This window comes from Vibrio rotiferianus CAIM 577 = LMG 21460 (genome assembly GCF_002741985.1).
Taxonomy (GTDB): domain Bacteria; phylum Pseudomonadota; class Gammaproteobacteria; order Enterobacterales; family Vibrionaceae; genus Vibrio; species Vibrio rotiferianus.
Genome location: NZ_APHW01000104.1, coordinates 173015 through 288357 on the forward strand (window position 1 = coordinate 173015; position 115343 = coordinate 288357).

97 protein-coding genes, 1 tRNA gene and 5 pseudogenes (2 of these 103 running past the window's edge) are annotated in these 115343 nt (G+C 45.0%); 58 read left to right on the plus strand and 45 right to left on the minus strand.

Going from position 1 to position 115343, the window contains the following annotated elements:
* The 3 genes and pseudogenes from B853_RS26925 to B853_RS20490 all read right to left on the minus strand — a co-directional run.
* Window positions 1-194 (minus strand): annotated as a pseudogene (locus B853_RS26925) (formylglycine-generating enzyme family protein); it reaches 908 nt to the left of the window's first position.
* A gap of 151 nt (window positions 195-345) precedes the next feature.
* A complete protein-coding gene (locus tag B853_RS20485; protein ID WP_038887283.1) occupies window positions 346-1158 on the minus strand; it encodes a heme/hemin ABC transporter substrate-binding protein in 813 nt (270 codons plus the stop codon).
* Window positions 1159-1199: 41 nt separating this feature from the next.
* Complete coding sequence (locus B853_RS20490) at window positions 1200-3266, minus strand: TonB-dependent receptor domain-containing protein (protein WP_050569014.1); 2067 nt, start codon at window positions 3264-3266, stop codon at window positions 1200-1202.
* Between the two features lie 166 nt (window positions 3267-3432).
* On the opposite strand from B853_RS20490, the gene B853_RS20495 reads away from it, so the two are divergent.
* Both B853_RS20495 and B853_RS20500 read left to right on the plus strand, forming a co-directional pair.
* Entirely contained in the window at window positions 3433-3651 is a 219-nt protein-coding gene (locus B853_RS20495; protein ID WP_081641254.1) for a DUF2798 domain-containing protein, read from the plus strand.
* 97 nt (window positions 3652-3748) lie between these two features.
* Window positions 3749-5098 (plus strand): EAL domain-containing protein, encoded by a 1350-nt coding sequence (locus tag B853_RS20500; RefSeq protein WP_152435592.1) that lies wholly within the window; start codon window positions 3749-3751, stop codon window positions 5096-5098.
* A 190-nt stretch (window positions 5099-5288) separates the two neighbouring features.
* Here B853_RS20500 and B853_RS20505 read toward each other — a convergent pair whose 3' ends face one another.
* Together B853_RS20505 and B853_RS20510 are read right to left on the minus strand one after the other, a co-directional pair.
* Window positions 5289-6071, minus strand: coding sequence for a nucleotidyltransferase domain-containing protein (locus B853_RS20505; protein ID WP_038884385.1), 783 nt, complete (start codon window positions 6069-6071; stop codon window positions 5289-5291).
* Between the two features lie 48 nt (window positions 6072-6119).
* The gene (locus B853_RS20510; RefSeq protein ID WP_081641172.1) at window positions 6120-6323 is read right to left on the minus strand and encodes a DUF3955 domain-containing protein; all 204 of its coding nucleotides are present in this window, start codon (window positions 6321-6323) and stop codon (window positions 6120-6122) included.
* 233 nt (window positions 6324-6556) lie between these two features.
* On the opposite strand from B853_RS20510, the gene B853_RS20515 reads away from it, so the two are divergent.
* The 3 genes from B853_RS20515 to B853_RS20525 all read left to right on the plus strand — a co-directional run bounded on the left by B853_RS20515 (window position 6557) and on the right by B853_RS20525 (window position 10107).
* Window positions 6557-7078: a prepilin-type N-terminal cleavage/methylation domain-containing protein gene (locus tag B853_RS20515; RefSeq protein WP_170001040.1), complete on the plus strand. Its 522-nt coding sequence runs from the start codon at window positions 6557-6559 to the stop codon at window positions 7076-7078.
* Between the two features lie 180 nt (window positions 7079-7258).
* Window positions 7259-8521, plus strand: a complete 1263-nt coding sequence (locus tag B853_RS20520) for a metal-dependent hydrolase family protein (RefSeq protein ID WP_010451343.1) — start codon at window positions 7259-7261, stop codon at window positions 8519-8521.
* 155 nt (window positions 8522-8676) lie between these two features.
* Window positions 8677-10107 carry a pyridoxal phosphate-dependent decarboxylase family protein gene (locus B853_RS20525; protein WP_038884388.1) on the plus strand — a complete coding sequence of 477 codons (1431 nt, stop codon included), beginning with the start codon at window positions 8677-8679 and terminating at the stop codon, window positions 10105-10107.
* Between the two features lie 322 nt (window positions 10108-10429).
* Here B853_RS20525 and B853_RS20530 read toward each other — a convergent pair whose 3' ends face one another.
* Both B853_RS20530 and B853_RS20535 read right to left on the minus strand, forming a co-directional pair.
* Window positions 10430-10750 (minus strand): hypothetical protein, encoded by a 321-nt coding sequence (locus tag B853_RS20530; RefSeq protein ID WP_010451345.1) that lies wholly within the window; start codon window positions 10748-10750, stop codon window positions 10430-10432.
* A gap of 309 nt (window positions 10751-11059) precedes the next feature.
* Entirely contained in the window at window positions 11060-12286 is a 1227-nt protein-coding gene (locus B853_RS20535) for an aldose 1-epimerase family protein (protein ID WP_128826998.1), read from the minus strand.
* A 706-nt stretch (window positions 12287-12992) separates the two neighbouring features.
* On the opposite strand from B853_RS20535, the gene betI reads away from it, so the two are divergent.
* From betI to choV, 6 genes are all read left to right on the plus strand, one after another.
* Complete coding sequence (gene betI / locus B853_RS20540) at window positions 12993-13592, plus strand: transcriptional regulator BetI (protein WP_038884389.1); 600 nt, start codon at window positions 12993-12995, stop codon at window positions 13590-13592.
* 16 nt (window positions 13593-13608) lie between these two features.
* A complete protein-coding gene (betB, locus tag B853_RS20545; RefSeq protein ID WP_038884390.1) occupies window positions 13609-15069 on the plus strand; it encodes a betaine-aldehyde dehydrogenase in 1461 nt (486 codons plus the stop codon).
* A gap of 19 nt (window positions 15070-15088) precedes the next feature.
* Window positions 15089-16789 (plus strand): choline dehydrogenase, encoded by a 1701-nt coding sequence (gene betA / locus B853_RS20550; protein WP_038884391.1) that lies wholly within the window; start codon window positions 15089-15091, stop codon window positions 16787-16789.
* A 29-nt stretch (window positions 16790-16818) separates the two neighbouring features.
* Window positions 16819-17757, plus strand: a complete 939-nt coding sequence (locus B853_RS20555) for a choline ABC transporter substrate-binding protein (RefSeq protein WP_038884392.1) — start codon at window positions 16819-16821, stop codon at window positions 17755-17757.
* A 62-nt stretch (window positions 17758-17819) separates the two neighbouring features.
* Complete coding sequence (choW, locus tag B853_RS20560) at window positions 17820-18662, plus strand: choline ABC transporter permease subunit (protein ID WP_005425967.1); 843 nt, start codon at window positions 17820-17822, stop codon at window positions 18660-18662.
* Between the two features lies 1 nt (window position 18663).
* Window positions 18664-19848: a choline ABC transporter ATP-binding protein gene (gene choV, locus B853_RS20565; RefSeq protein WP_038884394.1), complete on the plus strand. Its 1185-nt coding sequence runs from the start codon at window positions 18664-18666 to the stop codon at window positions 19846-19848.
* A gap of 95 nt (window positions 19849-19943) precedes the next feature.
* On the opposite strand, the gene B853_RS20570 is transcribed toward choV, so the two are convergent.
* Both B853_RS20570 and B853_RS20575 read right to left on the minus strand, forming a co-directional pair.
* On the minus strand, window positions 19944-20798 hold the full coding sequence (locus B853_RS20570) for a DUF3859 domain-containing protein (protein WP_038884396.1): 855 nt from the start codon (window positions 20796-20798) through the stop codon (window positions 19944-19946).
* A 262-nt stretch (window positions 20799-21060) separates the two neighbouring features.
* Complete coding sequence (locus B853_RS20575) at window positions 21061-21717, minus strand: NAD(P)H-dependent oxidoreductase (RefSeq protein WP_038884398.1); 657 nt, start codon at window positions 21715-21717, stop codon at window positions 21061-21063.
* 282 nt (window positions 21718-21999) lie between these two features.
* Here B853_RS20575 and B853_RS20580 point away from each other — a divergent pair, with 282 nt between their 5' ends.
* Window positions 22000-22404, plus strand: a complete 405-nt coding sequence (locus tag B853_RS20580; RefSeq protein WP_010451363.1) for a globin family protein — start codon at window positions 22000-22002, stop codon at window positions 22402-22404.
* A gap of 64 nt (window positions 22405-22468) precedes the next feature.
* Here B853_RS20580 and B853_RS20585 read toward each other — a convergent pair whose 3' ends face one another.
* The 6 genes from B853_RS20585 to B853_RS20610 all read right to left on the minus strand — a co-directional run bounded on the left by B853_RS20585 (window position 22469) and on the right by B853_RS20610 (window position 34336).
* Window positions 22469-23257 (minus strand): slipin family protein, encoded by a 789-nt coding sequence (locus B853_RS20585; RefSeq protein ID WP_038884400.1) that lies wholly within the window; start codon window positions 23255-23257, stop codon window positions 22469-22471.
* 9 nt (window positions 23258-23266) lie between these two features.
* Window positions 23267-24637 (minus strand): NfeD family protein, encoded by a 1371-nt coding sequence (locus B853_RS20590; RefSeq protein WP_038884402.1) that lies wholly within the window; start codon window positions 24635-24637, stop codon window positions 23267-23269.
* A 140-nt stretch (window positions 24638-24777) separates the two neighbouring features.
* The gene (locus B853_RS20595) at window positions 24778-27498 is read right to left on the minus strand and encodes an EAL domain-containing protein (protein ID WP_038884404.1); all 2721 of its coding nucleotides are present in this window, start codon (window positions 27496-27498) and stop codon (window positions 24778-24780) included.
* 415 nt (window positions 27499-27913) lie between these two features.
* Complete coding sequence (locus B853_RS20600; RefSeq protein ID WP_038884406.1) at window positions 27914-29566, minus strand: response regulator; 1653 nt, start codon at window positions 29564-29566, stop codon at window positions 27914-27916.
* A gap of 56 nt (window positions 29567-29622) precedes the next feature.
* Window positions 29623-30765, minus strand: a complete 1143-nt coding sequence (locus B853_RS20605) for an EAL domain-containing response regulator (RefSeq protein ID WP_038884407.1) — start codon at window positions 30763-30765, stop codon at window positions 29623-29625.
* 4 nt (window positions 30766-30769) lie between these two features.
* Window positions 30770-34336, minus strand: a complete 3567-nt coding sequence (locus tag B853_RS20610) for an ATP-binding protein (protein WP_038884409.1) — start codon at window positions 34334-34336, stop codon at window positions 30770-30772.
* A 239-nt stretch (window positions 34337-34575) separates the two neighbouring features.
* Here B853_RS20610 and B853_RS20615 point away from each other — a divergent pair, with 239 nt between their 5' ends.
* The 3 genes from B853_RS20615 to B853_RS20625 all read left to right on the plus strand — a co-directional run bounded on the left by B853_RS20615 (window position 34576) and on the right by B853_RS20625 (window position 37169).
* Window positions 34576-35043 (plus strand): OsmC family protein, encoded by a 468-nt coding sequence (locus B853_RS20615; RefSeq protein WP_038884411.1) that lies wholly within the window; start codon window positions 34576-34578, stop codon window positions 35041-35043.
* A gap of 230 nt (window positions 35044-35273) precedes the next feature.
* Window positions 35274-36302 (plus strand): DUF2804 domain-containing protein, encoded by a 1029-nt coding sequence (locus B853_RS20620; protein WP_038884413.1) that lies wholly within the window; start codon window positions 35274-35276, stop codon window positions 36300-36302.
* A 9-nt stretch (window positions 36303-36311) separates the two neighbouring features.
* A complete protein-coding gene (locus tag B853_RS20625) occupies window positions 36312-37169 on the plus strand; it encodes a sterol desaturase family protein (RefSeq protein WP_038884414.1) in 858 nt (285 codons plus the stop codon).
* Window positions 37170-37198: 29 nt separating this feature from the next.
* On the opposite strand, the gene B853_RS20630 is transcribed toward B853_RS20625, so the two are convergent.
* Complete coding sequence (locus B853_RS20630; protein ID WP_038884417.1) at window positions 37199-37813, minus strand: HAD family hydrolase; 615 nt, start codon at window positions 37811-37813, stop codon at window positions 37199-37201.
* A 125-nt stretch (window positions 37814-37938) separates the two neighbouring features.
* Here B853_RS20630 and B853_RS20635 point away from each other — a divergent pair, with 125 nt between their 5' ends.
* Window positions 37939-38934, plus strand: coding sequence for a S66 family peptidase (locus B853_RS20635; protein WP_038884418.1), 996 nt, complete (start codon window positions 37939-37941; stop codon window positions 38932-38934).
* A 28-nt stretch (window positions 38935-38962) separates the two neighbouring features.
* Here B853_RS20635 and B853_RS20640 read toward each other — a convergent pair whose 3' ends face one another.
* The 4 genes from B853_RS20640 to B853_RS26125 all read right to left on the minus strand — a co-directional run bounded on the left by B853_RS20640 (window position 38963) and on the right by B853_RS26125 (window position 42474).
* A complete protein-coding gene (locus tag B853_RS20640) occupies window positions 38963-40039 on the minus strand; it encodes a PQQ-dependent sugar dehydrogenase (protein ID WP_038884420.1) in 1077 nt (358 codons plus the stop codon).
* A gap of 143 nt (window positions 40040-40182) precedes the next feature.
* Complete coding sequence (gene yiaY, locus B853_RS20645) at window positions 40183-41331, minus strand: L-threonine dehydrogenase (RefSeq protein ID WP_010451381.1); 1149 nt, start codon at window positions 41329-41331, stop codon at window positions 40183-40185.
* Between the two features lie 333 nt (window positions 41332-41664).
* Window positions 41665-42315 carry an isoprenoid biosynthesis glyoxalase ElbB gene (gene elbB, locus B853_RS20650; RefSeq protein ID WP_010451382.1) on the minus strand — a complete coding sequence of 217 codons (651 nt, stop codon included), beginning with the start codon at window positions 42313-42315 and terminating at the stop codon, window positions 41665-41667.
* Window positions 42316-42327: 12 nt separating this feature from the next.
* On the minus strand, window positions 42328-42474 hold the full coding sequence (locus B853_RS26125) for a hypothetical protein (protein WP_167381296.1): 147 nt from the start codon (window positions 42472-42474) through the stop codon (window positions 42328-42330).
* Window positions 42475-42603: 129 nt separating this feature from the next.
* Between B853_RS26125 and yddG the strand changes: the two genes are divergently transcribed.
* Together yddG and B853_RS20660 are read left to right on the plus strand one after the other, a co-directional pair.
* On the plus strand, window positions 42604-43506 hold the full coding sequence (yddG, locus tag B853_RS20655; protein ID WP_038884421.1) for an aromatic amino acid DMT transporter YddG: 903 nt from the start codon (window positions 42604-42606) through the stop codon (window positions 43504-43506).
* A gap of 24 nt (window positions 43507-43530) precedes the next feature.
* Window positions 43531-43863, plus strand: coding sequence for a hypothetical protein (locus tag B853_RS20660; protein ID WP_010451385.1), 333 nt, complete (start codon window positions 43531-43533; stop codon window positions 43861-43863).
* A 963-nt stretch (window positions 43864-44826) separates the two neighbouring features.
* Here the strand turns inward: B853_RS20660 and B853_RS20665 are convergent.
* Window positions 44827-45720, minus strand: a complete 894-nt coding sequence (locus B853_RS20665) for a cation diffusion facilitator family transporter (protein WP_010451386.1) — start codon at window positions 45718-45720, stop codon at window positions 44827-44829.
* Between the two features lie 175 nt (window positions 45721-45895).
* Window positions 45896-46774, minus strand: coding sequence for a LysR family transcriptional regulator (locus B853_RS20670; protein WP_038884424.1), 879 nt, complete (start codon window positions 46772-46774; stop codon window positions 45896-45898).
* A gap of 49 nt (window positions 46775-46823) precedes the next feature.
* On the opposite strand from B853_RS20670, the gene B853_RS20675 reads away from it, so the two are divergent.
* Complete coding sequence (locus tag B853_RS20675; RefSeq protein WP_038884426.1) at window positions 46824-47522, plus strand: class I SAM-dependent DNA methyltransferase; 699 nt, start codon at window positions 46824-46826, stop codon at window positions 47520-47522.
* 63 nt (window positions 47523-47585) lie between these two features.
* Here the strand turns inward: B853_RS20675 and B853_RS20680 are convergent.
* Window positions 47586-49555, minus strand: a pseudogene (locus tag B853_RS20680) (acetoacetate--CoA ligase).
* 221 nt (window positions 49556-49776) lie between these two features.
* Here B853_RS20680 and phhA point away from each other — a divergent pair.
* Window positions 49777-50571 carry a phenylalanine 4-monooxygenase gene (gene phhA, locus B853_RS20690; protein WP_038884431.1) on the plus strand — a complete coding sequence of 265 codons (795 nt, stop codon included), beginning with the start codon at window positions 49777-49779 and terminating at the stop codon, window positions 50569-50571.
* Complete coding sequence (locus tag B853_RS20695; RefSeq protein WP_005433587.1) at window positions 50561-50899, plus strand: 4a-hydroxytetrahydrobiopterin dehydratase; 339 nt, start codon at window positions 50561-50563, stop codon at window positions 50897-50899. Before phhA ends, B853_RS20695 begins: the two co-directional genes overlap by 11 nt.
* A 272-nt stretch (window positions 50900-51171) precedes the next feature.
* On the opposite strand, the gene B853_RS20700 is transcribed toward B853_RS20695, so the two are convergent.
* Window positions 51172-52941, minus strand: a complete 1770-nt coding sequence (locus tag B853_RS20700) for a choice-of-anchor I family protein (RefSeq protein ID WP_038884432.1) — start codon at window positions 52939-52941, stop codon at window positions 51172-51174.
* A 516-nt stretch (window positions 52942-53457) separates the two neighbouring features.
* On the opposite strand from B853_RS20700, the gene B853_RS20715 reads away from it, so the two are divergent.
* Window positions 53458-53802 (plus strand): HopJ type III effector protein, encoded by a 345-nt coding sequence (locus B853_RS20715; RefSeq protein ID WP_038884434.1) that lies wholly within the window; start codon window positions 53458-53460, stop codon window positions 53800-53802.
* A 59-nt stretch (window positions 53803-53861) separates the two neighbouring features.
* On the opposite strand, the gene B853_RS20720 is transcribed toward B853_RS20715, so the two are convergent.
* Complete coding sequence (locus tag B853_RS20720) at window positions 53862-54170, minus strand: cysteine-rich CWC family protein (protein WP_017188880.1); 309 nt, start codon at window positions 54168-54170, stop codon at window positions 53862-53864.
* 161 nt (window positions 54171-54331) lie between these two features.
* Here B853_RS20720 and B853_RS20725 point away from each other — a divergent pair, with 161 nt between their 5' ends.
* The 5 genes and pseudogenes from B853_RS20725 to B853_RS20745 all read left to right on the plus strand — a co-directional run bounded on the left by B853_RS20725 (window position 54332) and on the right by B853_RS20745 (window position 56674).
* Complete coding sequence (locus tag B853_RS20725) at window positions 54332-55030, plus strand: DUF3313 domain-containing protein (RefSeq protein WP_038884435.1); 699 nt, start codon at window positions 54332-54334, stop codon at window positions 55028-55030.
* Window positions 55031-55033: 3 nt separating this feature from the next.
* Window positions 55034-55249, plus strand: coding sequence for a DUF3820 family protein (locus B853_RS20730; RefSeq protein ID WP_010451398.1), 216 nt, complete (start codon window positions 55034-55036; stop codon window positions 55247-55249).
* 41 nt (window positions 55250-55290) lie between these two features.
* The gene (locus B853_RS20735; RefSeq protein WP_010451400.1) at window positions 55291-55533 is read left to right on the plus strand and encodes a hypothetical protein; all 243 of its coding nucleotides are present in this window, start codon (window positions 55291-55293) and stop codon (window positions 55531-55533) included.
* 88 nt (window positions 55534-55621) lie between these two features.
* Window positions 55622-55732 (plus strand): annotated as a pseudogene (locus B853_RS20740) (hypothetical protein); the annotation flags it as partial.
* Between the two features lie 51 nt (window positions 55733-55783).
* Entirely contained in the window at window positions 55784-56674 is an 891-nt protein-coding gene (locus B853_RS20745) for a DUF2076 domain-containing protein (RefSeq protein WP_227741905.1), read from the plus strand.
* A gap of 423 nt (window positions 56675-57097) precedes the next feature.
* On the opposite strand, the gene B853_RS20750 is transcribed toward B853_RS20745, so the two are convergent.
* A complete protein-coding gene (locus B853_RS20750; RefSeq protein ID WP_010451403.1) occupies window positions 57098-57346 on the minus strand; it encodes a hypothetical protein in 249 nt (82 codons plus the stop codon).
* Window positions 57347-57605: 259 nt separating this feature from the next.
* Between B853_RS20750 and pcp the strand changes: the two genes are divergently transcribed.
* The 4 genes from pcp (at window position 57606) to B853_RS20770 (ending at window position 61143) form a co-directional block, all read left to right on the plus strand.
* Window positions 57606-58244, plus strand: a complete 639-nt coding sequence (gene pcp / locus B853_RS20755; protein ID WP_038884439.1) for a pyroglutamyl-peptidase I — start codon at window positions 57606-57608, stop codon at window positions 58242-58244.
* A gap of 178 nt (window positions 58245-58422) precedes the next feature.
* Entirely contained in the window at window positions 58423-58686 is a 264-nt protein-coding gene (locus tag B853_RS20760) for a hypothetical protein (protein ID WP_038884440.1), read from the plus strand.
* A 64-nt stretch (window positions 58687-58750) separates the two neighbouring features.
* A complete protein-coding gene (locus B853_RS20765) occupies window positions 58751-59737 on the plus strand; it encodes a CobW family GTP-binding protein (protein ID WP_038884441.1) in 987 nt (328 codons plus the stop codon).
* 113 nt (window positions 59738-59850) lie between these two features.
* The gene (locus B853_RS20770; protein WP_010451415.1) at window positions 59851-61143 is read left to right on the plus strand and encodes a DEAD/DEAH box helicase; all 1293 of its coding nucleotides are present in this window, start codon (window positions 59851-59853) and stop codon (window positions 61141-61143) included.
* Window positions 61144-61206: 63 nt separating this feature from the next.
* Here the strand turns inward: B853_RS20770 and B853_RS20775 are convergent, their stop codons facing one another.
* From B853_RS20775 to B853_RS20785, 3 genes are all read right to left on the minus strand, one after another.
* The gene (locus tag B853_RS20775; RefSeq protein WP_050568947.1) at window positions 61207-64218 is read right to left on the minus strand and encodes a DUF6701 domain-containing protein; all 3012 of its coding nucleotides are present in this window, start codon (window positions 64216-64218) and stop codon (window positions 61207-61209) included.
* A gap of 274 nt (window positions 64219-64492) precedes the next feature.
* The gene (locus B853_RS20780; protein ID WP_038884444.1) at window positions 64493-65329 is read right to left on the minus strand and encodes an arginase family protein; all 837 of its coding nucleotides are present in this window, start codon (window positions 65327-65329) and stop codon (window positions 64493-64495) included.
* Between the two features lie 6 nt (window positions 65330-65335).
* Entirely contained in the window at window positions 65336-66070 is a 735-nt protein-coding gene (locus B853_RS20785; protein ID WP_010451423.1) for an IclR family transcriptional regulator, read from the minus strand.
* A 410-nt stretch (window positions 66071-66480) separates the two neighbouring features.
* On the opposite strand from B853_RS20785, the gene B853_RS20790 reads away from it, so the two are divergent.
* Window positions 66481-67950 carry an EAL domain-containing protein gene (locus B853_RS20790; RefSeq protein ID WP_038884446.1) on the plus strand — a complete coding sequence of 490 codons (1470 nt, stop codon included), beginning with the start codon at window positions 66481-66483 and terminating at the stop codon, window positions 67948-67950.
* An 82-nt stretch (window positions 67951-68032) separates the two neighbouring features.
* Here B853_RS20790 and modF read toward each other — a convergent pair whose 3' ends face one another.
* On the minus strand, window positions 68033-69496 hold the full coding sequence (modF, locus tag B853_RS20795; RefSeq protein WP_038884447.1) for a molybdate ABC transporter ATP-binding protein ModF: 1464 nt from the start codon (window positions 69494-69496) through the stop codon (window positions 68033-68035).
* Between the two features lie 285 nt (window positions 69497-69781).
* Between modF and B853_RS20800 the strand changes: the two genes are divergently transcribed.
* Window positions 69782-70387, plus strand: a complete 606-nt coding sequence (locus B853_RS20800) for a hypothetical protein (protein ID WP_038884448.1) — start codon at window positions 69782-69784, stop codon at window positions 70385-70387.
* A gap of 205 nt (window positions 70388-70592) precedes the next feature.
* Here the strand turns inward: B853_RS20800 and B853_RS20805 are convergent.
* Window positions 70593-70683: transfer RNA gene (locus B853_RS20805), tRNA-Ser, on the minus strand.
* A gap of 329 nt (window positions 70684-71012) precedes the next feature.
* Here B853_RS20805 and B853_RS20810 point away from each other — a divergent pair.
* A complete protein-coding gene (locus B853_RS20810; protein WP_010451478.1) occupies window positions 71013-71693 on the plus strand; it encodes a MaoC family dehydratase in 681 nt (226 codons plus the stop codon).
* Window positions 71694-71744: 51 nt separating this feature from the next.
* Here the strand turns inward: B853_RS20810 and B853_RS20815 are convergent, their stop codons facing one another.
* Window positions 71745-72572, minus strand: coding sequence for a phosphate ABC transporter substrate-binding protein (locus B853_RS20815; protein WP_010451480.1), 828 nt, complete (start codon window positions 72570-72572; stop codon window positions 71745-71747).
* 156 nt (window positions 72573-72728) lie between these two features.
* On the opposite strand from B853_RS20815, the gene B853_RS20820 reads away from it, so the two are divergent.
* Window positions 72729-73085, plus strand: a complete 357-nt coding sequence (locus B853_RS20820; protein WP_038888093.1) for a DUF3024 domain-containing protein — start codon at window positions 72729-72731, stop codon at window positions 73083-73085.
* Here B853_RS20820 and B853_RS20825 read toward each other — a convergent pair whose 3' ends face one another.
* A complete protein-coding gene (locus tag B853_RS20825; RefSeq protein ID WP_038888091.1) occupies window positions 73086-73883 on the minus strand; it encodes a helix-turn-helix transcriptional regulator in 798 nt (265 codons plus the stop codon).
* Between the two features lie 67 nt (window positions 73884-73950).
* Window positions 73951-75954, minus strand: a complete 2004-nt coding sequence (gene rnb, locus B853_RS20830; RefSeq protein ID WP_038888089.1) for an exoribonuclease II — start codon at window positions 75952-75954, stop codon at window positions 73951-73953.
* A 380-nt stretch (window positions 75955-76334) separates the two neighbouring features.
* On the opposite strand from rnb, the gene B853_RS20835 reads away from it, so the two are divergent.
* Both B853_RS20835 and B853_RS20840 read left to right on the plus strand, forming a co-directional pair.
* On the plus strand, window positions 76335-78266 hold the full coding sequence (locus B853_RS20835) for a DEAD/DEAH box helicase (protein WP_038888087.1): 1932 nt from the start codon (window positions 76335-76337) through the stop codon (window positions 78264-78266).
* A gap of 360 nt (window positions 78267-78626) precedes the next feature.
* Window positions 78627-79820 (plus strand): acetate/propionate family kinase, encoded by a 1194-nt coding sequence (locus B853_RS20840; protein ID WP_010451490.1) that lies wholly within the window; start codon window positions 78627-78629, stop codon window positions 79818-79820.
* A 79-nt stretch (window positions 79821-79899) separates the two neighbouring features.
* On the opposite strand, the gene B853_RS20845 is transcribed toward B853_RS20840, so the two are convergent.
* The 5 genes from B853_RS20845 to B853_RS26130 form a co-directional block, all read right to left on the minus strand.
* Window positions 79900-82056 carry a c-type cytochrome gene (locus tag B853_RS20845; RefSeq protein ID WP_038888086.1) on the minus strand — a complete coding sequence of 719 codons (2157 nt, stop codon included), beginning with the start codon at window positions 82054-82056 and terminating at the stop codon, window positions 79900-79902.
* Window positions 82053-82664 carry a cbb3-type cytochrome c oxidase subunit II gene (locus tag B853_RS20850; protein ID WP_010451493.1) on the minus strand — a complete coding sequence of 204 codons (612 nt, stop codon included), beginning with the start codon at window positions 82662-82664 and terminating at the stop codon, window positions 82053-82055. Before B853_RS20850 ends, B853_RS20845 begins: the two co-directional genes overlap by 4 nt.
* A 1-nt stretch (window position 82665) precedes the next feature.
* Entirely contained in the window at window positions 82666-84075 is a 1410-nt protein-coding gene (ccoN, locus tag B853_RS20855; RefSeq protein WP_038888084.1) for a cytochrome-c oxidase, cbb3-type subunit I, read from the minus strand.
* 15 nt (window positions 84076-84090) lie between these two features.
* A complete protein-coding gene (locus B853_RS20860) occupies window positions 84091-84480 on the minus strand; it encodes a c-type cytochrome (RefSeq protein ID WP_050569036.1) in 390 nt (129 codons plus the stop codon).
* A 662-nt stretch (window positions 84481-85142) separates the two neighbouring features.
* Complete coding sequence (locus B853_RS26130) at window positions 85143-85310, minus strand: hypothetical protein (RefSeq protein WP_170001036.1); 168 nt, start codon at window positions 85308-85310, stop codon at window positions 85143-85145.
* Between the two features lie 343 nt (window positions 85311-85653).
* Between B853_RS26130 and B853_RS20865 the strand changes: the two genes are divergently transcribed.
* Complete coding sequence (locus B853_RS20865) at window positions 85654-86532, plus strand: DMT family transporter (protein ID WP_038886880.1); 879 nt, start codon at window positions 85654-85656, stop codon at window positions 86530-86532.
* Window positions 86533-86611: 79 nt separating this feature from the next.
* Window positions 86612-87163, plus strand: a complete 552-nt coding sequence (locus B853_RS20870; protein ID WP_038886882.1) for a DUF2301 domain-containing membrane protein — start codon at window positions 86612-86614, stop codon at window positions 87161-87163.
* On the opposite strand, the gene B853_RS20875 is transcribed toward B853_RS20870, so the two are convergent.
* From B853_RS20875 to B853_RS20895, 5 genes are all read right to left on the minus strand, one after another.
* Window positions 87160-88056, minus strand: a complete 897-nt coding sequence (locus B853_RS20875) for a hydroxymethylglutaryl-CoA lyase (RefSeq protein ID WP_038886883.1) — start codon at window positions 88054-88056, stop codon at window positions 87160-87162. The two genes, B853_RS20870 and B853_RS20875, sit on opposite strands and share 4 nt — an antisense overlap.
* Window positions 88053-88898 carry an enoyl-CoA hydratase-related protein gene (locus B853_RS20880; RefSeq protein WP_038886884.1) on the minus strand — a complete coding sequence of 282 codons (846 nt, stop codon included), beginning with the start codon at window positions 88896-88898 and terminating at the stop codon, window positions 88053-88055. The genes B853_RS20875 and B853_RS20880 overlap by 4 nt, the downstream gene beginning before the upstream one ends.
* A gap of 17 nt (window positions 88899-88915) precedes the next feature.
* Complete coding sequence (locus B853_RS20885; protein WP_038886885.1) at window positions 88916-90520, minus strand: carboxyl transferase domain-containing protein; 1605 nt, start codon at window positions 90518-90520, stop codon at window positions 88916-88918.
* A 21-nt stretch (window positions 90521-90541) separates the two neighbouring features.
* Window positions 90542-91711, minus strand: coding sequence for an isovaleryl-CoA dehydrogenase (locus B853_RS20890; RefSeq protein WP_038886886.1), 1170 nt, complete (start codon window positions 91709-91711; stop codon window positions 90542-90544).
* A 387-nt stretch (window positions 91712-92098) separates the two neighbouring features.
* Entirely contained in the window at window positions 92099-92467 is a 369-nt protein-coding gene (locus B853_RS20895) for a MerR family transcriptional regulator (protein ID WP_038886887.1), read from the minus strand.
* Window positions 92468-92768: 301 nt separating this feature from the next.
* Between B853_RS20895 and B853_RS20900 the strand changes: the two genes are divergently transcribed.
* The 14 genes and pseudogenes from B853_RS20900 (at window position 92769) to B853_RS20965 (ending at window position 107862) form a co-directional block, all read left to right on the plus strand.
* Window positions 92769-93980 carry a thiolase family protein gene (locus B853_RS20900; protein WP_038886888.1) on the plus strand — a complete coding sequence of 404 codons (1212 nt, stop codon included), beginning with the start codon at window positions 92769-92771 and terminating at the stop codon, window positions 93978-93980.
* A gap of 36 nt (window positions 93981-94016) precedes the next feature.
* Window positions 94017-95510, plus strand: a complete 1494-nt coding sequence (locus tag B853_RS20905; protein WP_038886890.1) for a CoA-acylating methylmalonate-semialdehyde dehydrogenase — start codon at window positions 94017-94019, stop codon at window positions 95508-95510.
* 17 nt (window positions 95511-95527) lie between these two features.
* Entirely contained in the window at window positions 95528-96682 is a 1155-nt protein-coding gene (locus B853_RS20910) for an acyl-CoA dehydrogenase family protein (protein WP_038886891.1), read from the plus strand.
* A gap of 68 nt (window positions 96683-96750) precedes the next feature.
* Window positions 96751-97538, plus strand: a pseudogene (locus B853_RS20915) (enoyl-CoA hydratase).
* Between the two features lie 8 nt (window positions 97539-97546).
* A complete protein-coding gene (locus B853_RS20920) occupies window positions 97547-98671 on the plus strand; it encodes an enoyl-CoA hydratase/isomerase family protein (protein ID WP_038886895.1) in 1125 nt (374 codons plus the stop codon).
* An 11-nt stretch (window positions 98672-98682) separates the two neighbouring features.
* Window positions 98683-99588, plus strand: a complete 906-nt coding sequence (mmsB, locus tag B853_RS20925; RefSeq protein WP_009696177.1) for a 3-hydroxyisobutyrate dehydrogenase — start codon at window positions 98683-98685, stop codon at window positions 99586-99588.
* A gap of 272 nt (window positions 99589-99860) precedes the next feature.
* Window positions 99861-100489, plus strand: a pseudogene (locus B853_RS20930) (SDR family oxidoreductase); the annotation flags it as partial.
* Window positions 100490-101188: 699 nt separating this feature from the next.
* Complete coding sequence (gene cyoA, locus B853_RS20935; protein ID WP_078609229.1) at window positions 101189-102070, plus strand: ubiquinol oxidase subunit II; 882 nt, start codon at window positions 101189-101191, stop codon at window positions 102068-102070.
* A gap of 5 nt (window positions 102071-102075) precedes the next feature.
* A complete protein-coding gene (gene cyoB / locus B853_RS20940) occupies window positions 102076-104112 on the plus strand; it encodes a cytochrome o ubiquinol oxidase subunit I (protein ID WP_128826999.1) in 2037 nt (678 codons plus the stop codon).
* Window positions 104102-104701, plus strand: a complete 600-nt coding sequence (gene cyoC / locus B853_RS20945) for a cytochrome o ubiquinol oxidase subunit III (RefSeq protein ID WP_005451611.1) — start codon at window positions 104102-104104, stop codon at window positions 104699-104701. Before cyoB ends, cyoC begins: the two co-directional genes overlap by 11 nt.
* Window positions 104701-105012 carry a cytochrome o ubiquinol oxidase subunit IV gene (gene cyoD, locus B853_RS20950; protein WP_005443825.1) on the plus strand — a complete coding sequence of 104 codons (312 nt, stop codon included), beginning with the start codon at window positions 104701-104703 and terminating at the stop codon, window positions 105010-105012. The genes cyoC and cyoD overlap by 1 nt, the downstream gene beginning before the upstream one ends.
* Before the next feature lie 8 nt (window positions 105013-105020).
* Window positions 105021-105893, plus strand: coding sequence for a heme o synthase (gene cyoE / locus B853_RS20955; RefSeq protein ID WP_038886342.1), 873 nt, complete (start codon window positions 105021-105023; stop codon window positions 105891-105893).
* A gap of 223 nt (window positions 105894-106116) precedes the next feature.
* On the plus strand, window positions 106117-106563 hold the full coding sequence (locus B853_RS20960) for a hypothetical protein (RefSeq protein WP_227741927.1): 447 nt from the start codon (window positions 106117-106119) through the stop codon (window positions 106561-106563).
* A 204-nt stretch (window positions 106564-106767) separates the two neighbouring features.
* A complete protein-coding gene (locus tag B853_RS20965) occupies window positions 106768-107862 on the plus strand; it encodes an NADH:flavin oxidoreductase (RefSeq protein ID WP_038886339.1) in 1095 nt (364 codons plus the stop codon).
* A gap of 76 nt (window positions 107863-107938) precedes the next feature.
* Here the strand turns inward: B853_RS20965 and B853_RS20970 are convergent, their stop codons facing one another.
* On the minus strand, window positions 107939-108835 hold the full coding sequence (locus B853_RS20970; protein ID WP_038886338.1) for a LysR family transcriptional regulator: 897 nt from the start codon (window positions 108833-108835) through the stop codon (window positions 107939-107941).
* 155 nt (window positions 108836-108990) lie between these two features.
* Between B853_RS20970 and B853_RS20975 the strand changes: the two genes are divergently transcribed.
* The 5 genes from B853_RS20975 to B853_RS20995 form a co-directional block, all read left to right on the plus strand.
* On the plus strand, window positions 108991-109389 hold the full coding sequence (locus B853_RS20975; RefSeq protein ID WP_009696349.1) for a RidA family protein: 399 nt from the start codon (window positions 108991-108993) through the stop codon (window positions 109387-109389).
* A 94-nt stretch (window positions 109390-109483) separates the two neighbouring features.
* Window positions 109484-110944, plus strand: coding sequence for an aldehyde dehydrogenase family protein (locus B853_RS20980; RefSeq protein ID WP_038886336.1), 1461 nt, complete (start codon window positions 109484-109486; stop codon window positions 110942-110944).
* A gap of 67 nt (window positions 110945-111011) precedes the next feature.
* Window positions 111012-111998 carry a membrane dipeptidase gene (locus B853_RS20985; RefSeq protein ID WP_038886334.1) on the plus strand — a complete coding sequence of 329 codons (987 nt, stop codon included), beginning with the start codon at window positions 111012-111014 and terminating at the stop codon, window positions 111996-111998.
* A 150-nt stretch (window positions 111999-112148) separates the two neighbouring features.
* Window positions 112149-113717, plus strand: coding sequence for a BCCT family transporter (locus B853_RS20990; RefSeq protein ID WP_428843300.1), 1569 nt, complete (start codon window positions 112149-112151; stop codon window positions 113715-113717).
* A 112-nt stretch (window positions 113718-113829) separates the two neighbouring features.
* Window positions 113830-115343, plus strand: the 5' portion of a protein-coding gene (locus B853_RS20995) for a hypothetical protein (protein WP_038886072.1). Its footprint extends 226 nt past the window's final position; the window shows 1514 of its 1740 coding nt (coding positions 1-1514); its start codon is at window positions 113830-113832; its stop codon lies beyond the right edge, outside the window.

Consider the following 115343-nt stretch of genomic DNA (forward strand, 5'->3'; position numbering starts at 1 on the left):
GTTGAAGATATTTGAAACTCAGCCAGTTTGCCATTACTCGGTATGGTTACGAATGCTATTTCTGTCGTTGGCAAATCTGCCACTGGAGTGTCACTAGAAGTATTGTTTGATGTCGATGAAGTATTACAGCCCATCATCGAGATACTACTAATTAATAACACAGCAGCGTTATTTACTTTCATTGTTTGTTCCATTGGTTGGTGAAATGAACAAACAACGTATAACTTCGAGAGTGAATACTTTGTAGAAAGCGTTTTAAATTGACGTATCTTTACTTTGTTTTACAAACATAACGCTAATTGAAAATAACGGAAAGGGTCAACGACGGTTGGCCCTTTTTTACTACTACTTGTCGTAAAAGTGTTTATTTAGTTCTAACGCAGTGTCGATGGTTTTCAAACCGATATTCACCTGTTTGATTGGTATCGTTGTGATTGATTTGTTTTTTCCTGCGTTTGTCGCCGACATGCCCGGAAGTTCGAAGAAGCGAGATTTATCCTCTTCTTGTCGAAGGGCCTTGTCCACGGTAACCAGTGCGTCCGGGTTAGCGATTATTACCGACTCTGGGTTTACAGGTTTTGTACCCTCAAAGTTGAAACTATTTTTAATTTGAGCAAGTGAAAATAGATGATCAACCGTAGTGTTTGCTCCCATCATTAGCAAGCTTGCTCGGCCATATAAAAAGGCGGCTTTAACTTGTTCTTTCTCCGGAATGCGTTTGAGCTTTGCTTTTTTCTCGGTAAGTTCATGAATAAGCGCTTTGCCTTCTGCTGTTTTACCATAGTGCACAGAGATAACTTTAATTTGTTCGAAAAGATCATCGAGTGTTAGGGCTTGTTTCAAAACTAATACATCAATATTTGCAGCTTCCAATTTGCTGATAAGGGTTGGATTAGGAAATCTATCATCAGAGATATAGCTAGTAGGGTGATATGAAAAGACACCTTCCATTGAGACATTACTAGGGTGTCCTAAAGTCGCGATTTTCTCCGCTTCAGGTGGAACTGTGCTTGTTTTGTCTGCGGCGACAACCTGTTCATCTAAATCAAGAGCAAATAGTATTTCGGTAATGTTGCTGCCGACAGAGACGATTTTATGTGCGGCTGATGCATTGAATGAAGTCGCTAGAATTAGCGCCGATAATATTAATTTTTTCATAGTAATACTTTGTATAAAGCCCCCAAGAGGGGGCGTGATGATTAGAATTGGTAAGCGATATTAAGATTAATGCTTCTACCTTCTTCGTAGTACTCTGCTTTCGTATCGGCACGGCTGTCATTTTTCAGCGCGTAAGCTTCATCGAGCAGGTTAGTGACAGAGGCAGTCAGAGTTAAATCAGACAGTTGCTGTGGAACATACTCTGCGTATAGATCGACAGTTGTCCAACTTGGAACACTGTCTTGTTTGTCTTTTTCAATCGGTTCCAAAACGCCACCAGTTGAGACACTTGCTGTCGGAACTCGGTACAGTTTAAATGCGTGCGTTATCGCGGTACCTAACATCCATTCATTGCTGACATTGTGATCAAAGGTGGCAACAAGCTTATCGGCGGGCATATCTGATAGGTATAAATCCGTTGTTTGATCTTTACCGATAGTCATGGAATAACTTAATGTAGCTACCCATTGTCCTCTTTGATATTCACCTATTAATTCACCACCGGTGAGTCGTACATCATCTCGGTTTACCTTGACACCATCTTTATAAGCAGGGTCACTATAGTCGGTTCCAATGTAGTCTTTGATGTCGTTTTGGAAAATATTCGCTTTCAATTTCAAAACATCTGAGTGAGAGAGAATGTTATCTACGAGGTAAATACCGCCAATCTCTTTGTTTTGTGAGCGTTCAGATTTCAAGTTCGGATTTGGTTTGAAACCACGACCAGAGGTAAATAGCTGACTGAGACGCGGCGGTGTTAATGCCTCATCAAAGGCAGCGAAAACACTGAATTGTTCAAAGATTTTATACTCGGCTCTTAGACCAAATGACCATTGGTCTTCTGTTCTACCTTCACGAAGAATAGGATCACCGTTTAGGATGGCGTTAGATGATTCAACGTAAAACTGGTCATAACGTAACTTAGGCGAAATTTCTAAGCCGTTGTCAAAATAGAATTGGCTGTTTAGCCATACGCCAAATAGGTTTGATTTAGCAGAAGGCTCATTTGTTGCCGATTCATCAATCCACTGGTCGTTTTCATATGTCCGTACATTACCTTTGTGGGTTGTAAAGTGTGCCGAGGCGCCATAGTGCAGGACTAGCTCACTCCAACTTAGATCTGAAGACGAGTTGTTACTGACGGATAAACCATACGAATCATCGGTGATATCTTGAACATCGGTAAGCTGCGACTCAGAGGCATCGCTGTACTCATTGGTCAGTGTATCAACATTATTCATGTAGATATTTGCGGTAATGTCTAACCAAGGGTTGTTAGGAAATGCATTTGTGTAAACCATGCTAGCGCTGGTGTAGTCACGAGTGTTGAGTCCAAAATCTTGTCTTACCTGATTCCACGAGGACTCATCAAAGTAGTAGTTGATTGCGAGTCGCTCGCTATCAGAAAAGTCGTAGCCTCCGTTGAATAGGTACGAGGTTTGCGCGGCCTCGTTTTTGTAGTAACTGTCTGAACCATCAGCTTGATAACCACCGCCAATCCTGTATGGATCTTGTTGATTATCAGATACGGCGAGTAGCCAGTCAAAACCGTTCGATTCAGAAAATACACTAGCAGTAATACTTTGTCGGTTGCTGTTCGTTCGGTAGCCCGTTTTTAGAAGAGCGCCAAAATCGTCACCACTCTTCAAAAGTGTATCTGCATCGATAAATGACGCCTTTATCGCACCAGCTGCGGCGCCAGAAGAGGTGCCGTTGATGACTTCTAAAGACGATAAAAGTTCTGGGTTTACTGCAAGGGTACCTTTTTTACTATGCGAGTATGTTTGGCGTGCACCGTCTACCTCAACATATGTGTGCTCAGGGCCTAAGCCTCGGATGCTAATGTTGCGCACCATTGGATTCGGTCCACCTTCGACCCAAACATTTGGTGAACTTTTGAGGACATCGACAAGGCTGATAGACGACTTTACTTGCAGCTCTTCTCTGTTGATTGTTTCGCCGGATTGGGTGGAGTCTTCTAGCTCTGATACCGGAGAACCAAGCACCGTCACGGTATTCAACTGGTAGACATCATGGTTATGGTTCTCATGGGCATGTACTGAACTAATTGTACCAAACAGCACCAAACTGACCTGAGAGGCAAGCAACGAAGGTTTTATCTTTTTACTCCTTTAATGAAAAGCATTCGTATTATCATTTGCTGGTGTGGAAAATTTGTAAAAAATTTAACGAATGATGTCTCGACATTTTTTCTACAAAATTATCTGTATGCTCCGTTCCCCTTTTTATAAATGTAAAATCAGAAAGATAACGATGGCTCAGTCAACAAAACAAATCTGGATAACCGCTTTATTGTGTTCATTTACCATGGCGTTAATCATGTCAGGGATAATATCTGCAGCAAAACTTGGGTTTACTTATGAATGGTTAACATCGTGGCCGATTAGTTTTCTATTCGCATGGCCTTGTGCATTATTACTAAATTTAACCTTATTACCTAAGATTAGGTCATGGGTAGTAAATAACTTTTAATATAATAAATATAGACTGTAGTAACACAACTAATAATAAGTGAATCATGGACCTACACAACATACTAGGTATTACTCTTTATTGCATATTGTTCATTATGATTATGACAATTTTTTATTTTGCCAAAAATAACGTAAAATTCAGAAATGATTATGATCTAGCGCTAAAAAGATTGAAGAAAGAAGTTACAATTAAAAATAATCACATATATACAACGCTTGGCCTTCCAAATCTTAACTACCTGTTAAGTAAAAAGAAAAAATTCTCAGATGGTCATAAGGTCACTTATTACAGTTTAAACGTTGTTTGTGTTGGGCGTTCTTCCGACTATTATAATTACTTTGATGAACAATCTGCCAAAAAAATTAAGCATGAACTACACACAAAGCTAACTATGACATTTCCGAATACATTAATATGCTTATTCGAAGAAAAGCACATTGTAATCCTTAAATGTTCCTGTGAGCCTATCAAGCAAAAAGAGCTTATAGATTTTCAACAGAAATTATCAGAAACGCTAGCTTTATATATTGAGGTTAGTACTAAAAAATTGCCAGTCCAATATGCCATCACGACGCTCAACTATTCGAGCAGAATGCCGTTCTCAGAAGAGGGTAAGTTGTTGAGAAGAGTTACATTTGGTTTACAAACTGCCATTAAGTCAGAATCTGGGATTTATACGTTTTCTGAAACGCATTACCAATCATTTTTGAGAAAAAGAAATATATTAGAAAAGCTAGTCACAGATATAAAACAAGGGTCAAGCCAATTCTCACTTAGAGAGCAACCTATTTTTAGTAGTATGAACACTAATGTACCCTATATGTCCGAACTGCTAATTTCGTGGAATAGGAAAGGGGCACCTGGCCCTAGTATTTTTATGCCAATGCTAGAGAGTGAGCCTCATCTTCATTTTGAAATGACGAAATTAGTCATTTCAAAATCAGTTAAATACATAACGTCAAAAAAGCCATTGGTTTTTTATTCAATTAATATATCTCCAACTGACTTATCAAGAACCGATTTCGTTAAATACTTTTATGATATAACGAGTGATTGTTCATGGGTGAGGGAATTAATTATATTTGAAGTGACAGAGGGTGAAAGGTTAACTCTAGATAATCAGGCTTTGGATAATATCAATCAACTAAAATCTTTGGGTTGTAAGCTGGCCATTGATGATTTTGGCTCTGGTTATGCCAATTTTGAGTTACTAGCTGGTGACCTGTTTTCGATAGTAAAGTTAGATAAAAAATTCTTATCAGATTCATCATTACTGAATATTGGTTATCACGTTATAAAAGCATTGACTCGAATTGTTGAAGATAAAGATATGAAGTTGGTGATAGAGGGAATTGATAATATGGATAAGATTAAATATTTGAAACCAAATTATCGTATTTATTACCAGGGGTTTGCGTTGGGAGGCGGTAAGTTTGTCTCATAAACATAATACGGAGCTCATCTGTATGGATGAGCGCAAAGTTTGTCAAGCAGTGGTTTAGATGTATTCTCGTGTAGGTTCTATTGGTCATCACTTTAAGGACCGTAGAACAATGCATAGGAGTGTTATATCGACACCATCACGAATCAATAAGGAGGTGAGCACGAAACCTCCTTGTTTCATGTTTGCTTAGCTACTGGCTCGAATATAACGAAACGCCATTTAGGCTTTGTGCGAGCTTAGTACCAAATGTTTGATAAATCTTAATGGCTAAGGTTGAATCGGTGGTTTCACCAACAGCTAAGCGCAGTGCGTCATGAATCGCTTGTTTATCGTCAGGGTAGAATTTTAAGAGACTTTCTGAGCACTTATCTAGATCCGTGTACCAGCTGTCGTCTTCATGTGCGATGAGATAATAAGCTGTTCGTAATATCTTCTTTGCGATCGATTTACTTTTGATCGCTTCCGTCAAACTTTGATTATCTTTAATAGCGATGATGAAAGCTGCCAGATCATGATTGAGTTCGTGTGCAATTTTGATATTTGGCTTATGTTTGCAAAAGCCTACAGACAGGTCTTCTCCCCAAATGCAGCAGCAACAATGCTTTAACCAAAACTGCCATCGATATTTTTCTCTCGGGTTAAGAACTTCTTCAACATGGCCTGGGTCAAAGTCAATCTTACTGACGATAGGGAATTGCAGCTGAAGATCGAGAGACAGATGGGCAAGGTACTTGGTATCTACGTCGTTGATTGGTTCATTAAATACCAAAGACAGATCCAAGTCTGATAGAAAAGGTATAGCGCTGCCTTTTGCTATACTGCCATACAAGTAAACGCTATGAAGCGTGCCGGTAAGGCTTGATTGCAATGATTGCAGGGCTGTTTCAATGAGGTGAGTAAACTCAGGTTGAATACAATCTTGTGAGCACGGGTTGATGATGTAGCCTTGATGATCTAATCCGTTATTTTTCAAATATCCACCTCCATATGCGGCCGCGCGCTTGTTCGTTATGGGTTTAAACTATCTTTTATTTCGCCAGTAAGTTACGAGAAAGGCGATAGCCGATAGCAATAGGAAAAACCAAGAAAGAGGTATGAAGCCAAAAGCCTCAACTAGAAAACCGTTTTCATCTATATAAGACGGAGCAGAACGGTAGAGTACAGCACATAATCCGCTAATTAGAACAAAGGTGATACTTAACCAATAGTTTTTTAGATAGTGCATTCTTCACCTTACTTCAATTTTACGACTAGTCTAATTAGATGGTACCTAAACTATCAAATCTATTTGAAGGCGTCGAAATTAAAAATGCACACTAAAAGTGAAATGTTAATTATCGTTATTGAATTTTTTATCAATTGTCGTGAGCAAGGTTGGATTTTTAGTGCGCCGTGATTTCTATCATGTTAAAAAGTGCAAGAATGGAAAAACAAAAAACAATAATGGGTAAACACACGATGAAAGTGAAAGGTTTCACGTTAATTGAGCTTGTTGTCGTCATCGTAGTTCTTGGCATTCTTGCTGTGGTCGCTGCTCCACGGTTTTTAGGTGTTACTACAGACGCACATGTCGCTTCAGTCCAAAGAAGCGGTGCATCTTTTAAAACGGCCATTAGCCTTGCACACTCTAAAGCGATGGCTATGAATGGCGGTGGTCCTGCGGATAATCTTCAAATCTACGGTGATGGGCCTGAAGACCAGCTAGATATCAACCAGTGGGGGTTTCCTGCTCAGCAATACCCTCCTTATGAGGAGTTTCCAACGTTAAATAATAGTGCGGACTGTATTTCAGTATGGAATGTTCTATTTGTTGAACCACCATCTATTTCGACATCCAACGACGTAAATCAGTCAGAATATCAGGCAAATTATATTAACCCTGGCCAATGTCGTTATAACTATAATCCGCTGCCAGAGTTATCTATCTTTTATAACTCGCAAACGGGCGATGTCATTATTGATGACGACCCGGATTCATAACTAATAAATTATAAAGAGCCGCATTATGCGGCTCTTTTTCTATCGTTAATCATAACCGCTTAATCACAAAACTTTACTCTAATTAGCGATGTAATACTCTGTCGTGAAATGGCAATTATATCTTCGGGCAGCTCGATATGATGCACCTGTATTGAGACAACTGACTCGGAGATAGAAACCATGAGTATCGTAATTAAAAATGCAAACGTGTTTAACGGTGTGGATGAGCAACTTCTGAAGAACGTGGACCTTCTGATTGAAAACAACTTAATCACACAAATCGGGAAAGTGGATGACTCGAAGGCAGAGAAAATCATTGATGCCGAAGGCAAAACGGTCATGCCAGGTCTGATTGATGCACACGTACACATCACGTTATCTGCACCTTTTAACGTAATTGATACGATGACTCGTGAAGAAGTGGCGATTCGCTCAGCAAAGATCTCTGAAGAAATGCTAATGCGTGGTTTTACTACGATTCGAGATGTTGCTGGTAACACCCTTGGTTTGAAGAAAAGCATCGATAATGGCTATGCAAAAGGTCCTCGCATTCTGCCATCAATGGCGGCAATTTCTCAAACTAGTGGTCATTCAGATTACCGTCAAAATCAAGCTCAAGAACGTTTAGCAAACGGGCATGAAGATTCGCCAATGATGAAGTTAGGGGCGATGAAAGTAGCTGATGGCCGAGCGGAGGTGCTCAAAGCGGTTCGTGAACAACTATTCATGGGTGCATCTCAGATCAAAATCATGGCTGGCGGCGGCGCATCTTCAACGTTTGATCCACTAGACACGCTGCAATACACACTGGATGAAATGAAAGCCGCTGTTGAAGCTGCTAGTGATTACGGTACGTATGTCGCTGCTCATATTCATACCGCAGATGCAATGCGAAGAGCGGCAGAGGCGGGGGTGATGTCCTTCGAGCATGCAACTATCATGGATGACGACATCGCTCAAACGATTAAAGAGAAAGGTATTTGGGTTATTCCATCTTACTTTACTTCATCTTTAATTGCAGAGCGTAAGATTCCGCTACCAAACGAAGAGACTTATCGCAAAACTGAGCGAGTAGGCAAAGCAATGTTTAAATCTGCAGAGCTTATCAAAAAGTACGATATTCAAAACCTAGCATTTGGTACCGACTGTGTAGGTGAAACCAACGTTCATGCAACGCAATTGAATGAGCTTGGTGCGATTGAAAAAACGTTCGATACCATTACAGCGCTTCGCATGGCAACGTCGAACTGTGGACGCCTATTTGAAATGTCGACATACCAACACCCGTACCAAGAAGGAAAACTGGGACAAATCGTCGAGGGTGCTTATGCAGACTTGTTGATCATCGATGGTAACCCCCTTGATGGCGTTGAGTGTGTCGCAAATACAGAGACACAGAAGCTAATTATGAAAGATGGTGTTGTATACAAAAACACTCTATAAATAAGTTACTTTCTACACTAGCGGCGCTCATTGAGTGCCGTTTTTTTATGTGTAAAAAAGCCGGCAAGCTTAATTTGTGCTTGTCGTGATGTGGCAATTAATCTCGGCTGCAGGCGGTATATTGAAGATAATTTCCGACAACAGAGAGAAACATTATGTCTCATCATTTCAAAGACTACCGCCCTTTACTAGAACGTTCACTAGAACATGCGACCGCTTACCTAGAGTCACTAGGCGAGCGTCCTGTTGATAAAGAAACCACATCTCAGCAGCTAAGAGAGTTGATTGGAGGTGATTTACCGAGTGGTGCGAGTGAGCCAGGAAAAGTCATTGATGATATGGTGAATGCACTGGATGCAGGCCTAGTAGCGTCAGGTGGACCCCGTTTCTTTGGTTACGCAATTGGCGGTACATTTCCAGCGTCTTTAGCGGCTGATTGGTTAGTCAGTGCATGGGATCAGAATGTCCCTTACTATGTTTCTAGCCCTGCGATGGCAGTCGCTGAAGAAACCGCGGCAGAGTGGATGGTAGAGTTGCTTGGTCTCACTCCAGGATCGGCCGTTGGCTTTACGTCAGGAGCACAAGAGGCGATCTACACATCTCTCATTACTGCACGCAACTCGCTGCTTGCTAAAGCCGATTGGGATGTGGCGACAAAAGGCTTGTATGGTGCACCGCGTATTAATGTAGTGGTGAGTGACCAAATCCATTCAACTATCAAGCGAGCGCTTTCTATGATTGGCCTAGGCGTAGATTGCATTCACAAAGTACCGACGGACAACAATCTGCGTTTGATTCCATCAGAACTGAACCGAGTTCTGTCTGATTGCAATGGACCTACGCTAGTTTGTGCTCAGGCTGGTTGTATCGACTCCGGTGCCTTTGACCCATTTGATGAAATTGCAGATGCGGTCGCAGCGCATGAAAACGCGTGGTTGCATGTTGATGGTGCGATTGGCCTTTGGGCTGCAGCGAGCGACAGCCAGAAACACCTATTGAAAGGCATTGAGCGAGCGGACTCGATTGATACTGATGGTCATAAATGGTTTAACATGCCTTACGATTGCGGCATGGTAATTGTCAAAGACCCTAGCAAAATTACGAGCGCGATGGGTGGCAGTAATATGGGTGATTACTTGAATGATGCCATGGAGAAACCGGACCGAAATGCGATCAACTTTGGCATCGCGGCATCACGACGTGCACGAGGCTTACCTGTGTATGCTGCATTCAAGTCATTGGGTAAAGAGGGTATTGTTGCCCATCTAGACAATTGTGTCACGTTAGCAAAGCGTATGGCAGATAAGTTAGCGCAAGTAGAAGGGGTTACCATCCTTAATGATGTGGTGTCTAACCGATTCTCTGCGCAGTTTGGCATTGGTGATGATGAATATCGTAATGAACTTACTGATCGTGTCGTACATCGGTTGCAGCAAGAGGGATTCTTATACCCATCAACATCAGGTTATAAAGGTCTAAAAACCATGTTGTTCTCGGTGCTCAACTATCACACCTCAGAACAAGATATTGATCAATCAGCAGAAAAGATCATTCAAGCCTATAAGGCAGAACTGGCACTGATGTAGTTTCTATTTTAGAACCCTGCCTTTTAAAAACCGCACTTTGTTAAGTGCGGTTTTTGTTTTAACGATTCATGTATGGAAGTCACTTAATCCTTTCATTCCTGGGCATGTGAAAGTCCGTTTTTGTAGCTGACAGACTTAAGCTCACTTGAGGTAGAGAGTAGGCTCGAAACTCGTGTAAGGGAGTTTGGGTGCCTTATTTAGTAAGGCTTCGGTTTAGTGCATGCACTGTTGCGGTAGAAATGGTTACTTGAAACGCCTTGGGGCAAATCTCTAGAAAAAAGCCACCACTAAACAGTGATGGCTTTGTAGTAATTTGGTGTTACTAGTATTTCACAAACAACATTTTTCGTAGGCTATTGCAGCGAGACTTATCCAACGGGTCACCTAGGTAATCTCCGTCTTCAGCGGCTTTCTTCATTACCAGCGCTCTTGCGCGGTCACCACTATCAAGATCTTGATACTCTTCCAAGGTCTTTAGCTTGAGCAAGCGGTATTTTGATTTGTCTTTGCTAGATGCAATGTGATCGTAGCAGTAACTCATCGCACCTGCATTAGCACCAATCTTACTAGCGTCTGTAATCGCGTAAGCATTAAAGCCAATTGTGCTCGTCAATAAAATCAAAAGGGCATTGCGTGCTTTCATTTCTCTTTCCTAATTCAAACAAGTTGATAAGTAAGATAAAGGGGAATGTCTTATAAAAATTGCCATTTAGCGACAGTGGCAAACCTCAAAGAGAAACCGAGTGTGTGGTACAGAAAGTGTACGAGTGAACCTGAAGATCAAATAAATGACACTAATTCGGGTTAATACCTATACAGCTACAATGGACTACGTGAATTGTCTATTTTTCACAACTCTCAAAAGGGGTGAAGTGCTCTCGGATGATAAACTTGATTCAAAGCTCTAATTTAAGAGCCGCACCTCGCGGCTCCTTTTATTGCCGAAGCATTGTTAATTATCTAGGTTTACGAGTGGTTTGTTGATCAGTTCCACTTTTTGACCCTGTTGGATTTTAGCGACTTCAGTGAGTGCTTGTTTGACTTCATTTTGGTTTCTAAGTACTGAATAAGTTAGATCAAAGTGTTTGCTTTCACCTGCTCGTATGGTCGGAACTAAGCCTAATGGGCGTTGGTACTTCGTGTTGTAGGCGTAACTGGTTCCGGGCTCAATGCCAGTCACATAACCCTGTTTGTATGTATCGGTATTTTTCCATAGTGTCAGCACAGGCAGTTGCTCTACGTTATAACTGAGCGCCACACCTTTATCGCTTTTTTTGTTGTGAAGCACCGCTAAACTTTGTCCGGAATCGTCACCTATTGGCTTCAAGTTAAAAACCATTTCATCATAGCTTTTTGTTGGTCCTTGATAGGTTTGCCAACTATCTAAGCCCGCCTTTGCATAGTTGTTGAATGGAGAGACTTCCTTGACTGCTGCGGAAAACTTCGCCCCTTTTTCAAGAATAGGTCTACCAAAGTTAGAGTGGTAAATAATCTGGTACTCGTCATCGTAGTCAGACATGTTGGTTAACTTATCGTGTAGAGAGAATGAGTTGCTACCTGGCAGTATTGATAACTCTGTATGAGTCACCAGTTCTGCTTTTTTGAAAGTGCGTTCTGAAACGGTACCTTGCACCCTAATTCTGTGTGGGGGATTATCATCAATGATCACTTTTACTGTAGAAGCGGGTGTATTTTGGACTCGACCATGCAGGCTTAGAAGCTGACCGTTATCATCAACGCCCGGGTGACCTGTCCATTCATACCCACAACGTACAAGCATTTCATTGAATCCATCGAGCCAACCAAGACCATTGCGACTTTCCAGCTCGATGAATGCTGGGTTTACGATCTCTTTGACAGGTGAGTCCCAGCCAAGAATTCGCTCTCCATCCATTTTGACATCAAAGATGCCCATCCCACGAGTAGGGATAAGCGTAACTTCCAAAATGCCGTTGTCTATGACGAGAACATCAACACCAAATTGTTTTCCACCGTGCAAACGTTTTTTTTCAATGCTGAAGGGCAAGTCTGGATTAAAGCCGAGGGAGCGACTAGTCATTTTCCAATCTCCAACATCTTGATTTAAAGCAGAATTAGTTAGAACAAATTCTGCTGAAGAAACAGGTAGGGTAGTGAGTCCAAGTAGCATAGCGGTACAAGCGATGTACGAATTTTTCATCCTTTATTCCTTATTTATTTTTCAAATCTAAGTATTGCTGAATCGATTCAGCATTATTATATAAATTGCTCTATTTTTGAGCAAAGCAGGCTGGTATGAGTTGTGATCAATATGCTCATTAAAGGGGGTTTTAATGATCTTTTTGATTGCTGAATCAAATTCAGCAGAAATATCGGGCGGAGAAATGAATGTAGTTTTGCTGAAGCTCGCTCTTAGTTAACTAAATAGGATCTTCAAACAACTCGGAGGCACCTAGCTATTCCGGTTCGTTGTTTTCCTTGCTGTACTGAGCGATTTTAACGGACACGAAACGTTTACATTTTGGTGCTGAGGATTCGCTGAGGTGAAGTGGTATGCCATTCCTTGGTCAATTAACAAACTTAAAAATAAAATGTGTTGAAAATATTTGAGTTCATTGCATTTGTCTTTGTTTGTACTTTTGATAAGAACGGAGTTCTCATGACTCTTTGTATCTATAATTTGCGTTATAAATGTTCTAATTGTTGATTTTAATTGATTTTATGTTTCTGTTTTTACGTGTTAAATCTTCATAAATTCTACCTTTTCTCAAGTTTTAGTAATGATTGTTGTCGAAATAATTCGACTGTTTCTGTCATTTTTTCTAGATAATTAGTTTGAGTTCGAACTAAATTTAAGGCATTTTATATTTAACTAACCGTTCAATTAAAAATAACAAGGATGCAAAATGCCCAAGGTTGGGATGCCTGAAATCAGAAAACCGCAGCTAGTCAAAGCGACGATGTCGGTCATTGACAGAGTTGGTTTACACGCCGCGAGTATCTTGTTGATCAGCAAAGAAGCAGGGGTATCAACGGGGATCATTAATCACTATTTCGGTGGAAAGCACGGTCTGTTAGAAGAGACCATGCGTGAGATCCTGCGCCAGCTTTCTGCCACAATCAAAGAGAACCTAAGCCAACTACCGGCTGATGCGCATCATCAACGTATTAATGCCATCATCGACGGCAACTTTGTGGGTTTCCAAGCCGAGAACCAAGTGGCAAAAACTTGGTTGGCATTCTGGTCTTACTCCATGCATGACGCGCAACTCAAACGTCTGCAACGAGTGAATGAAAGACGTCTACTTTCTCACCTAAAAAAAGAATTAAAAGCGTTACTGGATCAAGACCAAGCAGAGCTAGTAGCGCATGGTATTGCGTCACTGATTGATGGCATTTGGCTGCGCGGAACGCTCAACCCGCAAGGCATCGATGCCGAGAAAGCACGCGTCATCATCAACGACTATCTCGATAAACAGCTCACGTTCTACTCAAAACTAAAATAAAGAGTCAAACCTTCAAATGGATATGAAAGCACACTACATCGATGGTGCCATGCACCTAGGATGCTCAGAAGAACACTTCATCACATATAATCCCGCCAATGGTGAACCGCTTGCGAATGTGAAGCAGGCTAACCAGCAAGATATGCAAGCGGCAATTGAATCTGCCAAGCGCGGCTTTGCGATTTGGTCTGCCATGACGGCAACAGAACGAAGTCGTATTTTGCTTAAAGCGGTGGCGCTACTTCGTGAAAGAAACGACGAATTGGCAGCACTAGAAGTTGCGGATACGGGCAAACCGATTCAAGAAGCGAATTGCGTAGACATTGCAACGGGCGCGGATGTGATCGAGTACTACGCAGGTCTTGCGCCTAGCATGCATGGCGAACAGCAACCGCTGAATGAATCCCAGTTTTTCTACACTCGCCGCGAACCTCTGGGTATTTGTGCGGGGATTGGGGCGTGGAACTACCCAATTCAAATCGCAATGTGGAAGTCTGCACCTGCGCTTGCTGCGGGTAATGCGATGATCTTTAAGCCATCAGAAGAAACCCCGTTAACCGCACTCAAACTGGCAGAAATCTACAGCGAAGCGGGATTACCAGATGGCGTGTTCAACGTCATTCAAGGTGATTACCGAGTAGGGCAGATGCTCACCGCACATCCAGACATCGCTAAAATCTCTTTCACGGGTGAATCCGGTACGGGCAAAGTGGTGATGGGTGACAGCGCGGCGACGCTGAAGCAAGTCACAATGGAGCTAGGCGGTAAGTCTCCAATGATCATTTTTGATGATGCCAAGTTAGACGACGCGGTTTCTGCTGCAATGGTTGCAAACTTCTACACCCAAGGTGAGGTCTGTACGCACGGTACTCGCGTGTTCGTTCATGAAGGTATTTATGATGAGTTTGTCGATCAACTTAAGAAGCGTACTGAGCTGCTGGTGGTTGGCGATCCGCTTGATGAGCAAACCCAAATCGGCGCGCTAATTTCCAAAGAACACGAATCAAAAGTCCTTTCCGCAATTGAACAAGCGAAAGCAAGCAACGCAACGCTGCTGACTGGAGGCTACAAAGTCACAGAAAACGGTTTGGCGAGCGGTAATTTTGTTGTACCAACGGTTTTCATTGAATGCGAAGACGACATGCCCCATGTGCAGCAAGAGATCTTTGGTCCCGTAATGTCAGTGCTTAAGTTCAGTGACGAAGACGAAGTGATTGCTCGTGCTAACAACACCGATTACGGACTTGCGGCCGGTGTGTTCACGCAAAACCTCTCTCGTGCACACCGCGTTATTCATCAAATCCAAGCAGGTATTTGTTGGATTAATACGTGGGGCGATTCCCCAGCCGAAATGCCAGTTGGCGGTTACAAACTGTCTGGCGTTGGACGTGAAAACGGCGTTGAAACCCTTAAGCATTACACCCAAACCAAGAGCGTGTTAGTGCATTTGGGTGATTTCGATAGCCCTTACGCCTAATCAGTCTGGAGGATTTGTAATGCAACAACACTACGATTACATCATCGTCGGTGCTGGCTCGGCAGGTTGTGTCTTGGCGGATCGTCTGAGTGAAAGCGGCCAACACCAAGTCTTACTGCTGGAAGCGGGAGGCTCAGACAAGAGCATCTTCATCCAAATGCCAACGGCGCTGTCTTACCCGATGAACACTGAAAAGTACGCATGGCAGTTCGAAACTGTAGCGGAAGATGGATTAGACGGACGCCAACTGCATTGTCCACGCGGCAAAGTTCTGGGCGGTAGCTCTTCGATCAACGGCATGGTTTATGTTCGTGGTCATGCTTGTGATTTTGACGAATGGGAAGCGGAAGGTGCAAAAGGCTGGAACTACCAAGCTTGTCTGCCGTACTTCCGTAAAGCGGAAACGTGGACAGGCGGCGCAGACGAATACCGTGGCGACAGCGGTCCGGTAGGGACATGCAACGGCAACGATATGAAGTTGAATCCACTTTACCAAGCGTTTATCGAAGCGGGTAAAGATGCAGGCTACCCAGAAACGCAAGACTACAACGGCTATCAGCAAGAGGGCTTCGGTCCTATGCATATGACGGTAGATAAAGGCGTGCGCGCTTCTACCTCTAACGCTTACTTAAGCCGTGCGAAAAAGCGCAGTAATTTCACCTTAATGAAAGGCGTAACGGCTCACCGTATCTTACTGGAAGGCAAGAAAGCAGTCGGCATTGAGTTTGAGCAATCTGGCAAAATCAAACAGTGCTTTGCCAACAAAGAGGTTGTGTCGAGCGCAGGTTCTATCGGCTCGGTACAACTGCTACAGCTCTCGGGTATTGGTCCCAAGTCTGTACTTGAGAAAGCAGGCATTGAAGTGAAACACGCACTCGAAGGTGTGGGGAAGAACTTGCAAGACCACCTTGAAGTGTACTTCCAGTATCACTGCAAACAGCCGATCACGCTCAACAGCAAGTTAGGTTTGATCAGCAAAGGTTTGATTGGTACGGAGTGGATTCTGACGCGCAAAGGTCTGGGCGCAACCAACCACTTTGAATCGTGTGCGTTCATACGTTCTCGTGAAGGATTGAAATCGCCAAACATTCAATATCACTTCCTACCAGCAGCGATGCGTTATGACGGTCGTGCTGCGTTTGACGGTCACGGGTTCCAAGTGCATGTTGGTCCAAACAAACCAGAGAGTCGCGGCAGTGTCGAAGTGGTTTCTGCCAACCCAAATGACAAACCAAAAATCGAGTTCAACTACATCTCGACGGAACAAGACAAGCAGGACTGGCGAGACTGTATTCGTCTAACGCGTGAGATCCTCAATCAACCAGCAATGGATGCGTTCCGCGGTGAAGAAATTCAGCCCGGTCTTAACATAACAAGCGACGAAGCGATTGATGAATGGGTGAAGCAAAACGTGGAAAGTGCTTACCACCCATCGTGTAGCTGCAAAATGGGCGCAGACGATGACCCAATGGCAGTTCTGAATGAAGCTTGCCAAGTGCGCGGCATTGAAGGCTTGCGCGTGGTGGATTCATCCATCTTCCCAACGATTCCGAATGGCAACTTAAACGCACCAACCATCATGGTTGCAGAGCGTGCCGCGGACGTGATCTTAGGGAACATACTCGAACAATCGAATAACACACCGGTTTGGATTGCTCCGAACTGGCAAGAGACGCAAAGAATGCGTCCGCCAAAAAGAGACTTAAGCTCAATCTCATAAAGTCAGTAATCATTACAAGGAATTTAAACATGTCTACGATGACAAAAATCTTTTCATCTATCGCGCTGAGTGCAGTAGCGACAAGTGCTTACGCTAACCAATGTGAAACTGTTCGATTTGCCGATGTAGGCTGGACAGACATTACTGCAACCACAGCTGTTACCTCTGAACTGCTCAAAGGCTTGGGTTACAAAACCAAGACCGATCTTTTATCTGTACCTGTGACGTACTCTTCAATGGCAAACGGCGACATTGACGTATTCCTAGGTAACTGGATGCCAACCATGGAAGGCGATATCGCCAAGTACCGTGAAGCTGGCACAGTGGAAACCGTTCGTGCAAACCTAGAAGGCGCGAAATACACTCTAGCCGTGCCAAAGTATGTGTACGACGCTGGCGTAAAAAGCTTTGCTGACTTGGCAAAACATGCCGACAAATTCAAAGACCGCATCTACGGCATCGAGCCGGGTAACGATGGCAATCGCCTTATCCAAGATATGATCGACAGCGATGCATTCGGCTTGAAAGACTTCAGCCTAGTGGAATCAAGCGAAGCGGGCATGGTGTCTCAAGTGTCTCGTGCTGTGCGTCGTAACCAATGGATCGTTTACCTAGGTTGGGCACCACACCCAATGAACAGCAATGTTGAGATGGAATACCTATCTGGCGGTGACGACTTCTTTGGACCTAACTACGGCGGTGCAAATGTTTACACCAACGTGCGTCAAGACTACCTATCTGAGTGTCAAAACGTGGGTCAACTGCTTAAGAATCTAGAGTTCAGTCTAGAGATGGAAAACCAGTTGATGGAAGCGATTCTAAACCAAAAACAAAAGCCAGCGAAAGCGGCACAAGAATGGTTGAATGCTAACCCACAACAATTTGAAGCGTGGCTAGAAGGCGTGAAGACGCTGGATGGTAAAGACGCAAAACAAGCGATTACTTCTTACCTAAAAACAAACGCTTAATCATTCCTCTCTTTAGGAAAAGGTGGGCAGCGACGCCCGCCTTTTAACACAAAGGTTTTATTGTGAATTTTATTACGGACAACAAACTTCCGTTGGGCGAATGGATGGAAACAGGCGTGGATTGGTTAACCATGAACGCGTCGGGTTTCTTTGATGCTATCTCTATTTTTCTCGAAACCATCATTCTATTCGTGGTGGATATTTTCAAATGGATGCCACCGGCAGCACCAATCATCATGACCGCAGCGATTGCGTGGTTCCTACACCGCAGCATTCCTTTAGTCGTGTTTATCGTGCTGGCGTTGCTGACTATCCTTAACCTCGGCTACTGGCAAGAAATGCTGGAAACCTTTGTTCTCGTCTTCGCTGCGACAACGATTTCCGTATTAATTGGCGTGCCGCTTGGCATCATGGCGGCGCATCGCCCGTGGTTGTATACCTTATTGCGCCCGATACTCGATTTAATGCAGACCGTACCAACGTTTGTGTATCTGATCCCAACATTGGTACTGTTTGGTTTGGGCATCGTTCCGGGGCTGATTTCCACGATTATCTTTGCCATTGCAGCGCCAATTCGTCTGACTTACCTTGGCATCACCAAAGTGCCAGAGGAGTTGATTGAAGCGGGAAAAGCATTTGGTGCAAGCCGCATGAAATTGCTATTCAAAGTCGAACTCCCGGCGGCTCTGCCAAGCATTATGGCGGGTGTGACCCAGTGCATTATGTTGTCGCTTTCTATGGTGGTGATTGCTGCGCTAGTCGGTGCTGATGGTCTGGGTAAACCAGTCGTACGAGCACTGAACACCGTGAACATTTCTCAAGGCTTTGAAGCGGGTTTAGCGATTGTTTTGGTCGCGATTATTCTCGATCGCCTATGCAAAGCACCAAACCAAAAGGAGGCATAACATGGATGCAATTACGATTGAAAACCTCGACGTTGTGTTTGGTCAGCAGCAAGAGCAAGCATTGGCGTTACTCGACCAAGGCAAGTCTCGCCAAGAGATCATTGATGAAACCGGACAAGTGGTTGGTGTTGATAAAGTATCAATGAGCGTCAAACAAGGTGAGATCTGTGTATTGATGGGGCTTTCCGGTTCGGGTAAATCCAGCCTGCTTCGTGCCGTTAATGGTTTGAATGAGATTTCTCGCGGCTCACTCAAAATCAAAGATGGCGACGACATGGTAGAGCTTGCTAACTGTGACGAACAGACTCTACGTAACCTGCGTACTCACCGCGTGTCGATGGTGTTCCAAAAGTTTGCGCTTATGCCGTGGTTAACCGTATTGGATAACGTGGCGTTTGGTCTTGAGATGCAGGGCATTGGCAAAGCGGAACGTCGTAAAAAAGCGCGTGAACAATTAGAAATGGTTGGGCTAAGCGAGTGGGAGAGTAAGTTCCCACATGAGCTTTCAGGCGGTATGCAGCAGCGTGTTGGCTTGGCTCGCGCCTTTGCTATGGATACCGACATCCTACTAATGGATGAACCGTTCTCCGCGCTCGATCCTTTGATTCGTGCTCAGCTTCAAGATGAATTGATTCAACTGCAAGAGAAGCTCAACAAGACGATTTTGTTTGTGAGCCATGACTTAGATGAAGCGCTGAAAATTGGTAACAACATTGCCATTATGGAGTCGGGCAAACTTATTCAACACGGCAAGCCGGAGCAAATCATTCTTGCTCCAGAAAATGAGTATGTGGCGGACTTTGTGGCTCACACTAATCCGCTTAACGTGTTGAAAGGTCGTTCATTGATGCAAGCCAGCACCGAACTTAAGCAGCAGAATGACCGTGTGTTGGTGTGTGCAGATAAGCAGATTTGGGTCGAGCAAGAGCCGAAAGGCTTAACGCTGGTGGATTCCGATAAGTCATTGGTGAATTGGGAAAGCGATTCAACCACACTCGACGACATCGGTGAAAGCACGGTCGTTCAAGCTAACCCAGACATCAGCATGCGTGAGGCGATTGAACTGAAGCAGCGCAGCAATCAACCTATCTTGCTGGTGGAAGAGAACAAGTTAGTGGGCGTATTGAGTGATAACGAGTTGTACGATGCGCTGCTTGGTAATTTTAAGTCCAAGCAAGTGGCGTAGCTGTTTTATATCTTAAAACGTTTGTTACCTTCTTAAAATAAAAAAAGAGCCGCACTGATCAAGTGCGGCTCTTTTCAATTCAATGTCTGTTGTTGTTAAAGCTCGAGTTTTGCGTCAACACAGCTTTCGAAGTCGTCCAAATCACAACCTTTTTTGAAGAACTCCATTTTCTGTTCTTTAGTGTCAGCAAGTTTTGCTGCCGTACGACAGCCAGAAACATCACCTAAATCACAGCTTTTTGCGTAGTAAAGTTGCGCGCCTACTTTATCACGAATGCGCTCTAGACCACGCCATGCAAAGTTGTAACAAGCTTGAGCGTCGTTGTTTTCACAACATGCAGTATGAGCGTCTTGTAGTGGTTTAGGGAAAAGTTCTACTTGAGCATCACAAACTTGCGTCACTTTCGCTGGCATTTTTGGTGGCACTTGAACGAAGAAGTTTTTCTCTGCGATGATTTCATCATTCAGCTTAACTGCCACTGTCCATTTACCGTTTGCAAGTTCTGCTTCTGATTCAAACTGCCACATTGCAAAGTTATCACGACCAAAGTAAAGCGTATCGTTCCAGCTGCTTTGAGTTGAGCCATTGATCTCAGGGTGAGTCACTTCAACGATAACCGGTAGGCTCTTATAAACTTTTCCTTCCGTTGCATCTGGTGTCATCGAAACTGACTGAGTTGCCGTGTAGCTAAAGCCAAAGAAGTTGCCAATTTCTGCAGGAACCGCGAAGCCTTTTTGGAAGTTATAACCAACAAGCTGCTTGTTTTTAAAAGCAGGCGTTGCAAGGCCAGACTTATTGATCTTAGCTGTCGCTCCAACTTTAACTTTGTTTTCAGATGTTTGCTCAATGTTGGTTTGTTGGTTGTTTTGCTCTTCTTTAGTGGTAGCACAGCCACCAAGTAAAATAGAAAGGGAAATTAGGCCAAGTACTGACGCTTTACTGCTGATCATTATAATCCTGCTTATTTTGTGGGAGTTACATCGGATTTTTTATTTGCCAAACAATGCTTTAGATTGGGAGGCTTTAAAGTGAGCGCGCAGTATATAGAGGGGAAACACTCAAGACAATTTGCTTGACTGCTAAGTGTTCAAAGTTTGAGGTTTATATAAAATTAAGGTTAATTTGGTGAGTTTTCGATAAATAGTGAGAGCATAAAACGAGAAGAGAGCCGTATTAACGACTCTCTTCAAGAATACCATCTCGACTCATGACTTATAGGGTAGTAATCACGTCATCGATGTGAAGACGTGCTTTAGGCAGACCGTGGTTGTAGTCTTCGCCGTCTTTGTGGTAGCCGATTGCTAGCGCAACTTCACATACGTGACCGTCGAGTTCTGCTTTGAACTCTTCGCCGATCAATGTTGAGTCAACACCTTCCATTGGAGTAGAGTCGATACCTAGGCGCGCTAGTGTGTGCATAAGGTTACCAAGCGCGATGTAAACTTGCGCTTTTGTCCAACCGCCGTTGTAGCCATTCTCGTCCGTGTTTGCTTCAGCGAAAGCGTAAGCACCCATGAAAGTGTCGTACATCTCTGCTGGTAGGTGACCAGAGGTTACTTCAGCATCAACGCGCTTCGCGAATTTCTCTTTAGTGAATTTTGGATCGTACGCCAGAAGAATAGTGTGAGACGCAGCTTTAGCATGCGGTTGGTTAAACTGGTGCATGTTAGCAAACGTGTCGTGGAAACGCTGTTTCGCTTCGTCACTCTCAAGTACGATAAATTTCCAAGGTTGAGAGTTGATAGAAGAAGCCGATAGGCGAATGGCTTCTTTGATGATTGCCATATCTTCTTGAGAGATGCGTTTCTCTTCGTCGTATTTTTTAGCTGTGTAACGGTTGTTTAGGTCTGTAATGATTTGATGAGACACGTTGATATCCTCTTAAAATTATTCAACAAATGAGGATGCGCTTATCATCGACGACCATGCGTACCTCGAAAGTGAATCCATCATATCGACTTTTATCGAATTGATAATACGTGTTTCGTTTAAATCACTTTCTATTTTTTATTGAAAATAAAATGGGGAATCGGAATGAAGGTAACGCTTTCTACGTGAAGATTCTGTCAAAGCGAGCATTTGTGCCACAGAATTTTGTGGGATTATTAGATTGAGTTCATACTTTAATTAGTTGGTTCAAGGAGAAGAATAATGAACGTAATCGAAGCTTTTAACGACAGCTATGAACGTTGCGTTGCTCACGATGATTTCTTTGATTTGTTTTATGAGAACTTTTGGTCGAAAGGCGAGCACTTCAGACACAAGTTTGATGGTGTGGACATGAAAAAGCAAAAGCGCATGCTCAAAGGGGCCTTGGTCTTTTTGATGATGGCGGACTCTTCGACAGATGCCAGAGATATGATGCGAAAGTACGGCAACAAGCACGGCCAGGGAAATATAGGAGTCTCCCCGGAAGACATCGATATCTGGTTTGAGAGCTTACTTGAAACCGTGAAGCTATGTGACTCTGACTTTGATGAAAGCGTTGACTACGCTTGGAGGCATCGTTTTGAAACTGGGTTGGTGATCATGAAGAAAGAATGTGCCGACGCCTAACATTAAATGCGAGTCGTTAAGAGAGGGAGTAGGTCATTACTACTCCTTTTTCTTATATCTTCGATTATTGTTTTTTCCCTTCTTCACCTTGTGTTTTCTTTACCGATTTAGCGATATCTGACACGGCTTCAACTAGATTGATCGGTAATGGGAATATTATGGTGGAGGTTTTGTCGGTGGTGATCTCCGTTAGGGTCTGCATATAGCGTAATTGCAAAGCATTCGGCGCTTCGTTGAGCATGTCTGCGGCTTCTTTTAACTTGGCAGAAGCTTCTAATTCACCCATTGAATGAATCACTTTTGCACGACGATTCCTTTCTGCTTCGGCTTGACGGGCTAAGGCTCGAACCATGCTGTCGTTAAGATCAACATGTTTCACCTCTACCGTTGCGATTTTAATTCCCCAGTCATCTGTTTGTTGGTCGAGAATAGATTGGAGATCTTTGTTGAGACGTTCGCGTTCTGCCAAAAGTTCATCCAATTCATGCTGCCCAAGGACTGAGCGGAGTGTTGTTTGCGCTAACTGACTTGTCGCATCGCTGTAGCTTTCGATGTTATTGATGGCCATTTGCGGATCGACGACTCGGAAATAAACCACTGCATTGACACGCACAGAGACGTTATCACGGGTAATTAAGTCTTGGGTCGGAACATCCAATACAATGGTTCGTAGGTCAACACGAACCATTTGTTGAATAAATGGAATAAGGATTATCAACCCCGGACCTTTCACCTCTTGAAAGCGTCCTAAGAAGAAGACAACGCCACGTTCATATTCGCGCAGCACTTTGAACATTTGCGTTGCCAGTGCAAACAGTAAAACCAGTATAACGGCAACAGTGTAGAGCATCATAATCGCCTCCTATCCTTTAGGGCGGTCATTAGGCTTCACAGTTAAGGTCAGCCCTTCCACGTTTATTATGGTGACTTGGTCACCTTGTTTGAGTTGTTCACTTGCTTTGGCTTTCCAGAGCGCGCCTTCTAACTGCACTCGACCTGTGCCATCGATAAAGTCATCACTTACAATGGCTAGTTTTCCTGGGTAGGCTTCTAAACCTGTTGTGGCTTTCCTGTTTCGTATTCTCAGTAATAAACCTACGGTAATGATGATCAGTGCGATGGAGAAAATCGCTATTCCGAATATGAGGGGAAGGGCGATTTGAAAACCAGGTAGCTCGCTGTCCATCAAGAAAACGGAACCCAGCACAAATGCAACAACGCCTCCCAGCCCGAGTACGCCAAAACTTGGGCTGAAAGCTTCCGCGATCATCAGCGCGATACCGAGTAAAATAAGCCCCAAGCCCGCATAGTTTACTGGCATCATTTGTAGGGCGTACATTGCTAGTAGTAAGCAAATGCCTCCCAATACGCCGGGTAAACCGATACCAGGATTGTAGAACTCAAGTAATAGCCCATAAATACCAATGAGCATCAATATGTAAGCCACATTTGGGTTAGTGATAACGGCCAACATTTCTGCGCGCCAGTCAGGGACGCGTTCAATGAATACGGGATTTTCTAGTGACAACGTCACGCTCATGCTGTTTAACTTGATGCTTTTGCCCGAAGCTATCTTTACCAACTCTTGCGGAGAGGCTGCTATGTAATCAATGACCCCGAGCTCTAGAGCCTCTTGTGCATCGAGGCTTGCTGCCTCACTAACCGCTTTTTCGGCCCATTCTGCGTTCCTACCGTGAAGCTTAGCGAGCCCCTTTATATATGCTTTTGCGTCATTGACGACTTTCTTTTCCATTGTGGTTTTTGTGGTGACTTTATCGGACGATTGCTCAGGAGCAGCCTCTTCCTTGTTTTCATCGCTTTCTTTTTCTGAAGAAGGTTGTTGAGGTGCACCGCCAAGGGCGACAGGCGTAGCAGCTCCTAAATTGGTCGCTTCAGCCATGGCGGCAATATGACTTGCCAGAAGAATATAGGTACCAGCACTAGCTGCGCGAGAACCAGAAGGCCCAACCCAAGTCGCCACGGGAACGGTGGAGGTAGTGATTGCTCTGATGATATCTCTCATCGAGCTATCTAGGCCCCCTGGGGTGTCCATTTTCAAGATGACTAGATCAGCACCTTCTGCATTTGAAAGCTCGATCTCACGGACTAGGTAATCACTGATTGCGGGGCCAATAGCGCCTTTGACCGGAACTACCCAGATTTCACTCGCGGCATTAACGTTACTTGTGACGAGTGTAAAAAATAGGGCAAGCCAAGCATATAAATGTCTCATAGAGCCCTCCTTGTGCAATAACTAAAGTATAGCTATAGCAGGGCTAATCCTCGGAAATTGTTAGTAATAAGCTGTAAATGAATATGTACAAAAAAGCGCCACTAGTTTTTGCTAGTAGCGCTTCGGCATTTTAGATGGGGTTAAAGTGATGAAAACTGATCCAAGATGTCTTGCTTTGGCATCGGTTTGTAGAAGTAAAAACCTTGGAGCTCATCGATACTCCAAACCTTAAGCTTCCGTACTTGGCTCGCTGTCTCTACGCCCTCTGCGACGATGGTTAGCCCCAATTCTTGAGCCATGCTTGCGATATTTCTGACTAAGGTTTTTGCTCTGTCATTTGTTTCAATTTGATCAATATATGATTTATCCAGCTTCACGATATCGAGAGGGAAACTACATAAACTGCTAAATGAGGCATAGCCCGTACCAAAGTCGTCTAAGGCAAGCTGTATGCCGAGTTGTTTCACTTCGTTAATACGATGAATGGTTTCAGCTTCCACTCCCATCAACATACTTTCCGTAATTTCGATGACAAGCTGGCCTGCTTCAACGCAGTTATTATCTAAGGCTTGTTTTAGATGTGAGGTTAAATTGGCATGGTAAAAATGCTGCGTGCTTAGATTTACATGCATATTGAGAGCATTAAGCCCTTGCTGTTTTCTCGTTTTATTTAGCTGATTCAGGAATTCACATGCTTGCTCTAAAATTGATTCACCTAACTCAACAATCAGTTTTCCTTGCTCCGCTATTGGAATAAACACCGCAGGAGAGATAACACCAAGAACAGGATGAATCCAGCGAGCTAGGGCCTCAAAACCAATAACTTCCCCTGACTGGGTGTTAAGAATCGGTTGGTAGTAAGGAATAATCTCACGATTTTTGATCGCGAGCTCAAGATCCCTGTTAATGATCATTGCGGTCTGAGCTTGGGAAGAAAGTTCCTCAGCAACAACCACAACTTCGCTCATCTGATTTCCAGGTAATGACGAGGCAGAGTAGCGTGCGATTTGCAAAAGATGTTCTGATGGCTCGTGAGTGATAGCGGGATCGATAATCACGGCTTTGCTTTCTAGGTTAAGTAATAATCCAGAAAGCTCGACTTTGTGAGACAAACGATCAAGCAGTTTATTCGTTGCATCCACGACTTGTTGATTGTCGCTATGGCTGCAGTCAGGCACCAAGACGATAAATTCACTTTCACTAATTCGTCCAATTTGGTATTCACCGAGGACTGTTTTCATCGATGCGGAGATGTATTTAATTGCTTCGTCGAAGACGCGGTGTCCATATAGTTGTGAAATTTGCTGTATATTCTCGCAGCTAATATAAACAAAAGAGAAGCGATTCGGAGATTGACGAATTAAGTCGTTAAGTGCGCCCAAGATAATGACTCTGTTACAAAAGCCTGATATCGGGTCGTAATCTGTCAATTCCTGGATTAGTTGTGCCTGCTGCTTCTTCTCTCTCAAATCATGAATCAGTAACATCAGAGCGTTACAGCCGTTGTGTTGTACAAGTGTTGCTTCTAAGGAGCAATCAATCACTTGCTGTTTACTGTCCAACATTTGAGCTTCAAACATGGTTGTACCGTCGTTTACCATCTTGAACATCATATCCACATGGCACTCTTCTGTATCTGAGGCGCATAACGAGTCTAAAGGACGGTCAATGATATCATCTCTTTGGTACTTCAACATGTCCAAAGCTTGTTGATTGATGTCGACAATATTACGCTCAATCACGATCAGCATTCCCAGCGATGAACTGCGATAAAGCGCGCCCAACTTTTGCATGGAATCTTTAAGCTGAGTCTTTGTGATTGAGGTGTTTTCAGAGAGTTTTTCAACGAGCTTGGTTGCGACTTCGAGTTCGTCAGATGTGACGGAACGGAGATCTTCAAGGTGATATTGCGACGCGAGTTGTCTTATACCTTGAGAAAAATGGTTAAAGCGTATTGCGACGCGATTCTTAAACACCCAATAGGTACTCGAGGCTATCGCAGTTGCAACAACGCCAACAGTAGCGAATAAATAAAGGAATAGCGTATTTCCTTTTTCGTAATGTGCACGCTGGGAGTCTGTTTTAAGCAGTGCGATAGGTTGATTTGATACATTAGTCAGCACTGACCAGAGTGTGATGTTGTTGCCGTTTTTATTAACTTTACCAGCTAAGCTCTCACTCTTTGCAGTTGCGTTAAGTTCAACCAATTGGTTGTTTGCAGTAAGAATCGAGCTAAAGTTACCCGGAAAGCGAAGATTTAAATCTCGCCCCCAGACAAGCCAGCCTGGAGAGTTTTGATCTCCTTCACTGTTCCTTACCGGGGTTAAGCTAATCGACCATACATGCTGGTTGATTTTAAATAGCCCTGCCATGCTATCACGGTGGATATCAAGGGTATTGTTCGCGTTTGATATATGGTCTTTGACTTCAGGTAAAGAGATGACTTGCTTTACAAATTCATACGATTGCTGTTTATCTTGTTCGCGAGTCAAAGAGTCAAGAATTTTGCCTTCAAGCGTGACAAACACCATCAAGTCGAGTGCAAGTGTGTCGATAGACTCTATGTAGAGGTTTCTGTCCCGGTAAGCGTCAATGTCACCATCTTTGAGTAAGTAATAGGTCTCATCCCAATGCGCCCAGTCATAGGAGCTCTCTTCTTGCTGATTAACCATCATGTCAATGACTGCATGAGCCTGTTGATTAGCATGGGTAATTTCTGTTCTTTCCAGCTCATCAAGGCTATACAGAAAAAAATAGCGACTGATGAAAAGAAAGCTAATGATCATGCCTAGCAAACCGAGCGAAAAATACAGCGCAGTTTTGTATCTTAGGTTCAATGTTAGCAAGCGAAAGTTCGGCATAGAGGATTACTTGTTGTATTTATTTGGTGAAATTGTACGACATCTTCTATATCAATAACGTGATGTCAAGCTACAGTGGTCTTACCTTAAATTTCACTTTGATACATTTGTAAGTAATTGATCGTTTGCTATTTAAGGTACAATTTAAAGGTATGTTTTAAAACCCCTACAGCGACAAGGGGTTAACTGAAACTGTTGGTTTATAGACGATATAATTCGAATGCGATTAATTCGTCATCGAAAATTTGTAGGAAATGTGATGCTTGTAGTTCAAAGGCTTTTAAAGCTTGCCGTAATTTGTGCGATTTTCTTTACCGTGTTTGACCTAATTCAATACGGCCATATTACGTGGATTGATCGTTTGATAGGAAGGTAAGTTTCTTCTATGGAGCCAGTTCCGTTGGCTCCGCTATGATCAATATTGCTTCTTTTTTTCATTCAATTCAGCCTGAATGCTGATTTCTAGTGCTCTATTGTAAAACTTAAGATAGTTGGTTTTTTCTAGCTCTTCGGCACTTACCAACTGTTGGATAATGGTATCGCAGCGTTGAATAAGAGCTTGAACTTCCAAAGCCGTTTTGTCTGAAGGCCATGCCCGAGTTAGGATTTTGATAATGTTTATGCAAACGGTACGCAGCATTGGGCATCGAAGTTGAAGCTCGATTAATGCATCCAATAGTGCTGGATAATCTTCCTCATGCGCCCTTATTTTTGTGTATTGCTCCTGCATCCAAGCCTGACGTGCACGATTCTCAGCTTCTAGTGTTTGTCCTAGGGTAATTTTGCTCGATAGTATGGTATCGCTCGAGTCAGTCTGCAGGTTATCAAAGCACCAAGTAATTGCGGTCGCAAACTCAGTCTCAAAGTTCATTTCATGTAATAACCAAGCGAGATGGTATTGGGCGTAGAAATGACGAAATGGGTTTCGACGATAGAGATCGCTCAGTACTTTGAAGGCCTTCATATAGTTGCCATCTTCAGCGGCAATATGCGCAGCAATGAGGTCGAGCTCATCCTGAAATTGGAACCCTTCAGCACTGGTTACTAGAGCTTTAAAATGTGCTTTTGCCTGGCGTAACAAATCCTCACGGCCACTGAGTTTTCTGTGGCAATACAGTAAAATTCGGATGAGATTCATCTTACTGTAAGCATTATTACGATAGGTATCTTTGTTGATCTCTAAATAGTTGTAATAATGATCAAGCGCCAACTTGTACAATCCTTCTGAAAGACACAAGTTCACGATAACCAGTTCTCGTTCCGAGTTACCTTCCACTAATTTGTTTGCGAGTGCTAAGTGTTTAATGGCCTCGGGAATCTCTCGTTTAACAATCCCATAAGCTGCTGCACATTCACGTATCTGAACGTTATTCGGTGAGCTTTTAAGTAGCTCTTGTACGATGTGTTGTGCTTCATCCGTTTCCCCCAGCATCATTAAAGAGTTAGCTAAGCCTACTTTTGCCCAGTTAACCTCTTTGCGTTCGATGACTTTCTGATAAACCACTTTTGCTTCTTCATGCAATTTAAGCTTTGTTAAGAAGTCTGCGCGAAACTTCTCCACGATAAAGTAATATTCGGGATGGAAAGGAGACAATTCATCGCAGGCAAGTAAGCCTGCATTCCAGTTATTTTCTAGCTCCGCTTTATAGATATCATTAAGGGCTTCCTTACGGCGAATCGCGGAAGATATCCGTTCTTTTAAAGTCACGGAGTTAAATGGTTTTAGTAGATATTCATCCGGTTTTAACTCAATGATAGCGCGCACGATGGATGCTGAGTTTTCCCCTGTGACAAGAATGAACAAGGTTTCTGATCGAATCAGCTTAAGGTGCTTCAACTCTTCGAACAGTTGTTTGCCATTCATGCCTTTACCAAAGTTATAGTCGCAGATAACAACGTCTAGTGTTTCACGTTGAGCGATGGTTATCGCCCCTTTGGCAAGCCTAGCACTAAGAATGCGTTTGTCTGAAAATCCGAGTTTAGTCAGCATGTTTCGTAAAGTCAGCACAACGACAGGGGCATCATCTACGATTAAAACATTGAGTTCAGAAAATGATTTGTTACTCATGAAATTTAATATCAACAAAACAACAGCAGTGGATAGAAACGCTCCAAGCTTGCGCGTTAGAGCAATTCAATCAGTTGAGAAATAGGTAGGGGCTTTGATGCAATGTAACCTTGAAAAAGGTCTACCCCAATTTCGTTTAAGTAAGTCAAAGTTGCATGGTCTTCAACGCCCTCTGCAACGGAGCGTAATCCGAGTGACGTAGCAAGTTGCACACAGGCTGCAATTAGCTGGCGGCTTTTGTAATTTTGAACCGCATTACCAATAAACTTCTGATCAATTTTTAGTTCAGTGAATGGTAACGTCGCCAATTGGCTCAAAGATGAATAGCCCGTCCCGAAATCGTCAATCGCTAACCCAACTCCTCTCAGTCGTAAATTGGCTAAATTGGCCAATGAAATAACGCATGAGTTATATACCTCATCTTCGGTTAATTCGAGAGTTAGCCGTTCCACCGCAAATAGAGAACGCTCACAGAACTCCAGGAGTTGTTCGCTCATTGGTGTTTGCAGCGTCTTTTGATTCATGTTTATTGAAAGCAGCAATTGGTTATCGAAACGAGATAGATCGTTTAGTGCGGTTTCTAATGAGACCCAAAACAATTTGTCCAACATGTTGTGTTTGGTCATTGCGCTAAGAAACGCATTTGGTCCCAACACACCATGTGTAGGATGTTCACAACGAATCAGCGCTTCAACACCAATGATCTTGTTGTTAGATACTTGGTATTGGGGCTGGTAGTAATTACGAAACCAGCCTTGGTCAAAGCCTTGATTAATATCCTCAACGGAGAGCGAGACCATTTGCTTACCCGAATCTGATGGGGAAGCGATAGCCTTAAAGTCAGACAATATGTCTTCTAAGGTACCTAAAGCGATGGGCTTAACTAGGGAGCGAACAAAGCAATAGCCGGCGGACACGCACATACTATAAGTAATATCGACGACATCTTTGTTTGCCGCGCTAAGAATCACCACGCCGGTAGGGCGCTGAGCTTCAGATAGTGACGATAGTAAGTCAATGCCATTTAAACCCGGTAAGTTTAAATCACAAAACATTAGGTCGATTTGTTGCTTGGCACACAATGGAGCGACCTCTTTGCCGGAATGCAGCAGCTGAATGTTGGCGCTAGTGTAACGGCTCAGTAAAATCTTCAGGTTTGTCGCTTGTAGAATGTCGTCTTCAACAATCAATATATTCATTTAACTACGCTCTGTTATCTAGCCACGCTTTCGTGCTAGACAAAATCTCTTCAAGTATTTTTATCAGTGCGTCCTTACTAACTTGCTCTTTGTCTGAGCCTATCCATTGTTCACATGTTTTTGCAGCTTGCTCTAGTTCACCAATAGAGAGTGCCGCTGCTGAGCCCTTAATTCTATGGGCGACAGATTTAAGAGGTTCTTCAGCACTGTTTAGTAGCGCTTTGTCTGAGGCAAAAGCCATGAGTACCACCTCTGCAATTTCAACCTGCTCATCCACGTGGTAACTATCAAGCCAACATCTGGTTTGGTTTACTGAGCTCGGCGGTAAGTACCTTTCAAAAATGCCTCTGAGTGTTTCGATAGAGTATGGTTTGAAAATGACTTCGTTCATTCCAGCTGCTGATGCTTTTTCCAACACATACTTAGCGTTGTCTGCAGTACAGCCGACAATAGGCAGTGCATTCAACATTGGATGATTCTTTATTTTTTGGGTTAATTGATACCCATCCATGTGTGGCATATGACAATCAGTGATGATCAAATCGTATGCGAGCTCTTCTTTCTCAATAGATTCGATCAGTGTTTTGAAAGCAGACTCTCCACTCGACATAACCGTTGCTGGAACACCAATGCTGTCGAGTTGCTTTTTGAACAGCAAGCGGTTGATCGGATCATCATCAACTACCATCACATGACCTGACACAGATAGTGATTGCTGCGGCTTATCTTGACCTTGTTTGGATGTTCGGTTTAGCAGGGCATGATAAAGCGTGTCTGGGTAGAAGTTTGAACTCCCAGATTCTGGCTCTAATGCCGATGCATACAAACCGAACTCATCAACAGGTACTTCCCAGCAATTCAACCAAGCTTCGGTTTGGCTATTGTTGCAAGCAACTGGTCCAGTATTTAAAAGTTGAATCTGTCTACCAACCATTGGAATGCTGATGATGACAGAAGTACCAATATTGGGTTGGCTACTCACACTAATACTGCCTGCCATTAAGTCCACCAAACTTTTTACAATAGACATGCCAAGGCCAGTGCCGCCAAAGCGTCGTGTAATGGTTTCATCCCCTTGGATAAACGGTAGGTAGAGGGATGATACTTGCTCTGGAGTCATTCCACATCCGGTATCGGATATACCCATGACCAACTGAGAATCTGTTGAAGCGATAGAAACTTCAATATTGCCTTCATGGGTGAATTTGAGGGCATTACTCAACAAATTATTTATAATTTGATTTATGCGAAGCCAGTCAAGGTCAACGTCCGCAAATGCGTTTGGTGGCCAATCGACAATAAATCTAAGCCCTTTTTGCTCAGCGTTCTTTTCAAAGCTACGAAGAATTGGCCCCAATTCGCTATAAAGGTTTCCGTTGCAGATGTCTAACTGAAGTTGGTTTGCTTCAATCTTTGAGAAATCCAATATATCGTTTACGTGCAGCTTCAAACGATCGGCTGAAAGCATCGCATTTCTTAACAGTTCTTTGCTCTCTGGCTTCGTAAGATCCTCTTCCAACAGCTCCATTAGGCCCAACATGGCGGCAATAGGAGTTCTCAGCTCATGGCTCACTACAGCTAAGAAGTGGTTCCGTGACGCAATTGCTTGCTCTAATTCGGCTTCTTTTCTCTTGAGCACTGAAATATCGTCGAAGACCGTCATCTGGTATTCGTTACCATCAGACGGGTGTTTTATTGTCTGCTGGTGGACACGGTACATGTGATCATCAAGTTTTAAGTGTTTAGACTCATGTTCTAATGAGGATGCCTTGTCAAATTTTACCGTTTTCAGAAAGAGCTGCTTCTCATCAACCGACGCAGTGCTGTATTTAGTGCAGCGCTCCATTACTGACAAATACCGCTGATTAGCTAATACTTGTTGACTGCTCTTGTCCGTTATGACGATCAAGTTGGGCACATTATCTAAGATTGATGAAAGCCACTGGTTTTCAGTGCGTTTGATTTTTGACTCAAGCTCTCTTCTTCGCAGTGTTCTAGACAATCTATCCGTGTGCATGAAGTAAATCATCAGAGCAATAAGGAACACACAAGTTCCTACCAGCGCCCAAATGACGACTAACTTCTTATCGATACCATAAGTGATCATCACCTTGTTATGACGTTCAATTAATTGCTCGATCTCCTCTTTGGACGTAACGGTGAGCACCGTATTAAGTATCTTGTGTAAGAACGCAGATTCACTACGTAACTCCATGCCGATTGGAGATGTTAGGTCGTAAGCTGTTGGCGCAGTTACAGGTACAAAAAGCTTCTCGAACCCTTTGTAGTAGTGGTTATCAATAATGCTCTTATTGACGAAGGCATGAGAAGCTTTGCCCGAAGCAAAGGCATTCATCAGCGCCTCGAAATCTCGGTACACCGGATATTGTTTGAACTTTTCATTTTGATGAAAGTGGGTGTAAAAGTTACCACTGCGATCCAAGATGGCAGTGGTTTGCTTTCCTTTGATTTGTGTTGCTCTTATGTAGCTAAACTTGAGCTCAGAATACGGTTGTGTCGCGATAAAATCGCGGCGATCGATATTATTCGTATTGCGAGCTGGCAAGAGGTCAACGACGCCGTCTTTTAACATCTGTTCGACATCATGACCTTGAGGATCGATATATTCGAATGACAATAAGCTACGTTGGGCTAGCAGTTTCAATAGGTCGTGAACGTATCCTCGCAGTCTTCCTGTTTGCGGATCAATATAAGAGAGAGGATACAAATCATCTTCTATCGTGTATCGAATTGCTGTTCGGCCTTCTTGTTTTTCAAGTACTTTTAGCATCATGTCGTTATGCAATATATTGATATTTGCTTCTATTTCGACATGAGTATTCTGAGTGTTTTTTGTGTGCTCAATATACTTGTTGATGATTGACATCAACTCAGGGTTACTATTATTGGTCGCAATAGAGACTTCGCCTTTTGATAGCGACTTGTCGTATATCACTTCACCAACGAGTTCACCGTTAACGTTCTGAAAACCATAGCTATTGAGGGTTGAGAGGCCCACAATTGCGGCATCGGCAATCCCAGTGTTTAAAGACTGAAACAGCATTTCGTTGTTATTGACGATATGAAGCTTATTGTAATCCTGCGTTTTTGCGAGGTCGCATGCGCTCGAATTTCTCACACATGCCCACACTAGTTCGTCTAAAGGTTTGGACTTTAGAGAGCTGTCTCTGAGCCAAATTAAGCGTAGAGTATTGAAGATAGGCTGTGAGAAAAGAAAGTCGGCGCTTCGAGCTTGTGTCGCAACAAAGCCAACTGTCAAATCGATCTCGTTCGCTTTTAACGCGGCAAAAAGCGCTTGTATATTGGAAAATGGGACATACTCCGGTGTTATGCCCAACTCTCCCGTCATTGTTTCAGCGTACTCAATATTGATACCTTCTTTTGAGCGAATATCGCCCCAGTAAGGTAACCAGTTTCCTTCTAGCACACCGACTTTTAGTGATGGGTTGTTTTTTAGATAAGTTTGCTGCTCTTTGCTTAAAAGATCAGCGGCAGAAATAGCAAATGTAATAGATGACAATGCAATCAATAAAAGACTTTGAATTTTCACTAATTCTTTAAACTCAATAACTTATCAGAATGAAAAATGGGGTCGGATAGTATATGTTTTCACCACTTCAGCCAATTTGTCTTGTTTGTCGTATCGATAAGTGAGTTTTCTAGGTGGCTAATTCTCAGCCAGTGGTAATGTAGTTGATGGTTTGAGACACGGAATGAGTAAATGGCCTTTAACATTCAAGCAATTTATCAGTATGGTGAAGCTCTTAACCACTTTGACAAGGAAGTGATATGTCTCGACACATCGCCACCGTTCATTGGCAACGTCAGCCTCAGGAAGTTTTCAGTGATAATTTATATAGTCGTGCGCATGTATGGCAGTTTGATGGTGGCGTGACCGTACCCGCTTCACCATCGCCTCATGTTGTACCATTGCCACTTTCAGTCGAAGAGAACGTTGATCCAGAAGAAGCGTTTGTTGCCGCGCTTTCAAGTTGTCATATGTTGGTGTTTCTCTCCATTGCAGCGAAACGTCGCTACGTGATCGACAGCTATATTGATGAGGCGTTTGGAGAACTTTCAGTAGGAGAAAATGGCAAAGAGTGGGTTTCGAAAGTAGTGCTTAGACCAAACATTGTCTTTTCTGGAGATAAGCAACCGACACGTGAACAGTTAGCGAAAATGCACCACATGGCACACGAAAACTGCTTTATTGCCAACTCAGTGAAGACGGATGTCGTTACAGAGTTAGTGGATTAAGGGAGAGTGACGTTATAGGTGATAAGGCTGGTATTCAATCGTAATCAGCTTGCTATCTAACCCCAAGTTAAAGCTCTAATTAACTGTCTAATGGCTTGAATGTGAGTGACTTGTTTCACACTTTGAGTCATTAAAAGTCGGAGCCTGAACCAATGTTGTGCAGTGGCGCAAATAGTTTGTTGTTAAATTAATGTTAATATCGAATGGTGTGTCATTGATTAATAACGAGCATGGATGTGCGAACGCCTTTGAATCCCTTTATTCAAGCTAATGGAATTCCTCAATTTGGTCACTTAGCATCAATACCGGAATCGCTTCAGTTAGATACTTTCGTGTATCTCAATGAAATGGATCTGCCCGCGTCGAGTTGGCGTAAGCGGTTCGACTACAAGCAATTCCAGTTTATTTCCATCGTCACGTCGAAATACATTATTGGTGTCGCAATTGCAGATATTCGCTATTTGGCGTCTGGTTTTTGCTATGTGTTTGATACAGAAAACCATGAGCTAGTTGAACAGCAGTGGTTAAAGCCGCTTAATATGGGTTATCAAACGCAACCTTCTAGCTGGAATAGCCAAGCATATCTCGCTAATGATGCAATCCAGTTCAATATTGAAAATGGGCAGTGGCATATAAAGCTTGCCACGAATCTTGTTCAAGCGGATTTGATGCTCTTAGCTGATTCAAAATCTCAAACTGAGCAAGAAAGCTTACCCTTGATGCTTTGCACACCAACAGCATACTCAGGATGGACCTATACCCAAAAACATAATGCACTCACCGTACAAGGTGAAATGAGTGTGAAAGGGCAGCAACAAGACTTGGTGAATGCGGTTGCTGGGTATGATTTCTCGGCTGGGTATATGCGAAGAGAAACCAGTTGGCGATGGGCGAGTATCAATCATCAAGATGAAGATAAACGCATTGGACTTAACCTAGCGGCTGGGGTGAACGAAACGGGGTATTGTGAAAACGTCATTTGGATTGATGGTGAACGTCATCTGATGTCACCCGTACAGTTTGATTTTTCCCGCATGCATCAAGAAGCGTCATGGCGGATCACTTCGCAAGACAAGCGCATTAACTTGGTATTTACGCCTAAAAATCAACGTTCTGAGAAAAAGAACTTCTGGTTTTTGAAAAGCAATTTCCGTCAATTTGTCGGTTACTTCTCTGGCTATTTGATTGATGGCAATGGCATTAAGCACGAACTCGACGAGGTGATGGGACTCACCGAAGATCACTACGCGAAATGGTAGGAACGGACTATGGAATGGTCACAGATTACGGAACATCCTGATTTATTGCTGATGCTGCTCGCGCCAATATTCTTTCTCTGTATTGCGGCGGAATATTGGTTTGGACAGCGCGGCGGGAGATTACCAGAGAATGCGCGATATTATTTGCCCGAGGTGGTGTGTAATTTCGTTCTAGCGGGGCTTCATCAAGCAACAGATATTTTGACAGGGCTGTTGATCGCTAAGCTGTATTTATGGTGGTTTGGCTGGCGTCTGTTTGACATTGAGATGACCGTCTCTACTTTCTTGCTGCTGATGGTTTTACAGGACTTCTTCTATTACTGGTTCCACCGTGCAAGTCATCGCATTCGTTGGATGTGGGCTGCCCATGTGGTACACCACAGTTCAGAGCGCATGAACTTCAGTACTGCATTCCGTCAAAGCTTGATGTACCCATTGGCTGGAATGTGGTTATTTTGGCTACCTTTGGTCATTATTGGCTTTGATCCTAAATGGGTTGTGTTTGTGGTGTTACTCAACCTTGGGCTGCAGTTCTTTGTTCATACCCAATCGATTCGTTCTCTCGGGCCTTTGGAATGGGTCTTCAATACGCCATCCCATCACCGTGTGCATCATGGGGTAAATCGTCAATATATCGATAAAAATTATGCCGGGGTACTGATCATCTGGGATCGTATATTTGGCACCTTCGAACCAGAAGTGGAAACGGTTCGTTATGGCATCTCTAAACCCGTCAACAGCTTCAACCCAATCACAGTAACGTTCGCTGAATGGAAAGACATGATCAAAGAAGTGACTCGTCCTAACTTGTCTTGGCGTCAGCGGTGGCGGTGCTTGTTTGCGCCACCGTCCGACACTATAGAGTAGTGGTTCAGATTGGTTAACTAAATGTCACCCTATTTGTTATGAGCCAAATGAAATAAACTAAGTAAATCGCCTAGTTGCTCAAGAGCGACGGATGCAGATGGAATAAAGTCTTCTGGATTCCCATGGTGAATCAAGCAGGAGGGCATTTCAGCGTTAAATGCCGCTTGCAAATCATACAAGTGATCCCCGACATAGAGCACCTCGTTGGGCAACAAGCGCCAATCTTTAGCCAATACTTGTAGTGAAAGCGGATCGGGTTTGGGTGGGTAACACTCTCTCGTGATCACGATTTCAACGTTGATTTGATTGTGTTCGAGTTTCTTCTGTGTCGCAATTAAACAGTTGCGGGTTACAATCGCTGTCTTGATTTGTTGGCCGTGTAAGTGGTCTAACAGTTCATGGCATCCTGGCATCGGTGACGAATGTTCCGCATCAGAAATCTCATAGTCAAAGATAACATTGTGGGCGTGTTCTTTATGATGTGGGTGATCAAGTGCTTCTACAAAATCCAATAAGTCCTCATCTGATGGGCAGCCGAGCTGATGTCTTAACTGGCTGAAATTCATATCAGAACTGACAAGTGTATTGTCTAAGTCAAAAATAACAGCCTTGATATTTTCAATTTGTAATGGGAAAGGAACCATAGTGACCTCGTACAACAAAACCGAACGATCGTTTTAAAAAACAATTGGTTATTGTTAAGTGTAGGATCTTCTGTTTAGATTGTATGAAAATAAATCAATAGTGCATCACAAAACAAGGATGAGTCATGATAGTTCCAAAACCGTTACAAAAGGGCGATACCATCGGCTTTTTCTCTCCTTCATCTCCTGCCACAGTGTTTGCCCCCGAGCGTTTTGAGCGTGCTAAAGCGTATGTGGAGTCATGTGGATACCAGCTAAAAGCAGGAAGCTTAACGGGTAAAACTGACCAATATCGCTCGGGTTCGATTCAAGAGCGAGTGGAAGAGTTGAATGCGCTGATTCGTGATCCCGAAGTACGCTGTATTATGTCGACCATTGGCGGTTACAACAGTAACTCATTGCTGCCTTACATTGATTACGAGGCATTGAAGAAAGATCCCAAGATCATTGTTGGCTATTCGGATGTGACAGCCCTACTGATGGGCATTTACGCACAAACTGGCATCGTCACTTTCTATGGTCCTGCTTTGGTGGCTTCACTAGGTGAATTTCCGCCACTGGTGGACGAGACCTTTGCTTCGTTCGAATCGATAGTGAATACATTAGTTGGCTTGGAGCATCAATACACAATGCCTCAAGGGTGGACAGATGAATGGATAGAGTGGGGCGAACAAGATCGCGCAAAGCACACTTTGCAAAACCAGTGGCACTTCAAAGGCGAAGGCAAGATCACTGGACGTTTGATTGGTGGTAACCTCAACACCATGACAGGAATTTGGGCAAGTGAGTTTATGCCGAGTATTGAACGTGGCGATATTTTGCTGGTGGAAGATTGTTTGCAGGGGATTGAAACCGTAGAGCGTTCATTTGCGCTGCTTAAGCTCTCTGGGGTGTTTGATAAAGTCAGTGCGGTTGTGCTGGGCAAACATGAGAAGTTCAATGACAAAGGCACAGGACGTACACCAATAGATGTGTTACTGGAAGTTCTTAACGGTCAACCATTGCCGATTTTGTATGACTTTGATAGCTGCCATACTCACCCAATGCTGACCGTTCCATTGGGCTCGACCATGACGCTCGATTTTGACAATGAAACGGTGGCAGTCAGTTTAAAGAGCTAGCTTTGTCTGACTAGCTCGTCAGAGAAAACTATTTCTCCTCTAGACGAAATATTTTGCCGCTATCGGTAGAAAAGTAGATATAACCATCGGGGCTGATGGTTATATCTCTTACTCGCTCACCGAGATTCTCCATCAATCTTTTTGATTCGGTGAGCTCTCCATCCTCAATCGAAACCACGTTGATGTGCGCCAGTTTCAAGGCTCCAGCGAGGATTTTTCCGTCCAACTCTGGATACTTATCGCCACGGTACAAAATCATGTTACTTGGTGCGATAGAAGGGATGTAAACCAGCTTTGGATCTTCCATCCCGGGAAGCGATTTGGCTTCACCAACGTCCAACGGTCCCCAATATTCCTTACCATGAGAGACTTTTGCCCAGCCGTAGTTCGCGCCTTTCTTTATCAGGTTAATTTCATCACCGCCGCGCGGTCCATGTTCAATCGACCACAGCTGTTTTGTTGCTTCGTCATAAAACATGCCTTGCGGGTTGCGGTGCCCGTAACTCCAAATCTCGGGACGAGCCTCAGAAGGTTTGAATGGGTTGTTTTGCGGAACCGAACCATCAAGGTTGAGACGAAGAATACTGCCAGCATGGGTTTGAGTGTCTTGCCCATTATCACGTTCGCCGCGGTCACCAATCGAGAAGTAAACTTTGTCGTCAACAAACGCAATACGACTGCCGTAGTGACGTCCCGTGTCGGAGGTCGCGTTAGCGACAAATATGTCTTTCCAGCCAACAAGCTGATTATTTTGCAATTGTGCAGTCGCTAATGCCACCGTATTGCCTTTTCTAGTGCGCTTACTGTAGGTAAAGAAGAGCTGCGGGTTCAGCTTATCGGTATTCGGTGCGAGTGCGACATCCAATAAGCCTGCTTGCCCACTGTTATTTATGTCGGGGACGTTAAACTGCTTGTGAGGCTTGCCTGAAGTGATATCGAGCAATGAAACCGTACCGTTTTTTTCATTAATGATAACGCGTTGGTTATCTAAGAACTCAATTCCCCAGGGAATTTGCAATCCATTCGCTACCTCGTTAGCGCGGTATTCAGCAGCGCTGGCAGAAAAGGATAGACAAGCGAGTAGGGCGGCGGTAATCGTTCTCATGGTTCCTTCCAATATGAATCGTATTAATGCTTAAAAGCTAACACTAAAAGACCATGTTTGGCAGGGTATGCGAACATAAAAAAATCCCCGATACGAGATCGGGGATTGAATTAAGGCAATAGAGAATTAATTATTCAGCGAGATTACATCGCTTCTTCGAAGATCTTCGAGATTTCTTCGTGAGTTGCTTGTTTAGGGTTAGTGAAACCACAAGCGTCTTTAAGTGCGTTGTCTGCTAGTGTTGGGATGTCTTCTAGCTTCGCACCAAGTTCTTTAATACCTGAAGGGATGCCAACATCTTTCGCTAGTACAACGATAGCGTCGATAGCTGCTGCCGCACCTTGTTCTGCTGACATACCTTCTACATCTACGCCCATTGCTTTCGCTACATCGCGTAGGCGCTCTGGACATACTTGCGCGTTGTAACGCTGTACGTGAGGTAGAAGAATCGCGTTACAAACACCATGTGGTAGGTCGTAGAAACCACCTAGTTGGTGTGCCATTGCGTGCACGTAACCTAGAGACGCGTTGTTGAACGCCATACCAGCCATGAACTGTGCGTATGCCATTTGCTCACGAGCTTCTAGATCTTCACCATTTTTCACTGCTGTGCGTAGGTGCGCTTGAATTAATTCGATCGCTTTGATTGCTACTGCGTCAGTGATTGGTGTCGCTGCGATAGATACGTAAGCTTCAACGGCGTGCGTCAGTGCATCCATACCTGTCGCTGCTGTTAGCGAAGCTGGTTTAGCAAGCATTAGCTCAGGATCGTTTACAGAAATAAGCGGAGTAGTGTGCTTATCAACGATTGCCATCTTGATGTGACGTTCTTCGTCAGTGATGATGCAGAAACGAGTCATTTCAGATGCTGTACCAGCAGTCGTGTTGATTGCAATCAGTGGCATCATTGGTTTTGCTGACTGATCTACGCCTTCGTAATCAGCGATTTTGCCGCCGTTAGAAGCAACTAGCGCGATACCTTTTGCACAGTCGTGTGGTGAGCCGCCACCTAGAGAGATAACGAAGTCACACTCGTTATCAGAAAGAAGAGTTAAGCCTGCGTTTACGTTGCCAATTGTAGGGTTTGGCTGAGTGCCGTCAAATACAACAGTTTCAACGTCACGCTCAGTAAGAAGATCTTGTACCTGCTTTACTACGCCGATTTGGTTAAGGATTTTATCCGTAACGATCAAACCTTTTTTAAAGCCTTGAGATTGGATGCTGTCTGTTGCGTCTTTAAGGCAACCTGCGCCCATTAGGTTTACGGTAGGGATAAAAAATGCACTTGTCATATTGGATTGCTCCGTCGTTATTTTTAATAATCTTTCTTAATCTGTCATTTACTTTTGCATACCAAGTTCATGTTTGAGATTGATCTAGAACAAGAATAACCCCTTAGAGGTATCTTGAACGCAGAAAGTGTGATGGCAGTCTTGTTGCACAGTGAGGTGGTGCAACACCTACTTAACGTAGCTGAAATATTTCATTTATCACGCAAACGATTGGCAAAAATAGCAAGTTTTGTACGGTTAATCTCCCAATTCGACTAAAGTATAAAAAATCCCCATTGATGTTATATCTATCAATGGGGATTGGTATTTCGCCTTTAAGCAAACGTTTTCCTTTTAGGCGATTTTAACTAACTTATCTACTAATTTCTCAATACCTGATGCCGCTTGAGTTATATTCTCCGCTAACATATAAGCTGGTGTAGAAAGTACTTTGTGTTTTTCATCAAAGTGGACTTCATCAACTTGGCAATCAATGTGTTCACCACCCATGCGATTAAACGCCGCTGCCGTTGCTTCATCGTTACCAATCGTACCTTGTACGCCTTGGTCATAAACCAGTGGAATAATTGCTGGAGCAATACATAAATAACCAGCAGGTTTACCTGATTGAGCAAACGCTCGGCATGCTTGTGCCACGTGGGTATTGATAGAACACTCCGCACCGGAAACGGCGAAGTCAGTTAAGTTTTTTGCTGCGCCAAATCCACCAGGGAGAAGTAGGGCATCGTACTCGTCGACATTCAGTTTGGCGACATCATCAATGTTGCCGCGTGCAATACGCGCTGATTCGACTAGAACATTACGCGAGCCTTCCATTTCCTCGCCTGTCAGGTGATTAATGACGTGAAGTTGGTCAATGTTAGGTGCAAAGCAGTGCCATGTGGCGCCTGCTTTTTCGATAGCATAGAGTGCTAGTACCGCTTCGTGGATTTCTGCTCCGTCATAAACGCCGGAACCACTTAAAATAACTGCGATTTTCTTCATGATTGGATTCCCTTACTCTGAACGTTCCGTAGATTGTTCCTCACTATCTAAACTATGAGCTTCTGAACGTGTTTCAACGTTTTCACTTTCGTCTTCTTCTTCATAGTAGCGCACAACAAACGGTGTCAGCATGACACTGGAAGGAAGAAAATGTTTCATATCGACTCCAATCGCTTAATAGAGTAGTTCTTATACCGATTTTGGAAAAAGAGTACGTTGAAGCGGATCATTTTTGAGTTAAGCTGCAGTTTTCGTTGGTATTCATGAGCAGTAGGTCACACAGATAATATGCAATCTTATCAATTTCGTTTCACCCTCTATGGCTGTATCGCGATTCTTTGTTGGAGCTGTTTGCTCGGTATTGCTAGGTTGGTGACAGAGAGTCTAGGGCCAGTAGGAGGTGCAGCGATGCTGTACTCTCTGAGTTCGATTTTCTTGTTGGTTGTTGTTGGTATTCCCAAGCTGTCTTATTTCTCTCCCAAGTACTTAGTGCTGGGAGGAGCGATGTTCGTATGTTATGAAATTTTCCTCGCACTGGCATTGGGGTACTCAAACTCTCGAGCTCAAGCAATAGAGGTTTCTATTGTCAATTATCTCTGGCCTGCGCTAACCGTTTTGTTCGCTGTGTTGGGCAGTAATAAAAAGCTGAATTGGTTGTTGTACCCAGCAGTGACGTTGGCTTTTATTGGCGTTGCATGGACAGTTAGTGGTGACAACGGTCTATCTCCGACACAGTTAGTCGCTAATATTAGTAGCAATCCTCTGGTGTATTTTATGGCGTTTACTGGCGCAGTGATTTGGGCTGTATATTGCAACCTAACGCAACGACAACAATCAAAGCACAACGCAATTACGTTGTTCTTTATCGCAACGGCAGTATCTTTGTGGGTGAAGTATGCATTTGCAGATGAGCCACCAATGACATTCAGTTGGGAAGCTGCGGGTTATTTGCTCGCATCTGCTGCATTAATGGCGGGTGGCTACGGGTTGTGGAACATTGCGATCGTGGGTGGCAATATGGTGTTTCTCGCAACGTTGTCTTACTTCACGCCGATTTTCTCAGCTTTGTTTTCCTCTATTATTCTTGGGGTCACTCTGAGCCACAGCTTCTGGCAAGGCGTCGTGATGGTGACGGTTGGCTCGCTGATGTGCTGGCTAGTCACCAAAGAAAAGCGCGAAGCAGCAGGATAAATGAGTACTTAAAAGGAAATATCTATGAAACTCAAAACTATCGCAGGCCTATTTATGCTTTTTGCCCATCCTGTAGTCGCTGATTCAGCCCTACCTGAAGGAGCAATACAAGAAGGAAGCTTGTCGAATCAAAAATTGATCCAGGATGCTATGGTTGGTGTTGTCGCAGAGGTAGCGACTAGGGGGTGTGAAAGTCCAGAAAATTTCCTGCCATACGTTAAGGCGCTACCTCAAGGAGAGATCGGTTCAAGATATTGGCGTGAGATTTGGGTGGTCAAAGGCTGTGAGAAGACATACCCAATTAACTTATATTTTAGTGAAGATGGTGTAGGTGCGGCAAATTGGGTTATTGAATAACGTGCTAACAAAGCGTTTATGTCAGATTCGCCACGCTTGGTATTTGGGGTTGAAGTAACTTTTGTTTTTAACGCCACAATGGTTTCAGTGAGATGGAGGGGCTGAGAGTCCACAAGTCCCAGTTCAATATTACCAACCCCTCCTAACCTCCCCTTGTATTGGCATCTAAGCTCTCAACACTCCGAGTTAAAGGGGAGGGACTGGTCCTGCATTTGAGAATAATTCAGTGCTCATTGTTAGCATTCGCCGGATCAGTAGAAGAACGGTGAGCTGAAGTTAGCAAAGAATAGCTCTCCCCCTTGAACGCCGTATTCAAATGCGAAGCAACGCTAGTTAAGAAAAGGGGGAGTTGGAGGGGGTTGCAAGTGCACAAGCCACAGTTCAATGTACCAACCCCTCCTAACCTCCCCTTGTATTAGGCATCTAAGCTCTCAACACTCTGAGCCAAAGGGGAGGGACTGGTCCTGCATTTGAGAATAATTCAGTGCTCATTGTTAGCATTCGCTGGATCAGTAGAAGAACGGTGAGCTGAAGTTAGCAAAGAATAGCTCTCCCCCTTGAAAGCTGTATTCAAGTGCGATGTAACTCAGTCAAAAAAGGGGGAGGGGGAGTGGGGTGAATGCGCAAGTCAAAGTCCCAGTTCAATGTACCAACCCCTCCTAACCACCCTTTGTATTAGGCATCTAAGTTCTCAACACTCCGAGTTAAAGGGGAGGGACTGGTCCTGCATCCGAGAACAATCCAATACTTACCGTTAGCATTCACAAGACTTGCAGAATAACGGGGATCTTAAGTTAGCAAAGAACAGCTCTCCCCCTTGAACGCTGTGTTCAAATGCGGTGCAACTCAAGCCAATAAAAGGGGGGGGAGTTGGAGGGGGTTGCGAGTGCACCAACCGAACAAACAAAAAGCTCCCGAAAGTGGGAGCTTTTATTTTGAGTTCGAATGTTTTTCTGTGGCGTTTTAGCAAGCAACATTTAACTGCAATTGAAGCTTGAATCTGTGCTTCGATAGTCGCTTAGTAAGCTGCTTACGAGTGTGCTCTAGCGTATCCAGCTCTAGAGTATCGTCATCAATGTGAACGTCTACATTCACTCGTAACTCTTGACCTACCTTTGTCACACCAGCCAGTTTCAATTGGTGATCTGTGACTTTTTCAATTTCAAGTACGTCGTTCCCAACACTATGACAAAGCTCTTTGCTTGGTGCCATCATTAGTAGCTCACGTAATGCGCCAACCAGCATATCAAATGGTACTTTGAGGAAATAGAAGCCCATCAATACCATCATCATTGGGTCTGCATAGACCGCGTAATGTGCATATGGCGTTAGAGATACTAACCACGCAGCGATGAAACCGACTGTGACAGCAACACTTAGAAGTGTATCCATTTGCCATTGTTTTTTCTCAGCTTCGATCAGACCTGAAGAGAAGCGACGGCTTTTCTTCGCCATAAACCACCATGCATAGCCACAACCAATTACGTTGATTGCACCGAAGATAGTGGCAATTGAAGCGTCAACCTCGCGACCGCCAGATGTTAATGCCGCTACTGCTGAGAACAATGAGAACGCGACCACGACTAAAATTACAGCTGCTTTAATCGCGATAACGATTGGTTCTAGTATCGCTTTGCCAAAAGGAAAAATAGATTTTGATGGCTTGCTGATGTAGTACGAAGCTGCCAGTGACAATAAAGTTAACAGCAGGCTGACGAGAGAATATACACCGTCAAATACAATGACGATCGACCCAACAAGCAAGCCAAGTACCATTCCTCCTACTGCAAACCCAGAAGCTAAAAGGGCTGAGAAGATTAAGATACGGTTTTCGTTTTTGCTTGTCCTGTCACACATAAAAGATGCCTATAATTTTTACACCTTTATATTCTTCTCTTCTGAGTGAATTTAAGCAAATAGAAACTGTGTGACATTTAAACGATAAAGTGTACTACTGATGGTTGGTTCTTATTTTTCAATGACTTAGGTTGATTTTGTGCTGTCAATAATATTGACGCTCACTGTGAAACGTTTAGAAGTCGAATAAATACTCGCTTAATTTATCAGCCAGCCAACTCATTGCTGGGTGTTCTGTTTGGCCATTTGGAACAAACATACAGTAGTCTTCTTGCTTCAAACCATACGTATGTTTGATCACCGCAAGCTTCTGATGTCGCAAGTAATGTCGGATCAACGGCTCGGGTAAAACGCCCCATGCGTCTTCTTCCAAAATGGTGTTGAGCATATAGTCAAAACTTGAAAAACCAATATATCGAGTAGAAAAGGGTTGCAGCTCAGGGTTGTCTTTCTCGTTCAAATACACCATCAGAGCTTGCATTTGGTTACGTAGGTCTTCATCGGTTACACGACGCATTTTGCTTAAACGGTGATCGAAGCTGCACACCGACATCATGCGAATTTTACCCAGCGGGTTATAAACGATATGTGGGTCATCAACGCGTTCATAATCGACTCCAAACGCAAAGTCGACTTGTTGGGTACTCACTAAGTTGGCTAAGTCACCACTGGACGCTAGGATCAAGTTGAATGTCGTTGAAGGGAAGCGGTTATTAAGCGTATGAGATAGCTCTTGCCACAAGTCATCAGGTAGGGAGTCATCTCGGGCAACCCAAACTTCAGCGTTGAAACCATCTGAGACTTGGGCACAAGTTTTCTTGATGCGTTGTGCGGTAACGAGCAAGCTCTCACAATCTTTATAGATAGCTTTACCGGCTTCAGATAGGTTGAGTTGGTTACCAGTCCGGTTGAACAGTTCAACGTCTAGGTCTTTCTCTAAGGCTTTTATCGCCATACTGAGCTTAGTACGGTTGCAGTCGAGTTGACGCGCGGCCTCCGACACGGAGCCATATTCGGCGATGGCACAAAAAGCTTCGACTTGAGTTAAGTTCATGATTAAAAAAGACCTAAACTAAAATGATAATAATCGATAACGTAGATGAATGCGCGAACTAACGCTTAGAAAGATTATCGAAAAAAACACGGATTCGCCAGATAAGTCTATGGTGTTTTGGCGTTTTTGCGGTAATCTATGGGGGTTACAAGAAGTGAACATGGAGGCCACGATGGCACAAGATTGGGACGGCTTAGCAAAGAATTGGGAATCTAACCCAGCAACAGAACAATTTGCTCAGTCGGTGTTTGCACAGTTACAACAGCTTACTCAGCTTGATGGCATTAAAGTATTGGATTTTGGATGTGGGACAGGACAGTTAAGCCAACTGTTGTCACCATCCGCAAAAGAGATCGTGGCGCTAGATGCATCGGAAGCCATGATTGAAGAGCTTGATAAGAAAGAGCTAGATAATGTAGAGCCAATTGTTGATGCATTGACTCGTGGTTTGGTCGCTCAGCACCCAGCATTCCGTGGTCAGTTTGACCTAGTCGTTGCTTCTTCAGTGCTGGCTTTTATCGAAGACTACGAAACGTCTCTTGAGATTGCTCACTCGTTACTAAACGCTGGTGGTCACTTCGTGCATTTTGACTGGATCGCGGATTCAGCAAAAGGAGGCTTCACGCTAGCGAAATCAGAGAACGCACTCATCAAAGCAGGCTTTACTGAGGTAGAAACGAAGAAGGTCTTCGAAATCACGTCAGACGGTCACACAATGTCAGTATTAATGGGTGTAGGTCGCCGTTAATCCCCGACAAAGAACATAAGAAAAGCGAGCTATTTAGCTCGCTTTTTTGTTTACTTTGATTTGCTAGACAAACGTGAGTTGTCGAATTTCTTCCAGGACTTCTGGGTTCGAAATCGCACCTAAGTTCTCGACTTCCTTACCATTAATGACTTGTTTGACGGCAAGTTCCACCAGTTTACCTGAACGTGTTTTAGGAATGTCACTGATGGAGAATACTCGGCTTGGTACATGCCTTGGCGAGCAGGACGTTTTGAGTCGTGATTTAATTTCGGCAACTAATCCGTCATCTAAAGTGACACCAGAAGCGGTCTGCACAAATAGCCAAATTTGTTCGTTTCGATCGACCTCTTTACCTACAGCGATAGAATCTACGATGCCTTCAAGAGCATTCACTTGCTGATAAATTTCCGCAGTACCGATGCGCACACCGCCAGGGTTCAACAATGCATCGCTGCGACCATAGAAAATGAGCCCACCGTTCGCGCTTCGTTCTACATCATCACCGTGGTGCCAGAGATTATCGAACTTGTCCCAATAGGCGTTGTGGTATCGTTCACCCGTATCGTTCCAAAAGCCACAGGGAAGTTAGGCAAGGAATTGGTGCAGACGAGTTCACCGCGTAGCTCATTCACGCTTTGACCCTGTGAGTCGAACACTTGAACATCAATACCTAAACCAGCGTACTGGCATTCACCACGATAAACAGGCGAGATAGGGTTGCCTAAGACAAAGCAGCCACAGATGTCTGTTCCGCCTGAGATGGAAGCCAAATGGAGGTCTTGTTTGATGTGTTGATAGACGTAATCAAACTGTTCTGGATAAAGCACAGATCCAGTAGAGCAGAGTGTTCTTAAATTAGGGAGTGAGTAATCTTGGATGGGTGACAGTCCGGCTTTTTCTATCGCTTCTAGATACTTGGCGGCAGTGCCAAAGAGACTCACCTCGGCTCGCTGTGCTAAACCCCACAAAACATCAGGCGTTGGATGAACCGGGCTACCATCAAAGATCACCAAACATGCGCCGCTTGCAAGGGCAGACACGTGCCAGTTCCACATCATCCAGCCACAAGTTGTGTAGTAAAAAACACGATCTTTAGGCTGAATATCTGAATGAAGTTGGTGCTCTTTTAGGTGATTGATAATCGTGCCGCCAACCGAATGGACAATGCACTTAGGCTTGCCTGTCGTGCCGGAGGAATAAAGCACGAACAACGGGCTATTGAATTCCACGCGAGTATAGTGCAAGGGAGCAGGAGAATACTGATTAATGATGTTTTGCCAATCGTGAGTACAAACGTTGCACTCAAACACATTCGGTTTGAGGTAACCGATCTGACACACTTGTTTTAGCCCATCAAGATGATCCGCGATGTGATGGTTCTTCTCCGACATATCGAAGATCTTGCCATTGAAGGTATAACCATCGCAGGTGAACAGGACTTTTGGCTTCACTTGCCCGAAGCGCTCAATAACGCTTTCCACGCCAAAATCAGGGGAGGTAGACGTCCAAGTCGCGCCTAAGCTGGTGGTGGCTAGCATTGCAATAACGGTTTGTGGCATATGCGGCAAATAGCCTGCAACCACATCGCCTTGCTTGATGCCATATTCGACTAACCATTGTTGAACGCTCGAGACCTCGTCACAAAGCTGTTTCCAAGTGTAAGTCTGTTTGTCACCTCGTTCGTTTTCAAACCAAATCGCTAACTCATCCGCTTGCTGCTCTGCCAAACTGAGCAAGTTCTCTGCATAGTTAATTTGGGCTTGAGGGAACCACACAGCATCTCGATTTTGCATTGGTGATTGCCAACGGCTTTCACCTTGCGCTCTTACGGTATCGCCTTGCGTGCCAATTAGGTCGCAAAATTGCCAAACCTCTTTCCAGAAATGCTCGTTGTACTCCAAAGACCATTGGTGCAAATCAGAGTAGTTTTTGAGCTCGAAACCCTGCCGATTAATGTGCTCGATAAACTGCGTGATATTGGCTTGCTCGATTCGATCTTCCGTCGGCTGCCAGACTTTGTTGCTCTCGCGCATAGCTCCCTCTATAACAAAGTTTTAACGTTTTCAGTCTGAGGTGAACCAGAAATAAAGTCAAACTCGTTGGAGAAACTAGCTCCTTATGTATATCAGTGTGTTAGGTGTTAATGTAAAGAAAATGTTACACCTGAGTTTTGAGTGGAAAATGGTCAGGGGATTGGAAGGTGAAAAGAGTGTAGATAGGCTTAATGTAAAGGATTTGTTAACGGAGATGTGCAATGACTCAGTATCATTCAAAACCCGTCGATCAGGATGGAAGGGTAGAATGGAGCCATGAAGAGGATGCCATTTGGCGCGACTTGGTAACCAGACAAATGAGCGTGATTCAAGACCGTGCATGCGAAGCGTATCTGCACGGACTTAAGCTGCTTGATTTACCTCAGGACCGCGTGCCACAACTGCCCGAAATTAATCGTGTTTTGATGGAAACCACCGGCTGGCAAGTGGAGCCAGTGCCAGCGTTGATCGACTTTGATCGTTTCTTCAATCTGCTTGGCAACAAACGCTTCCCAGTCGCGACGTTTTTGAGAACGCGAGAAGAGTTTGATTACCTACAAGAGCCGGATTTCTTCCATGAGATTTTTGGTCATTGTGCCATGCTCACCAACCCTGATTTTGCCGCCTTTACCGAGCACTACGGACAGCTTGGACAAGCCGCGACACCGAAGCAGCGAGGGTACCTTGCGCGTCTATATTGGTTTACAGTCGAGTTCGGCTTGGTTCAAGAGGGTAGCAAAACCAAGATCTACGGTGGCGGTATCCTTTCATCTCCGGGAGAAACCATCTATTCATTGGAAAGCGACATCGCGATTAGAGACGAGTTTGACCTGCAAACTGTGCTAAGAACCCCTTACCGCATCGATATCATGCAACCGAAATACTACGTGATTGAAGAGTTGTCCCAGCTTTTCCAAATTAGCCAACTGAATTTATTGAAACAAGCCGATCTAGCGATTGAAGCCGGATTGCTTCCACCACTTTTTGAACCAAAGGAACCTGCTCATGTTGAATGAACAAAAATGCGAAGCTTGTAGTATCGATGCCATTGCACTTAGTAAAGAGGAACAACAGTCTCTGCTGCTGCAATTGTCTGATTGGCAGATCATTGAGAGAGATGAGATTCCTCAACTTGAGAAGGTCTACAAGTTTAAGAACTTCAAACAAGCGTGGGCGTTTAGCAACAAGATTGCTGAGCTTGCAGAAGATGAATTCCATCACCCATCTATCTTGTTAGAGTGGGGCAAAGTGACCATCACGTGGTGGAGCCATTCTATTAAAGGTCTGCATAAGAACGACTTTATCTGTGCTTCGAAGTGCGATGCGTTGGCGATTGAAGAATAGAGCTGAGTTATTAAAGAGAGATTCCGGACATCTCGTTCCTCGATTCCGGAATGACGTTGGTAGTGATGGTACTACTTGGAGGTGGAAGAGAGCTTTTCCACTTTGCAGGCTAGTATCGTTCTAAACTGTTAGGTTAGCTTCCGTCATTTTCGAGATCGACGAAGGAGCGAGTCGGGAATCTCACTCTCAAACAATGCTAACGCGTTATAAAAAGCGCCCGAACTTAAGTTCGGGCGCTTTACTTTTAATTTTGTTGTCTTGAAGAGCGAGAGTTAAAGCTCAATTCGAAACACAGATGTCGTACCTGACACTTCATTACCAACCGCGATAAAGTGTTGTCCGTTACGAGCAAAGTAGTTGATTGACTCTGGAGCCAAATCACCTGCTTTTGGATTGTAAGTGTCGTTCGTGCATTCGCCATCTTCCACCTCTGTACAAACTGGTTGGCTGTAATCACGACGGTTTACGTAATGCAGGAACTGCGCTTGTTTCGGGTCTGTGATGTCATAAATCATGATGCCGCCTTGACGCTCCAAGCCGATAAACGCGTAGTGACGACCATTGATTTGTGCTACTTCAATCGCTTCTGGCTCAATGCCTTTGTCGTCGCTGCGGTCATCGCCACTGTCATTGCTATCGTTGGTGCTGTTGAAGTTCTTACCTTCATTCATTAATGCGATGGTCGCGAAATCGTCACCACTATCGAAAACCAACTCACCGTTTTCATCCCAAATAGAGAACGAACGCGCGCCAAAGGCTTGAACATTGTCTTGCGCAGAAAGCGTTTTTTCTGGCTTAATCACTTTTAGACGCGCGAGTTGCTTGTTATCTTTTAGCGCCTCTGCCAATGGGTGGTCTGCTGCGACTTTCAGCTTCTTACCTCGTACCTCATCAACATGGCTTAAACAGGTGCCTTGCTCAGAAGTATATTCATCTGTACCGAGGTAATCGTCTTCATCCCACTTAAATCCCGCTTGGTCACATAGAGCTTGTGTTGTTTTGAAGCCATATTCACGACCGTCACCTTCGTTGGCAGAGAGGATGTACGTTTTACCGTTTACCGAGTAGCTGTCGAGGGTATCTGGCATGTACAGGCCAACCAGTTGAGGATAGTTCTTAAAGTTGCCAATGATTTTGTCTTTGTTTGAAGCATCCAGTTTTGAGTCAGACCAAGATTTCTCGCCCAGACCCACAATCTTCTCTACCGATTTACTTTCCGGGTTCACGATTGCCATCGCATTGTTCTCTTGCAGTGCAACGTAGATTTTGCCGTTGTCTGCAAAGGTAAGGTATTCCGGCTCTAGATCCTGCGCCACCGTGGCATTTGGACCAGAGATTCGAACATCAGCTGATAATTCAGACTTACGTGCACCATCGAACTCATTGAAACCAATCTGCGTGACTTCTGCTTGGTTTATGCCTTGGCTCAAGTCGATCAGCGTGATGCTGCCTTCTGGGTCTACACTGTAGTCACCATTTGGCTCACCTTCGTTTGCTGTTGCGATGTATCTGCCGTCTTTTGAGAAGCCAACCATGTCCGGCAGTGCGCCAGTAGGGAAGGTGGTGATCAGTGACAAATCATCCGAGCGGTACAAACCAACAATACCATTTGCCTGTTTATCGCTGTTTTCAATCGCAACAGCGACTAAACCATTAAAGACTGCAACACTGTTTGCTGCACCAATTTCAACGCCCGCTGCTTTGCCCGCGCTGTTGAGGTCAATGAATGCGGTTTGCGTTGGCACGCCGTTGTCATCCATAGAAAGCACATCGACACGTTTCGCTTGAGCGTTGACCACGTAAAGCTTGTCTGTACACGCATCATATTGAACGATTTCTGCTGCTGATGTGTCGAATGGTGCGTCAGCGATAGACGTTCCCATAAAGGTCAAACCTTGGATGGATGCCTCTCCCGCAACAGGTGCTACCGATGCTTTACATTGGGCTGAAAACGAAGAGAGAGAATCGTCAGGTTGAGATGAACATGCGATGGCAAGTGAAGATAATGCCAATACGCCTATTGCCTTAAATGGGGTGGTCATGATATTTCCTTATTAAACGGATACAATGTCACTCAATGCACCTACAGTAGATATCTATTCATTCACCAGCACAGTGAGGAATAGCGCATTGATTGAAGTGTTATGAGGGGCTGTTGATCTTTCGCGGTTAAATTTTGTTCGGATGGGGACGCCTAGTCAAAATCGTTTTAGGCGAGGCAAGGAGTGTGTCGCCTAGTCGTTCTAAGCAAATACTCCTTAACAAAGCATGAAACGATTTTGCGGGGGCGCCTAGCCCGAACCCTCCGGGCAGCGTTTGTTGGTCATTTCTACCGCGTTATCGACTTCTCATGTAGGCTAGCTACATAGCAAAGTCTCTGCCTTGTATAAATGTCCAACAATTCGCTGCAAAAATCAGCTCGAAAGGTCAACAGCCCCTAAATAAGGCTCTGAATATATTTATGATTTATGACCTTTGTATTGGCTTTTTATGAAACAAATGTTTCACTGTTTATCCAATGTTATTTGGGAAAGTAAAGGCACTAGGAAGTAGGAATAATGGAACTAAAACAATTTTTGGATGCGCTATCGGCATCACCAGAGACAGTAGAATTTGAAACGGTAATGGCAGCAATTGAAGCGAACTACGAGTTTACGCCAGCGGCCTTTGTGAATGGTGAAACCCAGAATAATGCAGGTGAGAACAACGGTTCATGCAAGATCTTCGCTTTTGGTCAACTGAATAACCTAAGCAAAGAGGCAACGTTGGCGTGTTTTGGTCGTTTCTACCGTGAAGATGTATTGGCGCACCCAGAGAGCAACGACCATCAAAACATTCGTAACTTTATGGTGACAGGCTGGGATGGCGTGAAGTTTGAATCCCAAGCGTTAGCGCAGAAATAGTTCGCAGAACTTACCTTCATTTCAATGATAGCCAGTCCGTTATGTCCTAGTTCGATAGGTTAGGCGACTGGCTTTTTCTCCAAACATTTACGACACAAACAAAGCTGTCCCGCCTCTGGCTTGGGTAGGTCTCTAGTCTCAATATCAAAGCACCAGCACGTCTCTTTCCCCGCAGCAATATCGCAGTGCGCGTTCGTGCCACACTCAGGGCATGAATGGGTTGAATCATTTCCAACCAATTGCTCGATGATCGCGTCTCGTTGAGCATCAGACTTATCTTTCCACTGCACGATTTCTTCCATAGTTCGGTGACAGCCAGAACAGATTCCGCCGTTATTTTTACAGGCTGCGCGGCAAGGTGACTTCATTATTTTTCTCGTTATGCTTTCCAGTAAGCGGCGTACTTTAACATGAAATTGTGTAGCGGGAAGCTCAATCCTTGATTCAGCAAAATACCCATTAGGTGAATAAATACTGGTCAATTTTATATGGGATGATAAACTGTATATTCAAAATTTGAGGAGTTGGTATGTTTAAGTCATTGGTAGAGCGTTTGTTTAAAGCTTCGGTAGTCGTATCTCTGGGTTTGGTCTTGAGCGGATGCGCTGGTGGTCCTGTCGTAAGTGCGACGAAATTCACCAGTTATGAAGATTTTCGTCCAGGCCCAGAGGGTGGCGTTGATCTTGTTTGGGCCAGAGTCGGTTTGCGCGATGCTACTCGGTTGAAAGAGAAAATGGATGATTACGACAGCGTGGTAATTGACCGAGTAATGGTTGTGGTTCAAGAATCTGAGCTCGATGATGAAGAAATCCAAGAGCTGACAACTTACATGGTTGAGCAGTTAAAAGCGCGTATCTCACCCGTAAAAAAGGTTGTCGACCAACCCGGAGAAAAAACACTTCGCTTGAGTATTGCCGTCAGTAATGTGGAAACGCCGAATCCTGTCCTTGCTGTCACTTCAAGTATTCTGCCGGTTGGTTTAGGGATCTCTACCATCTCAAAAATCACGACAGGTGAGCACACCAATGTAGGTTCCGCGACAGTGGAGTTACTTGTGAGTGATTCTGAGAGTGATACGCCGCTGTTTGCTGCAATTGATCGCCAAGCAGGGAACAAAGACTTCTCTACCATGATTGATTCTTTAGACGACGCCAAAGATGCAATTAACTGGTGGGTCGATCGCTTGGGTGTTACTCTTAGCCAAGATGTATCCCAACAGACCCCGTAGTATATGTTAGAAAAAGAAAACCTTATCAAACTCGCTCGAATGCAAATGCCGTTTGGCAAATACGCTGGGCGTGTACTTATTGATCTCCCAGAAGAATACCTACTCTGGTTCGATAAAAAAGGTTTTCCGGAAGGGGAGCTAGGTGACTTGTTGAAACTCTGCCTTGCATTAAAAATTGAAGGCCTAGACAGTGTTGTTAAGCCTTTAAAGCGCATGTAATCTGCCACAGCAACTCCCCATTTTTAAATAAAAGAATGTCCATGAATTTTGATATCAATACACTGAAACACCATCAACTCGTCGAAGATGGCCAACTAGAAGGGTGTTACCTTCATCAGCCCGCTCAAGGTAGTCAGCAAAATGACAAAGCCGTTTTGGCAGAACGCCAAGCGTTGGAGAAGATGGGGTACAAGGTAATACAGGTTAAAGCCAAAGGCGGGACAACAACGTTTGCCGAAGCGATGCAAGAGTTTGCAAAGAAGACCGGTCACCAGCCTAAGTAGTAAGTGAATGGGGCTGGGGCTTTTTACATCAGTTAGTTAGCTCCTGCTGTCACCATTTTGTCCATTCGTGAGTTAACACAATAAAGGTTTCCCCAATGTGGAGTGTGGACACGTTTTACAACACTGCTTGGACCTAAAAGTTAAGGGGTTAGATTCGGTTATGAAGCCGTTTAAGTACGCCCCTTTCCTACGATATTAGAGACAGAAACCACCATCCTCCTAACTTATTAGAGAGTCGAAGCAAGCCAATTTGTTCGCAGGCAGACTTACAGACGATATTGGAAATTTGCAATATAAGTTTGTCTTGCTATCGGCATCAGGTAATCGGCGTATTGTGCGGATCTGTAATTTTATTTCTCGTCGCTATGCGAGGATATTTATGACCCCACAAGAACAAGAACTTATTCAAAAATTGGCTGATAAAATGCGTGTTAATCAAAGCAACGCAAAAGACGCCGCAGCCGCTCAGCTAATCCAAGAGCAGATCGCATCTCAATCCGACATTGTTTATCGTCTTACACAAGTCGCTCTGGCGCAAGAAGTTGCACTCAAAGATCTAAAAGAACGTAACGAGTATTTGCAACGCAATGCAGATTTTTATAAACAAGAATCTAACAGAGGTAGCCTGAACCGTATGTTTGGCAGGGCCAGCACACCACCGTTGCCACCTCAGCCTGCTTACCGTCCTAGTGCCTTTGGCGGCTTCATGCAAACAGCTGCCGGTGTTGCCACTGGGATGGTTGCGGGAAGTGCATTAAGTCATCTTTTATTTGGCGGTGAGCATAGTTCACCGATGGTGGAAGATGTTACCAACAACACCATCATTGAGCAGCCTGAAGAAAGCGCAGACTCCCAAATAGATCCCTCACAGAATACCTCTAGTCAACCAACTGATACAGCAGATAACAGTGGGGGCTTTCTGGATGGCACCGATGGTTATACGCAGGATTACACAGGCGGAGGTTGGAGCCAAAACTCAGGTTTTGATGACAATTCGGATTTTCAATCATCAGGCTTTGATGATAGCAACGCGTTTAATGATGATGCATTTACGAATAATGATGCTGATAGCTTTGGTGGGGGAAGTGTCTTTTTTAGTGGCGATGATCTCGACTTTGGTGATGATGACAGCCTATTCTGAACATTCAAGGGCTAGACTGTGTCGTTCATCTATCTAAATATAGTAACTGGACGTTCTAAAAATCGCTGCTTAGTCAGCGATTTTTGGTATCTAGATTTGTCTATCTAAGACCTAAAAAAGCCCCGCTTAGCCCAAGGCTGTCAAGCGGGCTCTGCGGGGCAAAAAGAACAGCTAGGAACTCTGCTCTTTGATGGTGTCTGGAAACGAATGTTTGAATCGCTTCCGATATAGATTCTAGAAATTTCCCATCTTGCTTTGTCAGCGAAATGTCACGTCTGTCTACCATGCAGACAAGCTTATTTTTTATTTTTGAACAATAGCTTAGAAAGCAAACTACGCTTGTAGGAATAGGCGAAATGCTCTGACAAAAGGCACAAAAAAACTCGCCATGTAAGCGAGTTTTCTATCAATTGAAGCTCTGGATTAGTGTCGACGTTGAGGGCCGTGACGAACGATGTCTTTACCGTGTTCGTAAACATGTTGAGAAACCCAACGGCCAAGAACCAGTTGATGCTTGTCATCTAGTACCGCTACAAATGGGCGGCCATCTGTGTTGTTTGTCGCTAGTGCTACGCCTGCGACGCCTTCAAGGCCTAGCGCACCACTTTCAACTAGGTGTAGGAAAGCTTCTAGCTCTTCCAATGTTTCGATAACGTGATTATCAATATTCATTGTCTTCAATCTCTTCGAATTGTAGATACTCTATTGGCGCGTACTCTACCTAAGTTGCAGTGAGAAACCAAGCAACGATTTGATTGGAATAGCCGAGGTCGCGGGGTAAAGAGGAGCGTATCTCATATTTGTCGGCAATTGGGCGTCGTGATCTTGGGCTGGTCATATCTGCAACATAATAAAACTTGGCTTTGTGATGCTAAGTTGTTGTAAATTCGAGTACTAACCTCAGAGTTTTACCATTAAAGGGAACAGCCCAATGAAGAAAGTACTAATTACAGGTTTTGAACCGTTTGGTGGTGAATCCATCAACCCCGCTTTGGAGTCGGTAAAACGACTCGACGGGAAACAACTTAATGGTGGGGAAATTGTTGTTTGCCAAGTGCCAGTAACGCGTTACGAATCCATCGACACTGTGATTAGTGCTATTGAGCAACATCAACCAGATATTGTGATTACAGTAGGGCAGGCGGCAGGACGCGCAGCGATTACGCCAGAACGTGTAGCGATTAATATCGATGATTTTCGTATTCCCGATAATGGTGGTCATCAACCAATCGATCAGCCCGTTGTCTCTAGTGGTCCAGATGCGTATTTTACTACATTGCCGATTAAAGCGATGACTAGTGCTCTTCAACACGCAAACATCCCATGCCAAGTTTCGAATACCGCAGGGACATTTGTCTGTAATCACCTCTTTTATGGTGTTCAGCATTACTTACGTGATAAATCCATTCGTCATGGGTTTGTTCATATCCCACTTTTACCTGAGCAAGATGCGTCAGGAAATCAGCCTACCATGTCACTAGGCGTTATTGTTGAGGGGCTCAAGCTATTGGCTCAAGCCGCTATTGATAATGAAGCTGATATAGCCGTCACTGCTGGCCAAATCTGCTAACAAACAGAGTTAACTTGAGTATTTAAGCAAACACCGAGCGAAGACATGCTCGGTGTTTTTGTATCTGTTAAGTCGCTCAAATTATGTTCGTTATGAAAGGAGTAGCATTAATTCATCAAGTAGAGGAGTTGACTCTCATTCTGGTTGGTGTCCCATTCAATAAAAAAGGCGAACTTTCATGAAAAGCAATAGAAGTAAGATCATTGCGCTTTCCTCTGCGGTTGTTTTCGCTTTGGCTATTGCTGCCCTAAAATTCGAAAACACCCTTGGACTGCTTCCTATCCTTATCGCTATTGGCGCGTTTTTTACTTGCGTCATTCATACCAGCATGCATCTTTCTGGTGTGGGAAATGCAGATACGTTTGGCTATTACGAACGCTCGCAGCGAACAAAGGCGAAAGCATTACATAAAGGCTTAGAATCCCGCGATAAAAAGCGTTGAAGCAAGTTACATTCTCCGTATACTTTGGCAAAGCATTTAAAGCACAAGCTTGTCGGAGAAAAGCATGTCACATCGAGTACCTACTAACATACTGACGGGATTTCTTGGCGTCGGTAAAACCACGACCATTCTGAACTTACTGAAAAACAAACCAGAAAACGAAAACTGGGCTGTGTTAGTGAATGAGTTTGGTGAGATAGGTATCGATGGCGCGATGATGACCGACCAAGGAGCGCTGATCAAAGAAGTACCGGGCGGCTGCATGTGCTGTACGGCAGGTGTCCCTATGTCTGTTGGTATCACGGCTTTGCTGCGTCAAAATCCAGATCGCCTTCTTATTGAGCCAACGGGGTTAGGCCACCCCAAGCAAGTCATAGCCACACTGACTTCTGAGCAATACTTGCCATACGTTGACCTTAAAGCAACTATCGCGCTTGTGGATCCGCGCAATTTAAGTGACGAAAAGTACCTATCAAATAAGAACTTTGTTGATCAATTAGATAGCGCAGATGTGGTCATCGGTAGCAAGGTCGATCTGTGTACCAGTCATGACATTGACGTATTCAACAATTGGGTAACCGACCAAACGCCTTCAAAAGTGTTCAGTAAGCTGATTCACGATGGTGACTTACCGATTGAAGTGTTGGACATCGAACGCGTGCACGGTAGTGCATCTTCCCACATTGAAGCTCATCACCATGACCATGCACATCAAGAGCCACAATTCCAATTGCCTCCTGGTGAAGCCTTTATCCGTAAAGAAAACAAAGGGCAGGGGTACTTTAGTTGTGGTTGGTTGTTTGGTGCAGAATATACGTTCAATTTCGACCAACTGTTCTCAATGCTATCTGAACTAACGGCTGAACGTGTGAAAGCGGTGATGAACACAGATCAAGGTTGCTACGCGTTTAATGTAGCAAATGGCGTTGTATCCGTGAACCAAATGAGTCTAGAGGGTTTCGAATCACGTCTAGAGGTCATTGACTCGCAATTGATGCCTTGGGATCAGTTAGAAGCGATCCTGCTAAAACTCTGCGGAATTGCTGATTAATAACGCATAGGTTGGTGCTTAGTAAAAAAGTGAGATAAATCACTGGAATTCGGGTATAGTGCACCGCTAAAATTTTTATAGCTATTTAGTGATTTGTTTAAGGAATACGCTCAATGTCATTTTCATCTCAAGGTTTTGCGCCAGAAGTGGTAAAAGCACTGGCAGAATGCGGTTATGAGAAGTTAACGCCAATTCAACAGAAGGCGATTCCAATGGCTCGTAAAGGTCATGATATCTTTGCAACTGCGCAAACGGGTACAGGTAAAACAGCCGCGTTTTCTCTGCCTATGATTCAACAGTTGTTAGAATCCGGTCGCAGCGCATCTCGCAAAACTGCACGTGCACTGATCATGGCTCCTACTCGTGAGCTAGCAGAGCAAATCGCAGACAATATCAAAGCATACACTAAGTACACAGACCTATCGGTTGCCGCAATCTTTGGTGGCCGTAAGATGTCTTCTCAAGTGACAGCGCTAGAAGGTGGCGTGGATATTCTTGTTGCGACGCCTGGTCGTCTAGAAGAGCACATCGAGCAAGGCAACGTATCTGTAGCAAACATCGAGTTTCTTGTGTTTGATGAAGCGGACCGTATTCTTGATATGGGCTTTATCCATGCTGTACGTAAAATCATGATGGATGTGGATACAGACCCACAAATCATGATGTTCTCAGCAACAACATCGAGCCAGTTGAATCTATTGGCGAAAGACATCCTTCGCAAGCCAAAGCGTATTGAAGTAGAGCGTGCAAACACAACGGCACAAACTATCGCACACGTACTTTACCCAGTGGATCAAGAGCGCAAGACTGAGCTTCTTTCTGAGCTGATTGGTCGTAAGAACTGGAAGCAAGTATTGGTGTTTGTGAACTACAAAGAGACCGCGAACGATGTTGTAAAAGAGCTTAAGCTAGATGGCATCAAAGCCGTTGTGTGTCACGGTGACCGTGCACAAAGCGCACGTCGTCGCGCGTTAGAAGAGTTCAAAACGGGTAAAGCTCGCGTAATGGTTGCAACAGATGTAGCGGCTCGTGGTCTGGATATTGAAGATCTACCACACGTGGTGAACTATGACATGCCATTCCTAGCAGAAGATTACGTTCACCGTATTGGTCGTACAGGTCGTGCGGGTAAACAAGGTCACGCCGTATCATTTGTTAACCGCGAAGAAGAGTTAACTGTGGTGCAGGTTGAAAACCTAATTCAACAACACATTCGTCGTATCGAGTTAGCGGGTTACGAGCCAAAGCAGCGTGAATCTTACATCGAGAAGCTAAACTCAAAGCCTGCGTTCAAGAACCGTCAAGGTCGTCGTAATAACCCGAACCAATCGGCAACAGACCAAGGTTCAGCAGAGCGCCGCCTAGCAATGGTAAAACGCCTAAAAGCGCGTCGTTCTTCTAACTAATCGAACAAAATTAAAAACGCCCCTTACTCTAGGGGCGTTTTTATAACAATTGGCACAAGAATACTAATTTACGCCAATTAGGTTTGGCTCTCCACGATAAATCACTCGGTCGTTACCTCTGTTTACCCCGAAAGTGACAATAACCGGGGGATCTTCTTCACCATTGCTAGCGTTATCCCAGTTATAACGCAGCCAAGGCAAATTATTTGCACCGTTGGCAAGATCTAGATGGAACTTAACTTGTTCGCGGGATGGCGTCGTTTGCGATGCAAGAACTTGTAGCGTGCGGCCTACTACAAGGCTCCCATCACCAGAAAGCGAAGCGGTCGATGTTGTGCCATCAGACCACAAGATATCAGAGCGACTATGTGTACTATCAAAGCCCGTCTGGCTGTCACTGAAGTTCGTGGTGAAGCGACCATTCTCCCAATATTCTACATCTAAAGGCACTTTGATCTGTTGACCTTGAGGTCCACCAACATCTCTAAATTTTAAGCGACCAAATCGAACGTCCGGTTGGGTTGTCAGGATATGCGAGTCGTCGAAAAACTCGAATTTATCTACTTTGCTTAAGTAGGTTAGGCCAATTTTACTGAGTGTTGCATGGCTTCCTGTGTTGAATGGCCCATCGGGGTAGCTTCCTCCAATGTCGTCCTTTTCCCAGCAGGCACTGTTTGAACAGTCGTATTTCGACGCAGATGATTTGATAAGAAACGTACCAATACTTCTGCTTGCTAAGTCACTCCATTGCACCTGAGTAGGGCTAGGTGGCACAAACCTATTGGTATAGTTGCTAAGCTCTCCCAAGGTGAAGTTTTGTTGTTTCTTAGGTGCAAAATAGGCATAGTTTGCCACGTCAGACTTGTGCGCGTTTAATGCTACAACGGTATAGCTAACACTCGTAAGTGGCTGGTTCATATAAACAAAAGATTGACCAGATGGGTACTCCCAGTTCTGGTTAATGACTTTGAAATGCTTTGGATAGAATCGACCTACGTGTCGATAGCCTTGGTTAATATCACTGTTCGCAACATCAACCTTTATGGTCAAGCTGCCGACCTCATTCCAGTATAACTGGTCAAATACATAACCAAGCCCAGTGTTTTGGTGATTAAGCTTACTTAACCCCATTAGCCCTTCTAATAGAACTGTCTGATTAGCTGCGTTCTGAGTCGGAGTATGTTGTTCACTCGATAACTTGATGCTGGCAGAAGGGGAACCGTAATTCATGAAGTTTGAGGTTACGCGGATGCTATCACCACAGTACGCAGTAGTGTTTATAGGATCACTTAAGGAGCCTCCAGACTGCCAAACAATAGGCTTAGTAAACAGAGAAAATAGCTCACTTGCCGCGACAAACCCTGCGCCATCACTTGAGGTGCCCGAGGGTAAAGCTGCGTTCTCGCCGTTTGGGCAGATAGCAAAGGTCCAAGGCCTTGACTGAACGAGGAACTGGCCGGTTACTTCACTGTGACCGCTTTCAGGGCATTTGGCGAATCCAGTACAGTCGAATGTATCGGTTAATTGGATATTAAACGAACCTGATTCATAAGTAATTAGGCTAGCATTGGATACACCGTGTTTGAACTCTGGCTGGTAGTTAAGATCACCCAGCGAGCCATTTGTCGGTGAAACGACAGATGGGGTGATAGTTGGGATTGCAGAATAATTTGAGGCTTCGACTGCCTCTCCTTCTTCTGTACAGGCGAGAATGCGTGTATTGATTGTCTCGGGCTTGCCTGCAACAACTTGAATTTCCCCAACAGGAATTCCTGGGTCGAGAGAATATGCTTCAAATATAAATGGCTTAAACTTAAACTCTGCGAGTTTAGATTGCGTGCGATCTGTCACTAATTCTGCTGTGACGCTGTAAGTTTTATCAAAATCGACATTTTCAATTTGGTTTGCTTTGACTTTAATTTGAACGACTAGCTCGCCAGAATCATTGGACGTAAACAACCAAGGGTTAGTTGAGTCTTGTGAAGCTCCGGAGATCATTATCACGTCGAAGAAATCAGAATCGGCAATCGACAGTTGAACCTGTAGGCTTTCTCCAATGGCATTGTTTTTAGTATTAATAGTAAAGGTTGGCGGTTCATCACCACACATTAATGCTAAATCATCTTCAGGAGAGATGGTAAGCTCAAAGTCGTCCTCCTGAGGAGGTAGCATATCACATACAGGAATATCTACTGATGTGATAGGGCAGGCCAAAGCAGAATAGTCACAGTTTGATTGGTCAATACCACAATAAAGCTGAATGTTACTTGGCTTATCCCCATAACTCTTAATATCACCACATACCTCGGTGTTATTCGGCAATACTAATGGCTGAAAAGTCTCAATTGCTAACTCTGTATCGTAAAATGCGCCTTCTAAATACCCTGTTAGGCCTTCAGAACGGACCTTGCCAAATACACTGATGTCTTTAATGTTCAATGAATGCAGCGCGGAGATATTACCGACAATATAGTGGTCACCAAGTGGTGCGCTAGTGTTGATTTCAAACAGATGTCCACTTGACTTGATATCTCCACATATATTGGTGTTCGTTAGAGTCGAAGTACTTAGTGTCGTTATATTACCTATTACAGTGTTGTACTGACCATTAACCGCAAGTGTAGAGCCGTTTAGAGTAACATCCCCTTTAACAAGGACATTTTCTAGCGTCATAGGATGATCTGAGGTGAGGTTACCATAAATTGTTGTATGGTTATTTTGATAATCAATACCAGTAGCTGTGTTGTTATTGACTGATAATTCAACAGCATAAGAACGTAGTGAGATTGGGTTCGAAGCAGAGCCAATTGCGTTACTCCCTCTCAGAACTATACCTGAATGGGCAGTAAGCGATACCTCTCTATTATGCGTTGATACCACTTTGTACCCATGAGGCAATTCAATCTTAGATGGGCAATGGAATACAACACTGCCATCAGGTTGTACTATTTCTTGAAAGTTCTGACCTAGACAAATTTCATTGAGCTGTTCAAGATTTGTGACATCAACAGTCGTTGCTTGGCCGGCAAAGGGAAAAAGTAGTGCCGCACCAAAAATGCTAACAAAACGCATCATTAAGTATCCTATTTCCGTGGAACTCAATGGCATCAAGCAAAGGTAGAAAGGAGCATCTCCCCAAGTTACTTAGGGGGATTCACTCTATAAAAATATGTGTGTCATTATTTTTTGGTACGTTATACCAAGCTATTATGCGCTAGATTACAACTTAAGTGTGATGTTAGTTCAAGACCAAATGATGATATCAGTCGCATACAAGTATGAAATATTGTTAGGAAATATGAATTTGCCTGACGTATGGAGCTAGGGCATAGTCCAGCTCCAAATATCACTAGGCAGCATGGTCAATCAGAGGGGCCATTTGGTAAAGTTCTTCCAAAATAGCTTTGGTTTGTTTCGAGTATATGAGTCGGTCTTTATCACCGACCAACTGAATTGCACGTACTTTTCCACTGACTAGGCTGTGTCTTATCGTGCGTAATGCCATCTGGAGGTCAAGGCATGTACCTTCTAGGCCATTTTTCGGTATGAGAGAACTTAGGTCAACGCTCAGAATGACTTGATCGCAATGATCAAGATAGTTTGAAACTTGTTGTTTTAGATGGTTACGATGTCTAAATACGAACTCTCGGTCGGTTATCCAATCGCACCCCTGATCTTCAGCGTATTCCCACATTGTTGAAGCAGCCCCTGCTTCAGTTACGCCAGCGAAAAAAAGTCGAACGTTATTGTATCGAGTAAGAGCAAAATGAAATGCAGACCCCAGCCTTGGTTCAAGAGTTTGATTCAGATTCATCTTATGGCCGATACTGATGATGCCGATTTCATCTCGTTCATGAACAACTACGGGTAGAATAGAGAGTATTACTTCGGAGCAGTTGGTCAAAATCACAGGAATTGAGTGTCGGGATAAAGACAAACTCAATGTTTCTTGGAAATCACCACTATCAATTTGGGGATGATCAAAGTGACCAAGGTTAGCAGCGGAACCTTGGTCATGCTGTTGGTAAAGCCAGTCACTAGCGTTGTCCAAGCTTTGATTAGCTAGATCATACGTTGCAGCAGTCATGGGGGTTAAATGTTCACATACCGTCATAAAAGAAAAAGGGTGGTGGTGAACGGGTTTTGATGCTCTATGAAATGCGTAACGTTTGAAAAAGCTTAACATGGTGAATTACCTTTCTGGCGGCAACGCCCTCGCTGCCTGCAACACATGTAAAATGATACGCTGCTTATCCTTTTCGACTCGGTGTGCTGGAGCCATGACAGATACAGCACCAATTAACTTGCTGCCTTTCATCACTGGCGCACTAATACCAGATACACCTGGGTCTATCTCAGAAGTACTAACTGCGTAGCCATTTTTCCTAATGGTGCTTAACTCTTGTTCCCATTCGTCCATACGATGATCCTCACCAAAATGGCGAAGGATTTTTTCGCATCGTGCCTGGGGCATATAAGCCAGCATCACTTTAGATGAGGCGCCCCGCAGCAATGGTTGACTTTGACCCTGGACGTAACTGCAACGAAGCGCCTGCATACTTTCTTTCTGTCGGACACAAAGCGCGCGATAACCAGAAGGCACCATGTAAGCTGCCATTTCTCCCGTCTGTTGGACGAGACGAGACAGAATGCTTTCTACCATGTCTAAGCCATGCTGCGCGGTTTCGTAGCTGTGCATTAAAAGCAGTGCAGCGGGGCCGACTACAAAGGTCTTGTCATGGACGCTTTCTTCGATCAGGTTCCACTCTTTTAGCAACTTCAAATGGCGATATAAGCTACTTAAAGGCACATTCATTTGTTCGCTAAGCGTTTTTGCAGAAACCGGGAATGGGCTAACAGCAACTTGCATCAATAATTGAAGGGCTTTTTCGTTTACCTGATTAGCGTTGGCTTTGTTTGTCGTCATAGGTGCGTTGTAACGTGATAAAGAGGATGTCTCAACTATAATTCTTAACTGTCGAGAAAAGGAAAATATTTATAAACCATTATTCTCATTTGATGAGAAAAGTGCTGTCTGATTTCTGGTTATGAGCAAGCGTGCTTCTATGCAAGAACCAAGAAGTAGTTTTGGATTAGTAGGGGTCATCTAAAGGGGCTTGCTCGTGTGTGGTTAATTGTCTGCTAATTTTATTGTCGCGTTGAACTATCGACGCTTCCTTAGTGTAGACTTTGAGGCCCATTAAGAGTCTTACCTAAATTGTTGTTATATTTGCAGTAATGTTAGGTTGTGCTCATACTCATTTAGGAATGAAATGCATTGAGCAATCCTACCGACCAAAGAGCAGGGGTGTCGACGTTGAATTGGAGCGATAACGAATGCTAAGCAAAGCAACGCTAAAAAAAATCAGCATATTCTTTATTCCTGTCCCTTTAATCTTGGCGCAGGTGTTTTTTCTCGCTCAACAGAATATTCAAAAAAACCTAGATAATATTTTAGAGAGAAACATACAAGTTGCCGATCAAATACTGTTCCATATCGAAACTGAAAATAAAACGGCATTAATAGACCCGACAAGGTGTGAAGCGTTACAGCAAAACCTAATGTTTGAAAGAAACATTGATGAAATGCTGGTTGTTCACGGTGACAACATTATCTGTTCTTCTAAGTTAGGTTCGATATCCAAACCTTTGGACAGTTATTTAAAGCAATATGGCACTGATACACTGTCTTTCGCGCGTATACACGGTTACCCAGAGCAAGTCCTGACACTCACCACACAGAGCACCGAAAATCCAGAGTATCGCGCTATCACCATTGTGGATAGGGACTATTTTGGTGCGACTATTGGTTATAAAAATGATCTTCGTCTTAAGCGCTCGGCACTGTATGTGGGAGAAGGTGTTGCTCCGCTTGGTTCGCTCAAGCAAGGTGATAATCCCATCGCCATCGCTCATTCTAAAATCTTTGATTATGAAGCCTTACTCGAAGCCAGTAATGTCTATATTGAGCAAAAAGAGCTGTCTTATTTTATTTCAGCGATCCCCCTCCTACTGATTTTCTACTTAACGATTTATATCGTGACAAAGTTTGTCGATCCTCAGAGAAGCTTGCTCGTAGATTTGAAAAAGGCCATAAAAAGGAAAGAGCTGGCGCTGTATTATCAGCCACAAATTGATGCAATAACCGGTGAATTAAAGGGGTGCGAAGCGCTTCTACGTTGGAAGCACAAGAGTCGTGGTTTTGTCTCTCCAGATAAATTCATTGTAGCTGCGGAACAAAACGGGCTGGCGAATGACATCACCGATTATGTTTTGGATAAAGCACTCAAAGACTTTTCTAATAGTCATTACTCAAAGCCTTTTCATTTAGGCGTCAATGTACCACCTGATTATCTCTCAGACGCGCATGTTATCCATAAGATAGAGCGCATCCACAAGAAACTAAAACAAAATAATGTTTTCTTGGGGATTGAGATTACCGAGCGCCAGCTTATCGATGAAAATACGCAGAAGTACATTTCAGCGCTGCGGGTGCATGGCATAGAAGTACTTATTGATGACTTTGGTACGGGGCAAACTTCTCTGGCAGCTCTGCAACACATGAGAGTGGATTACTTAAAAATAGACAAGTGTTTTGTCGATACAATCGGTATTGAGAGTGTTAACGCTCCGGTTTTGAATGCCATTGTCCGATTTGCCAATGAGCTTGAGATAAAGCTCATTGCGGAGGGAGTGGAAACTGAAGCGCAAGTGAAGCATCTTATTGATCTAGGAGTAGATTTCCATCAAGGTTACTTTTACTCAAAGCCTGTGCCATTTAAGCAACTATTACTTAATTATCAGTAGGGTTGTGTATTTGAGAGGCGTATTCTTAGGGCCGAAAGATAGCTTAAGAATACGCAACTCTTGTCGGTTAAAGTTACGACTTCTATTCTGCTCCAGATTTGAAGAGATAACCTTTGTAACAGCTTGCTTCGTTATCAAACCTAAACTCTAAGTAGTTTTGAATGCTTTCTATACCATCTTCTTGGTAATGTGAAACATATAAAAGCTGACTTAACTTCTCCTTCGCTATCAACCCAAGCGTGTTTTTTACTAACATTCGCCCCAAGTAATCTAAGCCTTGATAAGGTTCGTCCAAAATTAGCAATGTAGGCTGTTTAACAATAGCGCGAGCGATAAGAAGCAAGCGCTGCTGACCATATTCCAGTTGTTTAAAAGGGGTCTTTTGATATTGGCTCATGTGTAGAATTGTCAGCCAATCCTTCGCAATATTGATCTCATTCTTAGTCGGTTGTGAGTAAAGACCAATTGAATCATAGAATCCCGATAAAATGACTTCTAACGCGCTGCAGTTAACTCGATATTGAAGATGTAGGGCGGAGGACACCATACCGATATGTTGCTTTATTTCCCAGATGCTTTCCCCACTGCCGCGTTTCTTACCGAATATATGGATATCATTACTGTAACACTGGGGGTGATCGCCAAATATCAACCCTAACAAGGTGCTTTTACCGCACCCATTCGGCCCTTTCACTTGCCAGTGTTGGCCTTTATCAATGCGCCAATTTAAGTCAGTGAAAATGGTCTTGTCGGTGTATTCCACTTTGCCACTCTTAAGTTCAAAAATTGGATTTTCAAAATGGGTTGTATGTTGATGCTGACGAATTAATGCCATCATCTCTTCGCTTTGTTTCTCTGACTGGGACTTAATCTGCGCGATGATGGGGTGCTGATCCCAGCTTTGCTTGTCCATTGTGCTATCAAGTTTGCCACCATTGAACAGTGCTACTTGATCTATCCAGTCGGGCATGTCGGATTCACGAGAGAAGGTAATTAGGATTTGAACCGATTGAGAGAGCGTTTGAAGATACTTTGCCAATGAAGCACGGTGCGCTACATCTAATCCTGTAAATGGATTATCTAACAACACTAGATCTGGTTTTGCCGCGAGCGCACGGGCGAGCATTGCACGTCTCGTTTCACCAGTAGAAAGCACTCTAAACCCGCTCTCGGCCAAATGTGATAAGTCGAGCTCTTCAATTACTGTTTGTGCAAAGGGGTCATCTTGGCAGACGTCAAAGATCAAGTTATATACTGAGCTGCCTTGGTCAATACGATCGAGAAAATCGGTGTCATCTCTTTCGATCTCCAACTCTAGCAAGCGTTGTTGTTCAGAAAGAGATACTTGAGCAATCTGGCAACCTTGGACGTTCAGTTCACCTGAGTCAGGCGTAATTTCTCCGCACAGTAAGTCACCAAGCATAGATCCAATATCGCCCTCAGAGCTGAAAATGCCCCAAGATTGTCCTGCTTCAATGTGCCAATTGTCGATAGAGAGGGTGGAGGTATTTTCCTTTGCAGTAAGCTGATGAAACTCAATCGGCATGGTGTCTGTCTTCCATGATTTATTGTTGTGTTATTTGTTATACCAAGATTGCTCTCGCTATTGCTATTTTTTGTCAAATGAGACTCGAACTAATTGGATAAAATGTGACCTGAAAAATGTGCAAGCAACAGTTGTATTCGTGAAAGCATCTCTCATTCAATGGGAATGGTGTACTGTTTTTTGTTTTCTATCAAACATCAGTAAATATGATGTGGTATATAATCGATTGCATATTCTCTTGAGTAGAGAAATGACAAAATGAAAAAGATATAAGAGTTGATAAAAATGAAAACCAAAATGTTGTCTATTGCGCTCATGTTAGCTCCTCCATTAGTTTCGGCTAAGTGGTTAAATACAGACAATACTGATGAAATAAGTGAGCGTCGTACTTTAAGTGCTTTCTCTTATAAGTATCAGCAAGAAGAAAGCATTGGCGTTAGGTGTGATATCTCGAGTGGAATAAAGGAAACTCTACTCACTTTTGATGTAGATAGCGCGCTTGGTGTCCCTAACACAGAAGTAGATATGTTTGTCAAAGTAGATGATAACAAGCCAATAAAATTTAGAGGGCGTTTATACAGTAATTCTTATAGATCAGGCTTTGTTCGTATGAACGATAAAACTGGCGTTCAAATTAGCAAACTATTAGCTCAAATGATTGCTGGAAACAGAGCTTTCGTTAAAATTCAGAACGATAGACGTTCCGAAATTGTTGACTACAGTGTGAGCTTATCTGGTTTCACATCTTCCTCAAATAAGACCCTCTCTGCCTGTGATTTGAACCCAAAAGCAGTAGAGATGAAAGCTGAAGATAAAGACAGATTAAGTGAAATCAACGAGGCAATAAAAAAGCTAAATTCTGAGAAAGAGGCAATTTTATCCAAGTATTAACGAAATTGAGTTGTATTTAACTCAACGTTTAAGTTTATTCCTTAAACCGCTGAAATACGAAAAAGCCCGCTAATCTCTTAGCGGGCTTTTTCTGGAATGTGGCGGAGTGCTGGGGTCGCACACGACTAGGGATTTAGAAATCCCTTAATTTTCCAAATGCTAAAACGACGAAAGCCCGTTGATTTCTCAACAGGCTTTCTAAATGTGGCGGAGAGATAGGGATTTGAACCCTAGATACGCTATTAACGTATGCCGGTTTTCAAGACCGGTGCTTTCAACCACTCAGCCATCTCTCCGTTGCGGGGCACATAATATGTTGTGGCATAGAACTTGTAAAGCATTGATTAGCGGCAAATGAACTGTTTGCCTGTTTTGTAATCAGTGGTTACTGTGCTGTTGCGCATGAAAGGTGAAAGAAAGAGAGCGGAAATCGCTAGATAGTAGAGCAATGACTTTAATGATGACTTGTATAATAAAATAGTGTTTTATTGGTAAGCTTATGAAATTAAAGGATAACTAGGCTTTGAGTATACATGTGTTCGCCCGAAAGTATTTGCAACAGAATGTGAACTAATTCAAAATTAACTGGTATAGCCAGTTGTGCTGAGTTTCTCTAAGGGTATTTATGAAGGTCACGAATCTATTTAAAGACAAAGTTGGTGCGATTTCTGCTCATCAATCAGAGTTTATGAATTGGATGTCTCCAACGCTGCGCGATTATTGGAGTGACTTCTTAGGTAGGGCACAAAACAGTTTTCTCTTTTCCAAAGTGCGCGACCATCAGCAACCAGCGGTGAATGAGGAAGTTATCCCTCAACCTGAGCCGATCGTACTTAAACCAGAAGCTCAAGTTCTATTCGATGAGCTTAGCGAAAAAATTGGCGAAGTGATCCATGTTGGTGATTGGGTTCACGTATCTCAAGAGCGTATTAACCAATTTGGTTCGGTAACAGAAGACATGCAATGGATTCATACTGATCCAGAGCGTGCCGCGACTGAGTCCCCATTTAAGACAACGATCGCTCACGGATTTCTAACGCTAGCGCTGCTGCCTAAGTTGACTGATTCTGTTGACCCAGAAAAGCCAATGTTTCCAACAGCGAAACTGGTTGTGAACCTTGGTTTGAATCAAGTTCGTTTTCCATATCCAGTCAAAGCAGGCAATAACGTACGCGCATCAAGCAAACTAACGAAGATCACTCCAATTAAGAAAGGTCTTGAGATTGAGCGTGAGATAAAAGTAGAAATTGAAGGGATACGTCGCCCAGGTGCGGTTGTTGTATCCGTAATTCAACTGCACTTCTAAGCAAAGAATTGATAAAAAAAGAGAGCTAAAATTAGCTCTCTTTTTTTGTTTTTACTGGCTGAAGCTCTTAACCGGTGTGTAGCCATAATCGGCAATGGCTTTTTGTCCTGTTTCAGACTTTAAGAATGAAACGAACTCTTTTCCTGCTTTATCTAATCCATCAACTTTGTACAAGATTAAGAAAGGGCGCGCCAACTTGTACTTATGACTTGCGATATTTTTTGCTGATGGTGTAGTTCCTTCAAACTGAATAGCTTTTACCGACTGATCGACAGAGCCTACTGAGATAAAACCAATGGCATGCGGGTTGTGGTTCACGATGGTTTTTACCATGCTATTGCTGTTGACCACTAAGTTGTTTGGGCTGATATCTGAGACAAGACGGTCGTTCACGACTTTAGTTAGGCCAAGTAAGCTTTCGAAGCTATAACGAGAACCTGAAGAGGCTTCACGTGTTACCACAGCGATCGGCTGATCATTGCCGCCCACTTGTTGCCAGTTATTTATTTTTCCTTTGTAGATATCAAAAAGTTGCTGTTCTGAAAGGTTATCTAAAGAGTTGGTACGGTTAACAACAACGGCTAATCCATCATAGGCGATGGGAATGACGTTTAAGTCTTCACCTTTTTCTCTTTGGGTGAGGTATCGCGAACTCATGCCGATTTCAACCACACCTTTATTTACCATAGTGATCCCGGCGGTAGAGCCAATGCCCTGTACAGCGATGTAGTTATCTGGGTGGACTTTATTGTATTCCTCGGCAATAACATCCATAACACGGGCAACAGACGTTGAGCCAGAGATATTGATTTCCTTCGCGATTGCCAAAGGAGCAGACAGAGCCATGGCTAAAATACTTGCCATAGTTAAACGTAACATATTGAACTCCAAAAGTAGTATACAGCAGCGCATATGATATTTCGTTCAGGTTACACTTTTGTGAACGGGAAATACGATTGCCAAATAGTTCTGGTTTACACTGCTCTTAGTTGGTAGGTTCAACCTATACTGATGTTAGGTTCTAGGAGTATCTTTATGTCCGTTTCTCGATTGGCTATGAGTCGACTTAATAAAGCGATTCAAACATTTTGTTCTAAGCGAAATGCTAGCTTACCTGTTGAGTTAGGAAAAAGTTTGTATCAGCCAATTGATAATGGTGTAGAGCTATACCATGCGCACTACTTGCTAGATTCTCAACATAGTGAATACACATCTTCCATTGCGCGGATACTCTTTCATGAAGACACGCAAACATGGCTGTTTTTTGTTCCTAGCGAAGGGGAAAAAGAAGGCTGCGAGTGGGTACCTTATTCAAGCTTGCCACGCTGTAAAGAGCTTGAGGATCTTATTGCGGAGTTAGAGTCCGATCCTCAAGCATGTTTTTGGCAATAATTATCGAGTGATTTGGTTTCGGAAATCTTTCGGTGTCATGTTGTACACAGATTTGAACGCTGTACTAAAGTGAGCCGCACTTTTGAAACCAGAATCGAACGCAATTTGCGTGATTGATTTTTGCGATACTCTTAGCTGGGTAGCAGCATAGTTAATACGCTTTACCTTTAGTATATGTGAGAAAGACATGTCATCAGCTGCTAGGCGTCGCTTCAATGTCGCGATAGACATGCCTAATTCAGCGGACACTATCTCAAGTGTGATATCTTTCTCGATGTTTTTCTCAATATAGTCGATGATTTTTTGTGAATCACTCAGATGACCTGCGTTGTTAATAATACTAAGAAGGTTAGGTTGAACCTCGGCCATCATTGCAATTAACGCCAACGCTAGGTGGCATTGAGCTAATTCATTCTTCTGTTTAGAAACTAAGCTCACTAATAGGTCTTTTGCTACCGCGATGTCGCCGTACTGATTTGAATCAAACGGGTAGAACAGTCTTGTAGAGGCTGTTGAGGCCGCTCCTTCAAGTTGGTGAAGGTTAGACAACAATTCGCTATCAAAGACTAGGGCGGTTGCTTGAAAGCCATTCTCACCAGCTTGTGACTCAGCAGTAAGTAAGTCTTCTGAGTTATAAAGAGCGAAGTCCCCAGCTTTCCATTCCATTTCTTGCCCATCGGGCTGGTGGACGAGCAGTGAACCCTCTTCAACAATGTACAAGCCATTATGCGGAGTTGTGTATCGTTCACTTTTTCTAGCAGTAAAATGATTAAAACGTAGTATCTGTATATTCGGCATAGGCTCTTATGTCTTTTACAAAAACAAAAAAGGCGCTCATTTGAGCGCCTTTTTTAACGAACAGCTGTTATTCGCTTACTGTCTCTTTGGCATCAGTTGCCGGAGCGTCAGCAAATACTTGTGTTGGTTTAGCGACCAAACTGCGATTCTCTTGATTCACATCAGTTAGAATAACTTCTAATGTATCACCCAGTTTGTATACCACTTCTTTATCGATCGAAACAGTACCGTTGTCGCCATTGCACTCAATTCTTTCTTTATTATCAAGAATCAAGCTACCAGGAATAAAGGCTGCTGCGCCATTTTCGAGAAGTCGGACACGTGCTCCCGCACGATTAATGTCAAAAATCTCACCTGTGAAACACGTTTGCTTGTTTGGCTCGTCTGCAAGAGTACGTGCGTATAGCCAATCAGAGACATTTCGTTCAGCGATTTTATGATGCTTACGATGCAATGCTAGCTCTTCGCCAACTTCATCATCTGGTGTTTGGATCGGTTCTTTGTTTAGAATCACGGCTTTCAGCATGCGATGGTTGATCATATCGCCGTACTTACGAATTGGTGATGTCCAAGTCGCGTAGATGTCCAATCCCATTGCGTAGTGAGGCAGTGGTTGGTTACCCACTTCGCTGTAAGTTTGGAATTTACGAATGCGATTATCTAGGTACGAGCTTTCTTGAACACCCAACCAGCGGCGTAGCGCAGCAAAACCTTCTAATGTGGCGATAGATTCCGCTGTGAACTCAAGCGTGCCTTCAGGGTTTACCATTTGAACGACGTCTTCGATCTTTTCTGCTTTCAAACCTGCGTGCGTGTTGAAGACGCCCGTTTCAAACTTGTCACGAAGTGTACGGCCAGCACAGATGTTTGCGGTGATCATAGACTCTTCAACTAGGCGGTTTGCACTGCGACGCATGTCAGCGTGGATTGCTACAACGTCGTTGTCTTCGCTCAGTTCGAAGCGGTAGTCTGGACGATCTGGGAATACAACTGCGTTCTTTTCACGCCAATCTGCACGAGCAAGTGAGAAGTCATACAGATCACGAACGATAGTCGCGATCTCTTCTGATGGCTGCCATCTGTCTGAGCTGCCGTTTTCTAACCAATCAGAGACGTGGTCGTATGCAAGACGAGCGTGAGATTTGATGTTTGCAGCGAAGAAGTTGATGTCATCACCAATTACGCCATCTTTGCTTACTGTAACTGTACAGCAGATAGCAGGGCGGATTTCACCTTCGATTAGAGAACATAAATTGTCAGCTAGATCACGAGGCAACATTGGGATGTTGCGACCTGGAAGGTAGATAGTGTAGCCACGCTCACGGGCGACCTTATCCATATCATCTTCAGGTGTGATGTACGCGGTTGGATCCGCGATTGCGATAGTCAGTTCGAAATCACCAGATTCTGTTTTTTTCGCGTACAGTGCATCGTCCATATCTTTGGTTGATTCGCCATCGATAGTTACGAAAGGAACGTGAGTCATGTCGACGCGTTCTAGATCTGCGTCGTCTTTCAGTTCCCAGTTTTCGATGCCTGCTGGCTCAGAGTTTGGTAGATCGTTTTGAGCAAGCGTTACCCACCAAGGAGCAATCTTGTCGTTTGAATCAGTAATCTTCTCAGAAATTTCTACGAAGAAAGTGTTATCGCCTTTAAGAGGGTGGCGAATAAGATGTGCGACAACCCAGTCGCCTTCTGCGAATTCGTCAGGCTTTAGACCTTTCTTTAGCTTTGCTTTAAGAGATAGCTTCTTAAGCTGTGGGTGATCAGGTGCAACGTTTAGCTTGCCTTTGAACATTTTTACTCGGCCAATAAAGCGAGTTACGGCTTGTTCTAGCAGCTCTTGTGGTTCTGCAACTTCACGTTCGTTTTCCGTGCGGATGATGGCAACCACTTTGTCGCCGTGCATGCACTTCTTCATGTACGCTGGTGGGATGAAGAAGCTGGTTTTGCTATCCACTTCCAGGAAGCCAAAGCCTTTATCAGTTGCTTTGACTGAGCCTTCTTTTTTAGGCAGATTTTCTTGGATTTGCTGCTTAAGCTGAGCTAATAGTGGGTTATCTTGAAACATCTTTTTTTTAACTTACCAATGGAGTTGGGCACACTATAATCATTGCGCGCTATTATTACTACTGAAAGCGCGCAAATTCGCCCCTGTTTATTGACTGTTTTGTTGAATAATCATCATCGACAGCCCTTAAAAATAGGGGATAGGTGGAAATTTACGCGAATAATACCATTAGTGAGAATAAATTGTGATGTAATTCAATTTTTTCTGGCTTTTTTTATGCATTTAAGGAATAATCCGCCTCCCTTAGTCGTCCCTAATGGCTTATCGCGGTTGTGTACTGTACTAATTCCCTTTCTGAATGGATTTAGTAACTGGATGAATCAGTATCGAATTGGAAGAGCATATGGGACTGTTTTTTTGTTTAATTAAGTAGGATCCCAATGCAAGATTCTGTTATTCAATTCAGCGATTTATCTCTGAATGATTCTATCCTTTCTGCTCTAGACGGAATGGGTTTCGTGTCACCAACTCCAATTCAGGCTGCGGCAATCCCACACCTATTGGAAGGTGCTGACGCGCTGGGTAAAGCACAGACGGGTACAGGTAAAACGGCAGCATTCTCTCTGCCTCTTCTAAACAAACTAGATCTAAACCAACGTAAACCACAAGCAATCGTTCTTGCTCCAACTCGTGAGCTAGCGATTCAGGTTGCGGCTGAGATGAAGAACCTTGGTAAAAACATCAAGGGTCTTAAAGTTCTAGAAATCTACGGTGGTGCATCTATCGTAGATCAAATGCGTGCTCTTAAAAACGGTGCACACGTTGTTGTTGGTACTCCTGGCCGTGTTCAAGACCTTATCAACCGTGAACGTCTACATCTAGACGAAGTTAATACTTTCGTACTTGATGAAGCAGACGAAATGCTAAACATGGGTTTCGTGGACGACGTAACTGCGATCATGGAGCACGCTCCAGAATCAGCTCAACGCGTTCTATTCTCTGCAACTATGCCACCAATGCTGAAAAACATTGTTGAGCGCTTCCTACGTGATCCTGTAACTGTTGACGTTGCTGGTAAAAACCACACTGTAGACAAAGTTCAACAACAGTTCTGGGTAGTGAAGGGTGTAGAGAAAGATGAAGCTATGTCTCGTCTTCTTGAAACTGAAGAAACTGACGCGTCAATCGTATTCGTACGTACTCGTCAAGACACTGAGCGTCTAGCTGATTGGCTATCTGCACGTGGCTTTAAAGCTGCAGCACTGCACGGTGATATTCCTCAGTCTCTACGTGAGCGTACTGTTGATCACATCAAACAAGGTGTTATCGACATCCTAGTTGCAACTGACGTTGTTGCTCGTGGCCTAGACGTTCCACGTATTACTCACGTATTTAACTACGACATCCCATTCGATGTTGAGTCTTACATCCACCGCATCGGTCGTACTGGCCGTGCAGGACGTAAAGGTAAAGCGATCCTTCTAGTTCGTACTAACCAAATCCGTATGCTTCGTACTATCGAGCGTGTAACTAAGTCATCTATGGAAGAAATCCAACTTCCTCTACGTGACCAAGTTGCAGAAGCTCGTCTAAGCAAGCTAGCGGCTGAACTGGAAGCTGAAAAAGAGCACAAAGCACTAGACAAGTTCGCTGAGCTTGTTGAGAAGCTACAAACGTCTCTAGAAATTGAACCTGCGATGCTTGCAGCAATGCTTCTTAAGCGTCAGCAAGGTAAACGTCCTCTATTCTACATTGGCGAAGACCCAATGGTAGAAGCGATTGAACGTGACAAGCAACGTCGTAAAGAGCGTCGTGAAGGTGGTCGTGACGGCGGTCGTAACTTCAACAACCAAGACTGGGATACTTACCAGCTTCAAGTTGGTCGCGAGCAAGGCGTTCAAGTTAAAGACATCGTTGGCGCTCTAGCAAACGAACTAGGTCTAGGCAAAGGTTCTATCGGTGCGATCAAGCTAGCGCAAGGTCACACATTCGTACAGCTACCTAAAGCAATGACTTCAGACGCTGCGAACAAGCTAAGCAAGCTACGTATTCGTCAACAAGATGTTGGTGCTGTAGTATGTGACTTCGATGACTTCCGTGAGTCTCGTGGTGGTCGCCGTGACGGTGGTCGTCGCGATGGCGGTCGTCGTGATGGCGGTGGTTACCGTGGTAACCGCGATGGTAACCGTGAAGGTGGTCGTCGTGAAGGCGGTCGTCGCGAAGGTGGCTTCCGTGGTAACCGTGACGGCAACCGTGATGGTAACCGTGAAGGGGGCGAGCGTCGTTTCGATCGTAACCGTGGTGGTGATCACCGTGGTGCACACCGTGGCGAACGTGGTCACAGCCGTGGCCGTCGTACACAAGACGCATAATATCTGCACACTATTGCATTAAAAAATAGTTGAATTTGAAAGCCGAGCACTTAGCTCGGCTTTTTTGTCTCTGCTTATCTATCTCACCCATTCAAAAAAATTCGTAATATTTTTGCTTTATTCTTCATTTATTGACGTTTTTAAGTGTCTGATTCCACTTTAGTTGAGTGAGGCAATATATTTCACGGCTAAAATAAATTTTAAAATTGCGTTAGATCAACAAAAATCACGCAAACGAACAACTAACTCTAAAAGATAGTTGAAAGATTAAAAAATTATTGAATAATAGGTCTTACAAACAAGAAGTACACAGCGCAACTGCGCAATTACAACCTTTGCTCCACAACAGGAAACTATTTCATGTCTAATTCGTTTGTACTGGTGATCAACTCTGGTAGCTCATCACTAAAATTTGCGGTAATCGACTCTCAATCTGGCGATGCTGTATTGAGTGGTTTGGGCGAGTGCTTTGGTCTTTCAGACGCTCGTATGAGCTGGAAATTCAACGGTGAGAAATTTGAGTACGCTATTCAGGGCGATGAGAATCACCATCAACTTGCAGTAGCAAAGTTAGTTGAGTTAGTAAAAGAGTACAAATTAATTGAAGATGTTGTTGCTGTTGGCCACCGAGTGGTTCACGGCGGTGAGAAGTTTACTAAAACAGTCCGTTTAGATGAGTCTGTTATTGCAGACGTAGAAGCGCTAAGTGATTTAGCTCCTCTACATAACCTTGCTCATGCGATTGGTATGCGTGCTTCAATGGCGGCATTCCCTGAGCTACCTCAGTTTGCTGTATTTGATACTGCTTTCCACCAAACAATGCCTGCAAAAGCTTACACTGGCGCAATCGCGAAAGAACTTTACACAGACTTCGGTATTCGTCGTTACGGTTTCCACGGTACTAGCCACTACTTCGTAAGCCGTGAAGCTGCGAAGATGATCAACAAACCAGTTGAAGAGTCTAGCTTCATCTCTGTTCACTTAGGTAACGGTGCTTCTGTTTGTGCAATTAACAACGGCGAATCTGTTGATACGTCTATGGGCTTCACGCCACTGTCTGGTCTAATGATGGGTACACGTTGTGGTGACCTTGACCCAGGCATCATTGAGTACCTACTTAAGAAAGGTTGGTCTCAAGAGAAAGTGTTCAACTCACTGAACAAAGCTTCTGGCTTCTTAGGCGTATCTGGCCTAACAAGCGATGCTCGCGGTATTTTGGAAGCGATGGAAGAGGGTCACGAAGGTGCAACTCTAGCATTCCAAGTATTCACTTACCGTGTGTCTAAATACATCGCGTCTTACCTTGCTGCTTTAGATTCATTCGACGGCATCATCTTCACAGGCGGTATCGGCGAAAACTCGATGCCAATCCGTAGTGAAATCCTGAAGAACCTAAAACTACTAGGTTTTGTTGAAGATGTGAAAGGTAACGAAGATGCTCGATTTGGTAACGCAGGTGTTGTTGCTACATCTGAGTTGCTAGGTGCGAAAGCACTGGTTATTCCTACCAACGAAGAGTGGGTAATCGCTCAACAGTCGGTAGAACTGCTGTAAAACGGCAAAATTTTGGGAACTAAGTTAAAGCCCTTTCCGGTTGGAAAGGGCTTTTTTTGTGGTTGGATTCTACAAGTTATTACCGAATATTGATGTTGTTATCACGCCTGTCATACATGTCTGGCGTGGTATGAAGCCCTCCAGCGTACCCAGCCGCTTCCAGTGTTTCTCTCACTTCTCGAACATCCTCAGCGGTAACCTCTTGTTGTTGGTCTCCGAGGTGTTTACGTACAAAGGTAATGAGCTCGGCTAAACTGGCGTCGGAGAGGATATCCTCAAAACTCGCCATCGGCATAAAGTTACGCTCTGGGTCGATGTAGGTGGGTTGTAAGCCACGCACTGTTACAGCAATGGTGTTGAATGGGTCACTGTGCATGATAATGCCGTTGTTTAGCAATGTTGGTGCAATTGGGTCACGTCCTTTACCATCGTTGCCGTGACAAGCGCCACAAGTCTGTTTATAGACGGTGTAGATTGGAGCTTGATAGGCGGCGTCATCGAATCCTTTAGGCTCTAGTTGTACGGCGTCGGTGGCAATAAAGTTGTTCACGTCGCCACTGAGCAAGTAGTAGGACATGGATTCAATGTCTTCACGCGTCATTAAACTCAAGCTGTTCTTCACGACATCCGCCATCCCGGCAAACGCGGTGCCTTTGTCTGAATGACCAGTGTGTAAGAAGTCGGTCAACGTCTTTTCATCCCAACCGCCAACGTACAACTCTGTTGAGGTAATATCAGGCGCATTCCAGCCGTCTATCAAGTTACCTTGGAAGATACGCTCAGGAATTAGGGCTTGAGCAATGTTGCGCGGTGTGTGGCACTCTGAGCAATGTCCTAAGCCTGCTACCCAATATTTGCCTTTCTGCCATTTCTCAACATCTTCTACGTGTCCTTCAAGTTCTTGAGGCAAGCTGTAGTCGATTGGGTCGGTATCCATAAAAACGATATTCCAGCCTAGCAAACCAAGACGGATGTTAGATGGGAACATCATATGGTTTTCATCGTTACGACGAGCTACCGCAGGGATAGATTGCATGAATTCCCACAAATCCGTCATGTCTTGTTCCGTGAGGTATTGATAAGACGTGTAGGGCATAGCAGGGTACAGGTAACCATGTTTGCCTTTCCCCTTCACAAGCGCATCTCGGAAGTCATCATAATCATACTCACCGATTCCTGCACTGGCATGGGGCGTGATATTAGTGGAGTAGATGGTGCCAAATGGGGTAACGAACGGTAGACCGCCAGCAAAAGGTTCGCCGCCTTCTGCACTATGACAAGCCACACAGTCCCCGGCATGGGCTAGGTACTCACCGCGTTTAACCGACTCAGCATTCAGCGCTGCGAGTTTCTGCTCTTGCTCTTCACCCGCTTTACGGATGTAGGCACCAAGTGCGAGGATTTCGTGCTCAGAAAGTTGGTTTTCAAACGCAGGCATTAAGTTGTTTAAACCGTAATTGATGGTGTGTTGAATCTCCTCGATACTCCCGCCATGTAGCCAGACACTGTCTGATAGATCTGGCACACCCGTTTGTTGATTTGCGATGGATCCATCACCGTGACATGAAGAGCAGTATTCGACGAACAAACTCTTACCTAATTCAACTTTCACTTCTGGCACGTCACTGTGGCGCTGATTAAGGGATGCAAGGTAATAGGCGACTTTGTCGACTTCGTCTTTCCTCATGACCTCTACCCAGCCCGGCATGGCGCCGTTACGACCTTTGGCGATGGAGTGAATTAGAGCATTGTCATCACCACCATACATCCACTCCTTATCGATCAGGTTAGGGAAGTGCTTTTGGCCTTGGGCGTTGTCTCGGTGACAAGCGGCACAATGGGTTTGAAACAGCATACGACCAGAGAGGACGATTTCTTCGTTTTGTGCCAATGCGTCGAGTGACGTGCCCGTGACTTGGCTAAATTGCTCATCAAGCGTGGTTGAAGGTGCGCTGAGTTTATCGTCACCTTGATCGTAATTCGCCAAACCTTTCCATTCGCCTAAGCCTGGATATAGCACTAGGTATCCTGCTGATAACAGAAAGGCGACCGCGTAACTGACAAACAGTAATTTAGGTGGTGGCGCGTCTTTTTCATCAATGCCATCAAAGGAGGCAATGGTATGGTCTTGGTCAGCTTTATGGTTGCTACGCCAATACTTGATGATGACAGACACCATCAATATGAAGAAGACAAGTGTGGCGGCAATTGCCCACCAGTTCCAGAATGTGCTCATTGTGCCACCTCCTGTGCTGTGTCTTGACCAAGGCTTTGAAGATAACGAATCAGAGCTTCCGCTTTGGTTTTACCGCGTATTTGTAATCTCGCGTCTGAGATCTCTTGGTCGGTGTAGGGCACGCCCAACGTACGCAGCGTTTCCATCTTGTTACCAATGGCGTTACCAGACAATGTCTGTTCAAACAACCAAGGATAAGCTGGCATGATGGATGTCGGAACGACTTGGCGTGGGTCGATAAGATGCAACACATGCCATTGGTCCGAATACTTACGTCCAAGATTGGTTAGGTCTGGGCCAGTGCGTTTGGAACCCCACAAGTTAGGGAACTCGTAAATATCATCGGACTCTTGGTTCGCGCGTCCGTTACGTTTGATTTCGGGTTCTAGCGGGCGAACCATCTGCGTGTGGCACACATGGCAACCTTCGCTGATGTAGATATCGCGACCAGCAAGCTCCAACGCGGTTAACGGCTTCGCTAAACTGCCTTTGGCGATGTCGTCAGTACGCAGGATGTTAGGCACCACCCAAACTGCAAGAGAGAAGGAGGCCACAACAACGGTGGTGATGATCAAGATGATCACTGAATGCGTAAAGTCTTTGCTCATCTTATGCCTCCTTCGCTACCAGTACGGACGGAGAGCGTACGGTCTTGTACAAGTTGAATGCCATCAGGAACAAGCCGAGCACAAAGAGCGCACCACCAAAGAAGCGCAGGAACAACCATGGTGCTTTAAAGTTCATGGCTTCGATAAAGCTGTATACCAGCTCACCATTCTCGTTCTGAGTGAGCCACATGTAGCCTTCACCAATACCGGCCACCCAAAGTGCGATGGCATAAATGGCAACACCTGCATGGGCAAGCCAGAAGTGCCATTTGATCAGTCGCTTCGACCACAGTTCTGTCTTGTTCCACAGGCGTGGGATGAAGTAGTAGAACACCGCAATGCCAGACATGCCCACCCAGCCTAATGCGCCAGAATGAACGTGCCCGATCACCCATTCGGTGTTGTGCGCCAGCATATTGAACCAGCGAATGGCAAGCAGAGGCCCTTCAAAAGTGGCTAAGCAGTAGTACAGAATGGCCGAAAAGAAGAACAAGCAAATATAGTCAGATTTGAGTTTCTCTTTATTTTGCAGGAGTGTCATCGCACTGTTTAAAGCACCTGCCCAAGACGGAAGCCATAGAATGAGTGACATAATGATGCCGATGTTTTGCACCCAAACCGGTACCGACGAGTAAACCAAGTGGTGCGTACCCGCCCAGGTGTAAAAGCCAACTAAGCCCCAAAAGTGGATCACAGACAAACGATAAGAGTAGATAGGGCGATCAGCGGCTTTGGGAATGAAGTAATAGTTCATCCCAATTACACCCGCAGTCAGCAAAAAGCCTACCGCGTTATGACCCCACCACCATTGGACAATGGCATCTTGTGCACCAGCAAAGACGGAATAGGATTTCATCAGTGAGACGGGCATTGCGAGATTGTTCACGACGAAGATCATCGCAATCACGATAATGAAGGCGGCAAAGAACCAGTTTGCTACAAAGATATGGTCTACTTTGCGCTTGGCAATCGTGCCAAAGAACAGCACGGCATAAAGCACCCATACCAAGACGATTAAGACGTCGATTGGCCATTCCAACTCCGCATATTCTTTTGATGTCGTGTAGCCAGCGGGTAGGGTAATAAGCGCCAAGAGCAGAACGAGTTGCCATCCCCAGAATACCATCCAAGACAAGCTCTGGTTGAACAAATTACAACGGCCAGTGCGCTGGGCAATGTAGAGCGAAGTACCCATTAAAATGTTTACGACAAAGCCGTATATCACACCAGATGTGTGTAGAGGTCTCAGACGACCGAATTGGAAATATTGCGAATCAAAGTTCAGAATGGGCCAGTACAACTGCGCAGCTAGAATGACACCGATGATCATCCCCGCAATCGCCCAAACCAACGATGCCAACACAAAATACTTCACAACTTGAGTGTTGTATTGTGTAGTTGTTTGATCCATAAGAACGCTCCTCGTTTAAGGCTGGGGCTCGTTATCTGACGATGAATGCTCGTTCCCTAACTGCGAGTAATAGTGCGCGATGTCTTCTATATCTTGATCAGACAGGGCGTCGGCTTGCTGCTGCATTAGTACCGCCAAACCACTGGTCCGCTCCCGCGCTTTGTAATCTTTCAAAGAAGAGATCAGGTAGCTTTTTTTCTGACCGCGTAGGTTTGGATAGGCGTCGATGGTAGAGATGCCGTCAGCACCGTGACATGTCATACATACTTTCGCTTTCTCTTTACCAACCTCAAATTGCTCATCGACTTTGGCGTCAGATGCGAAAGTGAAAGGAGAGAAGCACATCGTGGCGAGGAGAGCCGCCTTTATACCTGTGCTCATGAAATGCGTGTTCTTTAATCTCATCACTGTTTCCCTAGTAAATTGAATGCGTTTTTCACTAACTTGGGCGTTTTATGCCAGCACTTCGCTCATGTTGGTGAGGTGATAGTCTGGCACGTTTTTATTGTTGTACGGTAAAGAGTAGCGCGTACTGGCTTTATCGCTATGTACGAGACAAATTAGTTGTAGATTTAATTACTAATACGCACCAATTAAGTGGAATGGACAAAATCATTACCAATACAACTAAAGTGAAAATAGGCGGTTAGCTTTTGATGTTTGAAAGTTGGTGAGTTTTGTTTGATTTGAGTGGGTTTTGCGCTGTTTTAAAAGGATTAAGGAAGTTGAAAACCGCTCTGGCTTTAGCCAGAGCGGTTGGAGAATGAGAGCTCTTCGAAAGAAAACTATCGACCGCGATAGATCATCATGTCATATACCCAAGTAACCTCGAGATGCTTGGTTCAGCGAGAATGACTTGGTTTGTAGACGCGCGGCGATTTAAAGGTCTAGTGGGTCTAAATCAAGAATCGACAACAATGTATACAAGCCAAGACCCTTACTATTTGTAAAGAGGGCCCTTCGGGAGCGTGTCATTGACTCGATCTCTGCTTCAAACAACTTGGAAAGAGCTCGCTATTCCACTGCGTTGTTTTCCTTGACCTCGAATCAATGACAACGCTCTGAATCTAGCATTTTGAAGTCACTTGGGTATAGACGTGCGTGACAGAAATTGGGTCGGCTTCGATGTAACTTAAGTGAAGGGAGCTAACAAGACTAAACAGTGAGCCCAGTGCGATAGGCGAAATAATAAGCAGGGCAATCAGAATGAAAAAGAGTACGGTTGAATGTCTCATAAAGCACCTCCTGACGACTGTTTTACTTCGTTGTTATTTTAACATTTCGTGCCTAGTTTAGAGTCAGGTTATTCCTTAATCTATTTGAGTTTTTGCCTAAGAGTTCAGCGCCGATTTTGATGACATCAAGTCACGAAACAATGATTGGATTTCACAGTAATTTACTCGATGATAACTAAGTCACACTGTATACTGTGCGCGTTTCGCAAACGTTAGCACTCCTCAGTCTAAGTACACATTTAGTTCAGCATTTGCGATGTAAATATAACTATCTAATACACATTAAAATTAATGATGTACGAACCCTGACGATTTCTTCGCTGGGTCTTTTTTGTGAGTAATTATGCTTAACTCTGAACGCAAAGCTGCATTCGTGCTCGTCGCAACTACGATGATCGCGGCACTAGGGTGGATCTTCTCTAAAGAAACCATTCAAGGTCTTCCACCATTTGGATTTATTGGGCTGCGATTTACCACCGCTTCTTTGTGCTTGTTACCGCTGTGTATCAAGCCGCTTCGTGCTGCCAATAAGAAAGATATTTTTGCCGCGGCAGGCGTTGGTGTGCTTTTGGGAGGCGCGCTGATGTGTTGGATTCATGCTATTTCAATCAGCGACACCCTAGGCGAGGGCGCATTCATCATGAGTTTATCGATGCTGTTTGTGCCAATCGTTGCTTGGGTGATGTTTCGTCAAAGGCCGCAACGCATTTTCTGGATCTCTCTGCCCATTGCTATCATTGGTCTAGGATGCTTATCGCTGGCTGGTGGTTGGCAACAATCTTCTAGTCAGCTTTGGTTCTTGGGAGCCGCTCTCATGCTGGCTTTACACTTCAACGTAAACAGTAAGTACTCGCAGAAATTGCCGGTATTGTTGCTAACGTGTATTCAGCTGTTTGTGACAGGCTTGATTGGTTTACTTATTTCATCTTTGGTGGAGACGGTGCCAACTGAAGTGTCGACGTCTATCTGGATTTGGTTTGCTCTGAGCACGCTCTTGGCAACCAGTTTGCGATATGTGATGCAAACCATGGGACAGAAGTTTGTTCAGGCTGGCAATGCAGCACTGATTATGATCCTTGAGCCGGTATGGACGGTAGTTTTGAGTGTGATTTGGTACGGTGAAGTGCTAACTTCCAATAAACTGGTTGGTTGTGCGCTTATCTTATTTTCTTTGGTCATCTACCGAACTGGTGGCAAACTCCGTTTTCTCAAACGCGCTTAAACTAAACTTATAAAGCCAGTGATAACGTTATTGCTGGCTTACGGACTCTCTTACTTTCCCTCTGGCAGGACGCTTATTGATGGCAAATACAGAATATCAAGAAATGCTCGATTTACTCGATAAACTTAGTGTGTGCCTTTATCGCCTTGGCATCACCTTGTTTGCTGTCGCACTACTTTGTTTTTCGATAATCGTTTCTGGGGCTATCACTAGCTCGCTATTCGTTTACCAAGCCTCTTTAATTGCACTCTGTGTTGCAAGTGCTCTGTCTGCGGCAAATATCCACGTTTATAACAAACATGTGCGTGCTGCTATAAGTTGGGCATCTTGGATTGGCTTGGTACTGATGGTGAGTGACTTGGAGTTTCAGCGCACTTGGTTAGGGCTAGGCTTTATCTTTGTGACCTTTTCGGGCATTGCACTTAAAGAGTCTTTTTGCTTTAAAGTGCCAGGCTTAAAGATGGTGCCTGTATTTCTCGCAGTCGCGACGTTTGCATTGTGGTTTAACCTTCCAATTCTTGCAGCCATCACTATGTTGTTGGCTGGATTGGTCATGGGCTTCCTGTCTTTTGCTAAATGGCGTATGCCGCTGCATTTCGATATTGGTATCAAAGCGAATTACGAGATCTAACGCAGCTTTAACGCCAGAGAGACTTTAGAGGTCGGCTGGCGGTTTAATTCTTCACTGATCATCCATCCGGCTTTGGCGAGCAGTTCCAAGTCCACGCCTGTTTCTATTCCTAAACCTTGGCAAAGGTAGAGCACATCTTCGGTGGCTACATTGCCTGATGCGCCATGAGCATAAGGGCAGCCTCCGAGGCCTGCCACACTGCTGTCGATGGTACTGATGCCCATCGTTAAGGCTTGGTAGATATTCGCCAGAGCTTGTCCCCATGTGTCGTGGAAATGCACAGCGAGCTTGTCGGTTGGGACTTTTACTTGCACTGCTTCAAGCATTTCAGCGATGCGAATGGGCGTACCTGTGCCTATGGTATCTCCCAGAGAAACCTCATAGCAGCCCAGTTCTTGCAAAAGATTGGCGATTCTAGCGACTTGTTCTGGTTTGGTTGGCCCATCATAGGGGCAATCAACAACGCAAGATAGGTAACCACGAACCGGAATACCATGTTTTGCAGCTAATTCAATCACTGGTTCAAAGCGAGTGAGACTCTCAGCAATGGAGCAATTAATGTTGTACTGACAGAATCCTTCAGATGAAGAAGTAAAAATAGCGACTTGTGTAGCACCGGCTTCTAACGCCTTCTCAAAACCTTGCACATTAGGTGTTAACGCTGAGTAGATGACGTTGTGGCGGTGAGTAATATTTTTCATTACCTCCAGCGAATCAGCCATTTGTGGCACCCATTTGGGAGAGACAAAAGAGCCAGCCTCAATGTGGGTGAGTCCGGTATCCGAAAGTAAATCGATTAAGCGGATTTTGGCATGTGTGGAGACAGGTGATTCGTTTTGCAAACCGTCTCTCGCGCCAACTTCAACAATATTTACCTTACTTGGCAATTTCATTCTTTATCCTTATTTGGCTTGAGTGCCCAATCGGGTGTGCGTTTTTCCAGAAAGGCTTGTAAGCCATCTTGTCCATGTGGCGATACGCGGATGTCGGCGATCAGTTGGCTAGTGTATTGGATAAGCTGACCATCAATTGGATTTTGATGACACTGATGGCACAAGTCTTTCGCTTTACGCATTGCATCAGGGCTATTGAGCAGCAACGAATCAATCAAGCTTTCTACAACGGTTTCGATGTTGTCCAGCTTATGAACCTCATGCACAATGCCAAACTTTTCTGCTTTAGCTGCGTTAATCACTTCGGCGCTGAGTATGTAACGACGAGCTTGTCGGTTGCCCATTGCTCGCATCACATAAGGAGAGATGGTAGCGGGTACCAACCCCAGTTTTACCTCACTCAAGCAGAAGTTGGCATTGTCCGCAGCGATGGCAATATCACAGCAACAAATCAAACCTAATGCGCCACCAAAGGCAGAACCTTGCACAACCGCAATCGTGGGTTGAGGGAAGCCATCTAAGGTGTGCATCAAGCGTGCGAGGTTCTGTGCGTCCTCGAGATTTTGTTTTCTAGTGCTGTTTGCCATGGATTTCATCCAGTTTAAATCAGCACCTGAAGAGAAGTGTTTGCCATTGCTGCGTAAAACCAAGCAGCGAACGTCGGTGCGCAAAGCGAGGTAGTCCAGCCTGTGGATCAGCAGATCAATCATGCAGGCATCAAACGCATTGTGCTTCTCTGTGCGATTGAGCGTAAGCGTTGCGACGCCGAATTCATCGACGTTCCAAAGTACTTCGTCTTGTCGCTTTGTATTGGGGATGATACTTGGTTGATGATCCTGCATGTGACGTCCTTTCTTCTCTACATTCTGAATATGCCAAAGTTGCTATCAGGAATTGGTGCGTTGAGCGATGCTCTTAACGCTTGAGCTAGCACCTGACGTGTCTCTTTCGGGTCGATGATGCCGTCATCCCATAAACGTGCGCTGGCGTAGTAGGGATGTCCCTGAGACTCATACAAGTCTACGATAGAATCTCGGAATGCACTTTCTTCTGGTTCTGGCCAGTCTTCACCTTGGCGCTTTTTCACTTCTCGACGAACTTGAGTGAGCACACCTGCGGCTTGTTCTCCGCCCATTACCGAGATTCGCGCGTTCGGCCACATCCACATCATGGTTGGGTCATAAGCGCGACCGCACATGCCGTAGTTGCCTGCGCCGTAAGAGCCGCCAATAATCACGGTGAACTTGGGCACATCCGCACAGGCGACTGCCATCACCAGTTTCGCGCCGTGTTTGGCAATGCCTTCCGCCTCCAGCTTTTTGCCCACCATAAAGCCAGTGATGTTTTGCAAAAAGAGTAAGGGAATTTTGCGTTTGGCACACAGCTCAATAAAGTGCGCGCCTTTCTGTGAGGACTCTGAAAACAAGATGCCGTTGTTCGCTACAATACCAATTAGATTTCCGTGGATTCGAGCGAAGCCACATACTAAGGTCTTACCATAAAGTGCCTTGAACTCATCGAAGTCTGAGTCGTCGACCACGCGAGCGATGATCTCTCGAACATCAAAAGACAAGCGAAGGTTCGCATTGACGATGCCGTACATCTCTTCGGCGTCATAACGTGGTGGTAATACCGGTTTGTCGCTTTGAACGGGGAGTGATTGATTGGTATTCGAGATGGCTTCACGCGCGATTTGCAAAGCGTGCTGGTCATTTTCTGCATAGTAATCAGCAACGCCAGACTTGCGACAATGCACATCGGCACCGCCTAGTTCTTCATCGGTGACGATCTCTCCGGTTGCGGCTTTTACTAGCGGTGGACCTGCCAAGAAGATGGTGCCTTGTTCTTTGACCATAATGGAAACGTCCGCCATCGCAGGTACATAAGCGCCGCCTGCGGTACAAAGCCCCATTACAACCGCGACTTGAGGTATGCCTTGCGCCGACATTCTCGCTTGATTGAAGAAGATACGCCCAAAGTGCTCTTTATCAGGAAAGACTTCGGCTTGATGAGGGAGGTTCGCGCCACCAGAATCCACCAAATAGACACAAGGTAATTGGCAACGTTGAGCGATCTCTTGCGCACGCAGATGCTTTTTAACCGTGAGTGGATAGTAGGTGCCGCCTTTGACGGAAGGATCATTGGCGATCACCATGCATTGAATGCCTTCAATGGTGCCAATGCCCGCGACGACACCTGCGCATGGAATCGACTCTTCATAAACGTTCCAAGCGGCAAACTGTCCGACTTCAAGAAACTCGCTGTCTTCATCCAATAAGTGCATGACGCGTTCACGAACGGGCAGTTTTCCTTTTAGCCGTTGGCGGTCGATAGCTTTCTGTCCGCCGCCCTGTTTGATGGCTTTGATATTGGCATTGAGGTTGTTCACCAACTCGGTCATGACCGCTTTGTTCGACAAAAAAAGCTCGTCGGTTGGCTTGGTTTTACTTTTAATGATTGCCATTGTGACTTCCTTGTCGGTGGGTTAGCGAGACTCTTCGAACAGCTCTCGTCCAATTAACATGCGGCGAATTTCAGATGTGCCAGCGCCAATCTCATACAGTTTGGCGTCGCGTAGTAAACGTCCGGTTGCGTATTCGTTGATGTAGCCATTACCGCCTAGCAGCTGAATAGCATCGAGGGACATTTGCGTGGCAAGTTCGGCGCTGTAAAGGATCACGCCAGCGGCATCTTTACGTGTGCATTCACCTCGGTCACATGCGGCAGCGACGGTATAAACGTAAGCTTTGGCGGCGTTCATGCGTGAATACATGTCAGCAAGCTTTCCTTGTACCAGTTGGAACTCACCAATAGATTTGCCGAACTGTTTTCGGTCATGAACATACGGGACCACTTCATCCATACAAGCTTGCATGATGCCAAGCGGTCCAGCGGCTAATACCACGCGTTCGTAATCCAAACCGCTCATCAACACCTCTATGCCTTGGTTTAATTCGCCCAACACATTTTCTTTCGGCACGACACAATCTTGGAACACCAATTCGCAGGTGTTGGAGCCGCGCATGCCAAGTTTGTCGAGCTTCTGCGCATGGCTAAAGCCATCAAACTCTCGCTCAATAATGAAAGCGGTGATACCGCGAGAGCCGCCATTAGGATCGGTTTTCGCGTAGACGACTAAGGTGTCGGCATCGGGACCATTGGTGATCCACATTTTATTGCCATTCATCAGATAGTGATCGCCTTTGTCTTCAGCACGAAGCTGCATGCTAACCACGTCAGAACCTGAGTTCGGCTCACTCATGGCTAGTGCGCCAACGTGAGAACCATCGATGAGTTTAGGCAGGTATTTTTCTCGTTGAGCAGGGGAGCCATTGCGAAAGATTTGGTTAACACAAAGGTTGGAATGTGCGCCGTAACTGAGCGCGACAGATGCCGAAGCTCGGCTGATCTCTTCCATCGCAACAACATGAGCAAGATAGCCCATGCCTGCACCGCCAAACTCTTCGTCGACGGTTACGCCGAGCAAACCCATGTCACCAAGCTTGGACCACAAATGATTGGGGAATTGGTTATCGCGGTCGATGTCTGCGGCGATGGGGGCGATATGCTCGGTGGCGAACGCGTTGACGTGGTCTCGGAGCATATCGATGGTTTCACCAAGCCCAAAGTTGAGTGGGGTGTAGCTGCTTTTCATAACATTTCCCTGTTGAAAGTACTGCAGTTTTTAGGGTCTGTTGATCTTTCGCGGTTAAATTTTGTTCGAGATAAAATCGTTTTAGGGGAGGCAAGGAGTGTGTCGCCTAGTCATTCTAAGCAAATACTCCTTAACAAAGCATAAAACGATTTTAGCCGAACCCTTTGGGCAGCGTTTGTTGGTCATTTCTACTTCGTTATCGACTTCTCATGTAGGCTAACTACACATCAAAGTCTCTGCCTAGTATAAATGCCCAACAATTCGCTGCAAAAATCAGCTCGAAAGGTCAACAGACCCTAGTACAAATAAGGTTCGAGTTACACTGCTTGGGCTTGGAATTTATTGTTGTTTTTATTGCTCACTAACTCAGAGCTATTGGCTGTTGGTTTAATTGTTGCTCAGCGCTTGTTTACATCGCTCTTTGGCGGTTTCTAGCTCGTTCATCACGACGCTAATGTCATCGAGTTGTTGCTGTAAGTGTGCTTGTTTTTCATCAATGATGGTCAACATTTTGAGCAGTTGCCCATCGCTTTGCTGGGTATCGTACAGCTCGAACAATTCTCGAATTTCTGCAAGTGAAAAGCCCAATCGCTTGCCACGTAAAATCAGCTTGAGACGGATCTTATCTCTGCGTTGGTATACGCGAATGTTGCCTTTTCGTTCTGGCTCTATAAGCCCGACATCCTCATAAAAACGAATGCTTCGGGTCGTGATGTCGAACTCCTTGGCGAGGTCACTAATCTTGTATTTATCCACTCGGCTTGTCCCTCTAAGTAAAAGTTTTGGCTTCTTAAAATCCCGTCATGCATTTATTCAAAAGGCCTGATATCGGTCATCGCAAAAAACAGGAGAAAAAATTATGTTGTTATTGATGTGTTTCTTTACGTTTACGTAAATGTTAGTGCTATGCTTACGTAAACGTCAAGAAATCACAGTGCGAAAATTCATCGTTTTATGAGAGGCTGGAGTGACAACACATTCTGTGTGAAAGCTCCGTGGTAGCAGGTGTGAGGGATGAGTTCGTGAACTGTGAATTATCGTCAGAAGGGACGAGATCATGGGAAACGACATCTGGATTGTCAGTGCAAAGCGAACGCCAATCGGGCGATTTCAAGGTCAGTTACAAGGTTATTCAGCGCCTCAATTAGGGGCATTTGCTATCAAAGCGGCAATGGATGCGAGCGGTGTTAGCGAAATCGACGAAGTCTACATGGGCTGCGTATTACCCGCGGGGTGCGGACAAGCACCAGCCAGACAAGCGGCGCTAGGCGCAGAGCTTCCGCTTACCACAGGCAGCACCACCATAAACAAAGTGTGCGGCTCAGGAATGAAGAGCGTCATGCTGGCTCACGATCTCATCAAAGCGGGTAGCATTCGAAGTGCCGTTGCTGGTGGGATGGAAAGCATGACCAATGCACCGTATCTGCTGAAAGAAGCGCGAAACGGCATGAGAATGGGTCATCAATCTACCTACGACCACATGTTCCTCGATGGTCTTCAAGATGCGTATGAAGGGCACTTGATGGGGGTGTATGCGCAGCAAACGGCTGACCATTCAGAGTTTACTCGTGAACAAATGGATGAATGGGCAATCCTATCCGCGAAAAGAGCATTGGAAGCACAAGAGCAACGCTTGTTTGATGACGAAATTTCGCCAATAGAAATTAAGACTCGTCACAGCGCTTCAACTTTGGATTACGACGAGCATCCTCGCTCGATTAAGCTCGACAAGATTCCTCAACTCAAACCTGCTTTTGATAAGAATGGCTCGGTGACTGCCGCAAACTCTAGTGCTATATCCGACGGGGCTGCAGCCCTAGTGTTAATGGACTCGCAGGTCGCACAACATCAAGGCTTAACGCCACTAGCAATCATCAAAGGGCACTCAACCCACGCCAGAAAGCCTGCCGAATTTACCCTCGCGCCAGTGTTTGCGATGGAACAGCTACTCTCTCAACTTGATTGGTCGGTAGACGACGTTGATCTTTGGGAGATCAATGAAGCCTTCGCCGTTGTTACGCAAATTGCGGTACGCCAATTGGGCATCGATAAAGACAAAGTAAACATCAAAGGTGGCGCGTGTGCGCTTGGGCATCCAATTGGTGCGAGCGGAGCACGTATTTTGGTGACCCTCATTCATAGCCTACGCCAGCTACAAGTGCTCGGTGTTGACGGTGACAACAACAATAAAAAGGTGATGCGAGGTGTTGCATCACTGTGTATCGGTGGTGGTGAAGCCACTGCCATTGGTATCGAGATAGCGCTTTAAATCCAATTATCAAATAACGTAAAGAAGGACTAGATTATGACTCGCACGGTTCCCTTATTCATCGATGGTGAGTTTCGTGAATCTCAAGCAACGGATTGGGTAGAAGTCACAAACCCTGCTACCAACGACGTGATTGCGCGCTTGCCGTGCGCGACGGATGAAGAGATGCACGCGGCAATTGAAAGTGCAAAAGCCACCTTTTCCTGTTGGAAAGATGTCGCCGTTTCCGAACGTGCGCGCTTGATGCTGCGCTATCAACATCTGCTTAAAGAACATCACGATGAACTGGCGACGCTGCTTTCTCACGAGACCGGTAAGATCTTTGCGGATGCAAAAGGAGATGTATGGCGTGGTATCGAAGTGGTCGAGCAAGCTGCAAATATCGCTAGTAACATGATGGGAGAAACCGTCGAGAACGTTGCTACAGATATTGACAGTTATTCGTTGATTCAACCTCTTGGGGTGTGCTGCGGTATTACGCCGTTTAACTTCCCAGCCATGATCCCTTTGTGGATGTTCCCAATCGCGATTGCGAGCGGGAATACCTTTGTCCTTAAGCCCTCTGAGCAAGTTCCTCTCACGTCAATTCGCTTAGCTGAACTGTTCGAAGAAGCGGGCGCACCAAAAGGTGTGCTGCAAATCGTGCACGGTCGAAAAGAGCAAGTCGACTTGTTGCTGAAACATCCCGATATCCAAGCCGTTTCTTTCGTTGGTTCTGTTCCTGTAGCGCAATACATTTACACCACAGGCACACAGAACTTCAAACGTGTTCAAGCCTTTGCTGGCGCGAAAAACCACATGGTAGTAATGCCAGATGCGAACAAAAACCAAGTGGTGAACAACTTAGTTGGTTCTTCAGTTGGTGCGGCAGGGCAACGTTGCATGGCGATCTCCGTGGCGGTGTTTGTAGGCAGTTCGAAAGGGTGGATTGCCGATTTAAAACAAGAAATGGCGAAAGTGCATCCGGGTGCTTGGGATGATGAGAATGCCGCGTATGGACCTTTGATCAGTGCACAAGCAAAACAGCGTGTGCTCGGTTTGATTGAAGAAGGCAAACAACAAGGGGCGGTGTGTGAACTTGATGGTAGCCAATGTGAAGTGGAAGGCTTCCCAGAAGGTAACTGGGTCGGTCCGACTTTATTCAGTGGCGTCACTACCGAGATGTCGATTTACACCCAAGAAATCTTCGGACCTGTTTTGGTGTGTATTGAGGTCGATAGTTTGCAAGAGGCGATAGATCTGGTGAATCGCAACCCATACGGCAACGGCACTTCCATCTTCACTGCGAATGGTGCGGCGGCGAGAAAGTATCAACATGAGATTCAAGTCGGGCAGGTAGGTGTGAACGTGCCAATTCCAGTCCCTTTACCATTCTTCTCGTTTACGGGTTGGCGCGGCAGTTTTTACGGTGATTTGCACGCCTATGGCAAACAAGCGGTGCGCTTCTACACCGAGACCAAAACCGTGACGGCTCGTTGGTTTGATGACGATATCCCAACCGGTCCAAACCTGACTATTAACTTGCGCTAAAGAAGTAAGGAGCTCATATGGATTTTGAACTCAACGAAGATCAACGTATGTTTGCCGATACCGCTCAGCAGTTTGCGGCAGAGCGTTTAGCGCCAATGGCAGCAGAGTGGGATGAGAAACAAATCTTCCCGAAAGACATCCTGCGAGAGGCAGGAGAACTCGGTTTCTTGAGCCTCTACACCCCAGAAGAACAGGGCGGTTTGGGCTTAAGCCGTTTGGATGCGTCTATCATTTTCGAGCAGCTCTCTATGGGGTGCACATCGACCACTGCATTTATGACCATTCACAACATGGTGACTTGGATGGTCGCGAGCTTTGCTACCGAAGAGGTAAAAGACGCGTTCTGCCCGAAACTTATTACGGGTGAATTTCTCGGATCTTATTGTTTAACCGAGCCAAACGCGGGCTCGGACGCGGCATCTCTAACGACTTCAGCGATTAAGCAAGGCGGTAACTACATTCTCAACGGCGGCAAAACCTTTATCTCTGGCGCAGGCGATACCGACGTTTTAGTCGTGATGGCGAGAACCGGCGATGCCGGCGCGAAAGGCGTATCTGCATTTGTTGTCCCCGCCGATGCAGACGGCATTAGCTACGGACGTAAAGAGCCGAAAATGGGTTGGAACAGTCAGTCGACACGCGCGGTAACTTTCGACAATGTTTCTATTCCTGCGTCACATTTGCTCGGTGAGGAAGGGCAAGGGTTTGTGTTCGCTATGAAAGGTTTGGATGGCGGGCGCATTAACATTGCTACCTGCTCTGTCGGTACGGCTCAACAAGCGTTGAATCAAGCGACGCAGTACATGCAAGAACGTAAACAGTTCGGTAAATCATTAGCTCAATTCCAAGCATTGCAATTCAAACTAGCAGACATGGCAACCGAGCTTGTCGCTGCCCGCCAACTAGTGCGTTACGCCGCTAGCAAGTTAGACCGAGGTGACCCCGACGCCACGACTTATTGTGCCATGGCAAAACGCTTTGCTACCGATGTCGGCTTTCAAGTCTGTGACCAAGCGCTGCAACTTTACGGTGGCTATGGTTACATCAAAGAATACCCAATGGAACGCTATTTCCGTGATGTTCGAGTACACCAAATTTTGGAAGGTACTAACGAGATTATGCGTTTGATCATCGCGCGTCGATTGCTCGCAGAGGGGTCGGCATTGCTATAAATGCGCCGACAAGCTCTGCTTTTATTCATAAAGCTCAGGTCATTTTCATCAAGAAAGGATTCAGAGATATGTCATTACCAGAACAACAAGCGATTCAACACACCATCAGCAATCATGTTGCGGTGGTGACCATGAACAACCCGCCCGCTAATACTTGGACATCAGAAAGCTTAACCGCATTGAAAGAGTTTGTGCTGGCGTTAAACGACAATAAAGACGTTTACGCTCTAGTGCTCACAGGGAATGGTGAGAAGTTTTTCTCTGCAGGTGCAGACCTCAAGTTGTTTGCTGATGGCGATAAAGCGGTTGCGTTAGAGATGGCGCGTATCTTTGGCGAAGCCTTTGAAACGCTCTCTGCATTTCGAGGGGTTTCTATCGCTGCCATCAACGGTTACGCCATGGGAGGCGGATTAGAAGCCGCATTGGCATGTGATATTCGTGTGGTGGAAGAGCAAGCTGTGCTGGCACTGCCAGAGGCGAAAGTGGCTTATTGCCTTGTGCTGGTGGTACGCAAAACCTAACCGCATTGGTCGGTGAAGGTTGGGCGAAACGCATCATATTGTGCGGCGAACAAGTCGGTGCAGCACAAGCGCGAGAACTTGGCTTAGCGGAAGAAGTGGTGGAAAAAGGTGGAGCGCTTAATAAAGCCATTGAGCTTGCAGAATCGGTTGCCAATCAATCGCCTTCTTCGGTAACCGCGTGCAAAGCGCTTATCCAAAACATGCGTTCAGCTCCACTCAAACATGGTCTGATTAAAGAACGAGAACTGTTTCTAAACTTATTCGATACCGAAGATCAAACCGAGGGGGTTCGTGCCTTCTTAGAAAAACGTAAACCCAACTGGAAGAATCAATAGGAGGTCGCATGACAGGGAAAGTAACCATTAGCGAAATAGATTGCTTAGACGGCGTGCACCGAATTGGTATCGCGACGTTAGACAACACGGCTTCATTGAACGCGTTGACTTACGACATGTTGGCAGACCTCAACGACCAACTTATCGAATGGCAAGATGACCCTGATTTGGTGTGTGTCATCCTCAATGGAGCGGGAGAAAAAGCGTTTTGTGCAGGGGGCGATGTACGAACCATGTACCACGTCATGCACGAGAAAAGCAAAGAAGAGACCGCAGAGTTCTGTTCTAATTACTTCTCGCTTGAGTACGAATGCGACTACCTGATTCATACCTACCAAAAGCCAATCATTGGTTGGGGAGAGGGCATTGTTATGGGCGGTGGCATGGGCTTATTTATGGGCACCAGCCATAGAGTCGTCACGCCTAAATCTCGTCTCGCGATGCCAGAGATCAATATCGGGCTATACCCAGACGTAGGTGGCACTTGGTTCTTAAGTCAAATCGACCCAGAGGTAGGTTTGTTCCTTGGGTTAACCGGTGCGATGGTGAATTCAAGTGACGCTGTCACTATTGGTTTGGCAGAATGGTTGCTATTGGAAGAGCAATATCCAGCGTTGTTAGAAGAATTGAGACAAGTGGACTGGCGATCTGCCGATGCGAAATCGCTGGTCAGTGCTTTGCTTCAACTGATGGAAGATCAGGTCATTGATAGTAAACCGACCTCGCAAATTTGTCCTTATCTCGACCAAATTAAAGAAGCGTGTAAAGGCTTTGACTTAAATCAGATTGCCCAGCGTATTCAAGCAATGGAAGGCAATACCCAATGGCTTGAAGTCGCTAAAAAGTCGTTTGATGCAGGCAGCCCGATCACCGCGCATATTTGTTTTCGACAAGTCAAAGAGTACCACCGACTGTCACTAGCGGATTGTTTCCGTTTGGAGCTAACGTTGTCGGTTCGCAGTGCATTACTCGGTGAGTTTGAAGAGGGGGTGCGCTCTCGATTAGTTGATAAAGACGGTAACCCAAAATGGATGTTTAACAGCGTCAGTGAAGTCGATAAAAGCGTCATTGATACCTTGTTCACCTCACTTTGGTCAGAAGAGGAACATCCACTTGCACAGCTAGGAAAATAAGGAGAAACAACATGAGTACCATTGCATTTATTGGCTTAGGCAACATGGGCAGTCCAATGGCACAAAACCTATTGGCGTCAGGGTTTCATGTGCAAGTGTTCGATGTGGATGTGAACGCGGCGAAGCAACTTGAACCGTTTGGCGCGGTGGTAGCTAGCACGTTAGAAGAAGCCGTGGATGGCGCGGGAACCATCATCACCATGCTACCAGCGGGTGCACACGTGCGCGCGGTGTATTTGGGGGATTTACACGGTGGTGTCGGTCTGCTTAACATTGTGCAGGACAACGCATTGCTGATTGACTGTTCGACCATCGATCCAGATTCCGCCCGCTTGGTGGCGAACGAAGCTCAGAACAAACGATTGTTGTTTGTCGATTCTCCCGTCTCTGGCGGTGTAGCAGGCGCAAAAGCAGCAACGCTGACCTTTATTGTTGGCGGTTCGGACGAAGCGTTCTCCAAAGCCAATGCGATCTTGCAATACATGGGTAAGAACGTATTCCACGCTGGTAAAGCGGGCGACGGTCAGATGGCAAAAATCTGTAATAACCTGATGTTGGGTATCTTGATGTCGGGAACCTGTGAGGCGCTCAATCTCGGTATTGACCATGGTCTCGACCCGAAAGTCTTATCTAATATCATGCTGCAAAGCTCTGGTCGAAACTGGGCGTTAGAGCTTTATAACCCATGCCCAGGTGTGATGGATTCTGCGCCAGCGAGCAATCAATACAACCCAGGTTTTATGAGCAAGTTGATGCTCAAAGATCTTGGTTTAGGCTTGGATGCGGCGCTGCAAACCAACTCTTCTGTTCCGATGGGCTCTTTGGCTCGTAACCTTTATGCATTCCATAACGCAGCAGGTCATGCAGAACTCGACTTTTCAAGCTTGTTTGAATTCTATAAGAACCAAAAGGGTTAAAAGAGAGATTCCCTATCACGCTCGTTCCTCGCTGTAGGGAATGACGGTGTCGGCGAGGCTACGACTGCCATTCACCTTATCTGGACGAGCTCGATAGTTTCTAAGTAGGCAGGTTCTAAACAGATAGTTTCTAAGTAAATAGGTTCTAGGCAAACAGTTTGTTACTAGACAAGCTTTTGTACATGGAAGTCATCCAGTAATGGAGTTCAGATATGGATTTAAAAAACAGTGTCATTGCAATCACCGGTGCGGGCCAAGGGCTAGGGCAGATGATGGCGGTCAGCCTTGCTCAAGCGGGCGCAGAATTAGCCCTGCTTGATGTGAACGAAACTGGGCTTCTGAACACTCAAGAACAATGCCGAATGCTCAGTGCCAAGGCGCTGATTTATCGACTCGATGTTACCAATGAATCTGAAGTGGAAGAAACCTTCGACGAGATTATCCAAGATTTTGGGCAGCTTAATGGTTTAGTCAATAACGCCGGCGTTTTGCGAGACGGGTTGTTAGTCAAAGCCAAAGACGGCGAGATCGCTAAGATGTCGCTTGAGCAGTTCAACTTAGTGATGAACGTCAATGTCACGGGCACGTTCTTGTGTGGTCGAGAAGCGGCAGTCAAAATGATTGAGAGTGGCTCGAAAGGCGCCATCATCAACATCTCCAGCGTGGCGAGAGCGGGCAATATTGGGCAAACCAATTACTCTGCCTCTAAAGCAGCCGTCGCAACCATGGCAACAACATGGGCAAGAGAACTCGCCAGATACGGCATTCGCGCTGCTGCTATTGCACCCGGAGTCATCAAAACGGCGATGGCAGACCAAATGAAGCCAGAAGCATAGACCGACTGCAAAAGATGATACCTGTCGGAAGGATGGGGGAGACGAGCGAGATTGCTCATGCCGTAAAATACATTCTCGAAAACGACTATTTCACTGGGCGGGTGCTCGAAGTGGATGGCGGAATAAGAATGTAGGGCTAGATCACTTTTCCTCTTATAGCGAGCGCTAGTTAAGTAGCGCTCGTTTCTTTTTAGTGAGTTCATTCGATTAACAATTGAACCAAACATCACTCTCAAAAAGTACTTGGTATTAATCTGGTAAATTGGATTGCCTAAATAATCATTTGTCGTACAAATGCCATGTAAATAGTATGTGAATTCATAACTATGATACTGGTCACGCTTTCCTTAATTCACACTTTCTAATGTAGCTCACACTCTCGCGCCGAATACGCAACTGATTACTCTTCTCGTTTTCGTTACTTAAGTTACTGTAAAGAAAAGAATATACACTGTAGTACGTTAATGTTGTGCACCTGCTTTGCTATTTCTATATCAATATTAGCTTTCATAAATGGAACGTTAGTTTCCATCTGTGGCTAATGAGCTTTCCTTTTTCCCTCCGCATAATGCGCTCGAATGTAACAATGCATTTCAAAGTGTAACAATAAACTCACGTTGTGAGTGTGGTTTTAACCATCAAGCAACTTGATACCTCCCACCAAGAAGTCCATTGCTGCACAAGCTCAACACAAAAATATTCTAATGACCAAGACAACCAATCGCAGGGCTTGCTCTGTTGTTGGCTAACCATCGAGAAAGTTAATGGAAGCTTCAAGATACAAACGCATCTTAGCGAGGATAAGTTTGGCAGGAACCATTCTTATGCTTTCAGGGTGTAACTCTGCTCTACTTGACCCGAAAGGTAGCATTGGCGTTCAGGAAAAAGAACTGATCATTACAGCGCTTTTACTGATGCTGATTGTCGTGATCCCCGTGATTCTTATGACAATCTATTTTGCTTACCGCTACCGAGAGTCGAACACTGGCGAGGAATACGCTCCAGAGTGGGCGCACTCGACCAAGATCGAAGTGGTGGTATGGACGATTCCAATCATCATCATCGCAATTCTGGCAACCATCACTTGGCGTTCTACTCACGAGTTAGAGCCATCCAAGCCCATCGCAAGTGACGTTAAACCCATCACCATTGAGGTGGTGTCACTCGACTGGAAATGGCTGTTCATCTACCCAGAAGAGAACATTGCGACAGTGAACTACGTGGCGTTTCCGAAAGATGTTCCGGTTCAGTTCAAACTGACCTCAGACAACATCATGAACGCGTTCTTTATCCCGCGTCTCGGTACTCAGATCTACGCGATGCCAGGCATGGTGACCAAGTTGAATCTGATTGCGAACCACACAGGGGATTACAAAGGCTTTGCTTCTAACTACAGCGGTAAGGGTTTCTCGCAAATGAAATTTACCGCAGCGGCAATGGAAGATCGCACTGCATTCCTGAATTGGGTGCAGCAAGTGAAAGCCAGCCCTGATCGAATCGAAGACTGGGAGCAATTCCGTGCGCTTGCATCACCTACGGTGGCGGAGCCTGTGAAGATGTTCTCTAGTATTCCACCATTTTTGTTCACCGACGTCGTGACCCAGCATCCGGGTTCAATGAACTGTTTGCCGGAAAATCTAGGATAATCGCAATGTTTGGAAGATTAACACTTGAATCAATCCCTTATCACGAGCCGATTATTGTCGTCACTCTTGCGGTGATCGCGATCGTTGGTATGGCTGTCGTTACGGCGATAACCAAAGCGGGTAAGTGGCAATATTTATGGAATGAATGGTTTACTTCGGTAGACCACAAAAAACTAGGCTTTATGTACATCGCTGTGGCAATGGTGATGTTGATTCGTGGCTTTGCTGATGCGGTCATGATGCGTAGCCAACAACTGCTGTCTGCGGCAGGCGAGAGCGGTTATTTACCACCACATCACTACGACCAAATCTTTACTGCCCATGGCGTAATCATGATTTTCTTCGTGGCAATGCCGTTGGTGATTGGTTTGATGAACATCATCGTACCGCTGCAAATTGGTGCCCGTGATGTGGCATTTCCTTACCTAAACAACCTAAGTTTCTGGCTGTTTGTTGTGGGCGTGATCCTCACCAACATGTCACTTGGCTTGGGTGAGTTTGGTCGTACTGGTTGGTTGGCGTATCCGCCGCTGTCTGGCATTGAGGCAAGCCCCGGAGTTGGGGTGGATTATTGGATATGGGCGCTGCAAATATCCGGTGTCGGCACCACGCTGACGGGCGTGAACTTCTTTGCGACTATTTTGCGCATGCGTACGCCGTCTATGCCAATGATGAAGATGCCAGTGTTCACGTGGGCATCCCTGTGTGCCAACATCCTAATCATCATTTCATTCCCAATCCTAACCGTAACCATCGCGCTACTAACGTTGGATCGCTACATCGGTACGCACTTCTTCACCAATGACCTTGGCGGCAACGTAATGATGTACGTCAACCTGATTTGGGCATGGGGTCACCCAGAAGTGTACATCCTGATCTTGCCTATTTTTGGTGTGTTCTCTGAGGTAACGGCAACCTTCTCACGCAAGAAGCTATTCGGTTACACCTCGCTAGTATGGGCAACCATCGTAATCACGATTTTGGCGTTCGTCGTTTGGTTACATCACTTCTTCACCATGGGCTCAGGTGCAAATGTGAATGCATTCTTCGGCATCGCCACCATGATTATCTCCATCCCGACCGGAGTGAAGATCTTCAACTGGCTATTCACCATGTACAAAGGCCGAATCCGCTTTACCACGCCGATGATGTGGACGGTTGGCTTCCTGATTACCTTCTCTGTAGGTGGTATGACGGGCGTACTAATGGCAGTACCGGGCGCGGACTTTGTTCTGCACAACTCCGTGTTCCTGATTGCGCACTTCCATAACGTAATCATCGGTGGTGTGGTATTTGGTTGTTTCGCGGCAATCACTTACTGGTTCCCGAAAGCGACAGGTTTCACCATGAACGAAACATGGGGCAAACGTGCATTCATTTGCTGGATTGTTGGCTTCCTAATGGCGTTCCTACCGCTTTATGCACTGGGCTTTATGGGCATGACGCGTCGTCTAAGCCAAGATCTTAACCCAGAGTACTTCCCACTGTTAGCAGTTGCTGCAGCAGGTACGGCAGTGATTGCGCTTGGCGTGGCTTGTCAGTTCATCCAAATCTACGTGAGTGTTCGTGACCGCGAGCAAAACCGCGATCTAACGGGTGACCCGTGGGGCGGTCGTACTTTCGAGTGGGCGACGTCCTCACCACCGCCGTTCTACAACTTTGCCCACCTACCAAAAGGTGATGTCCTAGACGCGTTCTGGTACCAAAAGCATAGTGGCGAATTCGACCCAAGCAAAGAAGTGGAATACGAACGCATTCACATGCCGAAGAACACACCAACAGGTATCTATGTATCTGCATGGGCATTGGTATTTGGCTTCGCGATGATTTGGTACATCTGGTGGCTAGCAGCAGCAAGCTTTGTTGGCATTATCGTGACGTGTATCCAGCACAGCTACAACGACGACGTGGATTACTACGTTGAAGTAGAAGAAATCAAAGCGATTGAAGCGGAGCGTCGAGCTCAACTTGAAGAAGCGAAGAAAAACGAAGTGAAAGACAACGATACAAAAGACGATCTGGAGGTGACCTATGCAAGCTAATGTTGCGGTTCACGATCACGATCATCACCATGATTCTGCAGGCATTAAGCTGTTTGGTTTCTGGATTTACCTAATGAGTGACTGTGTATTGTTTGCGACCTTGTTCGCGACTTACGCAGTTCTAGAAAGCGGCTCCATTGCGGGTCCAACTGGTAAAGACATTTTCGAACTGCCGTTCGTGTTTGTAGAAACCATGTTGCTGCTGTTCAGTAGTATCACGTTTGGCTTCGGCATGATTGCGATGAAGCGCAAAGACGTTGCAGGTTTAAAACGTTGGTTAAAAGTGACCTTCTTACTTGGCGCTGGCTTTATCGGGATGGAAGTGTACGAGTTCCATCACCTGATTGTTGAAGGCTACGGTCCACAAGAAAGTGCATTTCTATCTGCGTTCTTCACTTTGGTTGGAACACACGGTCTGCACGTAACCTTTGGTTTGATCTGGCTAGCCGTGTGTTACCACCAACTGTCAACCAAGGGCTTGAACGATAACATGTCGATGCGATTCCAGTGCTTGAGCTTGTTCTGGCACTTCCTAGACATCGTTTGGATTTGTGTATTCACCATCGTTTACTTATTGGGGGTTATGTAATGGAACAACATCTAGATACAGGTGCCTCTGATTACGTAAAAGGCTTTATTGCGTCTCTGATCCTGACCGTGATTCCTTTCTATTGTGTGTGGGCGCAAGTGCTGCCAGATACTGCAACTTATGCTGTGTTATTTGGTTGTGCGATTGTGCAGATCTTCGTGCACTTTAAGTACTTCTTGCACATGGAAGTGAAAACGTCAGAAGGTCAGTGGAACGTGGTGTCACTGATGTTTACCGCCATTGTTGTGTTGATTCTGATCGCTGGATCGATCTGGATCATCTACAACATGAACGTCAACATGAAGTTGTAGGCTAGGGTATGCTGAAAAGTTATTTGTCTATTACCAAACCGGGCATCATTTTCGGCAACCTGATTTCTGTTGCGGCGGGGTTCTTCCTCGCTGCAAAATCAGAACCCGCTAACTTTCTGTTGTTGCTAACAACGTTAGTTGGTGTCGGGCTTGTGATTGCATCAGGATGCGTGGTGAACAACATTTTCGACCGCGATATCGACCAAAAAATGAAGCGCACGCAAAACCGTGAATTGGTGATGGGAAACATCAACATCGACGCGGCGTTTGTTTACGCTTTGGTGTTGCTGTTGAATGGCACAGCGTTATTGTTCCAATTGGTGAATCCGCTCTCGGCTGTGGTTGTACTCTTGGGTTACGTGTTTTACGTCTTCTTCTACACCATGTGGTACAAGCGAAATTCGGTCTATGGCACCTTAGTCGGCAGCATTTCTGGCGCGGTTCCTCCGCTAGTGGGCTACCTTGCGGTGACGAACTACATCAGCTTAGAAGCGATTTTACTCTTCATCATGTTTTGCCTCTGGCAGATGCCGCACTCTTACGCGATTGCGATGTTCCGCATGCAAGATTACCGCGATGCAGGCATTCCTGTTCTTCCCGTTAAAGAGGGCATTACCAAAGCGCATCAACATATGAAGGCGTACGTGGTTGCTTTTGGTGTGGTTGCTATTGGGTTGTTTATGCTGGGTGAAGCCGGCTACGAATATTTAGCGGTCTCGGCGGCGGTGTGCTTTATGTGGACACGCGTGACGTTCCAAAAAGTGGATTACAACAATTACATCCAGTGGTCCAAATCGGTGTTTAAGATGTCGTTATTGGTTGTCATGGGCATCAGCGGCGTACTTGGGCTGGAGTTGATTCCACTGCCGTTTATTCATTAAAGAGCGTATCTATGTGGTTCGCTCTTTATGATAAACATATATATTGCATTTTTATTAAGCTAGTATCGCAAAAGTAATGCCTAAATTTTCTTACTAAGTAAAGCCTAGTTAAATTGGTTACGTTTAACATGTTTGTTCATCAATGAGTTTGATCATATTTTGACTAGGCAATTAAAGTGCTATTAACAATAGAGAAACCAGTAGGAAAAAACAGGCTCTTCTAATGTTTTCAATCGTAAAAAGAGTCTACCTATTATCAATATTGGTGAGCATCGTATTTTTGATTCCTTCTAGTGCTTACGCTGTACTCCCTGCATCTTTAAGTTCTGTAAGCAGCTATCGAGTAAATGAGCAGTTAGTGAGGATTGCGATTCACAACATGGAAGTAAATCCCTTAATTGAGATAGATACCATCGATACACCCAGTTATACGCTTAATGACTCCAAGAAGATAAAGTCGATTCTATTAGATAAAGAGGTTTTAGCTTTTACTGACTCTGCAGGGGTTTTTGTCGAAGATTACGGAAAACGAGGCACTAAACTGTTTTTTGTATTGGATTATTTTTATTTGCAAAGTGGGAGTGTCCTTGTGGACTGCGAAGTCTCATTCAACAAAGGAAAAATCATGCAGCCAGAGTGCTCAGTAAAAGAATACGAAGAGGTAGAGTAGAGTTTGTCCCGTTTACCCATTTATCTCACCAAACCTTAATCCAGATTAAAGTTTTGCCGCAGTTTCGGCGGTAAGGTTCGCGTCGCTCATTGCACTGAACAGAAATTCAGAGAAGGAACAGCCATGCTTTGTGTATCGCTGTTCCTTTTTCGTTCCTGCTCGGTAGTGATGTATCTAAAAAGACAGATTTTAAGAGGACTGGACTTGAGCATTTTGTTTTCAGAAGCCCGCATTGGCAACATGACACTAAAGAACCGCTTTGTACGTAGTGCAACGTGGGAAAATATGGCGACAGAAGACGGTCACATGACCGAGAAGCTGTACGACATTTATGAAGAACTTGCTAAAGGTGAAGTGGGACTGATCGTTACTGGCTACGCTAACATCGTAGAAGAAGAGAAGCCGAACGCAGGCATGATGGGGATCTACAACGACTCTTTCATCGATGAATACAAAAAGCTGACTGACCTTGTCCATGAGCATGACTCTAAGATCGTCATGCAGATCGCTTATGGCGGTACAAAAACGACATTCAACGTTGGTGAACGTGTGATTTTTGCTCCAAGTGAAGTGCCAGAGCGCGGCACCAAAACGGAAGGCAAAGCGATGACTCAAGATGAGATCGACTACATCGTTAAGTCATTTGCGCTAGCGAGCAAGCGTGCACAAGATTCTGGCTTTGATGGTGTAGAAATCCACGCGGCGCACACGTACCTGATCAACCAGTTCTTAAGCCCATATTACAACCGTCGCGAAGACCAGTACGGCGGCAGCCTTGAGAACCGCATGCGTTTCCTTATGGAGATCTATGCCGAGACGCGCAAGCTAGTTGGTGATGATTTCCCGATTCTGGTTAAGCTGACAGCAACGGAATTCTTCGATGGCGGTTTGACGTTCGATGAAACGCGCATTGTGTGTAAGAAGCTAGAAGAAGTGGGCGTGGATGCGATCATTGTATCGGGTAACATTCATGGCAACGCAAGCACCATGGTAGGTGAATCGTTCGACGGTTACACGCTACAAGAAGAGGGCTACTTCCACGAGTACGGTCAAGTGATCAGTCAAGATGTGAATGTACCTGTAATTACCGTGGGTGGCTTAAACGACTTCTGTGCTATCGAAGACTTGGCTGACAATACTAAGATTCAGTTTTTCGCGCTTTCTCGTCCGTTATTGGCAGAGCCACAATTGATCAAGCGCTGGAAAGACGGTAACCGCGCCGAAGTTGACTGCGAACGTTGCTCTAAGTGTCGCACCAAGCGTGGCAACTTCTGCGTGGTTTACAAGCGCAGAAAGTAGTGCGTTCTGGCTCATGAAATTTTAAAAAGCCCCTGATGCTTAACGTGTCAGGGGCTTTTTTAGTTGTGAGTTATGCTTATGCGGTTTCTGCTTCTTCTTGGTAGTTCAAGTAGTGAATGCACAAATCATGAAATGCTTTTGCCTGAGGGGAAATGGTTCTATCGGTCAGAGTAAAGATGCCAACCTGTCTTTCCAAAGGTGGATCGATCAGAGGAATCCAAACCAGTCGAGTTTCGTTGGTCGGGAACGCTAATTTTGGCAAGGTGGTAACACCAATACCAAGCTCAAGGACTGAAAACAAAGACGTAATATTCTCCACGGAATACAAAGCTTGTTCACTTAGCGCGCGTGCAGGCGTCGGATCGAGTAGGGTACACGTCCCGTTTCGAATAAAGGGCTGTTCTAATAAGGTCTGCCACTCAATACCTTCCGGATGCTGAGCGATAGGGTTGTCTTTCAAACACACCACACCAATGGGGTCAGAGATTAACGGGGTAAACTCGATACCGCCTTCGTCCAAGTGTGATGGGTTGCCCAACGCTAAATCCACTTCGCCTGATAACAAACGCGCTTCCACGCCAGCGGCGTTATCATCAATTAGGCTGACTTCTACATTCGGGTATCGTTCACAGAATGCGCCGAGCACACTGGGAATCAGCTTGGCAGCAACAGAAGGAACGCTGGCGATGCGTACCCGGCCTTGTTGCCCTGCAGCGGCGGCTTTCAAGTCATTATCCAGTGCGTTATAGATGTTGAGAAACTGAATGATCTTAGGCAGGCAGATCTCACCGAAAGGAGTGAGTTTGGATTTGTTTCCAGGCTCAAATAGGCTCTGACCAAGTATCTTTTCGAGTTCTTTTATGGATGTCGACAGTGCTGCTTGAGAACGATTTGCTCGATGTGAAGCAGCTCGAAAACCACCTTCCTCGACCACCATCACAAAATGCTTTAATTGTTGAAGCTTGATACTCATGGCGAAACCTCTGCAATCCCTTTATTTACCTTAGTTTTAATAAGGTGATAGATTTTTCTTATCAAATGTAAAAAATTTACCGTTCGATTTATCGTCTGTCAATGTGCAGTATTTAACCATCTTGAAACAAGGTTGTTACAAAGGTTGAAAGGCACGTGAATACTTCTACGAAAAAATACCCAGTCAAAACCGCATTGTTTGCCTCTAAAGCGCCGCTGGAATGGGCAATTGTTAACAATGGCACGTTATACACCGCACAAATCCCGATTGATGATACAGGTGCTGTCGTGGAAGGCGGTATCGAAGCCCAGACTCGTCAAACCTTTAATAATCTCGTTCACACGTTGGAGTGTGCAGGGGAGTCTTTAGATTCTGTTTTGCAGGTGCTGATTTATGTGACGGACCGTGAGTACTTAAAAACGGTTAACCAAGTCTACGCTGAGTATTTTGACGCGCCTTACCCTAATCGCGCCGCTATGGTTGTGGCAGGGCTAGCGCGTGAGGAGATGCTGGTGGAGTTTGTGGTGTACGCATCGGCGAGTCAGCCAGAGTAAAGAATAATAATCAAAGCCTCATTACCGGGCTTTGTCAGTGAGATTAGTGAGCTGGTGGCGATCACCAGACGTCAGGAAGAATAAGGACAGAGCAATGACTTTTATTAATAGTGTTCAAGCAGAGAAATCTCTCTACATTGCAGGCGAATGGCAGTCTGGCATTAATACGGTTGCGAACATTAACCCTTCAGATATCAGTGAGAACTTAGGCGATTTTGCTCAGGCGAGTGAAGGCCAAGTCGAACAAGCGATTCAGGCCGCGAAAATTGCGCAGCCAGAATGGGAAAAAACACCGATTGAGCGCAAACAAGCGGTTTTGCAGGCAATTGGTGATGAGTTGATCGCTCGTTGTGATGAGCTTGGTACGCTGCTTTCACGTGAAGAGGGTAAACCTTTTGCTGAAGGTCGCGGTGAAATCTACCGTGCTGGCCAATTCTTCCAATATTTCGCAGCGGAAGTGCTGCGTCAAATTGGTGATAACGCAGCTTCTGTCCGTCCAGGCGTTTCCGTTGAGGTCACTCGTGAAGCTGTTGGCGTTATCGCCATCATTTCCCCTTGGAACTTCCCAACCGCTACGGCTGCATGGAAAATCGCGCCAGCGCTTGCGTTTGGTAATAGCGTCGTGTGGAAGCCCGCTAACCTAACGCCAGCAAGTGCGGTTGCATTGACTGAAATTATCCATCGACAAGGCTTACCAGCAGGCACGTTCAACCTTGTGTTGGGCAGTGGCTCGCAAGTAGGTAACACGCTTATCAACTCGAAAGACGTAAACGGAGTGAGCTTTACTGGATCTGTTGATACGGGTCGTAAAGTTGCAGCAGCGACAGCGCCAAACTTCGTTCGCTGTCAGTTAGAAATGGGCAGTAAGAACGCACTTGTGGTTGCCGATGATGCCGATATTCAAATCGCTGTTGAAGCGACGATTGCAGGCTCTTTCTCTGGCGCAGGTCAGAAGTGTACGGCTTCATCTCGTTTAGTGGTGATGGATGGTATTCACGATGCGTACGTTGAAGCTCTGATCAAACGTATGAGTGAGCTTAAAGTCGGCCACGCATTAGAAGAAGGCATCTTCATGGGGCCAGTGGTGGATGGTAACCAATTGGAAGCTAACTTCGATTGGATCGAGAAGGCACGTCAAAGTGGTGCTGAGTTAGCATTTGGTGGCGAGCGCTTGAACTTAGAACATGACGGTTTCTACATGTCGCCGACCCTTTTCCTTAATACACAAAACAGTTGGGAAGTGAATCAAGAAGAAGTGTTTGCGCCGATGGCGAGCGTGATTCGAGTTTCAGACTTGGATGAAGCCATTGCAGTAGCAAACGATACTCGCTTTGGCTTGACGGGCGGCATCATCACGCAAAGCCTCCGTAATAGCGCCATCTTCAAACAACAAGCTCAAACTGGTTGTGTCATGGTCAACCTACCAACCGCAGGGACGGATTATCATGTGCCGTTTGGTGGCCGAAAAGAGTCAAGCTTTGGTCCACGCGAGCAAGGTCAGTATGCGAAAGAGTTCTACACCGTGGTGAAAACCGCTTATCAACGTCCTTACTAAGTGAAATAGGGCAGCCGAGGATTCCGCTGCCCAACCTTAAAGGCTCATTAACGTTTAAGGAGTGGTTATGTACCAACAACGGATTGTGATTGACGGATTGCAGTACTGCAATTGGGATCGAGAATACTTCCAAACGCTGAAGGCGAGCGGTATTACGGCTGTGCATGCAACGATCGTTTATCACGAAAATGCACGCGAGACCTTAACTCGCTTTGCCGAATGGAACCTGAGATTCGAACAAAATGCAGACCTGATTATGCCTATTTACTCGATGGCTGACGTTGAGACAGCTAAGGCCGAGGGTAAGGTTGGCGTCTTTTTTGGTGCGCAGAATTGTTCCCCAATTGACGATGAAATCGGCTTAATAGAAGTCATGCGTCGTCAAGGTTTGCTGATTATGCAGCTGACCTATAACAACCAAAGCTTGCTGGCGACAGGGTGCTATGAGCAGAACGACTCTGGTGTCACGCGTTTTGGTAAACAAGTCATCGAAGAGATGAACCGTGTCGGGATGATCATCGATATGTCCCACAGCGCTGAGCGCTCAACGTTGGAAGCAATTGACCTTTCTTCACGTCCCATTTGTATTAGTCACGCGAACCCAACGTTTGCTCATGATGCTCTGCGCAACAAATCGAACAAGGTCATTAAAGCGCTCACCGAACGTGGCGGCTTGATTGGCTTTAGTCTTTACCCATTCCATCTTCCAAACGGAAGCCAATGCACGCTAGAGGATTTCTGCCAAATGGTCGCGAAAACAGCTGACCTGTTCGGTGTGGATCATTTAGGCATCGGCAGTGACCTTTGTTTAAACCAACCACAGCAAGTGCTTGAGTGGATGCGCAACGGTCGTTGGTCGAAAGCAATGGATTATGGCGAAGGCTCAGCAAACAACGCTGGTTGGCCTGATGCGTTGCCTTGGTTTAGTGGCAGTAAAGGGATGGAGAACATTTACAACGGCTTGATGCGTCATGGATTCAGTGAATCCGAGGCAGGAAAAATCCTGGGTGAGAACTGGTTTAACTTCCTTAAAGAAGGGCTGGAGGCGAGCTAGGTCGTAACCCAAATAAACATGGAATAGCTCGCTCAAAAAATAATAACAAGGCGAGTGTTAAAGTCACTTTTTGTAGCCGTTATGGCAGCTGCAATAAACCTCTGGAGTCAGAGTATGTCTGATCTAACCAATAGCATGAAAGCTTCAACGATGAGCGTGTCATCAAAGAAGCACCAAGCAAAACACAACGACACTTCAGCAACGGAAAATTCACCGGATAAGTTAGGGTTAAGTAACCCGGCACTTTGGTATAGCGGTGGCTTTATTGCCTTATTCGTCGCTATCGCGCTTTACGATGGAGAGTTGTTATCAACGTTAGTTAATACGGGATTTGCGTGGTCAGTCAAAGTCTTCGGCCCGTACTGGCAGATACTGCTTCTTCTCACTTTTCTTATTGGTCTTGGCTTGGCTGCAGGGCGAACAGGCAAGGTGATTTTAGGCGGAACAACGAAGCCAGAAATGGACGGGTTTCGTTGGATGGCAATCATCTTCTGTACGCTTTTAGCTGGCGGCGGCGTATTTTGGGCGGCGGCAGAGCCTATCGCGCACTACGTGAGTCCTCCACCTTTGTATGGTCCGCAAGACAATCCACAGCAGGGTGCAGTGAACGCACTATCGCAATCTTTCATGCACTGGGGTTTTCTAGCGTGGGCGATTGTTGGCAGCTTAACGTCTATCGTGGTCATGCATTTACACTACGATAAAGGCCTGCCGTTAAAACCTCGAATCTTGCTTTATCCAGTGTTGGGTGAGCGAGCGCTAAAAGGTCAGACAGGGGCATTGATTGACGCATGTTGCATCATCGCTGTAGCGGCAGGGACGATTGGACCGATTGGCTTCCTAGGTTTACAGGTTAGCTACGCGTTAAATGCGCTGTTTGATATCCCAGATGGCTTTACTACACAGTTGATCATCATCTTATTTGCGATTATGTTGTACACCGTATCTGCTTTAAGTGGCTTAAACCGCGGCATGCAAATGCTGAGTCGCTACAACGTGATTCTTGCGCTGGTATTGATGGCTTACATCCTTCTCTTTGGCCCGACAGATTTTATCTTCAATGGTTACATTCAAGGCGTGGGCAGCATGTTGGATAACTTCATCCCAATGGCAACCTACCGTGGTGATGAAGGTTGGTTGAGCTGGTGGACAGTATTCTTTTGGGGCTGGTTCTTGGGCTACGGACCGATGATGGCAATCTTCATTGCACGTATCTCTCGTGGTCGCAGTATTCGTCAAATCATCTCGACGATAAGCATCGTTGCTCCGCTTACCACGTGTTTTTGGTTCACCATTGTTGGTGGCTCTGGCCTAGCGTTTGAAATTGCCAATCCGGGCAGTGTGAGCGCAGCATTTGAAGGCTTCAACTTACCGGGCGCGTTACTCGCAGTGACTCAACAACTGCCGATGCCAATGTTGGTTTCCATCTTGTTCTTGATTTTGACCACCATCTTCATCGTTACCACCGGTGACTCAATGACGTACACCATCAGTGTGGTGATCAGTGGTGAGACAGAACCGAATGCGATTATTCGTACTTTCTGGGGCGTGGCTATGGGTATCACGGCGTTGATTCTCATCTCTCTTGGCTCTGGTGGTATATCAGCCCTGCAATCCTTCATCGTGATTACGGCCGTTCCAGTGTCATTAATACTGTTACCGTCACTTTGGAATGCACCGCAGATCGCTATGAAGATGGCGAAGGAGCAAGGGCTATAACTACGGTAATAACAAAAAGATCAAACCCAATAACGTGGCGCTTGTGTGGGTGAATCCTCCCCACACCCGCACAAGCCCTTATTCTTACAATAAAAAATAGGTGGTGAGCAAAATGGATGCACATCGTTCTACTTACACTGAAACAACACTTCGCAACGCTGCAATTGTGATGGCACCAGATAGGCTAGGGGCTATGCACCAAAATCGAATCAGCTTTGTACGAAGCTTGATCCGAAAAATGGCGAGTCAGGAATGGCGAGTGAGCAAGCATGAGTGGCAATTGTGTCCACGCGGTTTTGGTCATGTAATTTACAAATTAGTGACGCCGGAACACGTTTATCACTTGGTTGTTTTTTGCGATGAAATTGCTGATGAAGAGCGCAATGATCGCGTTATCGCCGAGAAGTGGGATGTCACCTTTGCTCTTGTGAAAGGGGATGTCCATGTCGAGCTTTTAGAACAGCTAAGAGCTAATGTGCCTTTGCAAGAAGCGGGGCGCAATCCAAACAACGTGCTTGTTCTTGCTCGTGCGAATAAGAGTGTTCGTGTGTTTGAACACATCGTGAATGCTCTTTCTAAAGGTGAGCAGCCAGAGCCTTCGGAACTGGCAGAAGTGGGTTACATCCTAAGAACCACCGCCGTTTATGGTAACGGTAAATTTGGTATTGCCGATTTTAAACTGCTGGAGAACAACCCTGATTTCAACCAGTCGTTCAGTGCACAGATGTGTGCCGTTTATATGCTGCGTGAATTCAGTTTAGATTGGGTTCATTACCTTGCTGCGATAAAAGGCGGAGATAATGCAGTTGCACTTCACAAAGGTCTGCAGCGTTATCTCGGTGTAGGGAATGCAACTGGCTTGGGTATGGCGCCATATTTAATCAACCATCCATGTATTGTCGACCAATGGATGACATCACGTGAGCGTGCTATTGCCAATGTGCTTGCCATGCCATGTGAACCTACCGAGTTAGAGCTGCCGTTAAAAGCCCTGCTAAAAAAAGCACAGCGACACTTAGAGCAAGTGATAACAATCAATGAACATCAAGATCAGCTTAATCATCAAGCGATTGCTGATCTCCAAGCGCTACAAATTAACTTAAATGCTTTGATGGCAGAGCACTCGAATTGGGCAAGCTTGATCAAACAAACCACAACCATGAGTTTGGAAGCCCAAGAAATCCTAACTTCATGTTTGATCGAGCTTTACCCGTCTTTGGTTGATGAATTTGAAAACCAAATGAACACCGATGAGTCACTCTCTATTCCTGGTGGAAAAAGCGTTCAAGATGTTTTGCAAATACTAGAGAGCAAATACCGTTGGTCAATCGATGCTGACTACACGTTACCAGAGAACAACTATTGGTTCTGGTATCGCTCGCAAGACAAAGAAGAACCGAGGCTAGGCATTCGTGGGGAAGAAATCGGTGAAGAACGTGAGTTGCCACTCGATATAGGGCGACAAGTGAACCGCCTCTACCATGCGCTGCAAACGTGCCAGCCAGAAACATCGTTGGCGGAGTTCTTACTGCAGCATCCACAGTATCGTGCAATCACTCGTCGTGTATGGACGCTCGGCAATCGAGAAATGGGCGATATCCAGATGAACGTGCTACGTGAAGACGC

Bases quoted from the DNA above. Each gene is read 5' to 3' on its own strand.
- B853_RS20485 (WP_038887283.1), bottom strand. From the start codon at position 1,158: ATGAAAAAATTAATATTATCGGCGCTAATTCTAGCGACTTCATTCAAT.
- B853_RS20495 (WP_081641254.1), top strand. From the start codon at position 3,433: ATGGCTCAGTCAACAAAACAAATCTGGATAACCGCTTTATTGTGTTCA.
- B853_RS20500 (WP_152435592.1), top strand. From the start codon at position 3,749: ATGATTATGACAATTTTTTATTTTGCCAAAAATAACGTAAAATTCAGA.
- B853_RS20510 (WP_081641172.1), bottom strand. From the start codon at position 6,323: ATGCACTATCTAAAAAACTATTGGTTAAGTATCACCTTTGTTCTAATT.
- B853_RS20515 (WP_170001040.1), top strand. From the start codon at position 6,557: ATGAAAGTGAAAGGTTTCACGTTAATTGAGCTTGTTGTCGTCATCGTA.
- B853_RS20520 (WP_010451343.1), top strand. From the start codon at position 7,259: ATGAGTATCGTAATTAAAAATGCAAACGTGTTTAACGGTGTGGATGAG.
- B853_RS20525 (WP_038884388.1), top strand. From the start codon at position 8,677: ATGTCTCATCATTTCAAAGACTACCGCCCTTTACTAGAACGTTCACTA.
- B853_RS20530 (WP_010451345.1), bottom strand. From the start codon at position 10,750: ATGAAAGCACGCAATGCCCTTTTGATTTTATTGACGAGCACAATTGGC.
- B853_RS20535 (WP_128826998.1), bottom strand. From the start codon at position 12,286: ATGAAAAATTCGTACATCGCTTGTACCGCTATGCTACTTGGACTCACT.
- betI (WP_038884389.1), top strand. From the start codon at position 12,993: ATGCCCAAGGTTGGGATGCCTGAAATCAGAAAACCGCAGCTAGTCAAA.
- betB (WP_038884390.1), top strand. From the start codon at position 13,609: ATGGATATGAAAGCACACTACATCGATGGTGCCATGCACCTAGGATGC.
- betA (WP_038884391.1), top strand. From the start codon at position 15,089: ATGCAACAACACTACGATTACATCATCGTCGGTGCTGGCTCGGCAGGT.
- B853_RS20555 (WP_038884392.1), top strand. From the start codon at position 16,819: ATGTCTACGATGACAAAAATCTTTTCATCTATCGCGCTGAGTGCAGTA.
- choV (WP_038884394.1), top strand. From the start codon at position 18,664: ATGGATGCAATTACGATTGAAAACCTCGACGTTGTGTTTGGTCAGCAG.
- B853_RS20570 (WP_038884396.1), bottom strand. From the start codon at position 20,798: ATGATCAGCAGTAAAGCGTCAGTACTTGGCCTAATTTCCCTTTCTATT.
- B853_RS20580 (WP_010451363.1), top strand. From the start codon at position 22,000: ATGAACGTAATCGAAGCTTTTAACGACAGCTATGAACGTTGCGTTGCT.
- B853_RS20585 (WP_038884400.1), bottom strand. From the start codon at position 23,257: ATGATGCTCTACACTGTTGCCGTTATACTGGTTTTACTGTTTGCACTG.
- B853_RS20590 (WP_038884402.1), bottom strand. From the start codon at position 24,637: ATGAGACATTTATATGCTTGGCTTGCCCTATTTTTTACACTCGTCACA.
- B853_RS20595 (WP_038884404.1), bottom strand. From the start codon at position 27,498: ATGCCGAACTTTCGCTTGCTAACATTGAACCTAAGATACAAAACTGCG.
- B853_RS20600 (WP_038884406.1), bottom strand. From the start codon at position 29,566: ATGAGTAACAAATCATTTTCTGAACTCAATGTTTTAATCGTAGATGAT.
- B853_RS20605 (WP_038884407.1), bottom strand. From the start codon at position 30,765: ATGAATATATTGATTGTTGAAGACGACATTCTACAAGCGACAAACCTG.
- B853_RS20615 (WP_038884411.1), top strand. From the start codon at position 34,576: ATGTCTCGACACATCGCCACCGTTCATTGGCAACGTCAGCCTCAGGAA.
- B853_RS20620 (WP_038884413.1), top strand. From the start codon at position 35,274: ATGGATGTGCGAACGCCTTTGAATCCCTTTATTCAAGCTAATGGAATT.
- B853_RS20625 (WP_038884414.1), top strand. From the start codon at position 36,312: ATGGAATGGTCACAGATTACGGAACATCCTGATTTATTGCTGATGCTG.
- B853_RS20630 (WP_038884417.1), bottom strand. From the start codon at position 37,813: ATGGTTCCTTTCCCATTACAAATTGAAAATATCAAGGCTGTTATTTTT.
- B853_RS20635 (WP_038884418.1), top strand. From the start codon at position 37,939: ATGATAGTTCCAAAACCGTTACAAAAGGGCGATACCATCGGCTTTTTC.
- B853_RS20640 (WP_038884420.1), bottom strand. From the start codon at position 40,039: ATGAGAACGATTACCGCCGCCCTACTCGCTTGTCTATCCTTTTCTGCC.
- yiaY (WP_010451381.1), bottom strand. From the start codon at position 41,331: ATGACAAGTGCATTTTTTATCCCTACCGTAAACCTAATGGGCGCAGGT.
- elbB (WP_010451382.1), bottom strand. From the start codon at position 42,315: ATGAAGAAAATCGCAGTTATTTTAAGTGGTTCCGGCGTTTATGACGGA.
- B853_RS26125 (WP_167381296.1), bottom strand. From the start codon at position 42,474: ATGAAACATTTTCTTCCTTCCAGTGTCATGCTGACACCGTTTGTTGTG.
- yddG (WP_038884421.1), top strand. From the start codon at position 42,604: ATGCAATCTTATCAATTTCGTTTCACCCTCTATGGCTGTATCGCGATT.
- B853_RS20660 (WP_010451385.1), top strand. From the start codon at position 43,531: ATGAAACTCAAAACTATCGCAGGCCTATTTATGCTTTTTGCCCATCCT.
- B853_RS20665 (WP_010451386.1), bottom strand. From the start codon at position 45,720: ATGTGTGACAGGACAAGCAAAAACGAAAACCGTATCTTAATCTTCTCA.
- B853_RS20670 (WP_038884424.1), bottom strand. From the start codon at position 46,774: ATGAACTTAACTCAAGTCGAAGCTTTTTGTGCCATCGCCGAATATGGC.
- B853_RS20675 (WP_038884426.1), top strand. From the start codon at position 46,824: ATGCGCGAACTAACGCTTAGAAAGATTATCGAAAAAAACACGGATTCG.
- phhA (WP_038884431.1), top strand. From the start codon at position 49,777: ATGACTCAGTATCATTCAAAACCCGTCGATCAGGATGGAAGGGTAGAA.
- B853_RS20695 (WP_005433587.1), top strand. From the start codon at position 50,561: ATGTTGAATGAACAAAAATGCGAAGCTTGTAGTATCGATGCCATTGCA.
- B853_RS20700 (WP_038884432.1), bottom strand. From the start codon at position 52,941: ATGACCACCCCATTTAAGGCAATAGGCGTATTGGCATTATCTTCACTT.
- B853_RS20715 (WP_038884434.1), top strand. From the start codon at position 53,458: ATGGAACTAAAACAATTTTTGGATGCGCTATCGGCATCACCAGAGACA.
- B853_RS20720 (WP_017188880.1), bottom strand. From the start codon at position 54,170: ATGAAGTCACCTTGCCGCGCAGCCTGTAAAAATAACGGCGGAATCTGT.
- B853_RS20725 (WP_038884435.1), top strand. From the start codon at position 54,332: ATGTTTAAGTCATTGGTAGAGCGTTTGTTTAAAGCTTCGGTAGTCGTA.
- B853_RS20730 (WP_010451398.1), top strand. From the start codon at position 55,034: ATGTTAGAAAAAGAAAACCTTATCAAACTCGCTCGAATGCAAATGCCG.
- B853_RS20735 (WP_010451400.1), top strand. From the start codon at position 55,291: ATGAATTTTGATATCAATACACTGAAACACCATCAACTCGTCGAAGAT.
- B853_RS20750 (WP_010451403.1), bottom strand. From the start codon at position 57,346: ATGAATATTGATAATCACGTTATCGAAACATTGGAAGAGCTAGAAGCT.
- pcp (WP_038884439.1), top strand. From the start codon at position 57,606: ATGAAGAAAGTACTAATTACAGGTTTTGAACCGTTTGGTGGTGAATCC.
- B853_RS20760 (WP_038884440.1), top strand. From the start codon at position 58,423: ATGAAAAGCAATAGAAGTAAGATCATTGCGCTTTCCTCTGCGGTTGTT.
- B853_RS20765 (WP_038884441.1), top strand. From the start codon at position 58,751: ATGTCACATCGAGTACCTACTAACATACTGACGGGATTTCTTGGCGTC.
- B853_RS20770 (WP_010451415.1), top strand. From the start codon at position 59,851: ATGTCATTTTCATCTCAAGGTTTTGCGCCAGAAGTGGTAAAAGCACTG.
- B853_RS20775 (WP_050568947.1), bottom strand. From the start codon at position 64,218: ATGATGCGTTTTGTTAGCATTTTTGGTGCGGCACTACTTTTTCCCTTT.
- B853_RS20780 (WP_038884444.1), bottom strand. From the start codon at position 65,329: ATGTTAAGCTTTTTCAAACGTTACGCATTTCATAGAGCATCAAAACCC.
- B853_RS20785 (WP_010451423.1), bottom strand. From the start codon at position 66,070: ATGACGACAAACAAAGCCAACGCTAATCAGGTAAACGAAAAAGCCCTT.
- B853_RS20790 (WP_038884446.1), top strand. From the start codon at position 66,481: ATGCTAAGCAAAGCAACGCTAAAAAAAATCAGCATATTCTTTATTCCT.
- modF (WP_038884447.1), bottom strand. From the start codon at position 69,496: ATGCCGATTGAGTTTCATCAGCTTACTGCAAAGGAAAATACCTCCACC.
- B853_RS20800 (WP_038884448.1), top strand. From the start codon at position 69,782: ATGAAAACCAAAATGTTGTCTATTGCGCTCATGTTAGCTCCTCCATTA.
- B853_RS20810 (WP_010451478.1), top strand. From the start codon at position 71,013: ATGAAGGTCACGAATCTATTTAAAGACAAAGTTGGTGCGATTTCTGCT.
- B853_RS20815 (WP_010451480.1), bottom strand. From the start codon at position 72,572: ATGTTACGTTTAACTATGGCAAGTATTTTAGCCATGGCTCTGTCTGCT.
- B853_RS20820 (WP_038888093.1), top strand. From the start codon at position 72,729: ATGTCCGTTTCTCGATTGGCTATGAGTCGACTTAATAAAGCGATTCAA.
- B853_RS20825 (WP_038888091.1), bottom strand. From the start codon at position 73,883: ATGCCGAATATACAGATACTACGTTTTAATCATTTTACTGCTAGAAAA.
- rnb (WP_038888089.1), bottom strand. From the start codon at position 75,954: ATGTTTCAAGATAACCCACTATTAGCTCAGCTTAAGCAGCAAATCCAA.
- B853_RS20835 (WP_038888087.1), top strand. From the start codon at position 76,335: ATGCAAGATTCTGTTATTCAATTCAGCGATTTATCTCTGAATGATTCT.
- B853_RS20840 (WP_010451490.1), top strand. From the start codon at position 78,627: ATGTCTAATTCGTTTGTACTGGTGATCAACTCTGGTAGCTCATCACTA.
- B853_RS20845 (WP_038888086.1), bottom strand. From the start codon at position 82,056: ATGAGCACATTCTGGAACTGGTGGGCAATTGCCGCCACACTTGTCTTC.
- B853_RS20850 (WP_010451493.1), bottom strand. From the start codon at position 82,664: ATGAGCAAAGACTTTACGCATTCAGTGATCATCTTGATCATCACCACC.
- ccoN (WP_038888084.1), bottom strand. From the start codon at position 84,075: ATGGATCAAACAACTACACAATACAACACTCAAGTTGTGAAGTATTTT.
- B853_RS20860 (WP_050569036.1), bottom strand. From the start codon at position 84,480: ATGAGATTAAAGAACACGCATTTCATGAGCACAGGTATAAAGGCGGCT.
- B853_RS26130 (WP_170001036.1), bottom strand. From the start codon at position 85,310: ATGAGACATTCAACCGTACTCTTTTTCATTCTGATTGCCCTGCTTATT.
- B853_RS20865 (WP_038886880.1), top strand. From the start codon at position 85,654: ATGCTTAACTCTGAACGCAAAGCTGCATTCGTGCTCGTCGCAACTACG.
- B853_RS20870 (WP_038886882.1), top strand. From the start codon at position 86,612: ATGGCAAATACAGAATATCAAGAAATGCTCGATTTACTCGATAAACTT.
- B853_RS20875 (WP_038886883.1), bottom strand. From the start codon at position 88,056: ATGAAATTGCCAAGTAAGGTAAATATTGTTGAAGTTGGCGCGAGAGAC.
- B853_RS20880 (WP_038886884.1), bottom strand. From the start codon at position 88,898: ATGCAGGATCATCAACCAAGTATCATCCCCAATACAAAGCGACAAGAC.
- B853_RS20885 (WP_038886885.1), bottom strand. From the start codon at position 90,520: ATGGCAATCATTAAAAGTAAAACCAAGCCAACCGACGAGCTTTTTTTG.
- B853_RS20890 (WP_038886886.1), bottom strand. From the start codon at position 91,711: ATGAAAAGCAGCTACACCCCACTCAACTTTGGGCTTGGTGAAACCATC.
- B853_RS20900 (WP_038886888.1), top strand. From the start codon at position 92,769: ATGGGAAACGACATCTGGATTGTCAGTGCAAAGCGAACGCCAATCGGG.
- B853_RS20905 (WP_038886890.1), top strand. From the start codon at position 94,017: ATGACTCGCACGGTTCCCTTATTCATCGATGGTGAGTTTCGTGAATCT.
- B853_RS20910 (WP_038886891.1), top strand. From the start codon at position 95,528: ATGGATTTTGAACTCAACGAAGATCAACGTATGTTTGCCGATACCGCT.
- B853_RS20920 (WP_038886895.1), top strand. From the start codon at position 97,547: ATGACAGGGAAAGTAACCATTAGCGAAATAGATTGCTTAGACGGCGTG.
- mmsB (WP_009696177.1), top strand. From the start codon at position 98,683: ATGAGTACCATTGCATTTATTGGCTTAGGCAACATGGGCAGTCCAATG.
- cyoA (WP_078609229.1), top strand. From the start codon at position 101,189: ATGGAAGCTTCAAGATACAAACGCATCTTAGCGAGGATAAGTTTGGCA.
- cyoB (WP_128826999.1), top strand. From the start codon at position 102,076: ATGTTTGGAAGATTAACACTTGAATCAATCCCTTATCACGAGCCGATT.
- cyoC (WP_005451611.1), top strand. From the start codon at position 104,102: ATGCAAGCTAATGTTGCGGTTCACGATCACGATCATCACCATGATTCT.
- cyoD (WP_005443825.1), top strand. From the start codon at position 104,701: ATGGAACAACATCTAGATACAGGTGCCTCTGATTACGTAAAAGGCTTT.
- cyoE (WP_038886342.1), top strand. From the start codon at position 105,021: ATGCTGAAAAGTTATTTGTCTATTACCAAACCGGGCATCATTTTCGGC.
- B853_RS20960 (WP_227741927.1), top strand. From the start codon at position 106,117: ATGTTTTCAATCGTAAAAAGAGTCTACCTATTATCAATATTGGTGAGC.
- B853_RS20970 (WP_038886338.1), bottom strand. From the start codon at position 108,835: ATGAGTATCAAGCTTCAACAATTAAAGCATTTTGTGATGGTGGTCGAG.
- B853_RS20980 (WP_038886336.1), top strand. From the start codon at position 109,484: ATGACTTTTATTAATAGTGTTCAAGCAGAGAAATCTCTCTACATTGCA.
- B853_RS20985 (WP_038886334.1), top strand. From the start codon at position 111,012: ATGTACCAACAACGGATTGTGATTGACGGATTGCAGTACTGCAATTGG.
- B853_RS20990 (WP_428843300.1), top strand. From the start codon at position 112,149: ATGAGCGTGTCATCAAAGAAGCACCAAGCAAAACACAACGACACTTCA.